The organism is Thermoanaerobacter sp. X514, from assembly GCF_000019065.1.
Classification (GTDB): domain Bacteria; phylum Bacillota; class Thermoanaerobacteria; order Thermoanaerobacterales; family Thermoanaerobacteraceae; genus Thermoanaerobacter; species Thermoanaerobacter pseudethanolicus.
The window spans coordinates 2,110,857-2,226,199 of record NC_010320.1; the positions used below are offsets into that span (position 1 = coordinate 2,110,857).

A 115,343-nucleotide genomic window follows, 5' to 3' on the forward strand; every position below is an offset into this window, starting at 1 on the left:
TTTTCCCTTTCTCTTACTACACTTACTATTTTTTTGATATAATCATAATCGAAATCTTCCCCAATAAAGTTTTTAGCTTTCAAAAATGGAATGACAACTTCAGTTAATTTATCTAAATCATAATTCCTTATGTAATGGCCGTTTATCCACGTCAGCTTTTGTACATCGTAAATAGCTGGATTTTTTGATACCCTTTCTAAAGTAAATTCTTTTATGCTTTTTGACACATCAAAAATTTCTTCCCCATCTTTTGGAATCCATCCCAGCAATGTTATATAATTTACAATTGCTTCAGGAAGATATCCTTGGTCTCTAAACTCCTGCACAGAAGTCGCTCCATGTCTTTTACTAAGTTTACTTCTATCAGGGGCTAAAACCATAGACACATGGGCAAATTGAGGAATTTCTAAGCCTAAAGCTTCAAAAATTAGTATTTGCTTTGGGGTATTTGACAAATGTTCCTCTGCCCGTATAACATGTGTTATCCCCATTTGGTAATCATCTACCACAGTAGCAAAATTATAAGTAGGCATATTGTCTGATTTCATAATTATAAAGTCATCAAAGGTGGAATTATCAAACTCTACATCCCCTCTTATTATGTCGTGAACCACTGTCTTCCCTTGTTGAGGCACTTTTAATCTTATTACAGGTTTTTTCCCTTGCCTTAAATACTCCTCTATTTGCTCTTTGGTCAAATTTCTACATTTTCCCGTATACATTGGAGGCCTACCTTCTTTTTCTGCCTGTTTTCTCATTTCCTCTAACTCTTCTTTTGTGCAAAAACAGTAGTAAGCCTTTCCTTCCTTTAATAATTTATTTGCGAATTTTCTATATTCTTCTAACCTTTGCGATTGGTAAATAGGTCCTTCATCCCAATCAATACCTAACCACTTCAGTCCTTCAAGTATCCCTTTCATAGATTCTTCTGTCGACCTTTGTAGGTCAGTGTCATCCACCCTTAAAATAAATTTTCCTCCATTGTGCCTTGCAAAAAGCCAATTAAAAAGAGCAGTCCTGGCACCACCTATATGTAAACTCCCTGTAGGACTTGGGGCAAATCTTACTCTCACTTCACTCATCTTATCACCTCTTCATAAGTTTAAACTATTTTGATTATACTTTAATTGAAGTGTTTTTTCAACAAAGAAGTATTTCATCAAAAATTTGTGGTATAATCATACTATAAACTTAAAAAAGGAGCTGTTAAAATGAAAGATATTGTTATAAACCTTTTAAAAGAAAGAGGAGTTATTTTAGGAGATATGGCAATATTAGTATTAGACTTGCAAAAAAAGTATTATGATGATTTAACAATAGAGGAATGCATAGAAAATTTACATCATGTACTTGAGAAAAGAGAAGTTCAAAATGCAATCTTGACAGGAATCGCTTTAGACAAATTAGCAGAAAAAGACCTGCTAGAAGAACCTCTTTTGTCGATTTTAAAAAGAGATGAACCTTTATACGGCATTGACGAAATTTTGGCCCTTAGTATAACAAATGTTTATGGTTCTATAGGTCTTACTAATTTTGGATATCTTGATAAAGTAAAACCCGGCATAATAGGAAAACTTAATGAAGATAAAGAAAAAAAGTGTAATACTTTTATTGATGATTTAGTAGCTGCAATAATCGCCGCGGCCTGTGCTAGAATTGCTCATTCCAAAAAGAAAGATTCATGATACGTGTTTAACTGTAACATTTTTTGTTCTATGTGGAACTATTTAACAAATACTTAATCAACTGTAATTTTATCCTTTATCTGTTCAAACATCTTAGGCCCTATTCTAGAAACATTCACTATATCCTCTATTTTTTTAAAAGGTCCTTTGCTTTCTCTAAATTCTATTATTCTTTCAGCCGTTACAGGACCTATCCCTGGCAATGTCTGTAATTCCTCTCTTGTAGCTGTGTTTATATTTATTTTTTTATCTTTTGCTGTAGTATCAGAAAATGAAACCATCGCTTCCTCACCTTTTTTAGGCACTTTTATCATCTGCTCATCTTTAACTTTTTGCGCAAGATTGATATTGGTAAGGTCTGCCTCTTCCAATGGACCCCCAGCTTTATTTATAGCATCTATTACTCTTTCTCCTTCTTCCATAAGATAAACTCCTGGATTTTTAACTAGGCCCGTCACATAAACTTTTATTTCCGAAGGTTCTTTTTTATTCTCTTCAATACTATTATTTACCTCTTCTGATATATCATCAGCATTTGTACTAATAACAAAATCATTTTTTAATTTGTAATTTTTATAAATTACATACCCTGAAAACAATAAGATAAAGGATAATAAAACAACTATGGCATACTGTTGTCTCTTTGAAAAATAAGTCATGCTATCACCTCTTTTTACAAGCTCCTTTATTTCTACATAAATCAAAAAATTCCTTTTTATTTTTCGCGTTTTTTTGTTATACTTTAAGTATCAGCATAAATTGGAGGCATAAAAATGAAAAAGATAATAGCTTCTTTGCTCACACTATTTATTTTGGTAGTGCAAATAACTCCTGTATACGCTAATGTGCCACCACCACCTGAAATTGTAGGCCCAACTGCAGTTTTAATGGATTTTACAACAGGTCAAGTATTGTATGACAAAAATATGCACAAAAGAATGTACCCCGCAAGCACAACTAAAATTCTTACTGCAATTATTGCTATAGAAAAGGGAAACTTAAACGATATTGTAACTGCTAGCAATAATGTTACAAAAATAGATGGAAATTCCATATTTCTTTCTCCTGGTGAGCAACTTACGTTAGAACAATTACTTTATGCGATTATGTTACAATCTGCCAATGATGCAGCAATAGCAATTGCTGAACACATTGGTGGAAGCGTAGAAAACTTTGCTAAAATGATGAATGAAAAAGCTAAAGAAATTGGAGCTTATGATAGCCATTTTGTAAATCCAAATGGTCTTCCTGATGACAATCATTATTCCACCCCTTATGATATGGCATTAATAGCAAGGTATGCAATGCAAAATCCAGAATTTAGAAAAATAGTAACTACAATACATTATCAAATTCCTCCTACTAATAAGTTTGATAAAGTAAGAGACCTATGGTTAAGCAATCGCTTAATTAAACCTTCAAGTTTTCGCTATGAAGGAGCTGATGGAGTAAAAACAGGAGACACGGTTGCAGCTGGTCAAGTTTTAGCAGCTTCTGCAACAAGAGATGGTCGCAGACTTATATCCGTCATAATGGGAGACCAAGGAACAAATATCTGGACAGATACTATAAAACTTTTGGACTACGGGTTTCAAAACTTTAGTTTAGTGAAAAAAACAGAAAAGGGTGAAACAATAACATATATCGACTTAGGAAAGTCCCACTTTAAACTTCCTCTTATTGCAAAAGAAGACTTTTACTACGAAGTTCCTAAAGGTCAAGAAAATTCTATAGAGACCCAAATAATTCTAAATAAGGATATCAAAACGCCAATAAATAAAGGAGATGTGTTAGGGTACATCAAATATACTTTAGATGGCAACGAAATTGGTACAAATCCTCTCATTGCAGCCGAATCTGTTTATAAAAACTTTTGGGGAAACTATTATACGGAGGTACAATCTTCTGGTGTAAAAAATACAATGTATACTAACCCCGTAAAATTTATTGCTGGAACAACAATTTTAGGAATAGCTTTTATCCTTTGGAGAAGACGGAAAATTAGAAATAGAAAAAAATATATCTTCTCAAAATATTGATTTAAAAAGAGGGCAGAATGCCCTCTTTTTATGCATATATTTGGTTGTCATTGAGGCTTCTACTTCTTCCCATGTCCTTTATAAAAGAATCAACATTAAAAAATCTTTTTAAAATTTTAAAATAATACAACTCTTCTTTAGACTTTATTTCAAAACCATTAGGTAGGAATCTATTTTTTATATACTCTGCATCGCTAATTTCTGATTCGGCTATCTTATTCAATATTTCAGATGTACCAGTTCCTATTGCAAATTTTTCTTTTCTTCTCCATACAATTGATTCTGGTAAATAATTTTCTGCAAGTTTTCTAAGTATCCACTTTTCGATTTTTTCTCGGCCGTTAATTTTAAATGACGGTGTTATTTTAAATGCATACCGTAACACTTCTACATCTAAAAACGGTACACGTCCCTCAATGGAATGTGCCATTGTCATTCTGTCAACTCTTTGAAGATTTGTATTATGCAAATTTCGAGTTATATATTTTAATTCGGATTGTAATTTCCAAGAATTGGTATAATTTTTAAGGTAATGGTATCCGCTAAACAATTCATCAGCACCTTCTCCTGAAAGAATAACCTTTACGTAATTGCTTGCAAGTTTTGATACAAAATATGTTGCAACAGCACTTCTGACTAAGGCTGGATCACAGGATTCAAGATGATATATAACTTCGGGTAAAATTTTTTTTATGTCCTCCTCTGTATAAATAAATTCATGGTGAATCGTACCTACATAATCAGCAACAACTCTTGCATTCTTTAAGTCATTACTTCCTTCGACACCTACTGCAAATGAGTGAAGGGGATTTTTGTATTTTGCTGCTATTGCTGCTATAAGGCTGCTATCCAATCCGCCACTTAAAAATACTCCAACAGGCACATCAGCAATCAACCTTTTTCTTACTGAATCCTCTAATCTAAGCCTTAATCCATTAATAATGTCATCAACCTCTCCAAAATGCATCGGGTCCTGGGGAATTGAATAATATTTTTCAAACCCCTTTTCACTGGTATAAATATATCCATTAGGAAATTCATTTATATCATCAGTTACTTCCTGAAGTGCTTTAATCTCCGAAGCAAAGACAAAATAACCTTCTTTTGTTTTACCATAATACAATGGCTTTATTCCTAACGGATCGCGAGCAATAAATATGGTCTTTTTTTTAGAGTCATAAATAGCTAAAGCAAACATTCCATCAATATAGTTAATACAATTTTTACCTAGTTCTTCATACAAATGAATTATAACTTCGCTATCAGTATCTGTGGAAAAAGTATGGTTTTTTAACTCTTTACGCAATAGTTGGTAATTATAAATTTCTCCATTATAAATAAGCCAATACCTGCCATCTTCGTTTTTTATAGGTTGGCGTCCATGATAAAGGTCAATTATCGTCAACCTATTATGGCCTAATGTAATATTTTCATCTGCAAAAATACCTGACTCATCCGGGCCACGATGTTGTATTTTTTCAAGCATCCTTTGTATTTTGCTCTTATCAGCAGTTCCTATAATTCCTGCCAATCCGCACATTTGACTATCATTCCTCCCCTTCAGATATATTTAAAGAAATTGAATAAGGAACGTAAGAAAAGATCTTACGTTCCTAAGTTTTTATACTTCTATAGCTGATTTTTCATATTCACGTAAAATCTTTTCTACCCTTTCTTCTTCAGGTATTATTCTTTGTTTTTCATAGTCATAAGCGTAACATGCTCCATCTATCACTTTTGTTTGTAGTACTCCTTTAGCATATTTGTTACCTTTAAGATGAGGTGCATCCAATAGACCTATTTTTATTGCTAATGCCAGCACATCTGGATCTGCCAGTGGATCAGGGCTGTGAGGTGCCAAGTTCTTTATCGCTTCCAATAAAATCCTTGTCTCTTTCTTTAACTGTTCTTTTCTTTGAATTACTTCTTTATCTTGAGTCAAATCAGGCATTCCAAACATAGAATTTTTTATCACGGCTTTTACTATTTTAACGCTTTCAATTATATCTTCTGGCGTTGCAGCATGATGAGCTTCACAATATCCCACTACGTGATATATATGAGGTCTTATAGCCATAGAGAGATAAGCACTGGAAGCTAACTGACCCTTGGCTTCTAAAAGGTCAGTTGGAAAACTTGCAAGTCCCGCTCTTGCTTGCCTTATAACTCTGAAATTTTCATCTTGCAATTCTTCTATCAGCTCTATCTTAGCTAACATCTTTGCCAAATCCATTTTTGGTGAAATAGAAGCAGGCACGTTAAACATAAATTGTGCTACATAGTCTCTAACACCCATTTTTTTTGCATTATATGCCGCAAGATATGCCGTAGCTACCCCAATTATATCGTGAGCATCCCTCAAGCTCCAATGGTGTGCCTCATTTACCTCCACTGGTACACCCCTTTTAGCGTGCCATTTCATCAATTGTTGATTTTCTCTGATAGAAGTGTTAACATTTCTTGGACCTCTTCCATCGAGAACATTGTACCAGCTAAGTGGTATTGCTGCCCACGCATTGTGGATCGTTCTTAAAAGCATTTCTGCCATCTTAAATACGTCATTTGTGCCACTATAACACCTTAAAAGAGGATAATTGCCTCTTCTTGAAGCTTCATATATCCTTATCAAGTCTTCTTCCTTTCTTATAGGAACACCGCCTGCTCCATCTAAAGATTTGTCATATTTTTTATCAAAGAAGTGCTCTTGAGCATTTTGGTCTGGGGCGAGAGAAATTACATCTAAAATTTCTGCCTCTGCTATCTTCTTAACTCCCTCTATAGTATCCTCTAATGAAGGAAGTCCAAAGTGGTGTCTTATGATAGGATAAGGGAATTTATCTTCTATTCTTCCTATTAGTGTATCAGCAAAAACCCGCTGTCTATGATTTGTGCTTCCTCCTCTTAAGAAATTAATAGTAGGTTCATCGCCATTTTTACCATCAAAAACTGCTGCAAATATTCCTGATCTTCTCGCTACTTCTGCAGTAGGCTCTGTACCTCCAAATACCCACTTTATATGTTGCAAATTATTTACTTCTATTTCCTTCTTTAGTTCTTCGAAAAGTTTTTCAAGAGCAGAAGGAGTCAGTCTATAGCTTACTCCTACAATCCCCGGCTTATGTTCTTTAACGGCTTCTATCAATTTTTTTATAGGAACAGCAGGACCCAAAAATACAGTTTCATAGCCTTGCTGTTCTGCAAATCTCAAAAAGTTATACACACCTGCCACATGGACACAATTCCCTATAGCTGCCGCCAAAACTAACTTTTTCATGCTATCGTTACCTCCTTTCTTTTCCCTTCCACCAATTCTATAATTTCCTCAGCTGTCATACCTTGTATGCCAAGCTTTTCAGCTGTTCTTCCAATTTTCCAATAATCTTTTCCGTGCATAACTGAAGCAAGATGTATAACAGCATCAATAGTGGGGGTCTTAATGCCTATCTCTTTCCCTATAGAAGACATAGGCACTAAACTCATAGGAACATCTTCAAATATATAACGGCAATCTAATGTTTGAGGAGCTAACAAACCCACATAAGCTTTTGTATTTTGAATTGCCTCATATAGATTTTCTCCTTCTGCATTATAACTTTCTTTTAGCCATCTTTTAGCGGAAATAGTATTTACACCTAGAGCTTTCGCCACCATCATTCTCTCATTATCTATTTTTTCCAGTATTTTTGCAACAGAAGGAGAAATGCCTTCCCGATAATATTCAAAATTCCCTTTAGTAGTTTCTATTCTCGCTGCATTCAAAAGAGTAGGTGTAGGATGAAAAACAGCTCCAAAATTGTTAAGACTCGTTTCAAGAACGTTTTGCGCCGGAATAAATTGAGGAAAGGCAGTATTAAGTGCTTCCACCACCATTTGTGTTTTATCTTTAGGTATTGCAGCAACAGACACAACTTCCTTTATCTTATATATTTTCGATTTTCCCATGGAAGACCTGCAGGCATATATAAAAGTATCTGTTTCTGCAATAACTACATCTAAATCTTCTCTTTTTCTTATAACATTATGAAACTCTAAAGCACCACCAGTTCTTCCAGGATTTAATACAATTATTTGACCATCCTTAAGATATAGCAGCATGTCTTCGGCAATTTTATAATGGGCAGAAGCAGGAACTACAACTAAAATTATATCAACATCTTTAATAGCTTTCTCCATGTCATCAGTTATCACATTTAACTTGCCAAACCCTTCTACTTCTCCTTCTAATTCAATTCCACCTTTTTCTATAATAGGAAGTAATTTTTGATAGGTTCTATTGTACAAATTAACTTTATAGCCTTTTAAAGCGAGATGCCCCGCTATCGCTTGACCCCCATTCCCAGCTCCAATTACTGCAAAAGAGAGTTGTTTCATTTTTACTACCCCCTTTTAAAGAAATGAAAAAGCTATAGAGGAAAATCTATAGCTTTAGCCTTCGGTGTCTGAAAAGACATAAAAAGACACCATTGCTATCATCCTCCTCTTTCAACGCTTACGAGGTTAGCTGACGGGTTCGGGTCGAAAGATAACCCTACCATCTTATCAAAAGATGGATTCACCCCCAAAGTGGTTCCCCCGCTTCTTTACGAATTCAGCGTTTAGCATTTTATTCAATTTTCAATTTATTTTTATTATATCATAAAATCAAAAAGTTGTAAAGGAAAACATACTAATATTTCCCAAACTCCTCTCCTACCCTTATTTCATCCAAATAGTTATATATAGTATATCTGGAAACACAGAGTATTTTTGCTACGTAATCCACAGCGCCCCTTATCAAAAAAGTCCCTTTTTCATCCAACATCTTTACCACTTGTACCTTCTCTTCTTTTGACATGAAATTAACAGGTTTTCCGTAATTTTCCAATGTTGTGTTTACTATACTTTCTAGTACATCGCTAACACTACCTGTATAAGCCTCTCGAGCCTCTTCGTTGGTATCCGCCACATCGCAAAACTCTGATAAAGTATTTTTTACCATTATAAATTCTGAGATATCAATATTGATGGTAAGGCATCCAACAGGCTTACCATTTTCGTCTTTTATAAAAAGAGCAGATGACTTCAAAATTTTCCCATCTTTCCCTTTGTTTTTATAGTTTATTAAATTTTCAACGTTATCAGATTTCAATACTTTCGATATAGTTTCAGGCAAAGGGCTCCCTACATCTCTTCCTGTCACATGCCCGTTTACAATTGCGATAATCGAATTTTGTGGAGAAGAAAAGTCATGCAACGCCACTTCGCAATTTTTGCCAAATGTATTAGCTATACCTTCTAGTACTGGGATTATGCTTTTCAAGATAGGATGCGTCTTCATCGGCTTGAATCCCCCTAATCATACAATTTAAATATATGCAATGAGGTGATGAAAAATTACTGATAGGCTATAAAAATCCATCTGCACAAAGAGATAAGACGTTAATAAAAAAATTTATTAACGTTATTATACATGCCTCAAACAAGGTTGTCAAGCAGTATTTCTTTTGCATCTGCCCACAATCTTTCTAAATTATAAAAATTTCTCTCTTCTTGTTGGAAAATATGAACTATTACATCACCATAATCCATTAAAACCCATTTGCCTGCTGCATAACCCTCAATGTGATGAACAAAAATTCCTTCTTCCCAAAGTTTTTTCTCAACTTCGTCAGTCAAGGCTTTTACATGGGTATCTGAATTCCCCGTAGCTATAATAAAATAATCAGCAATAGTTGTTAAATCCCCAATATACAAAATCTTTATATCAAAGGCTTTTTTGTCTTCTAACACATTATATATCTTTGATACTTTCTCTTTTAACTCTATCACTAAATCACCCCTCTATCATAATTTTTCTTCCGCTTATATTATTCTTTAACTTACTTCAATTTACTTCAATAAAGTTTTAAGAGAATATCATTTCTCGCTCTTATTGTTTTTTCATAAAGAAGCAATTTTCTTTCTATTACATAGCAAATAGTGCTGTCAAAAGCTTTTAATACAGCCATATCCACATCCTGCTCAGCCAATTGTTTTAATTTTTCAACCCCTTCAAAATTCCTATTAGGTTCAATATAGTCAGCCAAAAATATTATCTTATCTAAAATTGTCATATTAACATCCCCAGTAGTATGAAGAGCAATTGCTCTTTTTATTTCTTCGTCTTTTATTCCAAAAATTTCTTCTACCAAATGTGCACCTACAGGACCGTGTAAAAGAAAAGGCGCATGTTTTAAAACTTCATCTACTTCAATTCCATATCTTTGAGCAAATTTTAAAAGTTCCTCATCAGAATAGCCCTTTGCACAATCGTGCAACAAACCTGCAACTTGCGCTTTTTCTACATTAGCATCGTATTTTTTAGCAAGGTATATTGCGGTTTCCATAACACCTATAGAGTGTAAATACCTTTCTTCATCTAACAAACTTCTTAATTTGCTTTTTAAAAATTCTATGTCATACCCCATTTTCCTCATCCTTTTTGTACAAGTCGTATTTTTGAATATATCTTTCTACAGACTCCGGCAACAAATACTTTATAGGTCGTCCCCCTGCTACTCTTTCCCTTATATCAGTTGAGGAGATAGCCAAAGAAGGAACAGTCACTTTGTAAATGACATTTCCATAAAGTTTTCTAATTTTATTTAATTCTTCATCTATTCTATTGCCTTCTACTCCTGGCCTAGTTGCGGCAACAAAATTACACATCTTTAAAAGCTCATCTGCACTTTTCCACGTCAAAATCTCTAAAACAGCATCCGCTCCTGTTATAAAATAAAGTTGAGTTTTCTCCCCATAAATTTTTTTAAACTCTTTGATAGTATCAATAGTATAAGTATACCCTTCCCTGTCAATTTCAATCGTCGATACCTCAAAAAAAGGATTAGTTATTGTGGCAAGTATAGTCATTAAATAACGATGTTTTTTATCTGTCACCTTTCGCTTCACTTTATGAGGCGGATTACCTGCTGGAACAAAAATCACCTTGTCCAATTTGAATTCAGACCTTACCGCTTCAGCAGTAACTAAATGACCATAATGAATAGGGTCAAAAGTGCCTCCCATTATCCCAAGTCTAAGCTCCCTTTCCAAGTTACTATCCCCCAATTTATATTTCTTTTATATTATTATTATACATTATACATTAAAAAAGGTAAATTGCACAAGCTTACCCTGAGACCTCATTAAAGTAAATAAAAAAGTGGAATCAAATTCCACTTTTATTCATAGTATTCAAATTCAAAATCTCTCACATTTATTGTATCACCACTTTTAAATCCCTTTTCCTTAAGAGCATCTATTACCCCGCTCTTTCTAAGAAGCATTTCAAAGTACCTTAAAGAATGTTCATCTTGTAAATTTACTCTTTTTAAAAGTTTGTCAATTTTTGTACCGCTAAGATAATAGGTATTATCTTTTACTTCTATATTGAGAGTTTCTTCCTCTTCAGGAGGTGTATAAACAATAACTTCTGGCACTTCCTTTATCTCCTCAACCGGAATAGAAGAAAGAATTTCTATAGTCTTGTCCAAAAGTTTGTCAATTCCCACTTTTGTCAAAGCAGATATAGGATATACCTCATAACCTCTTTTTTTGATTTCTTTTTCAAAAGCAGGAAAATTTTCTTTACCGCTTTGTATATCAATTTTATTTGCTGCAACAATTTGAGACAAAGTAAGTAATCTTTCACTGTAAAGTTTCAGCTCCTCATTTATCTTCTCAAAATCTTCTATAGGGTCTCGCCCCTCACTGGCGGAAACATCCACCACGTGTATCAACATTTTTGTCCTTTCAATGTGCCGTAAAAAATCATGTCCTAATCCTTCGCCTCTGTGGGCCCCTTCAATTAAACCTGGAATATCTGCCATTACAAAGGATTTCCCTTTATGTTCTACAACTCCCAAATTAGGTGTCAGTGTTGTAAAAGGATAATTGGCAATTTTAGGTTTTGCTCTTGTGCAACTGGCTAGAAGAGTAGATTTCCCTGCATTAGGAAATCCTATTAATCCTACATCAGCGAGAAGTTTTAGCTCTAACCGTACCCACATTTCTTTGCCTTTTTCACCGCTTTCAGCGAAACGAGGAGTCTTCAAAGTAGGAGTAGCAAATTTAGCATTTCCTCTTCCTCCCTTACCTCCCCGTAAAACAATAGCTTTTTGATTAGGTTTTACAAGGTCAGCTATAATTTCTCCTGTTTCATCGTTAATTATCAAGGTTCCTACAGGAACTTTTATGTACAAATCTTCTCCGTTTTTGCCATATTGATTTTTACCTCTACCATTTTCTCCATTTTGCGCAATGTACTTTTTCCTGTATTTAAAATCTAACAAAGTAGACAAATTAGGATCTGCTATAAATATAACATCTCCACCTTTTCCTCCGTCGCCACCGTCCGGCCCACCATAAGCAACGTATTTTTCCCTTCTAAAAGATATAATTCCATTTCCACCGTCTCCAGCTTTTATGTATATCCTTGCTGTGTCTATAAACAATTCTATCACCTGCCTTATTTTATAGTATATACTACTTCTCGTATTTTTTTACTCTTTTAATAGCTTCTTTATAATTTCCTGTGCATTTTCAGAATTAAAGATATCTCTTTCTCTATTAAGGTGGTCAATAGTAATGTGGAGAGATTCAATCACTTTCTCTAATTTCCCTAGTTGAGCATAGCCTAATACCAATTGTAAATCATTTAAAAGCTCATGTCTGCTTCTTTTGATGTAGTCTACCAATAACTCCACATCTGACACCATTTTTTCACCACTTTCTTTTTTTATTATTATTTATGAAAAAATCCTGGTATAAACCAGGATTTAATTCTGTGCAACTTTTCTTTCCGGATAAACACTTACTTGTTTTTTGTCACGTCCTTTTCTTTCAAAAGTAACATACCCATCAATTAATGCAAAAAGTGTATCATCTTTCCCTTTGCCTACATTTACACCTGGATGAATTTTAGTTCCTCTTTGCCTTACAAGGATATTACCAGCTAATACAAATTGGCCATCTGCCCTTTTTACTCCCAAACGCTTAGATTCACTATCACGGCCATTTCTGGAACTTCCCACACCTTTTTTATGAGCAAAAAGTTGGAGTTTCATTCTTCACACCTCCTATCCATAACCCTTACATATTCAGGATAATCCGCTTCAATATCTTTAAGGCCTAAAACCATAGTCTCCAGAATAGCTTTTAGTTGTATATCATCTTCTGGCAAACCTTTATCAATAATGTCAATCTGCAAATCGCCACTTTCTATTTTTTTCTTTATCTTAACAGTTTTTAACGCCTCTATTCCCAGCACCGCTGTCTGAGATATAGCAGAAACAGCTGCACATATGATGTCCTTTCCATACTCATCGAAACCTGCATGTCCTTTTATATTAAATTTATAAATATTCCCTTTTGAATCTCTCAATATTTCTACTCTAATCATGGCTTACTGAACTATTTTTTCAATCTGTACTTTTGTATAAGGTTGACGATGTCCTTGTCTTCTTCTATAATTTTTTTTGGGCTTATACTTAAAAACTCTTATTTTTGGCCCTTTGCCATGCTCTATAATCTTGGCATTCACCTTAACATTTTCTAAATATGGTTTGCCAAACTCTACATTACCATCCTCTTTTGACACAGCCAAAATTTTGTCAAAAGAAATAACTTCCCCTTCTGGATAATTTAACTTTTCTACTACAAGAACATCTCCTTCACGAACCATATACTGTTTTCCACCAGTTTCGATTATTGCGTACATTTTTGCACCTCCTCCATCCAGTCTCGCCAGGAAACAAGGTAAAAATTTAAAAACCCGTCCTGAGCGGCCACAAGTGATATTTTAACATAATAAAATATCACTTGTCAATTAAAAAAGCAAGTACCTTTTATTTCCGCCTCAAAAACGAATTGGGTAGTAAATATGTCTTCACCAAGTGCCAAATCGACTAAAGAGTTTGTGTTCCTTTTTCTTCCTCCTCTTCCTTGGCATCGCTTTGTTCTTTTGTTTTTTCTTCCGCTAATTTATAGTTTTGTAATTCTATAACCTTTTGATTCAATTCTTCCTTTTCTTTTTCCAACTCTTTTATCCTATTGTTAAGTCCTCTTATCGTTACGCTATAGCGAATTTGTCCAAACAAACCTATTGTCCCCACAATTATAGCTCCAATAGCTGCTGACAATAAAATTACTAAAGCTTGAGAAATTGAATAATGCCAATACAAAAAACTTATATCCACAGGTCCAGCATTAGAAATAGCAAAAATCGCTACTATAATTGCGAATATCAAAGCTAATATTGTATAATATTGCCCCTTCACAAAGTTCACCTCCCCCATCTTCAGTAACACTCATTAACACCTTTCTACCTTTATGATAAATTATACAAATTATTATTGTCAATAAAAATTATAAATTTTTCGATAATAATAAAACATCATTCTTAACTTTTATCATTTGATTGAGAGAAAAACTGTCCGTGTAAAATTTCAGTAGGTAAGGCTAAGTAGCTGACATTTTGCACCTCGCTCCGGTGACATCGCAGGCTAAACTAGCGCTTAACCTCGGACTCCGGCGAGGTTCCTGGCCCATTCGGCATCCTTGCCTCCGGCCCCGCCTACGTCTTTCGGTCTCGCTGAGTTTAGCAAATGCTCTGTCAAGTCGCTTCTCTTGTGCAAAATGTCAGCTGAATGCGTCACCTACTAATTCTTGACACGAACGAGAAAAAGTTTTTATGTTGAAACTACTCCAGTAGTTGTGTTAAAATTGATTATAGTGAGCAAAATGCTCACCTGGGTCGCAGTAACCCCAGTTAACAAAACAAAGGAGGTAATTTTGTGTCCAAAAAAAGAATAAAAGATCTAGCAGAAATTGCTCTGGTCGCGGCAATTTATTTTGTACTCACAGTTATATTTTCTTCCATTTCTTTTTTACCCCTTCAGTTTCGCGTAGGGGAAATTACAAAATCCATTGTAGTATTCAACAAAAAATATGCTATTTCCATGATGATAGGAAATTTTTTCGCAAATTTGTTTAGCCCATTTGCTGGCACAATGGAGCTAATTTTTATGCCTCTCTCAAACTTAATCGGTTGTACAATTGGATACTACATTGGAAGAGTTACTCACAAATTGGTAGGGGCTGTATTTGTAGCTCTTTGGATTGCTGCATCGGTGGGAATCACCTTAAATGTCTCTGCCAATATACCATTTATTCCAACTTTCTTAAGCGTAGGATTGGCTGAGACTGTACTTCTTGTAACTGGATATTTTCTGCTTTTTATAATTGAAAAGAAAGGAGCTGTGAAATTTGACAGATAAATATAAAGAAAGAAGATTTGACACTTACGGTTATGAAAAGATCGACAAAGAAGTTTTAGAATCCATTGAATATGAATACCCTGAAAAAAATACAATTGTAGAATATATAACTAATGAGTTTTCTTCCGTCTGCCCTTGGACAGGATTACCTGACAATGCAAAACTCACAATAAGATATATACCTTCTAAAAAATTAGTAGAACTTAAATCTTTAAAGTATTATCTCACCTCCTATAGAAATGTAGGCATACTGCAAGAACATGCTATAAATAGGATTTTAGATGACTTAGTTGAACTTCTACAGCCAAAATTTATGGAAATAATAGGCGAATTTCAAGAAAGAGGTGGAATAGCCACGAGAATTGTGGCAAAATATGAAAAAGAAAAGTAGATATAAATCTGCCCAAAAATTTCCATTGGGCAGCTTTTTTAAATTTGATTCTTCATTCAAATTCTATCTCAAAATGGCCATATTTTTTATTATTGTCAACAACAAGTTCGAGATCTACATTAAATTTCTCTTTGTAAAATTTTATAATTCCTTTTTCTGACGCGATTTTAACAACTTTATCATTCCCTTTTATGTAGATTTTTCGCGCATTTACATGCCGCAACACTCTCTCTATATTATTCCTTAATCTTCTGTAGATGTACTCAGTTGAATAAACCATCCCTTCTCCTTCACATATAGGACATTTTTCTTTAAGGTATGAGCCTACTTGCGACCTCACCCTTTTCCTTGTCATCTCAACAAGTCCTAATTGAGTATACCCTAATACAGTGCATTTTGTCCTGTCTTTTTGGAGTTCTCTTTTGAAAAACTCCAGCAAATCCCTTTTAAAATTTTCATTTTTCATGTCTATAAAATCAATAATAATTATTCCACCAATATCCCTTAACTTAAGCTGCAGGGCAATTTCTTCAGCTGCTTCAAGATTGGTCTTGTATATTGTCTCCTCTAAAGAAGATTTTCCTACGTACTTTCCTGTGTTTACATCAATTACAGTAAGAGCTTCTGTTTGGTCTATTATTACAAAGCCCCCACTTTTTAGCCACACCTTTTTTTCTAACAATTTATCAACTTGAAAATCTGCTCCATAAATCCCCAGTAAGTCTCCTTCTTCATAAGTAACTGAAATATTTTCCTTTCCTACATTTTTTAAATATCTTTTTATGTTCTCATACTCTTCTTTGTCGTTTACCACAATTTCATCTACCTCATCAGAAAGCAAATCCCTCAAATACTTAATTGCAAAATCCTCTTCTTTGTATATCAAAGAAGGAAGGGGAGCATTTTGAAAATCTTTTTGTATTTTCTCATATAAGCGAATTAATTCTTCTAAATCCTCCCGTATTTGCTGTTCTGTCGCCTCCAACGCAGCTGTTCTGACAATTATCCCTATACCCTCAGGTTTTAATTTTTTTACAATTTCCTGAAGCCTCTTTCTCTCCACTTCTTCTTCAATCCTATGAGAAATTCCAATGTAGTCGACATTAGGCATTAAAACTACATATTTCCCCGGCAAAGAAATATTAGCAGTGACTCTGGGATTTTTCATGCCTACTGCCTCTTTTGATACTTGAACCATTATTGGTTGGCCTGGTTTTAAAACTTGTGTAATGCTTTTGGGTAAATTTTCTTGTTGAAAAAGCACATCGTCAAAAAATAAAAAAGCGTTCTTGCCAATTCCAATATCTACAAAGGCTGCCTGCATACCTTTTAAAACATTTTGAATCTTACCTTTATAAATATTTCCCAAAATATTTTTTCCATCTCTTTTCTCTGGATGGTACTCCTTTAGCTTCCCATTTTCTAATAAAGCAATTTGGCTCAAATTTTCATCAATATCCAATATAAGTCTTTTCAAAATTTTCACCCCGTACTTATTCTAAAATCATATTTTTTCTGTGAAGTTTATAAGAGTCTATATCAAATAAATTTCCTAAATAGTCGTTTAAAGCCTTTAATAAATGTAAAGGATTAGGAGCTCCCTCTCCTAATTTTAATTTTATATAAAATTTCAAATAATCTTCTGCCTCTTCAATTACCTTTAATTCCAAAACACAAGGTCTTATATTTACCATTTTTCTGCCACTTTTACTCTCTTTTTCTATTTCAATTATATCTTTTCTCATAAATTCTTCTATTTTATTTTGAATATATTTAATACTTTTTTTAACATTGACTTGCAAAATATACTCTGCTCCTTTTATTTTTGTAGAAAGCGCATCATTTAATTCTACCTCATAGCTTTCCACAATTTCAATACCAGGTGGTAACACTTTGTTCATCTTTTTTCTGAATTCTTCAGGAGAAATATCTTCTTCCAAATCTATATCCATATAATCCCCCTCTGTCGTCGCACCTACTATAAGAGCAGGCCCAAAAGAAATTTTAGGATGGGGATTAAATCCTTGTGAAAAAGCGACTTTTATATCGGCTCTTCTCAAAGCCCTTTGAAATACTCGCAAAAGGTCTAAATGGGAAATAAATTTGACTCTTTCATCTTTTATATACTTATTTCTGAGGCGCTTCAAAACACACTACCCCCTCATCAAAATCCTTTACTCCACAACCTGTACAATAGAGCCTGCAGTCAGGTGTAATTCTTCCTTCTTGAGATTTTTTATATTCTCTAATCAAATATCTTTTATCTACCCCAACGTCTATTACATCCCATGGAAATACTTCTTCTAAACTTCTTTCTCTGTTAGCATAAAAATGAGGATTTACACCTGCTTCCTTAAAAGCCTTTTCCCATTTGTCATAATTAAAATATTCTTCCCATCCGTCAAATTTGCATCCTTTTTCCCACGCTTTTATTATAGCTTTTCCTACTTTTCTATCTCCTCTCGAAATAACAGCTTCTAAAAAACTCATATAAGGATTGTGCCAGTTGTACTTTAACACTTTACTCTTAAGTTTCTTTTTTAGCAAATCTTGCTTTTCCATTATTTCTTTAATGCTGTTTTGAGCCGTCCACTGAAAAGGTGTAAAAGGTTTAGGTACAAAAGTAGAAGTGCTTATGGTGACTTTTAAATTCTTCACATTCCCTTTTACTTCTTTGTAATTATCTACTATTTTATAAGCCAAATCCACTATCCCCTCTACATCTTCCATCGTCTCTGTAGGAAGACCAATCATAAAATAAAGTTTGACATTTGTCCATCCTGCAGAAAAAGCCTCTTTTGTCGCCTCTAGAATATTTTCCTCTGTAATCCCTTTATTAATTACATCTCTAAGTCTTTGTGTGCCAGCTTCTGGTGCTAAAGTAAGACCTGTTTTTCTAACCTTTTGTATTTCTTTCAGCAAATTTATAGATACAGCGTCTACCCGTGTAGAGGGTATAGAAACTCCAACTCCTTTATCCTTATATTTCTCAATCAGTTTTTTGACTAAGTCTTCAATTTGAGAATAATCACAAGTACTTAAAGAAGTTAAAGATATTTCCTCATACCCTGTAGATTTTATAAGCTTGTCCGCTAAATCTAAAATTTTTTCCTTTGATTTTTCCCTCACTGGCCTATATATCATGCCAGCTTGACAAAATCTGCATCCTCGTGTACAACCTCTAAAGATTTCTAACATTATTCTATCGTGAACTATGTCCATAAAAGGAACAATTTGCTCCTCAGGATGATACACATTTTCAAAATCTTTAACTATTCTTTTCTTTACCTTTTCGGGCACTCCTTTTTTAATAGTCCTTATCTCTTTTATTGTTCCATCTTGATTGTATACTTCTATATAGTACTTAGGAACATATACTCCTTTGATTTGAGAAACAATTTGTAAAAATTCTTCTCTTTCTCCTCTTTTTTTCTTCCAATCTATATAAGCGTCAATAATTTCATTTATAACCTCTTCTCCTTCTCCCATTACAAAAAAGTCAATAACGTCAGATAAAGGAGCAGGGTTATACGCACAGGGTCCACCAGCAATGACAAAAGGTAACCCTTTCCTCTCTCTTGATAGGATAGGAATACCCGCTAAATTAAGCATATTTATTACATTTGTATAACTTAACTCATACTGAAGAGTAAAACCTATAAAGTCAAATTTATCTAATGGGGTTTTTGTCTCTAAACTAAAAAGAGGAATGTTATTTTCCCTCATGAGTTTTTCCATATCCAACCATGGCGCAAAAACCCTTTCACAATATACGTCTTCTCTTTTGTTTAAAAGATGGTATAAAATTCGTAGTCCCAAATGAGACATTCCCACTTCATATACATCCGGAAAAGCAAAGGCAAACCTTACTTTGACTTCCTCCGGATTTTTTATAGAAGAATTTAATTCTCCTCCTGTGTATCTTGTAGGTTTGCTTACTTTCATAAGCAAAGCATCTATTTTATCCTTTAAGTTATTCATTTTCCTTCCTCCATAGTCATTTTATAATCTCACCAATTGGTAAATACAATCCATGTTCTACCGCATATTCAAAAAGCTGAGTCTCGGTTATTCTATATTTTTCCCTAAATTTGTCGTCTAATATTATTATAACATGGTATTTAGCAGGTATAAAACTTTTTATAACATTTACAATTGTCTCCTTTTCTAATACTGCTATATGATGTACCCCCATCAATCCTTTTTTATAGAACTCTGCTTTTTTCCTAAAAAGATCTCTCATTTGCAAAAAAGCTGATGCCTTTTTCTCTTTATTTGCCGCGACTACTAATAGCACCGATAAAAAAGCATAAACAACATTTAGCTTCCAATTGAATATGTCTTTTAGAACGAGATATAACATAACGAGAGAAATAACATAGGAAGAAAAAACAGCAGTCGCAATAGCACTTCTTAGGCTAATAAAATACGACAAAACACTTTTTAAAATTCGTCCTCCATCCAAAGGAAGCCCTGGAAGTAGGTTAAAAAAAGCCATTACAATATTAGTTTTTATAAAATAATCCATTTCTATTTGTAAAACTTGTGAAATAAATTCTCCAAAAAAAGCAAAAAAAATATTGGACATAGGTCCTGCCAGTGCAACTAGCACTTCTAAGTCTGGCCTTATAAACACTACGCTGTCCAAAAGAGCAATTCCTCCAAAAGGATAGATATTGACTTGTAATACCTCTACTTTCAGTTTCTTGGCAATATAAATGTGTCCCCATTCGTGAACAAAAACTGTAGCAAAAATAGCAATTAATTCTTTTATAAATCCCGTCGCAATTAAAAGTAATGCAAATACAAAAGTAGAAAAATGTATTTTTACTTCGATCCGTCTAAATTTCATTTTGCGCCTTCACTGGCAACATCCCCTATAACAACCTTTGTCAAGGGGTCTACTGGCTTGCCATTTTCCCAAACTTCAAAATGCAAGTGAGGAGCAGTGGCTTTTCCAGTATCGCCTGTCTTTCCAATTATATCCCCTTGTTTTACTTGGTCTCCTTCTTTCACTAAAATTTCTGATAAATGAGCATATACGGTCCTTACATCATTAGCATGCCTTAAAACTATGACTTTTCCAAAATCCTGGTTTTGCTCATCCACTAACATTACTACCCCATCTAATGCTGCTTTCACTTCTATTCCAATAGGAGCATCTATATCAATACCAGTATGATTTGTCAATTGATTTGTAATGGGATCAATCCTCATTCCAAAGCCAGAGGTTACCTTTCCACTAATAGGTGCAATCATTTTGATAAAAGCCTGAGAAACCTCAGAAGAAGTTTTATTTTCTGAAGTTTTTTCTTCAGTAGGAGAAAAAACTTTTATCACACTCTCTTTGAGCCAAGGAATCTTACTTTGAACTAATTTTAAACCTTTCTTTGTGTTTTCGTAATTCATATCATAACTTAGCACACTTTTAGTAGCATTTATAAAAGAGTTGGCTATAGGCACGTCAACTGCTTTAAAAAGTAAAATCATTCCTAGTAAAATTAATGATATAATTAATTGATTTTCAAACAGCTCTGTATACTTTTTGTAAGTACTAAATTTTTTGGGAAAATAATAAGGAATTCGTTGGTATTTCATGATATATGCCTCCTTCTATGTTACATTTTATTTTGAAGGAGGCATTATTATGATAAATTATTTTATTTATCTTCTATTTCTCTCCACTCTAAAAGTCCTTGCTCCATCCCCTTCAATAAAACTTCTGCAGTAGCTATATTAGTTGCCAATGGAATAGAATGTACATCACAAACTCTAAGCAGAGCCAAAATATCTGGTTCATGGGGTTGAGCCGTAAGTGGGTCTCTTAAAAAAATCACCATATCAATCTTATTTTCAGCAATCATTGCACCAATCTGTTGGTCTCCACCAAGAGGGCCAGGTAAAAGGCAATTTACATTTAGGCCTGTCGCCTCCTTGATAAGTTGTCCTGTATGGCCTGTTGCGTATATATTGCATTTTTCAAAGATATGCTTGTAAGCAATTGCGAAATTCACCATAAGTTCTTTTTTTTGGTCATGGGCTATCAAAGCTATATTCATGGAAATTCCCCCTAAAAGTTTATCTTTTGCCTTCTCATGCTTATATTTTCTAAAAGTCCTATTGCCATCATATTCGCTACCATTGCACTTCCACCATAGCTCATAAAGGGAAGAGGAATACCTGTGATTGGCATTATCCCAATAGTCATCCCTATATTTTCAAAGATATGAAATGTAAACATAGCAATAATTCCTACAGCCACCAGCATACCATATTTATCCTTAGCATTATAAGCAATCTTCCAAGCTCTATACAACATAATAGCATAGAGAACTATTAGTATAGATGCCCCTATAAACCCTAATTCTTCCCCTACAACAGAAAAAATAAAGTCTGTCCATGCTTCGGGAAGATAATAGAGCTGAGTTTGGCTTCCGTCAAAAAGCCCCTTCCCCCAAAACATTCCTGAACCGATAGCAATTTTAGACTGAATCACATGGTAACCTGTTCCCATCGGGTCCAGTTCCGGATTTAAAAAGGATAAAAGTCTATTTCTCTGGTAAGGTTTTAATAGTTTGTATCCAATAGGCAACAGGGCAATTCCTAAAGCAAAAAGCTGTGCCAATACCTTTGTCCTTATCCCCGAAATATATACTATGGCTAAAAAAATTGCGATAAATACAAGCCCTGTCCCTAAATCCGGCTGCAACATCACTGCAACAAAAGTAATCCCTAAATAAGCCATTGGCCACAAAAGCTCTTTAAAAGTCTTTATTTCTTCCATCTTACTAAACATATTCGCCAAAGTTAGCACTAATGCCAACTTAGAAAATTCGGAAGGTTGAATATTCACAGGCCCTAAACTTATCCAGCTTTGTGCACCCTTACTTTCCTTTCCTATGGCTAAAACCAACACAAGACCAAAAAGGTTGAGAATATATATAAAAGTAGAAAACTTAGCAAGGGTATTATAATCAAAAAGACATATTAGAGCGATAGAAATAAGCCCTACTAAAATTGCCGCAATTTGGATAATAACTTTTCTGTAAGAGCCTGTTTGAAGTGTGTGAGAGGCACTTGTCACAACAATAACACTATATACACATATTAAAAGTACAACTATTAACAATCCCCAGTCAAAATTTTTTAAAAGTTTTTTATCAAACATTTTAATCCCCTCTTTTCAGCAATTCAACTTGTATTATACCATACAAATGAAATTTTCACTATACAAAAAAACTGGCTCAAGGCCAGTTATCTTATCACCTGTTTCATTTTCTTTATAGGAATATTCGCATGAAGAGCAGGTATATAGGTATTATCACTTCTTTTTTCTTTTGTAATTTCTACATTTAATCCTGCTTCATCAATATCCACGTAATTAGAAATGACATTTAATATGTCTTCTTTTATCATCTCCAAAAATTTAGGAGAAACATCCGCCCTATCATGCACCAATAAAAGTTGCAACCTCTCTTTTGCTATATTTTTACTGTTGTTTTTCCCTCCAAAAGATTTAAATAAATCCACAAATCACACCTCCTAAAAGCGCTAAGCCAGCTTAAAAAGCTTTTTGAGTCTATCCATAAATCCATTTCCTACATCAAGGTTAATTAAAGGCACATTATTCCCTAAAAGTCTTTCCACCAAATTTCTATAGGCTTGTCCAGCCAATGACCTTTCATCCATAACAATTGGTTCACCTTTATTGGAAGAAATAATTATATTTTCATCATCAGGAATTACACCTAAAAGGTCAATAGCTAAAATATCTATAATATCTTCAATATCCATCATATCTCCTCTTTTTACCATATCCATCTTAATCCTGTTTATAACTAACATAGGATCATGAAGTTCCGCCGCCTCCAAAAGTCCTATAATTCTATCAGCATCCCTAACCGCTGAAACTTCTGGTGTAGTTATGACAATTGCTCTATCAGCACCTGCAATTGCATTTTTAAATCCTTGTTCAATACCTGCAGGACAATCTACTAATATATAGTCAAATTCCTCTTTTAAATCTCCTATTAATTTTTGCATTTGCTCTGGAGTAACAGCAGATTTATCTCTTGTTTGGGCAGCAGGTAAAAGATATAGCCCATCAAACCTTTTATCCTTTATCAAAGCTTGCTTTAATCTGCACTGCCCCTCTACTACATCAACGATATCATACACAATTCTATTTTCTAATCCCATCACTACATCAAGATTTCTTAAACCTATATCAGTATCAACTAAAGCAACTTTATAACCTTTCATAGCAATGTATGTACCAATATTCGCAGTAGAAGTAGTTTTCCCAACTCCACCTTTTCCAGAAGTTATAACTATTGCTTCGCTCATCATACCACTCCATTCCATTAATATTATTTTTTAGAATATTTTACCACAAATCATTGAGATGGTAAAGAGGCTTTACAATAATTTTACCTTTTTTAACAACTGCAATTTCGGGATAATCACTAGCATCATCTTTATCTGGAGCCCTGGAAATAACATTAGCTATTCTAAGCTGCATTGCTCTTAGGGAAGAAGCTACGATTACAGCCTCTTTATTGCCAGTAAATCCCGCATGAGCTATTCCCCTCAACGTCCCCATAACAACTATATTACCGGCAGCTTGTACTAATCCTCCAGGATTCACATCTCCAATTATTACAAGATTACCATGGTATTTCACAACCTGTCCTGATCTGACAGTACCTTTATGAAATTTTGTTATCCCCTCTTCTAACCCATTAAATATTTCGTCATCTGTCACATTTTTTATATGCTTTTCTTGAAAATTTTTTATCCGCACCTCAATACCGTATTTTTCAAAAATAACGTCTTTTAATTCTTGTAATTTCTCTTCTTTGACGCTTAAACTTTTTACTCTCACAGTAAGAGTTGCACCCTCAAAAAATTTAAGAGATTTCTCAATTCTATTCACTATTTTCTCTTTTAGTGTTTCAATATCTACATCCTCTTCTAATACAATTACCAGCCCTTCTTTTGTCCCTTGAATTTTTATTGCTTCTTTTATCATAATCTACCTCCGTAAAACCCTCGTTATTATCTATATTCTCCATAAATCGTAATTTTCCTTCTTGTTAAAGAAAAAAAGAGGATAAAACATCCTCACCCCAAAATCATCTTATAGGCAAATTTATCACATTGAAGGTTTCACCTGTATTATTTTTACTCAGTCCAAAATAAGCATCAAAAATATCTCTCGCTACATAACCTGCGTAAGAACCATGTCCTCCTTGGTATATAACCACAACTACAACTATTTGAGGATCATCATAAGGGGCAAAACCAACAAACCAAGCATAATTAGCCCTTCTAACTGCTTCTGCAGTACCTGTCTTGCCTCCTACAGGAATAGGGAAATTGTGAAAAGCACCGCTTGCAGTACCTCCTCTTTCGGTTACTCCTTTCATACCTAACTTTATAGCATCGAGGTATTCCTTGGAAATATGAATTCTATCTAAAACTTCTGGTTTTGTTTCTTCAACAATTTTTCCTTCGGGGGATATAATTTTATCAACTAAATGAAGTCTATATCTAATCCCCCCATTTATTAATGTAGACACATAACTGGCAATTTGTAAAGGAGTAAACTGATTATCACCTTGACCTATTGCCGCACTACAAGTATTTGTCAAGCTCCAATGTTTTGCATAATACATCATTTCCCATATCTTCTTTTGAAGCTTTGTATCTTTTATACCCATCTTTTCTAATTGTAAAAAGGTATTATAGTCACTCAAATTCCCTTTATCAATGATTTCTACAATTTTTTGATACTGTTCTTCCGTTATAACTCCATCTGGATTTGTATCTGTTTTCACCATTGATTTTATCAACCCAAGATAATATTCTCTTTTATATTGTGGACTTGCAATAACACCTTTTGCTTCATACAGTTCTATTCCTGTTTTTTGGTCTAAACCAAATTTCTTGGCATATTCGACTATTTTATCTATTCCCATTCTTCTTCCCATTTCAAAAAAATAGGTATTAGTAGAATATTTAATTGCATCAGAAACATTTACCCAACCTTGTGTCCGTGGCCACGCCCAGTTACGTTGTCCTGTATAAGGATATATTCCTGGGTCTAAATATTTTTCATCAACCGTTGTGACACCCGTGTCTAAAGCTGCGAATGCAACAGCCATCTTGAAGGTAGATCCTGGAGGTACTGCTCCTTGAGTTGCATAATTGAAAATAGGACTTGGATCAACAGTAGCATCTCTTGATTTAAAAAGTTCATTTACTACATCTTTAGGAGGATTGCCAGTGGCAAAAATGTTTGGATCATAACCCGGGATATTGGCTAATGCTAAAACTTTACCTGTGTGTACATCTACAACCACTGCTGCTCCAATATTAGCAGGAAATGACTCGCCATATTTCCCCTCTCTTATATTTTGCATAGTTGTGATAAGAGATTGTTCTGCCGCCTCTTGAATATTTTTGTCAATGGTTAAAAATATAGTGTCACCTGGTACAGGAGGTTCTGTCCCTAAATTCTTTATTAATCTTCCATAATTATCTACTACTACTTGTTGTCCACCATCTTTCCCCCTTAAATACTTTTCATACAATGCTTCAAGGCCAGAACGCCCAACCAAATCTGTAAGTTTGTATTTACTCATATCCAAGTTTTTTAAATCTTCTTGAGTAATTCGACCAATATATCCTAAAGTTTGGGATAATAGTGTTTCATAAGGATAATATCTAACAGGCTTTACATTTATCATAATTCCTGGCAATTCTAAATGATTTTCCTCAATCTCAGCAATCGTTTTTTGGTCCACGTCCACAGCTATTTCTACTGGCTGATATTGATTATATCCTTGTTCTTCCATTAATTGACGTACAACCATTATTTTTCTTGCTTCTATTGGATCCATATCCTTAGGTATTTTAAATTTTTTTATTAAAATATCCCATGCCTCTTTAGCAGTAGCATTTTCATGTATGTTATTAGCTTTTTTCCAGGCTTTTTCTCGAGCTTTTAAAGTTTCTTCTTTTACTGATACTTCATCTGAATTTTTAAAATTGAAATAAGGATTTCCATTTTCATCTAAATAGATAGGCAAATCGTCTTTATATTTTACATTATTTTTCGTCAAAATATTCATTAATTTTAATATAGTCTCGTTAAGATGACTATCAACCACTTCTCCTTTTATAATATCTACAGAAAAGCTTGGTCTATTTGTGGCTAATTTTACTCCATACCTATCAACAATTTCTCCACGAGGAGCCTCAATAGGTATACGTCTAATTGCTTGGCGCATTGATATTTCTCTATAATAGTCGCCCTTTATCAGCTGTAAATAGATTAAGCGGGAAACTAAAACGACAAGAAGAACAAGGATAATGGCTCCAAAAGTATAAAACTTTTTTTTAAGGCTCTCATTCAATGATATCACCTTCAAAATTTGCTTTTTCTAAAAAGATTTACTTTATTTTCATTAACATATCTGTTAAAGGAAACTAAATATCTATAGGCAAAAGCAGTAATTACAGAATTATAAACCGCCTGTATCATCGCGATATTCATAAAATCTAATAAGAAATTAAACTCATACTTCATCAAAACCATTGAAAACATCGTTACAAGGTTATAAAGAAGGGTTCCTAAAAAGACAAACACAAAAGCCACAAAAGAACTTTCTTTAAAAACACTTTTGCTTAAAAGTCCTGTAATGTAGCTGACAATAAGCAAGGAAAAAGTAGTAACCCCTAAAGCATTATTAAAAAGAATATCTTGAATAAGCCCACCAAAAAGACTTAAATAAATTGCTTCCCAAGAACCGTTTAAAAGTGAAAAACTTAGCACTACAATAAAAACTGCATCTGGTTTGACACCGAAAATATCTATAAATCTGAATAAAGTTGCTTGTAAAACAATTAACAAAACAATCAATAAATATTTATACACTTTTCTCATAATAATCTACTTCCCTGTATTTGTTGTATTAGTAACTACAAACACATACTCCAATCTTTCAAAATCAGCAGCTGGTTCTATGACGGCTTGTTTTAGCAAAGAACCTGGATCTCGAGTAACTTTTGATACTTTTCCTATTATCAAACCTTTTGGGAATCTACTCATACCAGAAGTAGTTACTACGTCACCTTCTATCAATTCGGCATCTAAGGGAAGATATATCATGATAAGTCCACCGTTTGAATCTCCTCTTACCACACCATTATCACGAGTTCGCACAGCTACAGCACTTACAGAACTATCTCTATCTATAATGGCTAATACCTTTGCCCAATTGTCTCCTACTTCTGTAATCTGTCCTACCATATTTCCTTTTTCATCTAAAACTGCCATGCCAGGTTTTATACCCTCATTTTTGCCTTTATCAATAGTAAAAATATTAAACCAATTACCTGAATTCTTTCCTGTTATAGTAGCAAGTTTTAAATCTAGTTCAACATTTTCTGTTTTAAAATTTAAAGCCTCTTTAAGCCTTTTATTTTCGTTCATTAATTCCTGTAACTGAATATTTTCTTTTCTCAATTTTTCTACTTCTTTTTGAAGTTTTTCATTTGTTGCCCTTAAAGTACCTATCTCACTAATTGAAGAAAAGAAATTAGAAATTTCCTCTCCCATTTGATAGAAAACTTTTTGAATGGGAGTAAAAACAGTTCCAACTATAGATTCTACTTTAGTAACATACCTTTCTGTACCATAAGTATAAGCCATGGCGGCAATAAGCGCCACGGCTATCAAAAAAAACAAAATAAATTGCTTATTATTTCTAAAAAAGCGTGGCACGCCAATAACACCTCTCAAACTCTAGTTGCCGGACTTAAAACTCTCCTAAAGAGGGAACTTTCCTCTAAAATTTTCCCTGCTCCAAGTGCCACACAATCTGTTGGCTGATCAGCTATTTGTACAGGCATTCCTGTTTCCTCTCTTATGAGCTTGTCTATGCCGCTCAAAAGAGCACCACCGCCTGTTAACATAATTCCTCTGTCCATGATATCTGCTGCAAGCTCTGGTGGAGTCTTTTCAAGAGTCATCTTTATAGCTTCAATTATGCTGGATATTGGATCTTTTAAAGCTTCCAAAATTTCAGTTGAAGTAATCTTTAAAGTTTTAGGAAGACCAGACACTAAATCTCTTCCTCTTATGTCCATAGTTTCCTCTTTTGGCTTTGGAAAAGCTGAACCAATTTGTATCTTTATCTCTTCTGCAGTCCTTTCTCCTATCATGAGGTTATATTCTCTCTTTATATAATTGATTATAGCTTCATCCATTTCATCTCCGCCAACTCTCAAAGACTTGCTGGTAACAATTCCTCCAAGAGAAATTACAGCCACATCTGTGGTACCACCCCCTATGTCTACAACCATGCTTCCAGTTGGTTCTTCAACAGGAAGACCTGCACCAATTGCTGCAGCCATAGGCTCTTCTACTGTATGAGCTTCTTTCGCCCCTGCTTGTAAAGCTGCTTCAATAACTGCTCTTTTCTCTACTTCCGTAACCCCTGAAGGTATACCAACTATAACTCTAGGCCTAAATAATCCCTTTCTTGGATTAACTTTACTTATAAAGTGATCCAACATAGCCTTAGTTATATCAAAATCGGCTATTACACCATCTCTCATAGGCCTTATAGCGATTATATTTCCAGGAGTTCTACCTACCATTTTTTTTGCTTCTTCTCCAACTGCAAGAATTGCCTTGGAATCTGTCCTCATCGCCACAACGGATGGCTCTCTTAAAACAATTCCTTTACCTTGTACATATACCAAAGTTGTAGCAGTACCTAAATCAATCCCAATATCTCTGGAAAATCCTCTCATTTGCGTATACTCCTTCCTATTTTATTCAAACTCATAATACCCTTTTTCTTTAAGACTTATACCTCTCCCATCTCCAATTATAACATGATCTAAAACTTTTATACCCAGTATATTTCCTCCTTCTACCAACCTTTTTGTCACTTCTATGTCTTCTCTGCTAGGAGTAGGGTCTCCACTGGGGTGATTGTGAACCAAAATTATAGAGGAAGATGACCTTTCAATTGCAGCCTTAAATACTTCTCTTGGATGCACAATGGAAGTATTTAGACTTCCTATAGAAATAGTCTCTATCGCAATAACTTTATTCTTTACATTGAGCATTATCACTTTAAAATGCTCTTTCGTCAAATACCTCATTTCATCCATCATCAAATTTATGACATCTTCTGGCGATGTTATTGTAAAACTATCACTTCCCGTAGATAACATCATTCGACGTCCTAATTCTACTGCAGCTTTTAGCTTTACTGCCTTAGCTATACCAATTCCTTTTATGCTGGCAAGCTTTTCTACACTTGAATCTACAATGAATTTAAGCCCTCTATCTTCCATTATAAGCCTTTGTGCTAAACTAATGGCACTTTCTCTTTTACTTCCTGTCCCTATTATTATAGCTATCAACTCGACATTTGACAATACTTGAGCCCCATGTTTTATAAGTCTTTCTCTGGGTCTTTCTTCGTAAGGCAAGTCTTTTATCATGATTTTTGCATCCTTGCCCAATACTTTCACCCTTTCAAAGTAACCTCACATCAAACTCTCTTTTTAAAATATCAAAAAGCTTTGAAATCGGAAGACCTACCACATTAAAATAATCTCCTTCAATCTTTTCAACAATAAGAGCACCAACTCCTTGTATGGCATATGCTCCAGCTTTATCATAACCTTCGCCAGTATCAATATAATTAAAAATTTCCTCATCTTCTAATTTTTTAATCCAAACTTTTGTCTCTTCAAAATCGCTTACATATTTAAAATCTTTAGTCCTAACGATAGTAATTCCTGTATATACTGTATGAACTCTTCCTTGTAAGTTTTTAAGCATGATAAAGGCTTCATCTCTATCCTTTGGTTTCCCTAAAACTTTATCTTCAATTACCACAATAGTATCAGCACCTATCACTATAGCTTCTTCCTTTAATTTTTTAGCAACTGACATGGCTTTATTAAAAGATAAATCCATAACATATCTTGAAGGATGCTTTTCACTTGAAAACTCCTCCACATTACTTTCGATCACTTCAAAGTCAAGTCCTAAATTTGAAAGTAACTCTCTTCTTCTTGGCGATTTAGAAGCGAGGACAATTTTCATTTTATCACCTACATTTTGTAATAAGCGTATATTGCAAGAATTAATCCTACTACAGTCCCTATGTTTATCTTAACAGATAACAGAAAGGAAAATTTAATAAAATTCAGATCCAAAGTAAGAGGATTGTTCATACCTATTATTTGCTGATAAGCTAATTCTTTGAAAAAATGCGCAAACAAATCTCCTAAAAATCCTCCTAAAATTAGGCCAACAACGAGTAAAAATACCAACGTCCACGGACTTCTACCTCTTCTCAATTTCTTTCACTCCTTAAGTTGTAGTGACCTTATAAACTACCATTCTTTTTTATTATATCACAAATTATATACATTTCTATAACTAACTTTAAAATAAAAAAATGGTAAAGCTCCCAATAAGGTATTGGAAGCTTTACTATTAATTAAATTTATTTTACCAGAGGATACAACTCCTTCTTGGAATAATGAGTGTGGAGCAAGTGATGAGACTTTTCGCTTAAAGGACTGCCCAAAAATTCTTCATAGAGTTTTTGTATTGCAGGATTTTTGTGAGATTTTCTGATAGGCAAATTTTTATCTGCTTCGTAAATAGCCTTCGCTCTTAATTCTTTTACTTTTTCCATTTCATTTGGATTGTGAATCGGCTGACCGCCTCCCATTATACATCCTCCTGGGCAGCCCATTACCTCTATGAAGTGATACTCTACCTCGCCAGCTTTTACTTTGTCAAGAAGTTTCTTCGCATTTCCTGTTCCATTTGCTATGGCAACTTTTATGTCCTTACCATCTATTCTTATAGTAGCCTCTCTAACACCTTCTAACCCTCTCACTTCTTCATAATCAAATTTGTCTAAATCTTTCCCTTCTACAATATCCGCAACTGTCCTTAAAGCTGCCTCCATAACTCCACCTGTAGCTCCAAATATTACTGCCGCACCCGTGGACATTCCAAGAGGTTCGTCATATTCTTCATCAGGAAGATTTACAAAGTCAATGCCCATTTCTTTTATCATTCTCGCCAATTCTCTTGTGGTAAGGACAGCATCTACATCTTTTATTCCATTATGCTGCATTTCTGGCCTTTCAATCTCTAGTTTTTTAGCAGTACATGGCATAATAGATACTATATATATATCCTCAGGATTAAGCCCTTTCTTTTCTGCATAATAACTCTTTACTAATGCCCCCATCATCATGTGAGGAGACTTACAAGTTGAAAGATTATCTATAAATTCTGGATAATATTTTTCACAGAAAGCTATCCAACCAGGGCTACAGGAAGTTATCATAGGAAGTTTTCCGCCATTTTTAAGCCTTTCAAGAAGTTCCGAACCTTCCTCCATTATAGTCAAGTCTGCTGCAAAATTCGTATCAAATATCGCATCAAAACCCATTCTTCTCAAAGCTGCTACCATTTTTCCTGTAACAATACTTCCTATTGGCATGCCAAACTCTTCACCTAATGCTACTCTTACAGCTGGAGCTGTTTGAGCTACTACATATTTTTTCTCATCAGCTAAAGCCTCATAAACTCTCTTTGTGTGGTCTTTTTCATATATAGCTCCAACAGGACATACCTCAATACACTGTCCACAGCTTATACAAGGAGAATCTTTTAAACTTCTGCCAAAAGAAGGTGCTACCATTGTATTAAATCCTCTATTTACCATTCCAATAGCAAATACGTTTTGCACTTCTGAACATACTGATACACATCTTCTACAAAGCACACACTTATTTGGGTCCCTTACAATAGAAGGAGAAGCATTATCTATAGAATACTTTATATTTTCACCTTCAAACCTTATTTCATCTACTCCTAATTTTTTAGACAATGATTGAAGCTCACAGTTAGTATTTCTAATACAAGTCAAACAGCTTCTATCATGATTTGAAAGTATAAGCTCAAGATTTAATTTCCGCGCTTCTCTAACTTTAGGTGTATTTGTATACACTTTCATACCATCAAATACCGGATAAGTGCAGGAGGTTTGTAAATTTCTAACTCCTTCTATTTCAACTACACATATACGACAAGCGCCAATTTGATTAATTTCCTTGAGGTAACACAGTGTAGGAATATCTATGCCTGCTTCTTTTGCTGCTTCCAATACCGTGTAATGGGAGGGAACTTCTACAGTGATGCTGTCTATCATAACACGAACTTTGTCCATCTTTTACACTCCTTCCTCAATTATTTTTTGTATATTGCGCCAAATGGACATTTTTCAATACATGTGCCGCACTTGATACATTTGTCTTGGTCAATTACATAAGGCTCTTTTGTCTTTCCAGAAATTGCATTGACAGGGCAATTTTTAGCGCAAATTCCACAGCCTTTACACTTATCTGGGGCAATATAAAATCTTAAGAGGGCTTGGCATACACCAGCTGGGCATCTTTTTTCTTTTATATGCGCCTCATATTCATCTCTAAAATATCTAATTGTAGATAAAACCGGATTTGGCGCTGTCTGTCCAAGTCCACATAAAGCTGTAGCCTTAATGGTTTTAGCAAGTTCTTCTAATCTTTCAATGTCTCCTTCCTCACCTTTACCAGAAGTTATCTTATCTAAAACTTCCAACATCCTTCTTGTGCCAATCCTACAAGGTGCACATTTACCACAGGACTCATCAACTGTAAACTCAAGGAAAAATTTTGCAACATTGACCATACAGGTGTCTTCGTCCATTACAACAAGTCCACCTGACCCCATCATAGAACCTACATTTATTAAAGAATCGTAATCGATTGGTGTATCTAAATGCTCTGCAGGAATACATCCACCTGAAGGTCCTCCAGTTTGAGCAGCTTTAAATTTCTTTCCGTTAGGTATTCCTCCACCTATTTCGTAGATAATTTCTCTTAAAGTAGTTCCCATTGGAACTTCAATAAGACCTGTGTTGTTTACTTTACCAGTTAAGGCAAAAACTTTTGTCCCTTTTGATTTTTCTGTACCTATGCTTGAAAACCACTCAGCACCATTTAAAATAATTGGTGGAATATTAGCAAATGTCTCTACATTATTTATAATTGTTGGTTTATCCCATACACCTTTTACAGCAGGAAATGGAGGTCTTGGTCTTGGTTCTCCTCTTCTTCCCATTACTGAATTTAAAAGTGCAGTCTCTTCTCCACAGACAAAAGCACCTGCTCCTAATCTTATCTCAATGTCAAAATCAAAACCTGTCCCAAATATGTCTTTCCCTAAAAGACCATATTCTCTTGCCTGTTCAATAGCAATTTTAAGCCTTTTTACTGCCAAAGGATATTCTGCCCTTACATAAATATATCCATGGTTTGCTCCAATTGCGTATCCTGCTATTGCCATTGCCTCTAAAACACTGTGAGGGTCTCCTTCCAATATGCTTCTATCCATAAAAGCACCAGGGTCACCTTCATCGGCGTTGCAGACTACATATTTAGGAGTTTCTTTCTGGTTGTAAGCAAATTCCCATTTTACACCTGTTGGGAATCCTCCACCACCTCTACCCCTTAGCCCGGATTTCTTTACCTCGTCAATAACCTCTTTAGGAGTCATTTGAGTAAGAACCTTTGCTAACGCCTTATATCCGTCAAAAGCAATTGCTTCTCTTATATCTTCAGGATTGATAATACCGCAGTTTCTAAGGGCAATCCTCTTTTGTTTCCTAAAGAAAGGAGTTTCTTCCAATGGCTTTATTTCTCTTTCTGTCACGCTTTCCCCATAGAGATATTTCTTAACAGGTCTTCCTTTTAGCAAGTGCTCTTCTACAATTTCAGGAACATAGTCAGGTTTAACTCTGCTATAAAAAACTCCTTCAGGATACACTACAACAACTGGTCCTAATTCGCAAAGGCCAAAACACCCTGTCCTAACAACTAATACTTCCTTATCTAAACCAGCTTTTTTTATTTCCTCCGTAAAACGCTCTGCTACTTTATCAGAATCTGAAGATGTACATCCGGTACCACCGCATACCATTACGTGTGACCTATAAAGCATGCTATTTCCCCTCCTCTATTCGTAATTTTCAATAGTCCATTCTCTGATTGGATGGCCATTTATAACATGTTCAACAACTATTTGCCTTGCCTTTTTCTCATCAACCTTTACGTAGGTGACTTTTTCTTGTCCTGGAACATAAACATCTACAATAGGTTCTAATTTACACATACCTATACAACCAGTCTCTGTGACAATTACATCAGTCACATTCCTCTTACTGAGTTCATCTAATATCGCCATCATGACAGGCCTTGCTCCTGCTGCAATACCACAAGTAGCCATTCCAACAGCAATTCTTATACCTGACCTGTCTTTTCTCAAATTTATTTTCTCTAAAGTTTCTTTCCTGATTCTTTCCAATTCCTCTATAGATTTCATTGTTACACCTCCATATCACCTTTCATATTCTCTTCCACATATTCCCTTATCCAATTTAATACCTTAATATCATTTAAACTGACTTCTTTTAGCACTTTTCTGAGTTCTTTAGTATCAAGCAAAAACTCATAGCCATCTTTGCTATATTTGTATACAATATCCAAGTCCGGCGCAGATAATATCAGCGACACAATTGTTGAAGCCATATCTCCTATTGGAACAAGGTCTATACTTGAAAGCTTAAAAATACCTATTATTTTTGTTCCTTTTCCTTCTACAGAAAAAATCTCAAAGTTTCCTTCACACAGCTGGGCAAGCTCCTTAAAGAGCGGAATTCCAAGCCCTACTTTTCTCTCCTTTCTTGTGGTTATAAAAGGGTCTGTGACTTTTTTTAATAATTCCTCACTCATTCCACATCCATCATCTTCTATAGAGACTTTAAGCATATCTTTTGAAGTATCTATATTTATTTCAATATAAATATTTTTTGCTCCCGCTCTTATGCTATTTTGTGACAAATCTAATATATAAAGAGCTAATTCTTTCATAACAATCAAACTCTTACTCAAATTTACTCAATATTTCATCAACATCATCAGGAGTTAATCTTCCAAAAACTTCACCATTTATCATCATAACAGGAGCCAATCCGCAAGCTCCAAGGCATCTAGTAGGTTCTAAAGAAAATTTCCCATCTGGAGTTGTTTCACCTACTTGAATTCCCAATTTCTCTTTTATTTTTTCCAGCACCATTGCAGCTCCTCTTACATAACAAGCTGTTCCCATACACAAATTGATCTTGTATTTACCCGAAGGCTTTAAAGTAAACCTTGAATAAAAAGTAGCTATTCCAAATATTTCTGTCAAAGGCACATTCATTTCTTTTGAAATATAAAGTTGAACTTCAATAGGAAGATATCCAAAAATTTCTTGAGCCTCATTCATAATTGCAATCAAAGAGCCAGGGATATTTTTTAATTCCTCCAAAGCCTTTTTAAACCTCTCTACTTTCTCTTCACCGAATTTTCGGCATAAGGTCTCCATTTATTTCCCTCCTTGTGAATTAAAAATTTCATGTTCCAAGCTCTAAGTAAACTTTGTATTCAATGTTCGTCAATATTATATCATATATTTATTAAATTTTTAACAAGCTTTTATAAAAAAATTTTTATTTTCTGATAATCCCAACTAATTTAGTAGAATTACAAAAACTCAATAACCGCAAAGCCAGTCTACAACACTTTTTAATTCTGACTTACACAGTAAGAATTCCTCTCTTTCAGAAATATCTCCTAAATAATGGGCATCTGACGACCTTATAATTTTATATTTTCTATATTCAGGATATGAGTGTAAAAAATTTTCTGTCACAATACCTTTTGATATCTCAATTGTTGTTAAATTTTTAATATTAGGGATAAATCCAAGATTTGATACAATACTATAGGCAGGCCGATCCACATGGGCAGGGACCGCTACCCCCTTGCCCTCCATGTATTCAAAAATTTCATTAATGCTCAAATTTGATGAAATTAACAATGAGTAATCTATCTCTTCTATAACATTATCTTCTTCATCCATCACAAATTGATTCCCAAAGATTGTTTTTTGATTTTTAATTTTTATCAAATTCTTGTTAATAATTTCACTAAATTTTACACATTCATCTACTGAATAAAAATAACAAAGTATGTGAACCTCTTCTCTTGTCTGTACCTCTATACCAGGCACTACTATTAAGCCTTTTTTTAATCCAAGATTATACACAGCTTTCACATTTCTAGCACTGTTATGGTCTGTTATACCTATCACATCAAGTCCTTTTATGAGAGCCATATTGATAATATTGTTAGGAGTCATTTCATCTGAAGCACAAGGAGATAAAGCTGTATGAATATGCAAATCATAGTAAAGCATCATTTCATCATCTCGTACAAAGTTATTGCTGCTTCATAGGAAGTCCCTGTAAAACTTAATATAGGGATGCCTTCCTCATCAGCCTTTTTCTTAGCTTCTTCATCTAATTTCGCATCTTCAGGAATTATTATGCAACTTATTTCGGCCAGCAAAGCTACTGCTACGATATTTACATGAGTTTGAATTGTTATCCAGGCGCTCTTAGCTTTTGCATGGGCCATAACCCAACTTAAAAGGTCGCATATATACACCCCTTCAATTTCTTTGTCAATTCCGTTGTCACCCGCAACTAATCTAAATCCTTTCTCAACAAGCTCCACTACTTTTATCCTCATAACATTTCACTCCTTTCCCTCACTTAAAACTGGAGGAATTTTACCTGCCAGATCATTTAATTCTTGAGCCAAATTTTTTATTTTGTCTTTTAATATAAAAATGCAATCATACTCAGTAGCATAGCCTTTCATTATATCTTCTGCCAATGCCCTACAAGTAGGTGAACCACAAGAACCACAGTCAAGTCCTGGTAAGGCTTTGTATTGGGTGTCTATTTGTTTCATCATTTCAAGTGCTTTTGAAATGTCTTTGTCCAACTTCATAACTTCACTTTTTTCTATTTTCTTTTTCCATTTCACCTCTCCAAAATCAATCTCTTTCTCATCAAACAAAGGCTCTTCTCTTTTAGGAAGTTTTTCTGTCAGTTTTCTTATTCTATTTTTGGCCACAAAATTATTTTCAACAGCTAAAGGTCCACCAATACACCCACCGATACATGCAAGACCTTCAAAAAAGTCTAAATCGTTCAATTTTCCTAATTCAATCTCTTCTAAGACATCTCCAACATTGTGTATCCCGTCTACATAAATACTATTTTCTGTAAAAGTGCCAAAAGCTTCTCCACCAGAGTTTGCCCATCCAACACCTATCATAGAAGCTTTGCTTAAATCTCTGACAACAGTAGTCTTAGCTTTTTCAATGATTAGGCCATATATTTCTTTCATAGAAAAAACCCCATCAATTTTGGATTTTTCTATACCAATAGGATTTTTCACACTTGTCACTTTTGCAGCACAGGGGGAAATGAAAAAAACTCCTATTTCCTCTTGCTTCAGTCCCGTCTTTTTAATTGCTTCCTTTTTTGCTAATATTGCCGCAGTATCCATAGGAGAACATATATCCAATAAATTATCAATCAAAGAGGGAAATTTGATTTGTACGAATCGCACAACAGCGGGGCAAGCAGAAGATATAACTGGCTTTTTTAAATTTCCTTTTGCCAATGCTTCCCGCGTAAATTTAGAAACAATTTCAGCAGCATATGCCACTTCAAAAACTTCATCAAAGCCTATATCCAGCAATGCACTCAATATTTGATTAATAGTTAAATCCCTAAATTGTCCATATAAAGAAGGAGCAGGAAGTGCAATCTTGTACTTAAAATTTTTCATCGTATCCAAACTATCAGTTACCGCCAATTTAGCATGATATGGGCACACACGTATACATTCACCACAATCTATGCACCTTTCATTTATAATCATTGCTTTCCCATCTCTTACCCTTATTGCCTCCGTAGGACATCTTTTTATGCAATTAGTACACCCTCTACATCTATCCTTATCTAATGTAACAGAGTGAAAATATGACATTTTATCACCTACTTAAATAAAATTTCCATTACCACAGTTGTCCCATTTTTACTGCTTTTTATATCCATAAAATCAGAATTTTCCTTCATATTAGGAAGTCCCATGCCGGCTCCAAATCCCATTTCCCTTATCTCTTCAGGAGCAGTAGAATATCCTTCTTTCATGGCAAGTTCAATGTCTTCTATTCCAGGACCTGTGTCTTCTGCAGTTATGCGTATTTTATCGCCAAAAATTTCTATTTTCATGTGACCTCCATAAGAATGAATTATTATATTCATCTCTGCTTCATAACAAGCTATGCAACTTCTCCTTACAACATCTGGATTTAAGGAAAGCTGTTTTAATACTGATCTCAAATTGCTGGAAACCTCTCCTGCAGAATCAAAATCTCTCGCTTTAACATCAAAATCTAAACTATAAAGTACCATTTCATTCACCACTTCTACAAGTAAGCCCATTAGAATACAAAAGGCCACAGGCAATATAAAGAGGATATTTTGTCTTCATTATCACAAGTCCTGCTTTTTTAGCAAGTTCCAATATTTCCTCTCCCGGAGTCTTACCTCTTACAAACACTATACATTTAATATCTCCCACTACTTCTGCAGTCCTTATAACTTGGGCATTAGTAAGCCCTGTCAAAAGCACAGCCTTTTCGTCACGAGATGCCAAAACATCACTCATCAAGTCTGCACCACAAGCAGTAAATACTTCTTCTTCTAATTTTTCTTCTCCCACCATAACTTCTGCATTTAAAATTTCTTTTACCTCTTTTAATTTCATACCTTAACACCCCATTATTGGTTTTGCATAACAATTGTTTTTAAAAAAGTATTATATTCTTCACAAGATTGCCATAAACTTTCTTGCAATAAACTAAAGGTATTTCCATCTTCTAAAGCAGCCGATATTTCAATTTTTTTAATATCATTTGTTATTTTATCGACAATCTCTATCGTCTTTTGTATTAGTATTGTCACTTCTTTTTTTCCAAAATCCTCCCTACTATTTTTAAAACTATCCACTTTTCTCTTTAATTCTTCTAATTCTTGTTTTTCTAATTTGTCATTAGAAGCTTTATAAGAAAGAGCCGACATATAATCAAAAATTTGTTGAAAATCTTGTAATTTGCTTGTAAAAACATCCATTTCTGATGTTAATTTCTTGTCATATGCAATTTTTATAGAAGGCCCTTTTTTTACATATACTTCACTGGAAATACCTTGAGACTTTAAGGAAGAAGAAAATAAAGCAGCTTGTTCTCTATCTAAAAATATTCCACCTATTAACAAATATTTGTCAGAATCTTTACTAACAAAAGAATAAACTCCCTTCATCTTCATTAAATCATCCTGATACTTTGCAGTCTCAAAATCTGAATAGCTACCTAAAACAACTTCAAACAAGTCAATTCCTTTAACAACCATCTCTTCAAAATTATCACTGTCATTTGTTTTTGAAATGTTAGGTTCTACAATATCTTTTGAAATAAAATAACCTGCTAAAAGAGAAACTAGAGGAATTATTAATACAACAATTAAAACTTCCAGCATTCTTTCGTTTTTCATTTCTTTATCAACCCTTACCATAAATCTTTATACCATAAATCTTTACACTTATATTATACTATACTTCCTTAAAAAATCCTTTAAAAATTTTAATAGGACTTTTTTACTAATTTGCACTTTTAAAAGAGGTTTTAGAAGAATTTTGTCGAATTATATATTATGGGAGGGATTGAATTGACAAATATTGTAAATCAAATAATTGAAAATAAATTTAGAGAAATTCAAAGCAGACTCCCTGCTAATATAAAAATATTTAACACTGATAAACCTTTTGCTGAAGTTTTAAACAATGCTATAGAAAATCAACAATACAATGCAGGAAATGTAAGTAATAATACGCCATCAAAAAATACAAATTTACAACAAATTGAAGATTTAATACAACAGGCCAGTCAAAAATATAATGTAGATGCAAATCTCATCAGAGCCGTCATCAAAGCAGAGTCTAATTTTAATCCATTCGCAGTTTCTTCTGCAGGAGCGATGGGACTTATGCAGCTTATGCCTTCAACTGCAAAGGAGTTAAATGTATCCAATCCTTTTGACCCTTCTCAAAATATAGATGGAGGAGTAAGATACCTAAAAAATTTGTTAGACACTTACCATGACATAAGATTAGCATTAGCTGCATATAATGCTGGTCCTCAATCAGTAGAAAAATATCAAGGTATTCCCCCTTACCAAGAAACTATAAATTATATAAACAAAATTTTAAATGACTTATATAATAAATAATAAAGGAGCCAAAAAGGCTCCCTTATTTGTATTTTGCACTTTTATATCTTTGTTGAGAATCCAAAATCTTTTTTCGTATTCTAATGCTTTGAGGAGTAACTTCCACTAATTCATCATTATCTATAAACTCTAATGCTTCTTCTAAGGACATCTTTTTTACAGGAGATAGCCTCAAAGCCTCATCCGCCGTTGCAGACCTTAAATTTGTCACATGTTTTTTCTTACATACATTGACATCAATATCTCCACTTCTTGAATTAACTCCCACAACCATCCCTTCATACACTTTTGTACCTGGCTCTATAAAAAGTGTCCCTCTCTCTTGAGCATTGTAAAGGCCATAAGTTGTCGCAACCCCCGTCTCAAAAGCTACAAGAGCGCCTCTCGTACGAGAAGGAATGTCTCCTTTGTAAGGTGCATAATCATAAAAGACAGAGGTCATTATGCCATTTCCTTTTGTATCTGTTAAAAATTCAGACCGATACCCTATTAAGCCTCGTGTAGGTATTTTAAACTTAAGCCTTATAGTTCCTGGCTTTAATGTGTGCATATCCATCAATTCAGCTTTTCTCGGTCCTAATTTTTCCATTACAACTCCCATATATTCTTCAGGAATATCTATTATCAAAAGTTCAATAGGTTCCATTTTTACTCCATTTACTTCTTTAAAAATCACGGTAGGCTTAGAAACCTGTAATTCATACCCTTCCCGTCTCATAGTCTCAATTAAAATAGAAAGATGCAATTCCCCTCTTCCAGATACCTTAAAAGAATCAGTAGAATCTGTTTCTTCAACTCGCAATGCTACGTTTGTCTCTAGCTCTTTAAAAAGCCTTTCTCTTAAATGTCTTGAAGTAACGTATTTACCTTCAGTTCCAGCAAAAGGACTGGTATTTACACTAAAAGTCATAGAAACTGTAGGCTCTTCTATTCGAACAAAGTCTACCGCTTCAGGATTATCCCTATCTGCAATGGTCTCTCCAATCTCAATATCGCTTATGCCTGAAACTGCCACAATATCTCCTAAACTTGCTTCTTCTACTTGCACTCTTTTTAGTCCTTCAAACTGATATAGATTATTTATGTGAACTTTTTGTATTGACCCATCTCTTTTACATATAGCCGCTTCTTCCCCTGAAATTATTTTTCCTCTAACTACTTTTCCAATGGCAATTCTCCCAATGTAATCATCATAATCTAGAGTAGTCACTATAAGTTGCAATGGTGCTTCAACATCTCCTATTGGTGCAGGAATATAGTCTAAAATCGTATCAAAAAGAGGTCTCAAATCATGAGATTCTCCTTCTAAACTTAATTTCGCTATACCTTCTTTCGCAGAGGTGTAGACAATAGGGAAATCGATTTGGTCATCATTTGCTCCTAATTCAATAAATAAATCTAAGACTTCGTCAATAACCTCCTGAGGCCTTGCATCAGGCCTATCAATTTTATTTATGACAACTATAGGTTTTAGATCCAGTTCCAAGGCTTTACTTAATACAAAACGGGTCTGTGGCATAGGTCCTTCAAAAGAATCCACCAACAAAAGTACCCCATCTACCATTTTTAATACTCGCTCTACTTCACCGCTAAAATCCGCATGTCCAGGTGTATCAACTATATTTATTTTTACATCTTTATATCTAACAGCAGTATTTTTGGCAAGAATTGTTATGCCTCTTTCTCTTTCTAAATCGTTAAAATCCAAAATCCTTTCCTCAACTTTTTCATTTGCCCTAAAAATACCGCTTTGTTTAAGCATAGCATCAACCAAAGTAGTTTTTCCATGATCAACATGAGCAATAATGGCTATATTTCTTACATCTTCTCTTACATATTTCATAAGGTATCTCCTTCCATAAAATAGGCTATATCGCGTATACAGTATTATATGATATATCAAGGAATAAAAATAGTCAATATAAAAAAGAGCACTCCTTGGAGTACTCTTTTTTTATGCTTATCTTATAACGCGTCGTGCTGTAGTATAATGGTCTTTATAATATCCCGAAGTTATATTACTTATTATCACTTTTCCAGCCCCTGAAGAGCTGTGTATAAACTCACCATTGCCTATATATATTCCTGAGTGATTTATCACACTACTTCCCAAAGTTTTAAAAAATACCAAATCTCCTGGTTGAAGGTTGCTATAACTTACATATTCTCCTACAGTAGATTGGTCCTTCGCCGTTCTTGGTAAATTAATATCAAAATTCTTAAAAACATATTGAACAAAACCGGAACAATCAAACCCTGCAGGAGATGAACCTCCATACACATACTTGGTTCCCAAAAGAGATTTAGCAAATTCTATAAGCTTGTTTACCACACTTCTATCTACGTCTCCTCTTGATACAATCGTTTGTGTTCCTACTGATAAATATTGGCCATATATCCAACCTTCTCTTCCATCTGAAAGCCTTATATTGTACCATCCATTTTGATTTCCTAATACATCCACTTTTGTATTTTTTGTAACTTGTGCTATCACATTGGCAGATATATTACCTGCACTTCTCACATTTACTACACTACCTGTTACTATGCCAACAGCTATTGGTGTTCTATTAACACTTCCTCTTGATACAGTAGTATCTACACTTTTTACTGCTAAATATTGACTGTAAATCCATCCTTCTTTGTTGTTAGAAAGTCTTACTTTGTACCAATCATTTTGCTTTCCTAAAACATCTACTACAGTATTTTTTGCAAGTTGTGTTATTATGCTTGCAGATAAACTGGCTGCACTTCTTACGTTCACTCTACTACCGGTCACAGTACCAACTCCTGTTACCGGTGCATTTTGGCCATTAACTAATGCTAAATACTCTCCAAAAACCCAACCTTCTTTTCCATCTGAAAGCTTAATCTTGTACCATCCATTTTGCTGATCTAACACAGTCACAGTATCATTTAAATTTAGCCGTGTAATAATGCTTCCTGATAAACTGCCCTGCGTTCGTACATTTACATAATTTCCCGTAATCTTTCCAACTCCCAATCCTTCTGCAAACGCTGGGTTCAAAAAAGAACTACCAATCAGCGTCGCGCCAAACACAGAAATTCCAAAAATCATCTTTCCTATTCGCTGATCCACTGCAAATCTCCTTCCTTTATTGCCTCCGGAGTTAGCTGTCGGGTGCGGGACAGAAGGTATCCCTACTGCAGCTTCACTGCAGATTAACCCCAAAAAGCGGTTCCTCCGTACCTTTCGGATTCGGCAAGATTGCATATTTTGTCCTTTTGTCTTATCTTATCATATCCTACAGTCAAAGTCAATGTTTACATTACATTTTCTTAAACTTTTTAATCTTTTTTTAATATATTTTATAAAAAATTAATAATTTGTGTGACAAAAAAATAAAAGGCTTAACGCCTCTTTTCTCTTTTATTTATGGTGCGGATTTATTTATGGTGCGGAGGGTGGGACTTGAACCCACACGGGAAACCCCATACGCCCCTCAAACGTACGCGTCTGCCAGTTCCGCCACCACCGCACGCTTTTTTAATTTCGTCACACTATGAATTATATAATCTTTTTAGGTCAGTGTCAATACCTATTTTTTAATACTACTTTTTTATATACCATTTTTCTATATTGTCGAAAACATTAAATCCAGTAGGGTCCACACCTTTTACATTGTCATATGCCATAACTGCTCCTTCAATATAGAAAAGGCCAATTATAGGTTGTTCCTCTAAAAAAACTTGTTCCAAAACTTGATAATCTGCTTTTAAAGAATTTTCTTCTAAATCATAAAAAATTCTACTATATATTTCATCAACTTTAGAATTACTATAACCCATAAAATTATCTTTGCCTTTTGTCATAAACATCGCAGACATATCTTGATTATAACTTAAATTCCACTCCATTAGCACCAAATCAAACTTACCCGAATACACAGAACTTAGTAAATTATCCCAATCTTTTGGTACAATTTTTATTTCAATTCCTATGCTTTTTAAATTATTCTTTATAATTTGAGCAGTCTTAATTAAATAAGGATTATTTACATTTACTATCAAATCAAATTTAAGTTGATAAGTTCCATTGTTCCTTATCCCTTTAACTAAATTCCAACCATTTTCCTCTAATATTTTATTTGCCTCTTTTATATCGTAATTATGAGCTACTATTTTACTACTATAAAGCCATGAATCAGGGCGGACTGGGATGCATGACTTTAACCCATGACCAAAATATACATCTCTCAAAATTTTGTCAGTATCTATTCCATAACACATCGCTTTCCTGACATTTGAATCTTTCAACGCTGGATTTTGATAATTAGGAGCCATAAATACATAATCTTGCATAACGTATTTATAAATATTTACATTTGAAAGCTCTTTGTATTTATCCCAGTCTATGTCACTTAAAAAAGTAAAATCTGCTTCTTTGCTTTGAAAAGATGTTATCATGGCATTTTCATTAGGCACAATTTTAAATACTATATTATCTATATAGGGTTTGTCGCCTCTATAATAAGGATTTTTTTCAAAAATAACCTCTCTGCTAACACTGTAAGAAGATATCTTATATGGTCCTGTACCAATAGGTACGATGTCTTTATTTAAAATATCTTCCTTGCTCTTGTATTGGTGCTCGGCTAAAATAGGAAAAGTAAATAAAGCTATTGGATTTGCAGCAGGTTTATTTAAAACAACTTCAAATTCATAATCACCGTTTGTCTTATAAGAGGAGAGATAGTTAATGAGAATGTCCTTATAAGGGCTTTTTACCTCCTTACTTTTAAAAGAATCAAAAGTAAATTTTACATCATTAGCTGTAAAACTTACTCCATCCTGCCATTTAACATTCTTTTTTAAATAAAATTTTATATTAAGTCCATTTATCTCCCACTTTTCTGCTAATTGAGGAACAGGTTTTAAAGTTTTATCTAAAGTAACTAATCCTTCCAATGACAAATTCAACATTTGCCTTACTCGTTCATTGCTGTTTAAAAAAGGATTTAACGTATCAAAAGAAGTAATATTTACTCTTAAAGTGCCACCCTCTAGTGGCTTTTCTTCTTCAATCTTAGTTTTATCCTCAGAAGCTTGCGGCAAATTTACCATATTTTGTGGAGTGGTTTTGCATCCTGTAAAAATAAACATCAAAATGAAAGATAATATAATAAATTTTCTCATTAACTATCATCTCCGAAAACTATTTTATCTTTTTCAATTTTTTATTTTCTATAATACCAGGAATTCTCCCTCTTTTAGCAACAGGTACCCCTTCTACTTCTTTTATATCCATTGTCATGTCAATAGGTTGAGCATCAGATATGTAACTTCCAACACCAAAAGCATCTGCCCCACTTTCAGAAAGTTTTGCAACTCTTTCAGGATCTAAACCTCCAGAAACTATAATTTTTACATTTGTAAATCCTTTTTGATTAAGCCTTTGTCTTAGTTCATAAACCAAATTGGGAGTAACACCTCCTCTTTCTGATGGAGTATCAAGTCTTACTCCGTATAATCTATCCCCTAAAAATTCAGCAACCCTCAAAGCCTCTTCCACTTCGTCTTTAAAAGTATCAACTAAAATGGTTATCTTCTCATCAGGGGGAGTTATATCTCTGTAAGCTTTCACCACTTCTAATGTATCTCCTGCAATCAAAAAAGCAGCATGAGGTACTGTCCCTTTAGGGTCTTTTCCCATTAATTTTGCACCTAAAACACAGCTGGCATCATCTGCCCCTCCAACGAGTGCCGCCCTTTCCATCACAGGTGCCACAGCTGGATGTACATGTCTCGCGCCAAAACATAATATTGGTTTGTCTTTGGCAACTTCTTTAAGCTCCCTTGCTGCTGTTGCCCAACCAGAAGAACTTGCAAGAATTCCTAATATTGCCGTCTCATAAATTCCAAACTCACTATAAGGCCCTTTTATCCTCATTACTGTATCTTTAGCTTCAAAAGTATCTCCTTCTTCCAAAGACCATATTTCCACATTTTTATCTTTAAGTAAACTCATTACTTCTGGTAACCCTGCAAAAACTCCTCTTTTTCTTGGAAATATCTCCGCTGTGACTATTTTATCTTGTACCCTAAGATATGACAAAATATCCTGGGTTCTTAAAAAATACACATCCGTAGTCCATGCATTTTTTATTTCTTCATGAGTAGCTGAGAAAAACTCCCTATCCTTTTCGATTTTTACCTCATTTAGGTCTTTTAAATGTTTTAATTGTTTCATTTGTGTCCTCCCTTTTTATTTTCTTTTTTAACGATACTATTATACCAATTTTTCAGCTTTTTTTGTATATACTAATTTTCATATCAATTTTTAGTTTCATATATGAACTTATACATCTGATAAACTGCTAACACCTTTTTTATATATCTATTTGTCTCAGGAAAAGGAACAGCATGTAGCTGCTTCCCATCCTTCGAAAATTTTTTGTCTTTAAGCCATGCATCTACATTTCCACTACCTCCGTTATAAGCTGCTATAGCCAACTGCATATTCCCATTGAAATTTTTAAGAAGATAACTCAAATACCATGTCCCCATTTGAATATTGTATTTAGGTTCAAAAAGCATATTATTACTGTAGTTTTTTATCCCTATTTTTTTAGCAATCCACTCTCCAGTCTCTGGTAAAATTTGCATTAATCCTATAGCATTTTTACTGGAAATTGCATTACTTTTAAAATTACTTTCTACTTTTATTACGGCAAAAACAAGATAGGGATCTACTCCATACTCTTTTGCGTAATAAACTACATAATTCTGGTATTTAAGAGGATAAATTTTTTTTAAAAAATAATAAGTATTTAACTCGTAAGTAAACAAAAGACCTAGTAGTATCAAAAATATTACCGCAACTTTTTTTCTCAAAGTAACTCCTCCGATATCATGATTTATGTTGCAAATCTTCCCCAAAATAGTGTAACTTGTTTTTCAATAGCTTTAAAATCCTTACTATTGTTTATTATAAAATCTGCGTATCTTATTTTTTCATCCAGAGGCATTTGACTTTTTATACGATTTAACGCGTCTTTGTAAGAAAGTTTATCCCTTTCCATAACCCTCTTTATTTGAGTTTTTGAATCTACTACTACTAGCCAAACTTCATCTACCATTTTATAAAGTTTCATTTCAATTAAAAGAGCTGCGTCTAATACAATAGCCTTTTGCTGATTCTTTTTTCTTTCTTCTTCTATTTTTTCTTTTATTCGTTCTATTATTATAGGATGAGTAATTTCATTTAATTTTTTAAGCTTCCTTCTGTCAGCAAACACAATATTACCTAATTTCTTTCTGTCAATTTCTCCGTCCTCCTTTAAAATTTCTCTGCCAAAATATTCTACAATTTTATTATATGCTTCTGTTCCCTTTACCATTATTTCTCTCGACACGATATCTGCATCAATAACCACAGCCCCCATCTTCTTTAAAAGCTTAGAAACAGTGCTTTTCCCAGACGCAATGCCACCAGTCAGTCCAATTACTTGCATTTTGTACACCTCACTTGGCTAAAAACCAATTGGGTCCTACTCCAATTTCCACTACAAGGGGAACTTTTAATTGTACTACATTTTCCATATTATCTTTGAGTATCTTTTTTACGATTTCTACTTCATCTTTATAAGTATCCACTACAAGTTCGTCATGAACTTGTAATATAAGCTTAGACTTAAGCTTTAATTTTTCTAAATCGTTGTACACTCTAACCATTGCCATTTTTATTATATCGGCAGCACTTCCCTGTATTGGAGCATTCATCGCTAACCTTTCAGCCTGTGACCTTTGAGTAAAATTTCTGGAGTTTATCTCAGGAATATATCTTCTCCTGTTCATTATTGTAATCACATAGCCATTTTCTTTTGCAAATCGAACTATTTTTTCAATATATTCTTTTACTCCTTTGTATCTTTCAAAATAATTATTTATATACTCTTTTGCCTCTTTTCTTGATATTTTAAGGTCTCGAGAAAGCCCGTAATCGCTGATGCCATATATTATGCCAAAGTTTACGGCTTTTGCTACTCTTCTCATCTCTGGTGTAACTTTTTCCATTGGGACTTTAAAAACTTCCGAAGCAGTCCTTAAATGTATATCTTCATTATTCATAAAAGATTCTATTAGCTTTTCATCTCCCGAAACATGTGCTAAAACTCGTAGTTCAATCTGAGAATAATCAGCTGAGACAATATACCCATCTTTAGTCCGCGGAATAAAAGCTCTTCTAATTTGCCTTCCAAATTCTTCTCTTATAGGTATATTTTGTAGATTTGGCTCGGTACTGCTTATTCTGCCTGTAGAAGTGACCATTTGCTTAAAATTAGAATGTACTCTATTGTTTTCATCCATGAGAGGCAAAAATCCATCTATATAAGTAGATTTAAGTTTTGTAAGTTGCCTATACTCTATTATATCATTGACAATATTATTGTAAGGAACTAATTGCTCTAAAACTTCAGAATCTGTAGAATACCCTGTTTTTGTTTTCTTTATTACTGGTAAATTTAATTTTTCAAACAAAAATTCACTTAATTGCTTAGGAGAATTTACATTAAATTGATACCCTGCCTCTTTATAAATTTTATCTAGTATTTCTGCTATTCTATCATTTATTTTTTGTGAAAGCTCTTTTAGGACTTCTTTATCCAATGTAAAACCACTTACTTCCATTGATTTTAAGACTTCTACAAGAGGCATTTCTATTTCCAACAAAAGTCTTTTCATATCCATTTCTTCAATAAAATTCATCAACTTTTCTCTTAAATCAAATAGATGTACACATCTACTGCAAATGTAATCAGCAAGTATATCTTCTCCTATTTCTTCAAGTTTCTTTTTATCCCTACCTTTGCCAAATACCTCTTCATAAGATGGAACATCAACCTTTAAATATTTTTTTAGCACACGATCTAAATCATAGTTAGACTCAGAAGGATTTAAAAGATAAGCCATTATAGCAGTATCCATGTACTTGCTTTTACACTCTATTCCTTTATAAGAAAGCTTAACTAAAAAATCTTTTATTTCATGGGTTGTAAATTCAAATTTTTCTTTTTCAAAAATCTCTTTTAAATCTTTTATTTGAAAACCATCAATATAAACAGTATCGTTTCCAAAAGAAAAAGCTATTTTCTTTATTTCCCCTTCATAAATTAGTGGATAAAAAGCAATACTTTTGCTATCTTGCAATAAAGCTATTAATTTTTTTATATCTACTTTTGACCATTTTTGAACTTTATGATTATTTACAATCTCTACGTCATTTTTTTTCTTTATGCTATCAATCAAACTAAAGAATTCTAATTTATTAAAAATCTCTAAAAGCTTCTCCTCATTAAACTCTTTTACTCTATATTCCTCAAAATCTATCTCAATGGGAATGTCTCTTTTTATAGTGACAAGTTTTTTACTCATTATAGCTAATTCTTTATTATTTTCTATATTTTCTTTTATCTTACCTTTGAGCTGAGAAAGATTTTGTAGTAAATTCTCAATTGTTCCAAAGTCTTTTAATAGTTTAATTGCTGTTTTTTCCCCTATATTAGGTATTCCAGGGATGTTGTCAGATTTATCCCCCATTAGTCCTTTTAAATCTATAAATTGGTGAGGAGTTATTTCATATCTTTCTAAAACAGCCTTTTCGTCAAACTCTTCCATCTGAGTTATACCCTTTTTAGAAATCTTCACTTTCACTTTATCCGAAACTAATTGAAGCGCGTCCCTATCTCCTGTAACTACAAGCACTTCCATTTCTTTTTCCTCTGCCAACTTTGAAATAGTACCTATGATGTCATCAGCTTCGTAACCTTCTAATTCTAAAATCTTTATATTAAAGCCCTCAATAATTTCTTTTAAAAGGTCTACCTGTTCAGCCAATTCTTCTGGCATTGCTTGTCTTGTAGCTTTGTAGTCTTGATACTCTTTGTGTCTAAAAGTAGGAGCTTTTTTGTCAAAAGCAATAGCTATGTAATCAGGTTTTTCCTCTTCAATAAGTTTTATAAGCATCATAGTAAAACCGTACAAAGCATTTGTATGTAATCCTTCACTTGTAGTAAGCATAGGCAATGCATAATAGGCTCTGTACATGAGGCTACTCCCGTCAATTACTAAAAATTTAGACATTAAATCACTCCCATTTTTATTTCTTTGTATTTTAATATACCGCAAAAAAAAGAAGATGTAAATTGTCATCTTCTTTTTTTGATCTGAGAAATTACACTTTCAAATTCAACCTCCTAAAATTAAATAGTAAATTAGGTCATCGCAAAACTCTAAAAACCTCACAAACACTTTTGTCAAATTCTTATATAGATTAAACTCAAAAACAAAATGTAGGAAATTGTCACAAGTTTTTTATTCACTGTCACAAAGACATAACTAAAGGAAATTAGGGAGCACATGCTCCCTATGTTTTTTTTAATAAAATCCCTAAACCAATTATAATCAGCAAAACAGGCCAAATAATTTTAAAACTCAACCAAGGTAATAATCTATCTAGCAAAAGCAATGCTCCAAAAATCACTAAAGCCCAACCTAAAACTTCGTTTACTTTGTTAGATTTATCTTCTGCTTCTACCGTACTATCTTGTTGGTGTTCTTCGGCTTTAGGCTCTTCTTCTACAATTTTTCCTTTTAATTGATAAGGATTTTCCGGTATTAATATCCAAGCAATGATATACGGAATCAGTCCAATACCACTAAATATCGCTAAAAGGCAAATAATTCTTACTAAAGTCACGTCAATGTCCAAATACTCCGCTATTCCTCCACAGACTCCTCCTACCATTTTTTCCACCCTAGACCTGTACAATTTTCCACTCATATTGTGACCTCCAATCTAATACTCTACTTATCATAAATCAATAAAATTCAAAGGAAATAAATAGAAAAACTTACTCGTAAAAATTAAGATTAAAATCGCCAATAATATAACTCCTATGTTAATATCGCTCTTTTCATTTCCATATAATTTACTGCTAAATATCAGTTCTAAGCCCAGCAAAATAAAAAATATGGGCCATATCATTTTGTAAACTAAAGAAGGTATAAATACGTTAAAATTCGGTAAAAGTAACAAAATCCCCATAAATATAAGAGAAAGTGCACTGGCTAAAATTCCTGCCCTTCTTTTCATTTTTACCATGCCTCCTTTACTTCACTCTATAAAACATTATACATATTATGAAAGTATAAAGTCAAAATAAAAAATTTTTATAAAAAATATCTTTGGAGGTGTAATAATGGATAACAAATGGTATTTTGATATAGCTCCCGGCGCTGTTGATGACTTAAAAGCCCATGCAAAAGACATAACAACTCTTATTCCTTTTTGGTATGGAGTAAAAGAAGATGGAACTTTAGCCGACATGTCTTCAAATGAAGTCAAAAAAATCGCTTCTGATAACAATTTGCCTCTTTATCCTATAATCCACAATTATTCGGACCCAAAAAAGTCACAACTAATACACGACTTATTATCCTCTACCACTTTGAGAGATACTTTAATTGCAAGTATTAGAGATATGGCAGTTGCAAACAATTACCCCGGTATAAATATAGATTTTGAGTTTGTTCCCCCTGAAGACAGGTCAAATTTAAACACTTTTTTAGAAAACCTTTATACTTCCTTAAAAGCGGTAGGAAAAATTGTTACAATATCAGTGCCAGCAGAATTAAGTGATAACCCTCAGCATCCTTTTTCAGGTGCTTTTCAATATTCCTTTATCGCTCAAAATGCAGACCAGATATACATTCTCGCATACGATGAACACTTCTCACAGCCAGGGCCTATTGCTTCTATAGGCTTTGTCACAAATGTTTTAAATTATGCCGTAACAGTTATTCCACCTGAAAAAATATGGCTGGGAATGGCAGTATATGGCTACGACTGGACAGAAGGAATAAACTATCCTCGCACCCTCACATATGAACAGGCTGTAACTTTAGCTCGAAATCTTGGAGTAACTGTAATATATGATGAAACAGCACAAGAGTCCACTTATACCTACGTTTTAGACAGAAAAACCCATACAGTTTGGTTTGAAGATTCAAGAAGTTTTTCTGCAAAATTATCTCTTGTAGATAGATACAAACTATCAGGAATAGCAATTTGGCGATTAGGTCAAGAAGACCCTGCTATATGGAATATTTTAAAAGAAAGGTAATTTTCTTTATTTTTTTCAGGAACTTTTTTGATTTATTTACGTCTAACTAGATAAAGATACTAAAAAAGGAGGTTTTTTATGAAAAAATTTACATCTCTCGTTATTGTCCTTGTTTTCCTGTTTGCACTTATGATGCCATCAAACATGGCATTGGCACAAGCTACAGAAGAACAAAAAGCAATCGAAGCCTCAGAAATATACATATCAAAGGATAAAGCTATTGAAATAGTGAAAAAAGCCTTCCTTTTTCAATAAGCGATTACAAGTTAACTAACGCAAACTTATATACTGGTTATGATTATCCTCCTGCTAAATCTAATCCTGTGTGGTCTTTTAACTGGACCTTAAACAAAGAAGACAAATACTACTATGTATATGCTACAGTTGACGCTGTCACAGGTGAACTTAAATCTTTTAACAAGGGCAGTCCTGATATAGATAATGTGCAGGGAAAACAATCTTTATACACTAAAGAGCAAATGAAAAAAATCGCCGAAGAATACCTTAAAAAAACAGTTCCTGATAAGTTCAGTAAAACAGAATATCAAGAGGCAAATCTTCCCGAAGATTCTAAAATGATTGAAATGCCGACATATCCTTTCAGATATGTAGAAGTAGCAAATGGAATTTTGTGCCCTTTTAACACAATAAATGTTAACGTAAGCCCATATACGGGTGAAATAGTTGGATACTCAATCAATTGGACTTCGGTAAAGTTACCTTCCCTAGAAAACTATCGCCCATGCCGGGCGCACATAATTTAAAGGCACGGTTTCCCGTGCCTTACTTTTTATACCTTGCCCTTTCTCCCCCTATTAACTTAGGCCTTGTCCTTGCAGCAACAATTGTAGCTTCCCCTATTTTATTTCGGCTTAATCTCACAGGAACGACTACGGGCCTTAAGTGCATTCCAATTAGTACAAGCCCTATGTCAAGCCCGGCGTGCCCCAATCCTTTTAAATTCTCCACCATCACAGGGTTTTTGTATTGTTCATAAGCGTAAGTCTGTAAAGAGCCGCCAGCATGCTCATGAGGAATGACATTTACCACTTCAAGCCCGTACTTCTCTTGTGCCTCTTCTTCCACCAAAAGTGCCCTGTTTATGTGCTCACAACCCTGTACCGCAAGGTAAAGCCCTCTTTTATATATTGCCTCCAGAATCGGGTCCATTACTGCTTTTGCCACATCAAGACTTCCTGCAGTTCCCACTTTCTTGCCCAATATTTCACTTGTACTTCCACCCAAGACAAAAAGACTCCCCGGCTTTAAATTTGCTATGTCAAGTAACTCCTCTATGACCTCCTCTGCCTGCTTTGAAATCTCTTTTAAATCCATTTCTATCCCTCCTGAACTACCCTTTACCACCATTACCATATTCAAAATGAATCCTTTCACTGTCCTTAATAAAAAACACTAAATCTTGTGTTAAAATGCCCCATTGGCATATGTTTTTTATTCACTTTCTAACTTTTCGAATCCTTTGGTAAATAAATCATTCCCGTATTTTCTTCTTCTCTTCTCTGCTACTGAGTAACAATAATCATCATCTCTTGGAGAAACCGCTACTATATTCATGAGTTTTTTATCTCTAACGAGTGTATACACTACTCTTATTCCTATATCCTTGTACTTGTCCCACATATTATTCAATCTCCACCATATCGATGTACTTTTTTAATTCTTCTTTTGTCAATCCATCTTCTTTAAGAATCTCCTCAAAAGGTATAGTTTCTCCTTCTTTTAAATTTTTTGTCCTTTCGATTGCAAGCTGTAAAAGTTCAAGGTCTTCCTGTGCTTCTATAAGTTCATCATATTCTTCGATAGGTATAATTACTGCTTGAGGTTTGTTATTTTTAACAACTATATAATGTTCCTTTTTTTTAGCAACCTTCTCTATAATTTTTGATGCTTTTCCTCTCCCTAAATCACTCACGGAAATCATATACGAAGCCAAATCTTTAAGATTTAAAAACTTTCTTTTGCTCATAACTGCATCACCCACTTTTATCAATGTACATCCCTCCTTCCTATTTTATTCTTTGCTCAATTAAATTATACCAGTAGTATAACAAATTTTCAATTAAAAATTAATGAAAATTTTAATGAATTATTAACTTCATTTATCATCTGAAAAATTATGGCCCTGTATAGGGTAATTACTCTCTACAGGACCTTTATATCAAAACTTTGTAAGACATGGGGAGGGTTTGAAAAATTTACTCATCAATCCCTTCCATGAATTCAGTTACAACTTCAATATACTCGTTAACCAGCTCTATAAGATTTTTATAATTGTCAAAAATTATTTTGTGGTTTACATCTTCATACTGGTGAACAATTCTATTTCTCATGCCTGTAAAAGAGGCAAGCTGTCTTGCAACTTTATCAGGTAAAATCTTTTTATCTCCAAGTATTATAAAAGATTCATAATAACTTTTAGGAGGTTTTAGTCCTTCGTATTCTATAATTAAAGAATTTATATCCATGCAAGTCTCTATTATAAGCTGTATTAGTCTTTCACCAGTATAGTAAATGAAGTAATTACTCACGTATTCTTCATAGGTATATTCAGTTATTGGCAGAAGTTGTTTTACATAATTAGAAAGACTTATCAATTTGCGGCGGATGACATCTTTGTAATTCATTTTTTATCCCCTTTTTTAAATAATTTTCTTCCAATTTTCTTAACTTTTTTACATCATCATAACTTTTGACAGAATACAAATAAAAATCTATATATGCTCCAGAATAAGCTTGATACAGCACTTTACAACTACTTATAATTTCAAAACGCAAAAGTGGATCTGTATAGTTTAAAACTACAACGTCAATGTCTTCCCTGTTGAAAATTTCTACAAGTTCTCTTAATATTGAGCTATACAGATTCATATCTATATTTTTATCAAATTTTATTCCAATGTCTAAATCGCTTGATTCACGGACTCTTCCCTTTGCATAGGAGCCAAATATCAATATTAGTGAAATATTATACTTATTAACAAACTCTTTTAGCTTTTTTTTATCATAGAAAATACCATCTACTTTATAAAACATTTACTTCCCCTCACATAACAAATAATACAAAATATCTAGTCGTACTATACACTCCTATAACTCACTGCAATATCTTTTTCTCTTCAGGAGTTAAATCTCTTGTGGGTGAACCTATGTCTTTATAAGGGCCACTTTTTATCGTTATTTCTTTTAAGCCCAATTTGTCATACAACCCTTCGTAGTTAGTGTATTGCATTATAACGCCAATGCTTCCAGACTATCATTTTTATGGTAGTAGTTTTTCCAGCACCGTTAGGGCCTAAAAATCCAAATATTTCACCAGCATTTACAATAAGATCAATATTGTCAACAGCTTTTACTTTGCCTTTGTTGTAAGACTTTGAAACACCATTTAATTCTATCAAGTTTTACACCTCCATTTTCTCACTCTTCTATTATAACATAAAATTGTTCAAAATTTGCCAATAAATATAGTGTTAAAAAACTTTTAGCCTTCATATTATTATTTTGAATTACATTAGCGAGGAGGAGAGCAATTGGATATCAAAAAATATCATAAACCAATTGGTCTTTTGCTGGCATTAATTTTTTTAACTTATTTTTCTATATCTTTTTTTAATAAAACCGTGCAAACAACTTCAGATAACAAAGAAGAGATAAAACCAGTGTTAGATGAATTTTTTAAAAGAAGAGGAAGTGTACTGTTAAGTGGTGACTTAACAGAAATAGAAGGCTTTTACGACAAATCATCTACATATGGCAGATGGGCATTGGACCATGAAAGGAGGCGAATTGAATACGTTAAAGGATGGTCAGAAAAGAGAAATCTTAAGTTTACAGAAGCAGAGTCCTTTTACAGGATAAAAAGCATAAAAGCTGGTGAAAACTCTATTTGGGTATATCTTGTGGAAACTATGAAAATGGGATATGCATACAATGTAAAAAGCAATATAATAAATTACATGGGGCTAGGTATAAGGCATTCTATACAACTTGTAAAAGTTGATGGAAAATGGCTTATAAGAAGAGATTGGTACTATGACCCTCTTGATGAAGATTCAGCCTATATAGACGCTGCTCCTGCCGATGGGATACTGCCTGAAATTACTTCTACTGTTTCAAAACCACAAACCGAAGAAGAAGCAAAGCCTAAAAAGAAAGGTAAATATGACAGAGAAGGAGCAGTAGCCTATGCTGATAAATACGCAGGAGCCGCTTGGGGAAGTGGTAATAACTATGAGTATAATCCCAAATACAGGGATTATAACGGGATAGGAGGAGACTGTACTAATTTCGTTTCCCAAGTATTACACGAAGGGGGAGGACTTCCTATGGATTATGTATGGTTCTTTGATGGCAAAGACTCCTCCACTGCCTGGGCGCAAGCACCCGCTCTTTTTAACTATCTCATTTATACAGGGAAGGGTAAATTAATTGCAAAAGGATATTATATAGATATGGTAAAACCTACTGAACAGCATCCAAAAGGAGCTATAGCAAAAATTGAAAAAGGAGACCTAATCTGCTATGAAGAAAAAGGAGAAATAGTTCACTTTGGAGTAGTTACAGGCTTTGATTCTATGGGAATACCTGTTGTAAACACTCACACTTCTGATAGATACCATGTTCCCTTTGACTTGGGATGGGATAAAAGGGTAATTTATAGGTTTATACATATAAACGATTAAAGATAGAGAAAAACTCTATCTTTAATTTTTTTCATCTGCTTCTTGAAGTTTTATAATGTCTTCGTCTTTAGGATTATTGTCATGGTGATGCCTTACAATGCCTACTATTCTCTCATTTAACCCAATTTCCTTACAAATTTCTGCACCATATTCTGCATGGTTATAATACACTTTTAAAAAATATACGGGCCTTTCGAGAAGATTAGCTAAAAAAGGAATTTTCTTTAAAATCACCGCTATGGCTTTTTTTGTAGGAGTAATTTTCGCTTTTATCTTTCCAATATCATGAAAAATAGCCGCCTTTAAAAGGTCATACTCCTCTACCCCATATTTATCAATGAGATAATAGCACACATCTAAAGAATGTCTCTTTTCATAAACAGGCAATTTATTGAAGTATTCCAACTCTTTTTCGTTTAAAAAATTCATTAAAAATTTATAATCTTCCTCATAAATTTTGGCCTTTTTCGCTTTAAAATATTGTTTTATCCTATTCACAAAATCACCTTTATTCTAATATTATACCTTCTTTTTCAAGGGCCTCCAATACTTTACCTGATTTTATAATATCAAAACAGGCATTTATGTCAATATAAAGTTCCCTATCTTCTTCCAACGGCTTAACGTATTTTCTTACTAAATCATATATTACTTGTGATCCTTTCCCTTTTTTAAAACCTTTCTTAAACTCCATTGCCTGCAAAGCTGCCATAAGTTCTATTGCTATAACCCTTGTAGCGTTTTCTATTATTTCCCTTGCCTTTCTCGCAGCAATAGTGCCCATACTCACATGGTCTTCTTGATTTGCAGAAGATGGTATAGAATCAACAGAAGCTGGATGCGCCAAAACCTTATTTTCTGACACTAAAGAAGCTGCTGTGTATTGAGCTATCATCATACCAGAATTTAGTCCCCCTTTTTCAGTCAAAAAAGGAGGAAAGTCGTTTAATTGATAATTTACAAGCCTTTCAATCCTTCTTTCGGAAATATTAGCAATTTCAGAAACTGCAATACCTAAAAAATCCATAGCTAATGCAATAGGTTCACCGTGAAAGTTACCCCCAGATATTACATCGCCATCGCCAGGAAAAATTAAAGGATTATCTGTTGCAGAATTTATCTCCCTTATGAGAACATCTTCTACATATTCAATGGCATCCCTTATAGCTCCATGGACTTGGGGAATACATCTTAACGTATAAGCGTCTTGAACCCGTATTTCTCCCTGTCTCGTTATGAGCGTACTTTCCTCACACATTTTCTTTATATTTTTAGCCACAACCATTTGACCCCTATGAGGCCTCACCATTTGGACTCTATCGTCAAAAGCATCAATTATTCCTCTCAAAGCTTCTAAAGTAATAGAAGATATAGCATCAGCAGATTTTATAAGTCTTTTAGAATCATATACATTTAAACACCCTATTGCCGTCATTACTTGAGTACCATTTATCAATGCTAAACCTTCTTTTGAACTCAAAACAACTGGAGCAATTCCTGCCTCTTTCATTGCTTTTTCTCCAGACATTCTTTTACCTTTGTATAAAGCTTCTCCCTTTCCTATCATCACAAGAACCATGTGAGCTAAAGGTGCAAGGTCTCCGCTTGCTCCTAAAGATCCTTTTTCAGGTATAACAGGAGTTACTCCTTTGTTTAACATTTCAATCAATGTCTTTAAAGTTTCAAGCCTTACTCCTGAAAAACCCTTTGCAAGAGCATTTGCCCTCAAAAGCATTATTGCTCTTACTACTTCTTCTGGAAGTGGCTTCCCTACCCCGCAAGAGTGACTCATAATCAAATTCTTTTGCAAAATTTCTGTATCCTCTTTAGATATTACTACATCGCTAAAATTCCCAAAACCAGTTGTAATTCCATAAACCACTTTTTCATCATTTACATATCTTTCTACTATTTTTCTAGAATGAAGTACTCTTTCTTCAGCAATGCTACTAAGCTCTACCCTATAGCCATCTCTTGCTACGTGCACTACATCCTCTATTGTAAGATTATTCCCATCTATTATGACCTTCCCCATAATCTACCTCCTTTTTACGTTAATTCTTTATCGCAATAAAACAAAAAACGCGAGAGTTTATCCTCTCGCGTTTTTTATTAAATTGCAAAATTTTTCTATCATTTCCAGTCCCACACTCAACCATTAATATTATTATAAGTATATTATATATATTCTACAAAGTTTAAAAAAATCCTTTTAAAATTTCAAAATTCTATGTTTGATCAAGGCTTGATAAAACTTCGTCAAAAACTCCTATTCTGCAAATTTTCTTATTTCCATCCCAATGTCGGCATATTTCGCAGCTTCTTTCTTGTAAAGATACAGACATAGTCAAATTATTTCCATAGCGAGATGGATCTAACTCAAAATCCTCACAACTTCTTTCTACAGCTTTCAATTGCTCAGTACTCACTACAGAATCACCACCTATAATTTATAATCTTTTTATACTTTCTTCTACATCAAAGGGAGTCATTCCTGTCGCATCTATCACCGGAACATTTGTCAAAACATCATCTATGCCTAACATATTTCTACTTTGCCCCGTTATAACTATGGCGTCATAGGCATTTAAATCGCTTTTTTCTGAAAGAGTCTCTTTTAATTCTACAACCTCATATCCCTTTTGCTTTAAATAATCTTTAATATTGGAAAGCTGGCTTTCTACTGCTATTCTTTTTCCCATCTCAACACCTCCTGTGATTCATTCAAATAGTAGTATTCTCCACATCGATTATTTTATACCTATAACTGTTTCTCCGACTAAGACAACTAACAAAGATAAAAGCCACACTACTAACATTGCAATAATAAGATAGCTTCTCTATATTTTTATAAATTTTCTCTCTTCTCTCCTCTCTGGTAATTCTTCTTTATAATAAATTTTTTTGATAAATCTTATATCATCGATCTAATAGGAAATATACAATACATCACCTAATAATCCTACACCAGCTTCTATCAAAAAAAGATATACAAAAGCAAACTAAAAGAATTTATCATAACATTATAAAAATTTAAAATTTGATTTTTAGCAGGATTTTGATACCTTTGTATAGAATAAATATAGTTGTCCATTTTTTAGGGTGGGGGGTACAAATGAAAAAGAGAAAAGAGAAATACCTCAATATTATGATTATACCTGATTCAACTCAGCAAATCAAAAGCTTTAAAATCTCTATTCCCTTTATAAAAACAACGGTAACAGTAGCTTTTTTAATAATTATGGTTGCTACAGCTTTTTTAGTTTATTTTAGCAAAACAACTTTTTACTTATACAGTGTGATAGCAGAAAAAGATAAAGAAATCGAGCAATTAACTTCCCTTATAGAAGAACAAGACAAAAAAATAGCTACTTTAGACAAAAATGCTCAACTGGTCAATGAAAAAATTAAAGGCTTAAACGAATTAGAAGAAAAAGTAAGACGCATGGTTGGATTATCAACTCCTACTACAAGCCGTGGCAGTATATCAAGAAGCACTAGATCCGATGCTAACATTTCCTTTGATAATGAAGCAACAGCCGAACTTATTTCACAAATAGATCAAAAAACACAAGATTTTCAAGACCTTATTACAAAAGTGTCAACTAGACTTGATTATCTGGATTCAATACCCAGTGATTACCCAGTATATGGTACAATAACCTCCCTTTTTGGAAGGAGAAAGTCTCCTTTTGGCTCTGGAACTGAATTTCATCCTGGAATGGACATATCTGTACCTACAGGAACTCCAGTAAAAGCCGCTGGAAAAGGTAGAGTTACATATGCAGGATGGTTATCAGGATATGGTAAGGTAGTAATTATAGACCACGGTTATGGAATTCAGTCCGTATATGGCCATAATTCTGAAATTCTTGTTAAAGTAGGCCAAAGTGTAAAAAGAGGCGATATAATAGCAAAGTCGGGGAATACTGGAAGAAGTACTGGCCCTCATGTTCACTTTGAGGTTAGAGTAAATGGCAATCCCGTAGATCCAATGAAATATCTTGCAAAGGGGAATTGATATGTTTCAAAAAAGAGAACAGATTGTAGAAGTTAATCCTGACAAAATTGACACCGTCATAGGAAAAAATTCAACTTTTGAAGGTACAATTAAATCCGAAGGCACTCTAAGGATAGACGGTAATTTTACGGGTCAAATAGAAACAAAAGGCAACATTGTAATAGGTGAGTCAGCAAAAATAGAAGCTAATATAACAACTGATAATATAATCGTTTCAGGCGAAGTGAAAGGAAATATATTTGCCAAAGGCCAGCTACAACTTACTTCTACTGGAAAACTTTATGGAGATATAGAAGTTCAAAACTTGATAATTGAAGAGGGGGCTATTTTTGAAGGAAAGTCTAAAATGACAAAGTCTTCTCCTTCAGATTTTAACAAAAAAGATGAACAAACAAAATAAAAAGGCCACCTTACAGCCTTTTCAGTTTGTTGACAAAGTTGAAAAATATCAAAGGAGATATTTTGCATCGTCACTCCGGTGTTCCAAAGCGACAAAACTAAAGCTCGACCTTCGGGCTCCGGCAGGGTACCGGGCACAATCGGCATCCATGCCTTAAGGTGCCCGCCTCCGCCATCCATGGCTTCGGCCCTGCCTCCACCCTCGGTCTTGCTAAGTTTTGTTGCCGCTTTGTAACAAGTCGCTCCTTATGCAAAATATCTCCTTTACGAAAGTTTGTCTACAGTCTAAAAAGGCCATCTTACGGCCTTTTTATATTATAGGAAGATATATGCCGTTTTCATTAGATTCTCCTTCTAAAACCTCTTTCAGTATATCTATCCCCTTATCTATCTCCTCCAACTCACAAGAGGCAAAACTTAATCTTATAAAATTGGTCTCTTTTTTTATTGCAAAAAACATGTCTCCTGGGACTATAAGTAAATTTTTCTCTAAACATTTAGAATATAAATTTTTAGCAGAAATATTGTCTTTAAGTCTTAACCAGTAGTAAAAACCCCCTTTAGGATATTCAAATTCTACATAATTTTTTAACATCTGAAGTCCATTACCCATCTTTTCAAATCTTTTTTTCATTACTTGTTTTATTTCTTCAATATGATTTTTCCAAATATTTTCTCTAAGATATAAATCAAAGGCTCTTTGCATCAAACCTGAAGTAGATAAATCTGTCACATATTTGGCTTTTAGGAAACTACTTACTAGCCTTTCTGGAGCAATTATAAAACCTAACCTCAAACCCGGCATGTATATTTTTGAGAAGCTTTTTATATAAATGACTCTGTCATATTTATCATAAGCTTTAAGTGGCAATATCTTTTCTTCAGTAAAACTTAAATCACTGGCAAAATCATCTTCTAAAATATAAGTTTCATATTTTTCCGCCAACTCTATTAGTTTCTTCTTTTTTTCCTCACTGTAAACAATGCCGGTGGGATTGTGAAAATTGGGTATTGTATATATGAACTTTGGCTTAAATTTCTTTAACTTATCCTCCAATTCCTCTAAATTTATTCCATCTTTTTTTAAATCCACTTCTAAAATCTCTGCTCCTCTCGATTCAAAAGAGGCTAAAGCCCACGAATAGGTGGGTCTTTCAACAATTATGCTATCTTCAAAATTTATTAGCGCTTTCGATACTACATCTATACCTTGCTGTCCCCCAGAAATTACCTGTATATTTTCAACATAAGTAAATATTTCATCTTTCTTTACAAATTCTTTTATAGATTCTCTTAATGGTTTATATCCTCTTGTGTCTTGATACTCAAAAGCATATCCTCCATCTCTTCTCAATACTCTATTGATTAAATCTCCAAAATCCTCCACTGGAAAAAGCTCTGGATTAAGAGATGAAGAAGCAAAATTTATAATTCCTTTCTTTAAGGGAATTTCTCCTTGGTCTGTTAATTTAAAGCTTTCATCAAGGTCCTCTTCTTTTTTTATATCTTCACAAACGTAAGTACCACTTCCTACTTTAGTATATATATATCCATTTTGCTCTAAAAGCTTATAAGCATTAATCACTGTAATATTGTTTACCCCCAACTCCTTTGCAAGGCTTCTTATAGTGGGGAGTTTATATCCACCTGGCAGGCTGCCATTCTCTATAAATCTTTTTATTTGACTGTACAATTGAATATATAAAGGCACATTTTTATTTTTATCAATTGTTATTTTATTCATATCCATCCCTCGCAAAATTGTATCGCTACAATTATTATACCATTATCATGACAAAAATTCTTTTTAATTTTAAAATATATTATAATGGATATGGAAGAAAAAATATTATAAAGAAACCAAATGAGGTGAGATCATGTTTTTACTTTTAAAAGGGGGAGAAGTTTACTCTCCTCAGCCTTTAGGTAGAAAAGATATTTTAATCTGCAATGGAAAAATAATAAGAATTGCTGATGAAATAAAACCTATGAAGGAATTTGGAAATGTAGAAATTGTAGATTTACAAGGTTTTATCATAGTTCCAGGTTTCATTGACCAACACGTCCACATCGCAGGAGGCGGTGGAGAAGGAGGACCAGCCACAAGGACACCTGAAATAACTCTATCTGATATCACAAAAGGCGGAATAACTACAGTTGTAGGCCTCTTGGGAGCAGATGGAATAACGAGAGGCATGGCTTCTCTTCTTGCAAAAGCAAGAGCTTTAGAGCAAGAAGGCATAACTACCTACATTTATACAGGAGCTTATGAACTTCCTACACGCACTTTAACAGGAAGTGTAAGATCAGACTTAGTTTTAATCGACAAAGTAATAGGTACTGGAGAAATCGCCATTTCAGATCACAGGTCTGCACAACCAACTATTGAAGACTTGACAAAACTTGCTGCAGAAGCAAGAGTTGGAGGTCTTTTAGGGGGTAAACCCGGAATAGTTCACCTTCATGTTGGAGATGGAATAAGAGGATTGTCCCCGTTATTTGAAATAGTGGAAAACACTGAAATACCTATTACGCAATTTGTTCCTACTCATATAAACAGAATAGGACATTTATTTGAACAAGGATTAAAATTTATAGAAATGGGTGGCGTAATTGACCTTACTTCTGATATAAAGCCGGACGCCCACACAAAAACTGCTTTAACACCAAAAGAAGCAATTAAAAAAATCGTAGAAAACAAATTACCTATAGAAAAAGTCACTATGAGCTCTGATAGCAATGGTAGCATTCCTGTATTTGATGAAAATAAGCGATTGGTAAAGGTTATGGTGGGAAGTGCACAAACTCTATACCGCGATTTAAGAGAAGTTATAGTGGAAGGGATACTGCCAATAGAACAAGCAATTAAAATAATAACAGAAAATGTAGCAAAAGTATTGAATTTATATCCAAACAAGGGGTGTATCAAGGAAAAATCAGACGGAGATATAGTAGTATTAGATAGCAATTTAAATATTCATTCTGTTATTGCAAAAGGAGTATTCATGATAAAAGATAAAAAAATAGTAAAAAAAAGCATGTTTGAAGAATAAAAGAGGCGGTCTCACGCCTCTTATTCTTTATATTCTTGTAATATCATTTCAGCTATTATTTCCATTGGAATTGACAAATCCATGCTCATCTTTCTCATAATTTTATAAGCTTCCTCTTCACTCAATCCTTTAGTTTTCATAATATACCCTTTTGCCTTTTCAATCTTTTTCCTCGCTTCAAGTTCATGCTTTAATTTTTGAATTTCCTCTTTCATGCTCCTAAACTTTTTGTAATTTTCTATGACAAATTCAACTGTCGACAAAAGTACCCCTCTGTCTACTGGCTTTAATAAATAAGAAAATACAGAATATTTTCTTATTTCCTCAAGAAAATCTCTTTGAAGAGTAGAAGTCATCAAAATTACAGGTGCTATATCATCTTCATTTATAATGCGTCCAACTTCATAACCATTTATATTGGCAAGATTCAAATCCGCTATAACTAAATCAGGAGCGAGAGCGCGACAAAGCCTTATAGCACTTCCGCCATCTCTCGCTTCATAAACCAAGTGTCCATTCGCTAATAACACATTCTTTATGAACTGCCGAGACAAATCACTGCTGTCTGCCAAAACAATTCGCCATTGGCTCATCGAGACACCTCTAATTAACTTAGAATTTAGAAAGATATTGATCTAATTCCCACTGAGTAACGTATATTTTGTACTCATCCCATTCTGCTCTTTTAGCCTCCAAAAATTTTGTATACACATGATCGCCTAATGCTTCTTTTATAACTTCATCCTTTTCTAACTCGTTTAAAGCTTCTTCTAAAGAGCCTGGCAGTCTTTCAATTCCTAAGTTTTCTAATTCTTCTTTATTCATATGGTATATATTTGCATTTACAGGTGGTGGCGGTGTTATATTATTCTTTATGCCATCTAATCCTGCTGCCAATGCAACAGCCAAAGCAAGATAAGGATTGCTACTTGGATCAGGACTTCTAAGCTCTATCCTTGTAGATTCCCCTCTTTTGGCAGGAATTCGTATTAAAGGACTTCTGTTCCGTAAAGACCAAGCAATATTTACAGGAGCTTCATAGCCTGAAACTAGCCGTTTATAAGAATTAACAATAGGGTTAGTAATAGCTGTCATAGCTTTTGCATGTTTTATAATTCCTCCTATATAGTTATAACATACATTACTTAACCCTAGAGGGTCAGAAGGGTCATAAAAAGCATTTTTACCATCTTTTGTAAGTGACATGTTCATATGCATTCCAGACCCCGCAATTCCAAAAACTGGTTTCGGCATAAAGGTAGCGTGCAATCCATGTTTTTGAGCAATTATCCTTACCACCATTTTAAAAGTCATCACATTGTCAGCAGTAGTTAATGCATCGTCATATTTGAAATCTATCTCATGTTGTCCTGGTCCCACTTCGTGATGAGATGCTTCAATTTGAAACCCTAGTTGCTTAAGAGTCGACACCATTTCTTTTCTTGCGCTTTCCCCTAAGTCCACAGGTGCCATGTCAAAATAACTTGCATCGTCTTGAGTTATTGTCGTAAGATTACCTTTTTCATCCGTCAAAAAGAGATAAAACTCGCATTCAGGCCCTACATTAAATTGATAACCTAATTTCTTTGCCTCTTCTAAATTTCTTTTTAAAACATAGCGAGGGTCTCCTTCAAAGGGAGTTCCATCGTAATTGTAAATATCACATATGAGTCTTGCCTCTACCCCAGAGTTTGTCCTCCACGGGAAGATCACAAACGTATCAGGGTCCGGCCTTAAATACATGTCTGATTCTTCAATTCTCACAAATCCGTCAATTGAAGATCCGTCAAACATGATTTCATTGTTAAGAGCCTTACTTAATTCTTCCACAGGAATAGAGACATTTTTCATAACCCCAAAGATGTCGCTAAATTGAAGATGTACATATTCTACCCCATTCTCTTTTGCCAGTCTTAAAACATCTTCTTTGCTATATTTTTTACCCATAATATTCCTCCTTTAATAAATTAAGGGCGCACTCAAATAGGATACCACCACCCCATTTGAAGACGCCCTTGCCTTCCCTATAAATTATTATTAAATTTTAATCAACAACTATTATATCACATTTTTTTCACAGTGCAATATAGTTTTAATAATTTTTTTTGCTATTTTTTCTCTACTAGTATGTCAATGCCATCAATCCAGCCAGAAACTACGTTGAAAAGCCATGCTCCAAAAGCACTAACTATAGAAAAAATTATGCCATAAACTATTCCGCCAATGAGGCCGCCAATTATTCCTGCACCAAAAGCTCCAAAACTGTTTGCAAAAAGTCCACCAAATAAACCACCAATAAGTCCCAGAATTAGGCCTATCACAATCCCGTAAATCAAAGTAAATTTAAAAACTGACAAAACAGATATTTTTTTGAGTTTATAATTCCACATCTTAACACCTCCTTCCTTTTTTGAAATTCTAAAGATTTACGTTATAATTATATTACACCTAAAAATAATTATGCCTGTCTGTAGTTTCAGGGGGGATTTTATGAAAAGTTTTGCAACAGTTATTCCATTTATAAAAAAGCACAAGTGGGATTACATAATAGGTATAATTTTTTTATTAGCAGTAGACTTGCTTCAAATGATAGTTCCCCATTTATTAGGTTCAGTAACTGATTTATTTAAAAGTAAAGACTTAACTCCAAAGGTATTGTTAACGTATTCCTTTTGGATAATAGGTATAGCTATTTTGGTATTTGCTTTTAGATTCATTTGGCGTATGAAAATAATGGGGATGTCAAGGCTTTTGGAAAAAGAACTAAGGGAACAACTTTTTGCTAAGTTTCTTGAACTTTCACCACAATATTACAATGAACACAAAACAGGTGATTTAATGGCTCATGCCACAAATGACATAAATGCCGTCAGAATGGCAGTAGGACCTGGAATTATATTGTCTGTAGATGCATCATTTTTAGGTATTTCTATAATACTTATAATGGTATTTACAATTGATCCGAAACTTACTATTTTAGCTTTACTTCCTTTGCCCGTTATTGCACTGGTAGTCAGCCGCTTTGGCAAAGTCATTCACTCAAGATTTTTAAAAGTTCAAGAAGCTTTTGCCTCTTTAACAGATAAAGTTCAAGAAAGCATATCTGGCATAAGAGTGATTAAAGCCTTTGTTCAAGAAAAAGAGGAAATAGAAAACTTTAGAGGAGAAAATCTAAGAAATTTTAAAGCAAATATGGATATGATTAAAATCTGGGGATTATTTGACCCTACTGTTCAATTTTTAGCAGCATTAAGTTTTACAATAGCCTTACTTTACGGCGGAATACAAGTTATAAAAGGAATAATCACTTTAGGAGATTTTGTAGCATTCACCAGCTACTTGGGAATGCTTATCTGGCCTATGATGGCATTTGGCTGGGTGATAAATATTTTTCAGAGAGGTTCTGCCTCTATGGAAAGACTTAATATAATTTTCAGTGAAGTACCCGAAATAACAGATAACTATGCCGATCCAAATATTACAGTAATTGACGGAAATATAGAAATAAAAAATCTCACATTTTCTTATAAAAAAGGCCTACCTCCTGTTTTAAAAAATATAAACATAAGTCTTCCAAAGGGAAAAACTCTGGCTATAATAGGTAAAACTGGTAGTGGCAAAAGCACTCTTGTAAATTTACTTGCAAGACTTTACAAAGTACCGCAAGATACCATATTTATTGATGGGCATGACATCAACGAAATACCTTTAAAAGTTTTAAGAGAAAACATTGGTTTTGTACCTCAGGACAACTTTATATTTTCAGATACTATAGCCAATAATATAGCCTTTGTCAATGAAGAACCCCTAGAAAAAATACAACAATTTGCCACAATAGCAGATGTCCACAAAGATATAATGGACTTTCCACAGCAATATCAAACAATTGTAGGCGAAAGAGGAGTAACTCTCTCAGGCGGTCAAAAGCAAAGGATAGCTATCGCAAGAGCTTTAATAAAAGAACCAAAAATCCTTATTTTAGACGATAGTCTCTCTGCTGTAGATACAAACACAGAAGAAACCATATTAAGCAATTTACGTAAATATATGAAAAATAGAACAACTATAATCGTCTCTCATAGAATCTCTACTATAAAAAACGCTGATGAAATCATAGTATTAGATAATGGGGAAATAGTTGAAAGGGGAACCCATGAGGAACTTATTAAGCTAAAAGGTCTTTATAACAGTATTTATGAAAAACAACAATTGGAAGATGCAATATTAAAAGAAGTTTAAGGCGGTGATAAAATGGAATACCAACAAGAAGAAGTAATGGCAAAACCTTTTGACATTAAAATAATGAAAAGACTTTTGACATATGCTAAACCTTACTGGTTGTACATTTTTATAGCAGCTGTAAGTATACTTTTAGTAACAGCATCAAACCTTCTACGACCATACCTCGTCCAAAAAGCTATTGATAACTATATAAATAACCCTAACATTCCTAAAGCAGAAGCAATAAATGGCGTTACCCATATAGGAATTTTGTATCTAATAATCATAACTGTAGCCTTTATCATAAATTATGGACAGATTTATTTGATTCAGTACACAGGACAAAAAATAATCTTTAACTTAAGGCAACAAATATTTGAACATCTACAGAGTTTATCATTATCATTTTTTGATAAAAACCCTGTAGGAAGATTGGTGACCCGTGTTACAAACGACACCGACACTTTAAATGAAATGTACACAAGTGTCATAGCAAATCTTTTTAATGACATTTTTATAATATTTGGAATAATCATTGCCATGGTAAGTTATAATGTAAAACTTGCATTAATCAGCCTCTCTACTACTCCGTTAATTATTGGAGGAATGTACATATACAGAAAATTAGCTTCACAAGCCTATAGACTTGTAAGAGTTCGCCTTGCCAGAATAAATGCTTTTCTTTCAGAACATATAAGTGGGATGAAAATTGTACAACTTTTTGTAACAGAGCATAAAAAAAGCAAAGAATTTGAAAAAATAAATAAAGATTATTATGACGCTAACATGAGGCAGCTTACAATTTTTGCAATATTCCGTCCTTCTATGGATGTAATATATTCTTTAACTTTGGCTCTTTTAATCTGGTATGGTGGGAAAGACATAATATCTCACAAAATTGAATTTGGCGTACTTTACGCTTTTGTAAATTATCTGCAACAACTGTTTCAGCCAATTTTTGATATATCAGAAAAATATGACATACTTCAATCGGCAATGGCTTCAGCAGAAAGAATTTTTATACTTTTAGATACAAAAGAACAAATAAAGGACCCTGAAAAACCTATTCCTTTAGAAGACATCCAAGGAAAAATAGAATTTAAAAATGTTTGGTTTTCTTACAACGGAAAAGAGTGGGTATTAAAAGATGTAAGTTTTGTGGTCAATCCTGGCGAGACAGTAGCTTTTGTAGGGGCAACTGGTGCAGGAAAAAGCTCTATAATAAGCCTTTTAAGTCGATTTTATGACATACAAAAAGGAGAAATTTTAATTGACGGAATTGACATAAGAAAAGTAAGGCAACAAGATTTAAGAAAACATATAGGTGTTGTATTACAAGATGTCTTTCTTTTTACGGGAGATATTAAATCAAACATAAGACTAAACAACAAAAACATAACAGACAACGATATTTACATGGTAGCAAAATATGTAAATGCTCATCACTTTATAAAAAAACTTCCAGAAGGCTATGAGTCAAAAGTAACCGAAAGAGGCTCTACTTTGTCAGCCGGTCAGAGACAGCTTTTAGCCTTTGCAAGAGCTTTAGCTTTTAATCCAAAAATATTAGTATTAGATGAAGCAACAGCGAATATTGATACAGAAACAGAAAGGCTTATACAAGATGCATTAAAAAAACTAACAAAAGGCCGTACTACCCTTGTAATAGCCCATAGACTATCTACAATACAGCATGCAGATAAAATAATTGTACTTCACAAGGGACGCATAAGAGAAATGGGTACTCACAACGAGCTTTTGCAAAAGAAAGGTCTGTATTATAACTTATATATGTTGCAGTACAAAGACCAATTAATAGAAAAAGAAGCATAAGTAGCATACTAAGATTTATGATGGACATACTATTTTTGAGGTGATAGTATGAGAAAATACTCTAAAATAGTATGTGCCATCTTTATTTTCTTACTTTTATTCAACTTATCAGGCTGTAAAAATAAACAACAAAATAAACCTCAAAAAAAGCCTCAAACAAGTCAAAAAACAGAAGTACCAAAAGAACTATCTAAAATAGAAAAAGATATAGAAAAAATAATAAAAGAAGCACAGAAAATAAAGGAAAAACCGCAAAGTGATCAGGAAAAACAAAGTGATAAAGAAGAAAAAGACAAAAAAGATAAAAAGGAGGAGGATAAAAAAACACCAAAGAAAACTCCTGAAGATAAATCTTGGGAAGAAATTAACAAAGCAATAAAAGATATTCATACAGATTGGAACTCATTAGCTCCTTTAGTTACTAAAGAAGGAGCAAAATTAAATCTAATAAACAGTATGAGTGCCGCTATAAATGACCTTACTATTATGGCAAATAAAAAATCAAAAATTGATGTTTTAATATATGCAAATAATGTGTATAAATATATTCCTGATCTAGAAGACCTTTTTCAAACAGAGGCGCCTACTGACATAAAAAGATTAAAATTTTACGCTCAAGATATCGCTTTTAAAAGTGAAGTGCAAAAATGGGAAGAAATTTCAAAAGATTTGATAGATATAAATTCTGTGTGGCAAACTTTAAAGCCAAAACTTCCTAAAGAAGCAAAAAATTCAGCTGACAAATTTGAGGCAGGAGTTACTGAGTTACAAAAAGCGATAAAATCTCAAAATAAAGTTTTAACTAAAATAAAGGCAGAAGTACTTCTACAAGATATAAAATCTCTTGAAAAAACTGCAAAGCCTAAAAAGTAAAAAATTACTTTTTAGGCTTTTTGTTCATCTGTAATCCTTATTTTATTGACTTCATATAATAATAATGATATATTTTAAATTAAATAAACCTGCTTTAATGCAATGTATAATTGAAATATTGTCATAATTTTAGAACTTTAGAGGAGGATAATAATGGGAGTTAATGTGGCAATTGTAGGAGCTACCGGAATGGTAGGTAGGACTTTTCTTAAAGTAATGGAAGATAGAAATTTCCCAGTTGACAAACTTTATTTATTTGCTTCTTCAAAATCTGCGGGTCAAAAAATCACATTTAGAGGTAATGAATACATTGTAGAAGAACTTACTGAAGAAAGTTTTAAAAGAGACATTCAAATCGCTCTTTTTTCCGCTGGTGCAACTATAAGCAAACAATTCGCTCCAATAGCTGCTTCCCATGGCATAGTCGTAATTGACAATTCCAGCGCTTGGAGAATGGATGAAAATGTACCTTTGGTTGTCCCTGAAGTAAATCCTCAAGACATTTCATGGCATAAAGGAATAATAGCAAATCCCAATTGCTCTACCATTCAAATGGTAGTTCCTTTAAAGCCTCTTCACGACAAATATAAAATAAAAAGAATAGTGGTATCCACCTATCAAGCAGTGTCTGGAGCAGGTAAAAAAGGTGTAGATGACCTTGAAAGAAGTTTAAGAGGAGAACCATGCCAAGTATTCCCTCATCCTATTGCAAACAACTGTATCCCTCACATTGATTCTTTCACACCAAACGGATATACAAAGGAAGAATTAAAGATGATAAACGAAACCAAGAAGATCATGGGAGATAGTTCAATAAAGGTATCTCCAACAACAGTAAGAGTACCTGTTGCAAACTCTCACAGCGAATCTGTCAATGTAGAATTTGCAAGGCCTTATGAAATGGAAGAACTAATAGAAGTCTTAAAACATGCCCCAGGAGTTGTTGTACAAGACGATCCTCAAAATAATATTTATCCTCTTGCAACTTATGCTACAGGAAAAGATGAAGTTTTTGTCGGTAGAATAAGAAGAGATGAGACAGTTTACAGCGGTCTTAACATGTGGATTGTAGCCGACAACATAAGAAAAGGGGCGGCAACAAATGCCGTTCAAATAGCAGAACTTTTAATTAAAAATATGTGAAAGGAGAATAATTATGCCTGTTTTTAAAGGATCGGGTGTTGCTATTGTTACCCCATTTAATGAAGAGGGCGTAAATTTTGAAAAACTTGGCGAGCTTATTGAATGGCATATCAAAGAAGGAACTGATGCTATCATCATATGTGGTACCACTGGTGAAGCCTCTACAATGACACAAGAAGAACAACAGCAAGCAATTAAATTTACAGTCGAAAAAGTGGCTGGAAGAATACCAGTAATTGCAGGGACCGGTTCTAACAACACAGCCCATGCTGTTGAAATGAGTGAATATGCTCAATCTGCAGGTGCTGATGCTCTTTTAGTTATAACACCCTATTACAACAAAACAACACAAAAGGGATTAGTGGCTCATTTTACTGAAATAGCAAGACACGTAGACATACCTATTATTATTTATAATGTCCCCAGCAGGACATCTCTCAATATGTTGCCAGAAACTTATCTCGAATTGAGCAAACACGTAGATAATGTAGTAGGTGTAAAAGAAGCCAGTGGTGACATCGTACAGGTAGCCGAAATTGCCCGCATCATGGGTAAATCCTTTGAAATATACTCAGGAAATGACGACCAAGTAATACCAATAATGTCTTTAGGTGGCCTTGGGGTAATATCCGTCACGGCAAATATAATCCCGGCAAAAATACATGAAATGACAACCGCTTATTTAAATGGAGATATTGAAAAGGCAAGAGACATGCAGTTAGAACTTAATCCTCTAAATAAAGCCCTCTTTATAGAAACAAACCCTATTCCTGTAAAAACTGCTATGAACTTAATGGGATTCAACGTAGGACCCCTACGCCTCCCACTTGTTGAAATGAGCGATAAAAACTTAGAATATCTGAAATCTGTTCTTTCAAAATACGGTTTATTGAAGGAGGCAAATTAATGATTAGAATAATAATTCACGGCTGTAACGGAAAAATGGGAAAAGTCGTAGCAAAGTTAGCAGCAGAAAGTCCCGATTTTAAAATAGTGGCAGGAGTAGATAAAAACATCTCTCCTCTTGACTTTCCTGTTTACAGCGATTTAAAAGATGTAAAAGAAGAAGCGGATGTAGTAATTGACTTTTCATACCATGAAGCTGTACCTAATTTAGTAAAAGCCGCTCTACAAAAGAAACTTCCTGTAGTCATTGCCACAACAGGACTCAGTGAAGAAGAATTAAATGTCATAAAAGATGCATCAAAAGAAATACCAATTTTCAAATCTGCAAATATGTCCCTTGGAGTAAATATACTTATAAACCTTGTAAAAGAAGCTGCAAAAATATTGCAACAAGATTTTGATATTGAAATAATAGAAAAACATCATAACATGAAAAAAGACGCTCCAAGTGGTACTGCGTTAATGATTGCAGATAGCATAAACCAAGTACTAAATGACAAAAAGGAATACGTGTATGGACGCCATACTAAAACTGAACAGAGAAAACCGAATGAATTAGGGATACATGCAGTAAGGGGCGGCACAATTGTGGGTGAACACCAAGTAATTTTTGCTGGTCACGATGAAGTAATCACCATAAGTCACTCTGCCCAATCCCGTGAAATTTTTGGCTATGGCGCCCTACAAGCTGCAAAATTCATAATAAATCAAAAACCTGGCTTATATACAATGGAAGACCTTGTGAAGAAAGGATGATAATTTTGAGCACAAATGATAACTTGACAAACCCTTATGAAATTGCAAGATACATTAAAGAGGCAAAAAAGTCAACGCCCGTTAGAGCTTACATACAAGGGAATATAGAGATTGAAGAAACCGAAGAATTAGAAGTATATGGCTGTGATAACTTTAAAATCGTCTTTGGAGAACTAGATGTCGTTGAAAAATTGATTGAAGCAAACGAAGATAAAATAAAACATTATCGCTTAGAGTATGATCGCAGAAACTCTGCAATTCCTTTACTGGATATTAAGCATCTTGACGCGAGAATAGAACCCGGTGCAATAATTAGAGATAAAGTCAAAATAGGCAAAAACGCTGTGATAATGATGGGGGCAGTGATAAATATAGGTGCAGAAATTGGTGAAAATTCTATGATAGACATGAACGCAGTAATAGGCGCCAGAGGAATTATAGGCAAAAACGTCCATGTAGGAGCTGGAGCTGTTATAGCCGGGGTATTAGAACCCCCCAGCAGTGTACCAGTTGTGCTTGAAGATAACGTACTTGTCGGGGCAAACGCAGTTATATTAGAAGGAGTAAGAGTAGGTCATGGAGCTGTTGTAGCAGCAGGATCAGTTGTGACAGAAGATGTACCACCTAACACAGTAGTTGCAGGAGTTCCAGCAAAGATTGTAAAAATAGTAGATGACAAAACCCGTGAAAAAACAAAACTCATGGAAGACTTAAGAGGTTAAATAAAACACCCGATTTTTCGGGTGTTTTAGTATTCTATTCCGTATCTCGCTGGTATTCCTTTTTCAAAAGGATGCTTAATTGCTTTCATCTCTGTAACCAAATCTGCTCTTTCAATTATCTCCTGAGGAGCGCTCCTTCCTGTCAAAACCAATTCCATCTCCGGCGGTTTCATATCTATTAACTTTAACACATCTTCCACTGTGTACATTTTACTATGTATTGCCGCCATTATCTCATCTAAAATTAAAATATCGCACTTTTTGTTTTGAAGGACATCTACAACAAATTCATAGGCTTTTTTCATATCCTCAGCAAGAATCTTCTTTTCCTCTTCATTTAAACTCCAAAAAAACTTTTCTGTTGATTGAAATCTAAAAACCTTGAAATTTTCAATATTCTTAAGTGTATGCAACTCCCCTGTATCCGTGCCTTTCAGAAATTGTACCATATAAACTTTAAAGCCTCTTCCCACCGCTCTTATGCCAAGTCCAATAGAAGCCGTCGTCTTTCCTTTGCCATCTCCAGTATAAACTTGTATAAGTCCTCTCTCCAAAACTCATTCCCCCTTGTGTCCTCTGTTATTTCCATTCTAACTCTTTTGTAATTCTTTTTCAACCACTTCCATCCTCGTAATAGAAACCTCATAAGCGACCTTTGTAACCACTTCATCGCCCAGTTTTTTTTGGTATTCCCTACTCTGCACTCTTCCCCATAAACGTATACGATCTCCTATTTCTAACTTTTCAGAAAACCTTGCATTTCTTCCCCACGCTATGACAGGTATGTAATCAGATTTGTTATAAGGCCTATTTACCGCAATTAATAAATCAGTTATCTCTCTCCCAAAGGGAGTAGTTCTATAAACTGGTTTTTTACAAATAAAGCCATCCAAAAAAATTTCATTCGGATTTTTTACTACTTCATCTTCCGACAATACCCTTATGTCTCGAGCAAATATGGTCAAAATCAACTTATTTTTCCCTTCTTCTGGAGATTTTCTATTGTATGACCTCAATTGCCCTTCAATCTTTACCCTGGTACCTACCTGTAAATTCATACCTTCAAATAAACGGTTAGAAATAGTAACAGGAAGATAATCTTTCGTTTCACTCAATCTTGGAACTTCCAAAATAAAATTAAAAAATTCTTCTCCATATAGTTCATGACTGTACTCTAAATCAGTAAAAATTTTCCCTACCACTACAACTACATTGTTCTCCAAAAAGTTGCCTGCCATGTGTTCACTCTCCCCTTCCCCTTATGTGTCCTTCTAAAAATATATATTAAAATTAGAAAGCATTTATGACAGGTGGCAAAAGTAATCGTTAAAATTATCTTTAAAAAATTTATCACCGCCCACTATTCTCAAAGGTTTTAACCACATTTTGTATATCTTTAATTTCATACCCTAAAATTAATAATACAGTTATTACAAATAATGAGTTATATATATTATACTGTCCAGGAACTTTTATTTCAACAGGTATTTCCAATGGCTCTATCAATCTGCCTTTTAAATTAAAAAAAGACCTTTGTACGCAATAATTGAATCCATAGCCTCCATCTTCGTATAATATAGAAGAAGCAGTTATAGAAGATTTAGGATTCAACCCGCAAGTTATAAGAGTAGAATTTATTCCCCGTGCAAAAAGTTTATTTGATTTTTCATCATCAGCGTTTATTATTATTACACTACTGGGGAAAGTATAGATATAATTTTTTAATTTTTGAAAATATTCATCGTTGGAAATGTTAGAAACAATTAATATGTCCACTCTTTTATTTTGGTCTTCCAATTCTTCTACTACCACTTCATTTGTATTTACACAATGAGAAATGAATTTTAAAATCGCAGTTTTCCCTGTGCTCCCGCCAATTAATATATGTATCATATAACCAGCTCCCATTTTTGAGTACTATTTTTATTCTTTTCCTAAACTTAAATTTTATAATGCCAATTATATGAAATATAGGAAGGCATGATGCCTTCCTATATTCCGAACCAGTGGTGTCCTATCACATTTGTAATTGTCCTTGTCCATATCCACCAAGAAGTTGAAGTAGCTGGATTGAAAAAGTATAGTGCTCCTCCTGTTGGGTCCCATCCAGCTAAAGCTGCATCTGCTGCTTTAAAAGCTGTAAGGTCAGGTTCATGATTGAAAAATTCACCATTCGTTACAGGTTCAAAAGCATCTGGCTGATATATAACTCCTGCTACAGTATTTGGGAAAATACCGCTTTTTACTCTATTCAAAATTACCGCCCCTACAGCGACCTGACCCTCAAAGCTTTCTCCACGAGCTTCAGCATAAATCATTTTTGCGATTAAATATCTGTCAACAAGATAATTGTAATAATCACTATTTTCATTTACTGGCACAACCAATTTTTCACCAGGATATATCAAATCGCTCCATTTCCCATTTGCCTGTTTTATGCTATTTACATCACTACCATACCATTTCGCTATTAAATACAAAGATTCACCTTTAGAAACAACGTGGATTTTGTCGTAAGCGTATGCCGAAGTAATTCCTCCAAATATCATTATAAAAATTATTAAATATACTACAGCAATTTTCAAAATTTTATTCTTCATCATAAGTTTCCTCCTTTCTATTCCGTTAACCGCAATAGCAGGAGTTAATTCGATTACAATTATAAACTCTTCTATCAATATTGTCATCCTTCGTATTTCCCGATAATCCTCCATTTATTAAAAATATCTCTAGAATGATATATTATAGTGATATATTCTTAGATATACTAATCTATAGAAGATTCCCATTTTTTCTAAAATTATCCCTCCAAAATGCTTTCTAAAAAGTTATTAATACAATCGATTATTCCCTTTTCAAATAATATTCCCTCAATTTCCTTTTCTTTTAATTCATGATATTTCATAGCGATAAATTCATAAAAATCATATCTATCTATTTTCTTTTCTTTTTCAGGAGAAATGATTAAAAATTTATCAAAAGTTGCTCTATCATTCCGCCCTACTTTCAAATAAGCCTGGGGTAACAAAGTAAGATCAACTTTTAAAAAATTCCTCTTTGTTCCGTAATTAATTAAAAAAGCTTTAGAGCAAATTAATTGAAGGAGGGATTTCAATTCCCCAATATTTCCTTCATATTGCAAAGACAAAAGCAAAGAAATTACTTCTGGATGTACAACAATATTTAAGTTGAGCCGTTTGGCTTCTTCTCTAAAAAGGTAAACAATTATCTCAATTTTCTCGTTTAGAGGCCTTTCCTCAAAAGATGGCAATTGAATGATAACTGGTATTCGTCTCATAAAAGTCTTTAAAAGAAATGAATCAGGTCTCTCTGTAGTAGCTGCTACAATCATTAAGTTAGCATTTCTTTCCACAGTATCCCCCAATTTTCGATATACTCCCTTGTCCATAAGGTAAAATAACATCTCTTGACCTTCAGGAGGTAATCTGTGAACCTCGTCAAGGAATAATATCCCTTTATCAGCTTTCTCTACTAAACCTATCTTATCTACATCAGCTCCAGTATAGGCTCCTTTAACATGTCCAAACAAATAAGACATAAGAAGTTGAGGATTGTTATAGTAATCCGCACAGTTTAACACTTCAAGAGGTCCTACCCTACCATTTTGAAGACTAAATTTGTGCATCATCTCTGCGAAAAAAGATTTACCAGAACCCGGCGGTCCTATGATAAGAGTATGAAGTCCATAAGGAGGATACAATACAGCCGCTTTGGCCTGTTCTATTTGCCCTTTGAGGCTGCCATCATGTCCTATTATATTTTCAAAAGCACATTCTTTTTCTTTTCCCAAATCTAAAAAATCAATTAAATCTTTTAGAAGTATCTCTTCCTTAACCTTATTCCCTAAAAAATGAGCTAATCTATTTTTTTCAATATAATACACAGGTTTTGAAATAATTTTAACTATTTTCCCTTCTCTTACAAGATGATTTAAAATAAAAGACACATTGGGTCGAGCTATTTTTAGCAATTGCGCTATTTCTTCTGTAGTGACCCCACCTTTTCTATTTATCAAAAAATCCTGAAGATTAAATTCCTTACTCTTTTCTATAATGAAATTGTAAATTTTTTCTTTATTAGTCATATAAAACATCACTTCCTCAATTAATAAACCTCCTGTCAAAAGGCAGGAGATTATATATAAATGTTGGCAGCCCGGCTATCATAGCAAAACTATCGCTTTAGACCCGTGGCTTTGCGTCCCCGCCTTTCGACGAGTTTGCCTTTTTCAACAAAAATTTATTTAATTTTCCTATATTACTATTTCGACATAAATATGAATTTTCCTTCTATTTTTAAAAAAGATTTTTTCTACATAATTCGTTAAATTTATACTAATTTCTAAATGTATGTGTTTTATGCATTATTTTGTGTATCAAAAATGTGTATAAAAAATTATACACATTAAAAACTTTTATTAATTTTGTCTATATACAGTAAATTGGCATAAAAATTGCTTGAGTTTTATTATAGAAAATAAATCTTACAGAAAGGAGATGATGAATAGAAGAAAGAAACAGTTTCACTTAGCGACTAGAAGGGCTGACTTAAATTTTAAAAAATATTAAATTTTTAAGGAGGTAAGAAAAAATGAAGAGCCGACAAACATTAAAAGCTTTACTGGCCTTTGTGTTAATTGTAGCTTTAATGTCGCTAAGTGGAGTATTAGTCCAAGCCCAGCCCAACCTAACAAACTTTCCTATTAACTCATCAACAAAAAATTACTTGCCTCAAATTCAAAAAGTTTTGATGCAAGACTCTAATAAAAATAAACTTTTTGACAACTTAGAAGCAAAAATTGCTGGTAAGCCAGACAGTGAAAAATTTCCAGTTATAATAATTTTCAACAAAAACATAGATGATAACGAACTATTAAATATTTCTAAATCCATTGGAAAGTTTAATATAAAGCATAAATACAAAATTATTCCAGGAATTGCTGCTACCTTAACTAAAGGACAAATAAACGCTTGGTCAAAATTGGATATAGTAAAGCAAATTGAGTATGACGAGCCTGTATATGCCACATTAGACACTGCAACAAAATGGTTTGGGGTTACAAAAGCGAGAAGTGATTTTGGTGTAACTGGTGATAGAGACGGTAATGCTTCTTCTTATTCCAAGAATGATATAGTAATAGCAGTTATTGATACCGGTATTGATGGCTCCCATGTTGACCTCGCTGGTGGCAAAGTAATAGGATGGCAAGATTTTGTAAACGGCAAATCTACCCCCTACGATGATAATGGACACGGAACTCATGTAGCAAGTATTGCGGCAGGTACTGGGACAGGGAACAACCTTTATAAAGGTGTTGCTCCTGGTGCTGCTTTAGTAGGGATAAAAGTATTAGATTCAAATGGAAGCGGAACTATGAGCACTGTAACCGCAGGAATTGACTGGGCTGTTCAAAACAAAGACGTATACGGAATCAAAGTTATAAATTTAAGCCTCGGAACTTCCACAAGTTCTGATGGAACTGACTCTACCTCACTGGCAGTAAACGGAGCCGTAGATAGCGGAATTGTAGTAGTAGTTGCAGCTGGAAATTCAGGTCCTGCGAGATACACCATAGGATCACCTGGTGCAGCAGAAAAAGCCATAACCGTTGCAGCAATGGCGGATGTAGGGGAACTTGGCTTTAACCTTGCAAGCTTCTCCAGCCGTGGTCCCACAGCTGACGGAAGGATAAAACCTGACATTGCAGCACCCGGATATAATATAACTGCCGCAAAAGCAAATTCTATAAATGGTTATGTGACATACAGTGGTACAAGCATGGCTACACCTTTTGTAGCAGGTACAGTAGCCCTTATGCTCAGTGCAAATATAAACCTTGCACCACTTGATGTAAAAAATATAATAATGACTACTGCAAAAAGTTGGGGTCCTCCAAGCAAAAACATTGACTATGGTGTAGGAAGATTGGATGCATATGAAGCAATTAAAACAGCTGGAAATTTCACAGGAACTAATATATCTGTGCCAAACCACTATTATGCTAAAGAGTCACTTCCTGGGTCTCGTTACAGTGACATTTGGACATTTAATGTGACAGACACATCATATCCTATTGCAATAACTTTCATAATACCTGATTGGGCAAACTATAACCCTGATTTCGATATATACCTCTATGACCCAACTGGTACTCTTGTCAAAAGTTCAACTGGAACACAAAGGCAGGAGACAATAACATACATTCCAACACAAACGGGAACCTATTATATCAAAGTATATTCCTTCCGAGGCAGTGGAAATTATTACTTTGATTTAAGTGTAGGAGGCGGGTCACTCACCCTTTCAAGTAACGACATATAAAAAAATTAAAGAAGTATGGTGCCAATGGCTCCATACTTCTTTAATTTTTGAGACTTTCTACTTTATTTTCTCCTTTTTCAAGTAAAATTTTTTTGTCAAAGTAGTAGATTTCTATAGGCTCTCCTTCTAATAATGCAAACACAACATTTTCTTTGGTTAATTTGACATTTATTTTTCTCCCTTTGTATCTCACATTAAAAGAGAGCAAATTCCATTCTTTTGGCAATCTCGGCTCAAAATGCAGTTCATTTGTATAAACCCTCATTCCACCAAAACCATTCACAACTGCGCTCCATGTCCCTGCCATAGAAGCAGCGTGAATTCCGTCCTTAACATTGTCATTGTAGTCATCCAAATCCATTCTTGCAGTCATCATAAAGTATTTATAAGCCTTGTCAGTATATCCTATTTCATTGGCTAGTATGCTAAATATAGCTGGCGACAAGGAGGAGTCGTGAGTGGTAATAGGTTCATAATAATCGTAATTCTTTTTAAGTTCATCTTTAGTAAATTTTTCTCTCTGTAAAAACATCAAAAGCAACACATCAGGCTGTTTGCATATTTGATATCTGTAAATATTTAGGTAATGCCAGTGCAATAAAAGTGGAAATTGGTCCTCAGGTATTTCATCCACTGTTATCCTTTCTTTATACAAAAAACTGTCATCCTGTGGTATAATATCAAGTTCTTTTGAATAAGGAAGGTACATATTGTCAGCAGCTTTTTTCCACGCAACAATTTCTTCATCCTTTAGATTTAGTTTAGAAGCGACTTTTTGATATTTTTGAGGCACTTCTTTTTTCATTTTGTTTGCAATGTCATAGGCATATTCCAAATTCATTTTCGCCATATAATTGGTATAAGCGTTATTGTCAACTAATGCCGTATACTCATCCGGACCAGTGACACAGTTTATGCAGAATTTATTGCCCTTAAGAGGAATATACGCTCCTAAATCTTCCCAAAATCTTGCAGTTTCAAATAATATTTCACAACCGTAGTCATAAAGAAAATCCACGTCATTCGTCGCTTCTACATATCTTTTCAAAGCATAAACTATATCAGCATTTATGTGATACTGTGCCGTACCAGCTGGAAAGTAAGCAGAACATTCAGGACCATCTATCGTTCTCCAAGGATACAAAGCTCCTTTGTGACCTAATTCCTTTGCCCTGGATCTTGCTGCATCCAAAAGATTATACCTGTACATTACCAAAGCTTTTGCAATTTCAGGCTTTGTATAAAGAAAGAAAGGCATTATATAGATATCAGAATCCCAAAAATAATGGCCTTCATAACCTTCTCCAGTCAGCCCTTTTGCTGCAATATTTGTCTTTCCATCTCTTCCGACAGATTGAAGTAGATGAAATTCATTAAAGCGTATGCCTTGCTGCAGAGCTTTATCTCCTTCTATGATTACATCAGCATCTTTCCAAAAAGAATTCAAAAATTCTTCCTGCTCTTTTTCTATCGTTTCAAAGCCGTCATTTTTGGCTTTTTCTATTTCTTCTAAAGCAAGAGCAACCAATTTATTTTCATCAAAATCCTTTGAAGTGTAATAGGAAATAAATTTATTCAAAGTGTATGAGGTGCCTTTTTCAGCCTCTAGATCTACAATTACTTTTACTCCATCTTCTTCTAAACTATTTGAGACTTCATATTTGCTATCTGCCACTAATACATTGTCTATCGCGCAAGCATAGGAGAAATTGCTCTTTTGTGTCTTTTGAACAATCCACCCTTTTAAACCCTCTACACTTTTATCTATAGTCTTTAAAACCTTTCCTTTTAAATTTGACCCTACTCTTACATCTTCACTATCATTTATATTTGAAACATTTCCGTCAATAGCGGAAACAAATCTAATTTTTCCGGTAAAATTTACAGGTTGCATAGTAAAAGAAATCGCCGCTAAATGTTGTCTATTTAATGATACAATTCTCTTTATTTTTACCTCTAAAATTTTTCCTGTAGGGGATTCCCATTTTACTTTTCTTTCTACAAAACCTTTCTTCATGTCAAGTACTCTCTCATAAAAGAGGATTTTCCCTTGTAACAAATCAAACTCTTCCCCATCTACATATAATTTTATTATTTTGCTATCAGCAACATTTAGCATCGTCTGCCCTATTTTTGCAAAACCATATCCCCCTTCAGGGTAAACTATATCGTGTATTTCATAAAACCCATTGATATACGTCCCATTAAAAGAAGTATTTTTAGGCCCTGAATATCTTTCCTCAAAAGTTCCTCTCATTCCAATATATCCATTTGCTAAAGTAAAAATAGTTTCATTTCTATAGTTAGTATCTATACTAAACTGCGTCTCTCTTATAACCCAATCTTCAAAAGGGTAAATTGGTTTCTTCGTTTTGTTGGCCATATCCATCCTCCACTCTTACTTTATTCAAAATTTTAGTCGGAAACAAAGTCGTTTCCGACTAAAACAATTTAAAACATTTACTTGCTTTCTGCAGCTTTCTTAGCTTCTTCTATCATGTTGTGATATTTGTCAAGAGTTGTCTTGATATCTTTGCCTTCAAATATTATTTCTCTCAATGCTCCATTTATAGCTTTGTCCACATCAGCCCAGTATACAAGGTTTGGCCTTGGTTCTGCATGTTTTAACGCTTCATTTATAGCTTCAAAATATGGTTTTTGCCACTCTGCAACCTTCCCATAAGCGTCACTTCTCATGGATGGCCATCCTAATTTAGTGACAAGTTTCTCTTGAACTTCTTTACTCATAAGGTATTCCATAAACTTTATAGCCATCTCTTTATTAGGTGCACCAGTTGGTATTCCTATAACTTCTCCTCCCAAAACGTGGGACTCTTTAACCGGACCTGTCCATCCGTGATATGCCAAAATGTTCTTTTTTCCATACTGCTCTACAAGAACGTTTGCAGTGTACGGCCAATTTTGAACCAAATATACGCTCTCTTTTGCAAGATATTCTACAGGTGTATTCCAGTCAGCTTTCTTTGAGTCAGGAGAGAGATATGGCTGTATTTCTTTCAAGAAAGTAAATGCTTTTATTGAACCCTCATCATTCAATACTGTTGGGTCACCACCAGCAGACCTTATAAGGTCAAACATGTGGACTGTGCTGTCAGGCCCTAAATTTTCTTTAATTATGACTCTACCTATGCCCTCTTTTTCTTTAAAAGTCTTTGCAACCTGTAAAAGCTCATCCCAATTTGTAGGTAGTTTTAAACCGTATTCGTTGAATTTATCTTCGTTGTAGAAAGCTATTTCTACATTTGGTCTATACGGCATAAAGTACAACTTTCCATCAAACTCTCCTACTGGCACAAGACTTGGTATTACTTCCTTTGGTATCATGTCTCTATACTGAGACAAATCTTCCACAAGCCCTTTTGCAACAAGTGGAGCAAGTTGCATGTTATCTTGTGTGATAATGTCTATATCCATCGCATTTGCTTTGTGCATAGCATCTAATTTTTTAATAAGGTCTCCTGCTTCGATTTGAAGAGGTTCAATTTTTACACCATACTTTTGCTCAAATGGTGGGAAAATATCTTCTTTCATCACTTTCCATTCTGCTTCTCCAAGTCCCATTGAAACTTTCAAAACTTTTTTCCTCGCTTCTGATTGGGTCTTGCTGCCACAGCCTGCAATAACAGTACCTAGAAGCGAGATAATGATTAAAACTGCTATTAACTTAGTGTAAAACTTCTTCATAGCTTAATAAAACCTCCTTAAAATTTAATTTTTATATATACAGTATCCGAAAAACTCGGATACGTATATACTAACCTTTTACAGCCCCTGCAAGATATCCACTTTTCATGTATTTTTGCAAGAAGAATGTCACAAGCATTACTGGAATAGTGAGTACTGCCGCATATGTGGCAGAATCAAAAATTCCTCCTCTTTGGACGTAATAGTAGGTTTGAAGAGGTAAAGTCCTATCTGAAATAGTCAAGTAAAGAGCATAAGTAAATTCATTCCATGAATTTAGCCACACAAATATAGCAGTAACAGCTATACCAGGAAGTGCAATCGGCATTATAATCCTCATCAATGCCGTCAATTTACTTGTTCCATCTACCAGTGCAGCTTCCTCTAAGTCCTTTGGTATTGTCTCAAAAGTTCCAACCAATATCCATGCTGCAAAAGGTAAATTTACAATGAGGTGTGCCATAACTAATCCTAAATAAGTATCCATCAAATTTAATTTTATGAATTGTACCGCTATCGGAAGAGCAATACCTACATCAGGAAACATTCTTGTAAAAAACAGTGATAATACTACTGCATATTTTATTTTCGATGGCATCCTCGCTATAACATAAGCCGCTGGAGCAGCTATTATAATTGCAATGATAGTAGTCATTGTTGCCACTACAAAACTCTTTTTAAAAGGAGGCCATATATTCCCTGAAGTAAATACGTTTTTCCAATGGTCCAAAGTAAAACGAGTGATGAAAAAATCTGGATGAGGCTTCAATATATCACTTGGCACTGCAAAGGAAGTCATAAAAAGTATATATACTGGTATAACCATCAATATTGCCGCTATTATAGCTATTGGAATATAAGCTGTATTTGAAATCTTTTCGCTAATATCTATTTTTCTCATCATCTTTCCTCCTTAGTACCAGCTATTTTTAAGTAGCTCACTATAAATACTGCTATTATTAGGAGCAATATTGTAGATGCTGCCGCAGATGTATAGGCATTTGCATAATTATTATACTCATCATACGCAAAGGTAGAAATAACAGGAGTAGCACGGCCTGCAAGAACAAGTACAAGTTCAAATATTCTAAAAGCGTCTATCGCCCTTAAAATCAAGGCCATCGTTATAGAGGGCTTTAGAAGTGGCAATGTCACATACCTAAAAGTCTGCCATGTAGTTGCCCCATCAATGTTAGAAGCTTCATAAACTTCATCTGGTATACTTTCAAGACCAGCCAAAAGCAAAAGTATGACCATCGGAGTAACTTTCCACATATCCGCTACAGAAACCATAAGTAATGTCTTAAAACCACCACTTGCCCAATCTATAGGCATTTCAATAATGTGTAGTTTTTGCAAAAGCGCATTAAAATAACCATACAACCCAAAAATATAGGTCATCGCAACACCTGACACAAGAGTAGGTACTCCCATTGGCACCAACATCAAAGACCTCAAAAGGCCTTTTCCTCTAAAATTCCTTTTTAAAATAAGCGCAATGACGAGGCCTGCAGTCATTTCCAAAGTGAGGCTTATAAATGTAAGAGCTATGGTATTGAAAAAAGCATTTTTAAATTCTGTTTTTCCTATAATCTCTTTATAATTTGCCAATGTAAATGCTTTAGTATACTGGTCTTGAAAACTTAAAGTAATAGTTTGAATGATAGGGTATACAGTAAAACCCAAAATATATAATAGTAATGGTAAAACCATGGCAATTTCAAGTTTGTATTTCTTTACGAAGTTTACATAAGACATGCCATATTCTCCTTTCGTAAGCTTAAAATCTTCACTGCGCTTTTCATGCTTTAAAACTGTAAGCGCTTACAATTTAAAAAATAAAACAAAATTTAATCTTTTAGAGATATACAAGAATTTCTTACCACAATTTTGTGCTCTAAAATTGTCTGATACTCATCAATATTTTCCCCATTTAACATTTTTATAAGCATTCTAGCTGCAACAGCCCCTATTTCATACATAGGCTGTGATACAGTCGTAAGAGAAGGTCTTGTTGCTTCTGACAAGTCAATATTATCAAAGCCCATCACAGAAATATCTTCAGGACATGAAAGTCCACTATCAAACACTGCATTTATTACCCCCATTGCCATAATATCGCTTATTGCAAATATAGCAGTAGGCTTTATTTTTTCTTTTAACATCTCTTTTGCAGCATTATAAGCACTTTTATATTTAAAGTTTGCCTCCTTTATAAAACCCTCATAAATTGGCAAGCCATTATCAATAAGAGCTTGCTTATATCCCCTTAACCTATCCACACTATCTATGGTTTCCTTCATATCGCCTAAAGGACCATGAATAATTCCAATCCTCTTGTGGCCTAATGATATCAAATAATTCACTGCATCATAAGCCGCTTTAAAATTGTCAATTCCTACATAAGGCACATCAAACTTTGTTGTTCTTCCTGCAAGTACCACCTTTATATTGTCATTTTTAAAGACTTTATAATGCTCTTCAGAAAAATAGTCACAGTGAAATATTATTCCATCAACCCACCGATTTTTTAGCATTTCTATATATTGAAATTCTTTTTCTCTTTTATTGTCTGCATTGCACAAAGTAATATTGTATTTATAAATATTGCAGACATCTTCAATACCTCTTACTACTTCTGCATAGTAAGGGTTTGATATATCAGGCACAATTAGCCCTATAGTGTTTGTCTTCTTCATCGCCAGGCTTCTGGCTGGCATACTGGGTTTGTATCCCAGCTCTTCTGCCGCTTTTAAAACTTTTTGTCTGGCTTTTTCACTTACTAAAGGACTATTATTAAAAACTCTCGAAACAGTTGCAATAGAAACTCCTGCTAATTTTGCTACATCGTCTATTGTCGCCATTTTGACACCCTTTTCTCAATTTACTGTAACCGCTTACAGTTATATTATATTATGATTCTTTCAAAAATGCAAGAGTTTTTTATAAAAAATATTCCCCAAAACACAGGGGAATATTTCCACACTACAGCAATTCTAATATTTTATCCGCTTCACTTAAATCCTTTAAAATTAAGTCTGCTTCTTTCACCGTTTCAGGATTGCCCACTCCTACTGCAAACATTCCTGCTCTTTTTATTGCAGTGATGCCCGCAGCAGAATCTTCTATTCCAATACACTTTTCAGGAGAAATGCCAAGATGCTCTGCTGCGTTTAAAAATATCTCAGGGTCAGGTTTTCCATGCTTAATTTCATTTGCATCCACTATATAGTCAAACTTATCTCTTATTTTTAAATTTTCAACAACAGTAAAAGCGTTTTTACTGACAGAAGCAATTGCCGTTTTAATACCTCTTTTTTTAAGTTCCTCAATAAATCTCTCCACTCCAGGCAATAAATCCTCAGGCGTGATCTTTTTTATCATCTCTTTATAGTACTCATTCTTCTTATTTGCATAATATTCTTTTTCTTCTTGAGAATATTTTTTATCACTTTTTTCTAAAATTATCTCTAAAGATTCTAAACGACTTACACCTTTTAGCCTCTCATTGATAACTTCATCAAAATATATTCCTAACTCATCAGCAAGCTTTTTCCATGCCAAATAGTGGTATCTTGCAGTATCTGTAATAACACCATCTAAATCAAAAATCACTCCACAATATCTTGCCATTTTATTCCTCCTTCGTTACGTTTATTTTAATCCCGTTGTAGATATTCCTTTTACAAAATATCTCTGGAATATTAAGAATATTAATATAGTCGGTAATGTCAAAAGTATAGCTCCTGCCATTACCTGGTTCCAAAATTGATAATACTGCCCGTAAAAGGAATTAAGTCCTACCGGCAGTGTATACATATCATCACTAGACGTCAAGAGGCTAGGCCACAAGAAACTATTCCAATTGCCAGTAAACATAAAAATGAATTGAGTTGCAAGAGCAGGTTTAGACAAAGGCAAAACTATTTTAAAGAAAATCCCAAATCGTGACAAACCGTCAATTGTAGCTGCTTCTTCTAACTCTTTGGGAAGAGATAAGAAAAATTGCCTCATTAAAAATATTCCAAAATTGCTGGTCAAAAACGGAATTGTAAGACCCATGTAAGTGTTTACCCAGCCTAATTTGCTGAGAAGGATATAAGTCGGCACCATCACTACCTGTCCTGGCACCATCATGAGAGCAAGCACAACCATAAACAATAAATTTCTTCCAGGAAAATTTATTCTTGCAAGTGCATACCCTGCCATAGAATTAAACAGCATATTTCCAAACGTCACTATAGCTGCAACTATAGCACTATTTATAAACCATCTCAAAAAGGGAAATTTTGTGATTATCATTTTATAGTTATCTAAAGTTAAATGCTTTATATTTACAACAAAAGTATTTAATTCACTGGTGGGTTTTAGAGATGTTATTATAGACCAAATAAAAGGGCCAAGTGTAATTACTGCATATCCTACAACAACGGTATAAAATAAAAACCGCAACACCTTTTTCATCTATTGCCACCTCCTAATAGGTTTCTTCTTTGAAAAGCTTTCGCTGTATAAGAGTCAATATCAAGATTATTACAAATAATACAAAAGCCATAGCTGAAGCGTAACCCATGTTAAAATCTCTAAATCCTGTCCTATATATATTCAGCACGACTGTCATTGTAGCATCAAGAGGCCCACCAGTCCCTTGCGATACTACATAGGCTTGGTCAAAAACCTGGAAAGTACCAATTAATGACATTACTAGATTAAAAAACACTATTGGCCGCAACATTGGAAGAGTAATCTTGAAAAATCTTTGAAATTTATTAGCCCCATCTACTTCTGCAGCCTCGTACAATTCTGATGGTATATCTTGTAATCCTGCAAGAAAAATCACCATGTAATTACCTACAGAAGACCATATTGCCATCATCATGATAGAAGGAAGCGCAAACCTGACGTCATTGAACCAAGTAGGCCCTTGTATGCCAAATTTAGCTAACAAAGCATTAACTAAACCATCTGCTTTAAATAGATATAAAAATATTACAGAAACTGCAACTGTGGATGTAACAGTTGGTATATAATAGGCAACTCTAAAAAATGTTTTACCTTTAATATCCGAATTTACAATTAATGCTAGTATTAAGGCAATAATTAGCTGTGTTGGTACTACTCCTAAAGAATAAAGTGTTGTATTTAAAAGAGCTCTTTTAAACGTTGGGTCACTGAATAATTTTGTATAATTTGCAAATCCAACCCATCGGCTTGCTTCAGGATTTAAAAAAGAAAATTCTTTAAAACTTATAATAAAAGCATAAATTAATGGTCCTATCAAAAAAATAGATATTGAAGCAATAAAAGGCAACGCAAAAGCATACCCTGACAAAGCTTCGTATAAATACCTCTTTTTCATAGTCATTTTAGCTTCCATAAATACATCCTTCCCTTCAACCTTAAAAAATCATAATTGCAGCACCTTATTTTAGTAAGGTGCTGCTTACTTAAATTATTGTCCAACTTCCTTTTGTGCGTTGTCAAGAGCTTGCTGAGCACTACTTATTTGCTTCATTATTAATGCTTCACAGGCTTTATTAGCCGCATCTACTACCTTTGTGCCATACAAACCGAATTGCCATGGTACCGCATAAGAAGCACCATCTACAAAGGCAGCTCTTTCAGGATATTTCTCCTTAAATCCTTCTTGCATAGACTTTCTCGATGGAAGTGCAAGGCCTGAATCTACTACAAATTGCTGTCCTTCTTTACCGGTTAAAAATTCAATAAGTTTAAAGGCTTCATCTTTATGTTTGCTGTTTTTATTCATCACATATGCAACAGTGAAAGCCATTGTAGATTTTTGCTTTCCTGCTGGAAGCTCTGCTATACCATAGTTTAAATCAGGAGCTTTTTCTTTGAGGAATGGTATCATCCAGCCACCTTCTATTGCCATTGCAGCTTTTTTAGCAGCAAAAGCATCTCCATTCCAGCCTTCTCCCATGTTTTGTGGTGTGTCAGCAACTTTGTCTTTTGTGATGAGGCTCACATAAAAATCAAGAGCTTGTGCATTCTCTGGCAGATTTAAAGTAACTTTTCCATCTTGATATACTGAACCACCATTTTGATTTATAAAAGCATCAAATCTTGCAAGGTCTGCTGATAAAACCAAACCTTTGACACCGTCTTTTGTCAATTTTTTAGCTACATCTCTTAATTCCTCCCATGTTTTTGGAGGCTCATTTATTCCAGCCGCTTTAAACATGTCTTTGTTGTAAAACAAAGCTAGAGTATTGAAATCCTTTGGTAAACCATAAGTTTTTCCATCCCACTGAAAAGCGGAAAGCAATGCTGGCTCGAAATCATTTACATCCACATTGTATTTCTTAATATAATCATCTAATGGCTCTAAAACTCCTGAAGACATAAGCTGTGGTGCCGGCATGCTGTCAAGATAGAATATGTCTGGTGCTGTATTTGACGCCAGTTCTGTTTGTAATTTTTGCATGTAATCTCCCACAATTGTCTCAATTTGCACATCTATATTTGGATATTTTTCTTTAAACTTAGCTATTTGGTCATCCACTATCTTCTTTTCTGCTGGAGATGAAGACCACATGCCTAATTTTATAGTAACTGGTTTTGCTGTCTCTTGTTTTTGTGTATTTGTCTCATTGGCACTGGAAGTATTATTTTTACTGGATGAACAACCAGCTAAAACAGTAGCTAATACAAAGATCGTCAATACAAAGATGCTTATAAGTTTTTTACTCATTACCACTTTCCCCTTTCATAATTTTATAGTAAAATATCTGATTGAGAACTTAAAATTTTACTCTAACTCCACTTATCCCCCCTTAAAACTTAATCAATTTATTTTAAGGTATAGCAGGTTACCACCTGCCTGTACCTTTTTGACTATTGTAACGTAATCTCTTTCCCTTTTACCTTTACTTTTATATTTCCTTTTCCTTCTAATTTTTTTACTGACACATCCTCTTTTGTAACAATTACCTCAATTAAATTACCTTTCCAGAATACTTTATAGGAAAGTTTATCCCATTTTTCTGGCAGCCACGAATTTATATTTAATGCCCCTTCTTTGTCAATTTCCATTCCGCCAAATCCAAAAACAGCTACTTGCCATGTACCACCAGCAGATGCAGCATGCAAACCTTCTTTAGTGTTCCCCTGATTGTCCACAAGGTCCACGTTGGCACTTCTTATAAAAGACTGGTATGCGTTTTTGTGGTCCCCTACTTTTAACCCCATAATGGCATACATGCTGGGACCTAATGAAGATTTGTGCATAGTTCGCTTTTCATAATATTCGTAATTGATTCTTTTCGTTTCTTCGTCAAATTCCTCACCTAACAAAAGCATTAACATAACAACATCAGCCTGTTTAATAAGCTGGGTATCACCCAATTTTGTTATATCAACACCTTCAGGCCATATAGGCATATTGTTTTCATCAAATTTATCAATAACATAATCTTTTTTATCAAAATAGCCTTCAAATTGTTCTATCAGCTTTTTGTCTTTGTCATAAGGTATATATATTTTTTCTTCAACTTCTTTCCACTTTTCCATTTCCTCATTTGTCAAACATATCTTGTTTGATATAGCATGATAATGTTCAGGGTATTTTTCTTTTAACATATTGATTAGTTCAAGTCCCTTTTTAATATTCCATTTTGCAAGGTAATTAGTATAAGCATTATTATCAACATGTTCATGAAATTCATCAGGACCTATGACATTGTTTATTTCATACCTGTCTAATTCTTTTACATATTCACATCTAGATACCCAAAATCTTGCAGTCTCAAAAATGATTTCTGCACCGTAATTCAACATAAACTCAATATCCTCTGTCGCTCTAAAATACTCCCACACTGCAAAAGCTATATCAGCAGTTATATGATGCTCTAAATCACCCGTCCATATCCTTACAGGGTTTCCCATGTAATCAAATCCCCATTTAGGTGTCTCTTCCTCTCCTGTATCTGCAGATTCCCAAGGGTATTGTGCTCCCTTATACCCGTTTAAAGCCGCATTTTTTCTCGCTGCATCTAGCATATTGTACCTGTACATCAAAAGTGTCTTTGCCGCTTTTGGATGCACATATATGAAAAACGGAAGCATAAATATTTCTGTATCCCAAAAGACATGGCCTTTGTATCCCTCACCATGAAGGGCCTTTGCAGCGATACTTACCATGGGGTCATTTTCATTGACAGAACTCATGAGATGAAAAATATTAAACCTCAAAGCTTTATCTGCTTCTTCATCCCCTTCAATATTTATATCTGCAACAGACCATAGTTCTTCATATACCTCAATATGTCTCTGCAACTCTTTGTCAATACCTTCTCCAGCAAAAGCAAAGAGTTCTTTTTCCACCGTACTCTTTAATAGGCCTTTTTTTACGTCTCTTGAGGTATAGGTTATAATAAATTTGTCAATTACTACTGTTTTGTTCTCTGTGCCATCAAACTCAAAGTATTCAATACTCATTTCACCTAAAGGCAAAAATCTCTTAAATTTAGCTATGTTATTTTTCTCTTTATCCTCATAATGATATAACCTCACTGCACTACCTGTTGCAATGCGAATATCATCGTCAATAGTTGCTGTTTCAAGATAAACTCCGCTTTTATTTAAACTGCTATTGTCAGCCACTTTCAAATGCTTTACCCTATGCTTTGGGCTATCTGCTGAATTTAAAACAGTCCCATCAATAATGCTCTCTATACCTACAACACCACTGTAATTTACAGGTGTTACAAATAGCTTAATTGCAGAACGATGAAGGTCGCTACGGCTTATAAACCTGTATCCCTCAATTCGAGTAATTCTATCTTTGCTGTCTTTTATCAACATACTCCTAAATAGAATACCTTTTTTCATATCAAGAATTCTTTTAAATTCTATCAACTGGCATTTATCCAAACTTAATTCTTCACCTTCAACATACAACTTTATTCTCAACCAATTTTGAGCATTTACTATTTCTCTAACCTGCGCATCTGACTTGCCAAAAATTCCTGCAATAAAATTTCCCGACCTTTCTCCCTCGCTTCCTTCCTCAAAAGTACCTCTTACGCCCATGTAACCATTTGTAAGTGTAAAAAGGGTCTCATATCGAGGATTTACCTCTGTATTATACTCATTTTGGAAAATAAGCCATTTGTCATCACTTATTAAATTGTTTACATCCTCTAAAAACATGTGCTTTACCACTTATATACCTCCTGATTCCTGCTAAAAATTTTATCCGAAACGTTTTGGGTACTTTTTAAAAAAAATTATATCTTTCTAGCTGAATCTCTAATTACAAGCTTATGAGGTATTAATATATGCTGAGGCTTTTCCCCTTTTATAATAGATAAAAGATGTTTTGCTGCATTATATCCCATCTTAAAAGTATCTTGTCTTATAGTAGTAAGTCCAGGAGTAATAAGGGATGCAAGTTCAATATCGTCAAAACCTACAATAGAGATGTCATCAGGCACTTTCATTCCTAAGTCTTTTGCTGCTTTGAAAGACCCTATTGCCATCAAATCAGAAGCATGGAAAACAGCAGTTATTTCCGGATGTTCAAAAACTAACGTCTTAAAAGAATTATATCCACCTTCTTGAGTAAAATCATCAAAAACTACATATTCCTCTTTGTAAGGTATATTATTTTTTTCAAGAGCTTTTTTATAACCTTCTAACCTTTCAAAGCTTACAGCCGCATCATTATGCCCATTTATAAATCCAATATTTCTATGTCCTAACTTTATAAGATAACTTGTAGCTTCAAAAGCCGCCTGAACGTTATCCGAACTTACATATCCCACTTTATCAGTCAGTATCGGTATATCAATCAGAACAGTGGGAATTTGTGTTCTCTTTATTTCTTCAATATAAGGATCACTCAATCTTAAACCTTCTACAATAGCCCCTTCCACTTTTCTGTCATTGCAAAGCTTCTCATAGGAAGTGGCATCTTGGCTTTCCGGGTCTACAGTAAAAAGTATAAGGTCATATTTATCTTTTTTTAATCCTGCTTTTATACCTGCAAGCACTTCGAGGAAGAAAGGATGATACGCCCCAGGTTTTATTAATTCAGAAACAATCAAGCCAACTGTGTGGGTCTTATTTGTGACAAGTCCTCTTGCAATGGAGTTTGGAGTATAATTAAGTTGTTCCGCTATTTTTTTAATTCTTTCACGTGTTTCCTCGCTTACATCCGGATATCCGTTTAAAGCTCTCGAAACCGTTGTAACAGATACACCCGCATATTTCGCTATATCTTTTATTGTAACAGCCATTTAATATCCACCTTTTCCAAAACGTTTTGGTTGTTTGATTTCATTTTATCAAAAACCTTTTAACCTGTCAACAGATTTTTTCCTTCCGTAAGGACACACTTCCATACAAATACCGCAGACATAGCCTCTTCCAATGTGTTTAAATTTTTTATTCATGTATTCACTGCAAGCTCTTGCGTCAACTATTTCTTCTCTCGGCATTCCCTCTTTCCATAGAGTACCATAAAGTGCCATAGCAGGACAGGCATCTACACATAATTTACAGCTGCCACATTTACTTTCAGTAATGGGGGTTCCGGTTTCAAAAGGCATATTTGTTAGAACTGTTCCTAATCTCACTCTTGGTCCATATTTTTCAGTCACAAGAAGCCCATTTTTCCCTATCCAACCAAGCCCTGCTCTTGTAGCAGCAGTTTTATGTGGAAAAAGTCCTCTATATTCTCCCAAATCAGCAATCGATTGAGACGCAGGAACAGCTAATGCTTTATAGCCCCATTCTTCAAGAAGAAGACCCGTCCTTAAGGTTATCTGGTCAATTAGCGTATTTACAGAACGGTAATGGTGATAATAAGTGTGAGTAGGCTTATTCTCAATTTCATCCACTATTCTATCCGCTAATTTTATTACAACTGTAATGGCATACGGAATATCTGAAAGAGTATCGGGAAGGATACCTGTAAGATTTGAAAAACCTACTAAAGACGCTCCCCATTCCCTTATTTTTTGCTCTAAAATTTTTTGTTTCTCCATCTCTATCAACCCTTTTAGTAAAATTTTTGCATATAAATATTTTAGCACAACAAAATATATTTTTTTAAAATTTTTCAAAGTATATTTTTTATCCACCTACACAAATTAAGTATGAGAAAGAATAAGGAGGGATTTAAATGGCAAGAGGTAGTTGGAACGATCGTCCAAAAATGGTACCAGAGGCTCACAAAGCCCTTGATAATATGAAATACGAAATCGCATCAGAGCTTGGCCTTCCAGTTAAGCAAGGTTCTGAAGATTATTGGGGATATATAAGTAGTAGAGATTGCGGCAAAGTAGGAGGACAAATGTTAAGACGAATGGTTCATTTTGCTGAATCTGCCATGGCAAGAGGCATTAGTATATATGGTTCTACTCCTGCACAAGGCGGCCCACAAGGTGCTGCAGGGAGCGAATCAGAATATATGCAAAGATAGAAAGAGAAAAAGAGAGTATTTCGTATACTCTCTCAGACTGTAGACAAACTTTCGTAAAGGAGATATTTTGCATAAGGAGCGACTTGTTACAAAGCGGTAACAAAACTTAGCAAGACCGAGGGTGGAGGCAGGGCCGAAGCCATGGATGGCGAAGGCGGGCACCTGAGGCAAGGAGGCCGATTGTGCCCGGTACCCTGCCGGAGCCCGAAGGTCGAGCTTTAGTTTTGTCGCTTTGGAACATCGGAGCGACGATGCAAAATATCTCCTTTGAATATTTTTTAACTTTGTCAACAAACTGAGAGAGTATTTCGTATACTCTCTTTTATTATTGTATATTTTGTGATAGAATTAACTTAAACATACCACATATAGTAATAATGCGAGGTGGTAACTTGGCTTACGAAATACAAGAATTAGCAGAAAACAAGTTAATTATACTATACATCTTAAACAGAATAAATATGCCTATTACAGACGAGCAAATAAGCAAAATTATCTTAGATAACAAACTTATGAACTATTTCTATTTAAGACAATACCTTGACGAGTTAATAGAAACTGGCTTTATAAAATTAGAAGAAGAAAAATATTTTATTACGGAAGAAGGTATAAACATTTTAAAACTATTTTTCACAAGAATCCCCTTTGAAACACGGCAAAAAATAGACGAATACATCCTTTTAAACAAAGAAAAAATAAAACAGGAATCTCAATATATAGCCACTTATTACAAAAAAGACGAAAATCAATATATAGCTAATTGTAAAGTCGTAGAAAATGATATAGTTTTGATTGAGCTAAATATAAATGTAGTAAACAGCGAGCAGGCAAAACTTATCTGCGATAATTGGAAACAAAAATCTCAAGACGTATATGCATACATAATAAAAGTCCTCACGGGTCAATAACAAGGCCTTGGGGCTCTTTTCTTGTTTCAATAAACTTTACTACCCTCATTTCATCAATGTCAATTATATTTACTTTATTTTCTTCTGCAGAAGAAACATAAGCATATTTATCTAAAATACATAAATATCCAGGTGCATATCCACAATAAACTTCTTTTTTCTGTTTTGTAAATAAATCTATTTTGCATAGCGTATTAGAGCAAGAATTAAGCACATACAAAAAGTTTTCCTTTTTCCGTACCATTGTAGGAACTTTTCCAACTTCTATCTCACCAGTCACTTTAAAACTTTGCAGGTTTATCACAGAAATTTTCCCATTTATCCCTGTTTCAAAATAACTGTTTACCACATACAAATAGTCCCAATCTTCAGAGAAAGTCATTCCTATAGGTCTTGCCCCTGTTCCAATAAAATCTACAATCCTATAACTAAAAGGGTCGATTAATAAAATTTCATCGGAGTTCATATTGCTCACAAAAATCAAATCATACTTTTCATTGTAAATTATGCCCTGGGGGAAACTTCCTACTTTAACTTGCCCTATCACTTTTTTCTCTTCAATATCAAAAATACTTATAGAGTCTGAGTCTCCATTAACCACTAATATATAATCTCCATGCATAATGCCATTATTAGGATAATTACCTACATACAGAGAAATTTCTGAAGTAAAATCTTCTAGGTTTATTATACTAATTGAATTATCATAAGCATTTAAAGAATACAGTTTCTGTCTTTGTTTATCTAAAATTAATCGATGAGGACCACATAAATATTTAGAATAGACATTTAAGGGCAGATGTTTATTGTTATATGATTTAATCTTTGCAAAATTTCTGTGATTTGTCTTCAAATTAACTCGCTCAATAATATCTTCTCCCATATTGGCAATGTAAATGTACAAAACACATCCCCCCACATATTAGCATAATTCCATAATATGCAGGAGGATATATTTGAGAAACCAATAACTCCATAAAAAATCGCTCACTTAAATTGTGAGCGTCTTTCAATATTTTTACAAATTTACCACCGAGGTGGCCCTATATCATACCTGCAACCACTTGTTCTTTTAGCCTGTTGATAAGTCTTAAAACCCACATGGCTGTAATAATGGTCGGGGCAACAGGATTTGAACCTGCGACCTCACGGTCCCGAACCGCGCGCGCTACCGCTGCGCCATGCCCCGACACATTATTCATTTTATCATACTCCTTTCCTTTTTTCAATAAACAAAATAAAGTTATAGCCCTACCCAAACTCAAAACTATTTAATTATTTTTTTCAAAAAACCTTTATTAGTAGCAAACTTTCTGAGAAATTTGGCTCTAAAATGAATTTCTAAATTTTATAATTGCAATTGACAGATAAATGAATTAAGTGTATAATAAAACTATCAAATTGGAAAGGGCGATTGATATGACTTATTTGGAGTTAGAATTTATGCGCTCTTCAAAACCAGTAAATGCACCAATTAGAACGATGAAGAAATGTAATGCAATTACATGTATCCATAATTGCAACGGTTTTTGTGTGACCTATAAAGATTTTAAGTGCGATTTTCAAGAAGAAATTAAAATACCTGAACAATAAATCAGGCGGTCGAAAGACCGCTTTTATCATACGTCTATTATTTTTTCCATCAATTCATTCATGTTATATTTGATTTTTTGTTCTTTAGCAATCCTTAAGAGTCTCAAATATTCTTGTCTTGCAAAATCGTACTTTAGCCTTGCTAACTTTATCTTGAGGTAGTTGTCATTTTCCAGCATTTCTAAATTTCTTTCCGCTTCTTTCATCGCCTTTAGTGCTTTATCTATCTCCCGTAACAACGCAGTCCCTGTCATTTCCATAACAACCACCTTCTCATTACGGCCTTTACACCTTACATTATATTAAAAATATGTCTTAATTATTACCTTTTTAAGCATAGACCTCACATAACCAATCATGTACAATGAACCACAAAAAAGTACCATATCCTCTTCCTTAGCTATATCCAGGGCGTATTTTACCGCTTCTTCAATATTTTCAATCGCAATCACTTTTTCTTTTTCTATCCGCTCTGCAAGTTCACTTGCTTTATAAGCTCTTTCACTTATTGGGGTGGTTGTTATTATCATATTTGCCTCTGGCACAATTATATCCAACATCTTCTGTGTATCTTTGTCTTTAAGCATTCCAATTACTAAAATCAATTTATCATATTTAAATAATTTTAGAGACTCTTTCAAAACAGTCATTCCTTGAGGATTGTGAGCACCGTCTATTACTACGTAGGGTTTTTTTCTCATTACTTCCAATCTTCCAGGCCATTTCGCCCTGTAAAGCCCTTCCCTTATATCTTTTTCTGTGATTTCGTATCCATACATTTTTAATTTTTCTACGCTCTCAATCGCCAAAGCAGCATTGTAAATCTGATGCTCTCCCAATAAAGTAATTTTTAAGTCCTTGTATTTTTTGTAGTCAAAAATCTGAAAATCAGGGTTTTGTTCTTTTATAATTACGTTACTTTTTTCAAGTACAGTCAAATAAGCATTTCTTACCTCACAGGCTTCTATGATGACCTTCATCGCTTCTGGTTGTTGATAAAAACTCACTACAACCCCCTTTTGCTTGATGATTCCGGCTTTTTCATATGCAATCTCTCCTAAAGTATGTCCCAATCTGTCTGTATGGTCATAATCAATAGTCGTTATGACAGAAACCAAAGAAGAATCTATGGCATTTGTCGCGTCAAATCTGCCTCCAAGCCCCACTTCCAATACTACAAAATCCACCTTTTCATCGTAAAAATATTTAAAAGCAATTGCAGTTACCACTTCAAATTCCGTCGGATGATTGTATCCTTCCTCCACCATACGAGATATTATAGGCTTTATATATTCAACATAATAAATCAACTTTTCCTTGGAAATATTTTCTCCATTTATTCTCATTCTCTCTTCAAATTCTTCGAGGTAGGGAGAAGTATATAAAGCTACTTTATATCCAGCCTGCTGCAAAATGTTGCTTATAAAAGCTGATGTAGAGCCTTTTCCATTTGTACCAGCAACATGAATAATTTTAAGACTTTTCTGAGGATTCCCCATGTAGTCCAATAATTTTCTTATATTTTCCAACCCCAATTTTATACCAAATTTATATATGCCGTGTATGTAACCAATCGCCTCTTCATAATTCATTTAAATCCCTCCCCTATAAAGACTAATTTTATAAAAACAACCCCATTAAAACTTCGTCTACATACTCATCTCCAATCTTAAACTGTCGTCTTCTTCTTCCCTCTTCTTCAAAGCCAAATTTTTTGTAAAGATGTATTGCTACTTCATTGGTACTAAAAACACTAAGGCAAAGTTTTTCATAACCTTTGCTTTTTGCCCAATTAATAGCTTCTGTAAACAATTTTGTTCCGATTCCTATATTCCTAAATCGAGCGTCTATACTTATACCTATTTCTCCTACATGTTGTACTTTAGGAGACCTTCCTCCATAATAACGAAAGAGAGTAAGGCAGCCTACGATTTCTCCACCGTAGTCTGCCACTAGGATCAAATCTTTGTTGCGGTCTAAATTTTTTATAAGCTGTTTTTCTTCCTCTTCAGACCAGTTAAATGTCTCTGACACCATATACAATTTTTCTCTTCCAACACTGCTTAAAAGCTTTATTATCCCCCTCGCATCTTTTATCTTAGCCTCTCTTATCACCAGTTGAGGCTCTTTTTTTTGCCTTTTAAACAAAGATAACATACAAATCCCCCTAGAGGTTAACTCTTTAATAACTTAAGTCTTTCCTCTATGTTTTTAAGCATTGTAGTATATTTTTCCAATTTTTCTCTTTCTGCATTAACTACTTTTTCTGGCGCTTTTTTGACGAAATTTTCATTATTTAAAAGCCCTTGTGCTCTTTCAATTTCGCTTATCACTTTTTGTCTTTCTTCATTAAGCCTCTTTATCTCTTCTTCTAAGTCAATTAAATCCTCAAGTGGAAGTACCACCAATCCTCCTTCTATTGCTCCACTCAAAGCTTTATGAGGAATTTTACTTTTATCTGTTTCAATTACAACTTCGCTAGCACCTGCAAGTTTCATTATATAATTTGTGCCCACTTCAAACACCTTTACATAATTTTCATTTTCAACAGCCACAATAACTTTTGCTTTTTTAGAAGGGGAAACATTTGCTTCTGCTCTTAAATTTCTAATGGTCCTAATAGCTTCCATTATAATCTCAGCATTTTTCGCTTCTTCAGTGAAATCCAGTTCTTCTTTGTATTTCGGCCATTCAGCAATCATTATGCTCTCGCCTTCATGAGGTAAATTCTGCCATATTTCTTCAGTTATAAAAGGCATAAAAGGATGCAAAAGCCTCAAAGTATTATCAAGCACATATCTTAGAACAGACTTTGTAACCTTTTTAGCTTCAAGGTTGTCACTGTATAACACAGGTTTACTAAGTTCTATATACCAATCGCAAAATTCACTCCACACAAAGTCATAAAGTTTTGTCGCAGCTATTCCTAACTCAAATTTTTCTAAATTCTCTGTCACTTCTTTTACTATGTTGTTATACCTTGTCAAAATCCACTTATCAGCAATAGTCAACCCATCTGTATAAAGGTTAGTATCATTATCAGTTAAATTCAGCAACACATACCTTGAAGCGTTCCACAATTTATTTGCAAAGTTTCTGCTGAGTTCAACTTTATCTTGACTAAACCTCATATCGTTTCCTGGGGCATTTCCTATGACTAATGTAAACCTTAAAGTGTCTGCCCCATATTCTTCAATAACCTCTAATGGGTCTATCCCATTGCCAAGAGATTTGCTCATTTTTCTACCTTGAGCATCTCTGACTAAACCATGTATCAAAACATGCTTAAATGGCACTTCTTTCATGAATTCCAAACTCATAAAAATCATTCTTGCAACCCAGAAGAAAATTATGTCATATCCTGTAACAAGAACATCAGTAGGATAGAAGTATTGGAGGTCTTCTGTTCCTTCCGGCCAACCCATAGTAGAGAAAGGCCAAAGTGCAGAACTAAACCAAGTGTCTAATACATCTTCGTCTTGATGTATGTGGGGGCTTCCACAAGCTTCACATTTTTGCGGGTCTTTACGCGATACAGTTATATGACCACAGTCATCGCAGTACCAGGCAGGAATTCTGTGTCCCCACCATAATTGCCTGGAAATACACCAATCCTTTATGTTTTCTAACCAATTAGTGTATATTTTCTCAAACCGTTCTGGCACAAATTTTATTTTTCCTTCTTTTACAACCTCTAAAGCAGGTTTAGCTAAAGGTTCCATCTTTACAAACCACTGTTTGGAAAGTAGAGGCTCAACTACTGTATCGCATCTGTAACAATGCCCCACATTGTGAACGTGGTCTTCAACTTTTAGAAGTAGTCCGAGATTTTTGAGGTCTTCGACTATTCTTTCTCTCGCCTCATATCTATCAAGACCTTTATATTTTCCTCCATTTTCATTGATTATCGCATTCTCATTCATTATATTGATAAATGGAAGATTATGTCTTAATCCCATCTCAAAATCATTTGGGTCATGGGCAGGTGTAACTTTTACAGCACCTGTTCCAAATGAAGGGTCAACGTAACTGTCAGCAATTACAGGTATCTCTCTTCCTACAAGTGGCAGTATCAAAGTCTTACCTACCACATCCTTATACCTTTCATCATCAGGATTTACAGCAACTGCTACATCCCCCAGCATCGTCTCAGGCCTCGTCGTAGCTATAACTACATATCCATCTTCACCTTTTATGGGGTATTTGATGTACCACAAATGCCCTTTTTGCTCTTTATGTTCCACTTCCGCATCAGATAAAGCAGTGTTGCAGTCTGGACACCAATTTATTATCCTGTCTCCTCTATATATGAGCCCTTTTTCATAGAGGGAGACAAAAACTTCTCTTACCGCCCTTGAACATACTTCATCCATAGTAAAGCGTGTCCTTGTCCAATCACAAGAAGAACCCAACTTTTTTAATTGGCTTAAAATACGGTTTTCGTATTTGTCCTTCCATGCCCATGCCCTTTTCAAAAACTCTTCTCTTCCTATTTCTTTCTTTGTGAGCCCCGTTTCTTCTCTTATCGTGTCTAAAACTTTTATCTCCGTCGCAATGCTGGCATGGTCTGAGCCAGGTATCCACAAAGCTGCATAACCCTGCATTCTTTTCCATCTTATCAATATGTCCTGCAAAGTATTGTCAAGTGCATGTCCCATATGTAATTGCCCTGTTATGTTTGGAGGCGGTATAACAATGGTAAATGGCTGTTTTTCAGGGTCTATTTTAGGAGTAAAATATCCTTTTTCCATCCAAAAAGCATAAATTCTATCTTCAAATTCCTTTGGATTGTACGTCTTAGCTATCTCTTTCATGCCTTACACTCCCTCCGTAAAATTTTAAAACCCTTTCACCCACAAAGGGCGAAAGGGCATTTCGCGGTACCACCTTTATTTATCACTCAAGCTATAACGGGCAGACCCGTTTAAACCTACTGAACTTCGGTTTACAGGCTCCAGAGCTACCTTCAGTGTACCTTTGGCGGGAATCCTTTCAGCCCATGGGATATCCCTCTCTTTAGCCAGTATACACTTACTCCTCTCTTTCATAGCCTTATATTCCATTTGATATATAATATATATAAAATCTCATGAATTGTCAACAGTTAAGTTGTTTTAAAGCAAACAATCAGATTAAATTTGCATAAGTATGATATAATGATAATAAGAAGATGTTTTAAATCGAGGTGTAAAAAATGTTAAAATTTCATGTTAAGGCAATTACAATGGACGTAGAAGGAAATTTCTCCGTCCTATTGACAGATGAAGAGGAAAAGAAAGTTTTGCCCATCGTCATAGGTCCATTGGAAGCCCAAAACATAGCTATCCCTCTTCAAGGAATTACACCGCCTCGCCCTTTAACCCCCGACCTTTTAAAATCTGTTATTGAAGAACTTGGAGGAAAACCTGAAAAAGTTGTAATTACTGATTTAAAAGATGACACTTATTATGCAGAGCTTTATATAAAACAAGGGGATAAAGTTATAAAATTAGACTCAAGGCCCAGTGATGCTATAGCTTTAGCAATACGAACTGATATACCAATTTTCTTAAATGTTCGTTTAGCGGAATTCACTTATGATATGGCAGATTTAAAATTTGATGATGGAGATAGTTAAAATTCTACTGGCCCTCTTAAAAATTTAAGAGGGCTACTTTTCTAAAGAATTGTTAACCATTATGTAAAAATAGTTGACAATTCTTTTTAAAAAAAATATAATAATTGGTGTAATAACACAATGAGGAGGAAAAATATGATAAAAACTAAAGACAGGGTTTTAGCTTCTCTTTTTGCTGCTATTACTTTTATAATGGGTTTTGTAAAAATACCTTTGCCTTTTTCTCCAGTACCTATCACAGGGCAGACTTTTGCAGTTATGTTAGCCGGAGGACTTTTAAATCCTACATCAGCATTTTTGAGCCTTTTTATTTTTGACCTTTTAGGCGCTATTGGAATACCTGTGTTTGCAGGACTTACCGGAGGACTAAATATTTTAATAGGTCCTACAGGAGGATATATTTTAAGTTGGCCCTTTGCAGCCTTTTTAATCTCTTTGACTTTAAAAAATAAAAAAGCAAATTTTATCAATGTTTTTTTAACATATGTCCTGTTTGCAATAATTCTTGTTTATATTTTGGGAGTAACTCAGCTCTCTTTTGTTACAGGAATGCCATTTAAAAAAGCCTTTTTAGTGGGAGCACTTCCTTTTATACCTGGCGACTTAATCAAGGCAAGTATCGCTTCGTATCTCACTTTAAAGTTAAAGCCTATTGTAGAGTCCTATGAAAAAAGGCAAGGTTGATTCCTTGCCTTTTTCTTTACTGCTGAACAGTTGGTCCAAAGTTTCCTCCCCTATAACCTACTCCTTTATGTGCTCCTTTAGCACCAAAACCTGCTCCCAAGCCTACACCTGTATTGCCATTGCTATTTTTTCCAAGTCCAAGACCTAAGCCAGCACCTGAACCTTTACCATATTGACATGTTCCATCCCAGGAATTTATTCTGTCTTCAATGGCTTTTTTGATTGTATCAGCCCTATCCTGAGTTATTTTACCATCTTTAACTAATTGGTCTATAAACTCTTCTTTTTGTTCAATTAAAGCTTTTTTCAGATTGTCAAGTGTTATGCCATTTTCTTCTGCAATCTGAACTATTGTTTTCCCTGATTGAAGTTCACTTAAAATTTCATCTGCTGTCTTACCAGTCAGTTTTGCAAGAAAATCTGCATTTTTAGACATGCCATACCTTGGTGCTGTCGTAGAATATTGACCTGGTGCAGAGGAATTAGTTGTGTCTCCATTTGTTGCTGCATAAGCAGCTATTCCACTTAAAAGCATACCTCCTGTAAGTACTACTGCTACTACCTTTTTGAAATTCATTTAAAACCACACTCCTTTTTGAATTTTGTTTTTTATTTGCTACACTTATATAATAACCTTTTAGTTTGAGGTAACTATATTGGATTTGTGAAGTATGTATGAACATTTTTTTAGAGTAATATGAGGGTTCCTACTATGCAAAGTTTTGAAAATAGTAAAGAGATGGCATTTAACCATCTCTTTTTATTCAAAAAATTCAATTAGAGAGAGTTACTATACCCTTGAGGAGCAGTATTGGTTTGTCCATTTCCATTTTGCCATTTACCTTTAAAATCTCCTCTTTTTCCTTCAAAATGTTTGAAAAATCCTTGAGGCAATCCGTTTTGTTCTATATTTTTTACCATTGTATCAATTCTATTTTTAATCGTATTTCCTTGGTCCTGAGTAATAACTCCAAAGCTTACAAATTTATCAACTAATTGTTTTTGCAATTGTGCCATTTGTTTGTAATAATTGATTAACTCATTCTTTTGCTGGTCTGTCAATTTAGATGGATCAACACCTCTCAAAATAAACCCTAATCCATCGTTGCCACCAAACATAGCATAACCTTTTTTATCAGCATTAGCTATTGCATTATCTATCGCACTTGTGATTTTGTTTGCTTGGTCTTGAGTCAATAATCCTTCAGATACCAATTTGTTTACTATATCCTTCTGAAGTGACGCCATTTGTTTGTATATTTCTGTCAAAGCTGCTTTTTGTTGTTCTGTAAGCTTTGAAGTATCAATTGGGCCTATTCCAAAATATCCTTTGTCAAATCCTCTTCCGCCACCAATGAAGAAGGGAACATTGTCTTGATTTGCTTTAGAAACTTTGCTATCAATGTTTTTAATTATATTATCTGCTTGTTGTTGAGTTATAAGCCCTTCTGATAAGAGTTTGTTTATAAACTCTTTTTCAAGGTCGGCTATTTTTTTGTTGTAATCTGTAATTATTTGCTCTTGCTCTGGTGTAAGCTTTGATGTGTCAATTCCAAAAAAGCCTTTTATGCTGTTTGTCAGTGGTGAATCAGTATTTGCTGCAAAAACTGTCAAAGGAATTGCTAAAGCCAATACAACTGCTAAAACTATTAACCATTTGTTTCTCTTCATATATGGATACCTCCTTTTAAATTTTTCCTTTTTCATTCTTTATGATACCCAAATAGTTTGAAGTAATTTTATATAATTTGTGAGGAAAGTGTGAAGTTTAATTTTAAATATTGTAAACTGATTAAAAAATAATTAAACTAAAGATGGGAGGTGTTTTTTATGCAAAAAGTTTTAGTAATTGAAGACGAAGAAGGAATGAGAGATATTTTAAAAACTTATTTAGAAAATAATGGATATGAAGTATTGGTAGCTGAAAATGGCAAAATAGGGCTTGAATATTTTAATAATAATAAAGATATAAGCATAATCCTTTTAGATATAATGCTTCCAGATATAAGTGGTTGGAGCCTTTTAAAAACAATTAGAGAAAAGTCAAAAGTGCCTGTAATGATGATAACAGCAAGAGGAGAAGAGTATGATAAACTTTTAGGGTTTGAATTAGGAGCAGATGATTACGTTGTAAAACCTTTTAGCCCTAAAGAAGTAATCGCTCGCGTTAAAGCAATTTTGTCAAGAACTTATGGAGCTTCAGAAGAAGAGGGGAAAACAGAATATGAAGGAATTTCTATAAATGTAAGTTCTAGAGAAGTCACGGTTGATGGAGAAAAAATTGACCTTACGCCAAAAGAATTTGACCTTTTAAAACTCTTAATAGATAATAAAGGAAAAGTTGTATCCCGCGAAAAGTGCCTTAATGAAGTATGGGGATATGATTTTTATGGAGATTTAAGAACAGTTGATACCCATATAAAACAGTTAAGAGAAAAATTAGGAGAAAAGCGCAAACTCATAAAAACAGTGTGGGGAATAGGTTACAAATTGGATGGTGAATAAATTTGAAAGGAATAAGAAAAAAGCTTTTTATCTCTTACCTTATCATAGGCCTTATAATTTTATCTATGTTTTGGCTTACTCAAGTAGTTTTTATTAATAAGATATACTCTTATTACAAAATAAATCAACTTAAAAATTACAGTGAAAAAATTGTAGAAGCAATAAATAACAACGATGAAATGCTTATAAGTGAACTTATTGACAAATCTAATGCCCAAGTCGTCGCAATGACACAAAACAACATAATAATTGCAGGAAATAACAGAGGATACGGTCGAGGTTTGGGAATCCCTGAAGTACTTCTTCACCCTATAAACACTGTAAAAGTTGTAAAATATGAGCATCCTTTTTTGCATATAGAATATCTTTCTATTGTAAGGCCTTTTTTATATAACGGAAAACCCGCTACTTTAATAATGAGCATCCCTATCGCCGCTATAAACGACTCTGTCAATCTTTTTAAACAAGTTTTTTGGCGGATTTTTGTCGTCACAATAGCAGCAATTTTATTTGTGTCAATTTACATGTCAAAAAAGTTTACTCGACCTATACAAATTTTGAAAAATGCTGCTCACCAAATCGCTTCTGGAAATTTAGATGTCAAAATAAATTACAAAGAAGACGATGAATTAGGAGACCTTGCAAAATCTATGAACACAATGGTAAAACAGTTATCTATCACAGACAAGTTCAGAAAAGATTTGATTGCAAATATAAGCCATGATTTAAAAACACCTCTTGGCCTTATACGTGGATATTCTGAAATGCTTTTAGACTACTATGGAGACGATAAAGAAAAAAGAGAAAAATATTTAAATACAGTGATTAAAGAAACAGAGAGAATGTCTAAATTAGTAGACGACGTGTTACAGCTTTCTAAGCTCCAATCAGGAATGGTAGAAATAAAAGAGGAACCTATAGATTTAGAAAAACTTATATTTGAAACTTTAGACATATTTGAAATTCAAATTTTAGAAAAAAATATAGAAGTAAAGCTTAATAATCTTAAACTTAAGGTAATAGCGGATAGGGAAATGATAAAACGGGCAATTATAAATATAATAAGCAATGCTATAGCAAGTATAGAAAATGGTGGCATTCTTGCAATAGAGGCAATTCCACAAGATAAAGAAGTTTTAATAAAAATATCAGATACAGGATGCGGCATACCTCAAAAAGATTTAGAGCACATCTTTGACAGGTATTACAAAGGAAACAAATCGGGAACAGGCCTTGGCCTTGCAATAGTAAAAGAAATATTGACATTGCACGGCAGCAAATATGGAATAGAAAGCAAAGAAGGAGTAGGTACCACTTTTTATTTCACATTAAAAGCGGGTTAATCCCGCTTTTAATCTTAAAAAAATAGCAAATCAATGTGTCTCATCACATTCCTGTAAATATCGCTAATTGAATTCCCAGTCTTTTCAGCAATGGCTTTAACATCTTCATACTCAGGATACGCTTTAATAAGTTTTCCATTTAAATAGCCCTTTTTTACTCTTATTCTTCCGTAAGGAGTATCCACAACTGAAAAATCTCTATCAAGTTTGTACCTTAACGCTTCGTAATACCTTATGCCAAAAGTAGAAGTCTCTCTAAATATTATCTCCTTTAATTTATCAGCATTTTCTTTTTCACAAATTACCGTAAGAAGCGTTCCCGGCCTTTGCTTTTTCATAATAATAGGAGTCAAAAACACATCCAATGCTCCATTTTTAAAGAGCAGTTCAAACAAATATTGATAAAATTCCGGATTCATATCATCTATATTTGTCTCCAAAACCATCAATGTCTCAGGTTTTTTTTTACCTCTTCCTCTCCCACATATGTCCTCAAAACATTTGGTATCTCTAAATCCTTAGTACCAGCACCATATCCAACAGAATTTATCGTCATGTCAGGTATACCACCAAACTCATTCGCTAAAGTTTTTACAATAGCGGCACCGGTAGGTGTCACAATTTCACCTTTTACATCGCTTTGGTACACAGGTATTCCTTTTAAAAGTTCTGCTGTTGCTGGTGCAGGCACAGGTATAAGACCGTGTTGAGTATCTACAAAGCCTGAACTTACTGGCAATGGAGAAGAAACAATCTTATCTGGCTTTATCATGTCTATAAGTATCGCCGTACCTATTATATCTACTATAGAATCTACTGCCCCCACTTCATGAAAATGCACTTCTTCGGGAGATTTTCCATGCACTTTTGCCTCTGCTTCTGCTAATTTCTCAAACATCTCAACACTCATTTTCCTGACTTCTTCCTCTAAATCACTCTTATCGATGATTTCTCTCACATCTTTCATATGCCTATGATGGTGATGATGCTCTTCCTCATACAATACCTTAAAAGTCTTAGCACTTATACTATTCTTTTGTGTTTTCCCTATCTCTATATCAAAATTGTCCAAAGCTATTTTCTTTACCTTCTTTTTAAACTCTTCCACATCTACATGAGATAATAATGAAGCAATAGTCATATCTCCAGAAATTCCAGCAAAACAGTCAAAATATAAGACTTTCATTTTGATTCCTCCCCTATCCTATTTATTAAACTTGCAGAATAAGCCGCACCAAAACCGTTATCAATATTTACAACACTTACGCCACTGGCACAGGAATTAAGCATAGTCAAAAGAGCGGACAAACCGTGAAAGTTAGCACCATATCCTACACTTGTAGGCACTGCAATTATAGGAGAGCTAACCAATCCTCCTAACACAGTAGGAAGTGCTCCTTCCATACCAGCAACTGCAATCAATACACGGCATTGTCTGATTTCATCTAATTTATCTAAAAGCCTGTGTAGTCCTGCAACTCCAACATCATAAAATCTTTTTACAGTGTTTCCCATAAGTTCTGCAGTAATAGCCGCTTCTTCAGCAACAGGCAAATCAGAAGTTCCAGCAGCCACTACTCCAATTATGCCTTTTGTCTTATTTATTGGCGTATTTCTTATAGAAATTATACGAGCTTCCTCATAATAGACTGCTTTTTCTACTACCTCTTTCACTGCTTCAAAATGTTGTTGTGAGGCTCTTGTCCCTAAAATATCACTCCCATTTTTATACATATTAAAAGCAATTTCTCTAACCTGCTGGGGAGTCTTTCCTTGACAAAAAATTACTTCAGGAAATCCCTTTCTTATCTCTCTGTGATAATCAATTTTAGCAAATCCTAAATCTTCATAAGGAAGTTTCTTTAAAGCTTCTAATGCTTCATCTGTTGATATCTTGCCTTGTTTAAACTCCATTAAAATCTGCAATATTTTCTCATTGTACATTTTTTACCACCTTCACATGAGGCTCATTTAAGCTACCAGTTCTGTATCCTTCTAAATCCATCGTTACATACTTAAAGCCAGCATTTTTAATTCTTTTTACAACTTCTTCCCTTATACCTTCTTCAAAAATTGTCTCCATCTGCTCCTTTGGAAGTTCAATCCTTGCAACATCTCCATGGTATCTCACTCTAAATCCTGAAAAGCCTAAGTCTCTCAAATCCTCTTCTGCCTTTTCTACCATAGAAAGCTTATCATAAGTTATCTCTTCTCCGTAAGGGATCCTTGAAGCAAGACATGCATAAGAAGGCTTACCCCATGTAGGAAGCCCCAACTCTTTGGATAAAATCCTTATCTCTTCTTTTTTTATACCACATTCTAGCAAAGGGCTTAAAATTCCTAATTCTTTTAACGCCCTTCTTCCTGGCCTGAAATCAGACACATCATCTGCATTTGTGCCTTCTAGAATATATTTGAAGCCCTTTTCTTCTGCAATAGCTTTAAACCTTGAAAATAAATTGGATTTACATATATAGCATCTATTTAAAGGATTTTTTCTAAATTCTTCTATTTCAAGAATATCATTAAATTCCACAACCAAGTGGGGAATTCCTATTTTTTTAGCAAGCTCTACAGCTTCTTTTAATTCACTTTTAGGATGCATTGGAGAAGTAGCAGTCACAGCTAATACTCTATTCCCTAAAACGTCGTAACTTACTTTTGCCAAAAAAGTGCTATCTACACCTCCAGAAAAAGCAATTAATGCGTTATCTAATTTTAACAAATATTCTTGCAATTTCCTTAGCTTCTCTTTAATAATTTCTATATTAACACCCCCTATGGTATACCTCATCAATTTTACGTATAACTATTTTATCACAGATAGTAAAATAAACAAAATGTTTGGGTTTTCCCACATCTGAAAGCTGCTCTTCTGTAGAAGCACTTACTTCCTCTTAATTATCTGTGCTCCTTTTATAAAACTCCAACGTATAGATAACAAAGGCTAAAATAGCCAATAACAGTGCTATAATCATCAAAGTAAATCCATAAGGCCACTTAAAAATTGAAAAAATTATCGCAATATAAAAGAAAAGTGTCGCAGCTTTGCCATAGTTATTAGCAGGTATAGCAATTTCTTGCTTTTTATAAAGTATCGCAGCACCTATTATCATTGATAGTTCTTTTACCATTAAAATAGCAATAACAAAAAAAGGAATTAAATCTTTTATCCATAAACTGGTCAAAACAGTAAGTATCATCAACTTGTCCGCAAGAGGGTCAAGCAAAGTACCTATTTTTGTCACTTGGTTATAGTGCCTCGCTATATAACCATCCAAAATATCCGTAATACCTGATAATATAAAAATCACTGCAGCATAAGTATTTCCCTCGGGAACATAAAAAAAAGTGTATACAAAAAGAGGTATAAGTAAAAATCTAACAAGTGTAAGAAAATTTGGTATATTCATCTAAACACCTCTACTTGTCAAGTTTGATAAAATTATAATACAAAAAAATCAAAAGTAAAAGGCCCTTATCGGGCCACATTTACAGGAACTTCTATCTCATCTAAAGCTATGCGGAAACTATATCCTTCTTCTTCTTTTTTAAAGTCTTCTATATTGGTAAAACATTTGGCAAAAACATCATTTTTTGTGTGAACTTCAATATCTTTTAAATTGTACTTTAAAGCTGTCCTCCTCACTAAAGAATTAATTATTTCTTGTGCAGTTTCTATTCCTACATTTTCCTTCTTCTCAATATAAATATACATACTGCTCTTTTTTTGTTGCCAATCAATATCGTATAGTACACAGAATCCCAACTTTACGCCATCTTTCGTTTCCAACACAAACATTTTACGGTTTTTGCCAAAAGGTATATTTAAAACATTGTCTTTCCCTCTTGATATTTTAAACAAATCAATTAAAAATTTGACCACATTAATGTCTTGCAACCATAAGGAAAATATTTTTTTATCTTTTTTCTCTAAATCTTTAATTAAAACCTTCCCATTTTCTCCCATCATCAACACCACCTATCTATAAATATATATTCTTTACAAATTTCAAAAATCCTGCTTAAAAACAGAAAATAATTTTCGACAAATAAAAAATACAGTATAAATAAAAAAGAGCAGAAAACCCACTTTTTATTTTTTTCTTTAAATTTGTGTTAAATTTTTTCACTATGAAGGAAAATAAATTTTTTTGGTGAATTATATATAGTGAGGTGATAAAATGCAAGCAGAAATATTAAAAGCTATTCAAACAATTTCAAACCCTTTTTTAGACTATTTTTTTATAGCTGTAACTATGTTGGGAAGTTCAGGATTTTATTTTATTTTTATCCCCCTTTTTTACTGGTGTGTAGATAAAAGATTTGGTCTAAAATTGGGACTCATATTGATAAGCTCTATCTATGTAAACACTGTTTTAAAAGAGATAACAAAAATAGCAAGACCTATAGGATATCCAGGAATAAGGTCTATTTTTACACAATCGGCAGGAGGATATTCTTTCCCAAGTGGCCATGCACAAGGTTCTACAACTGTTTGGGGAACTTTAATGGTACACTATCAAAAAAAAATGGCTGTGGTATGTAGGAATCGCCATCGTATTACTCGTATCATTTTCGCGAATGTATTTAGGTGTCCACTGGCCGATAGATATTATTGGCGGAATATTGATAGCTGTTTTAATAATAATTTTAAGTGAACTTATTGATAGCATCGTGAAAGAAAGCAATTTTAACATAAGTTTATCTTTTAAAGTTATTTTGTCAATTTTAATCCCTGCGCTTTTTATATTAATTTTCCCTCACAAGGATATTTATGAATACATGGGTTTAATTTCTGGTACTTTAATAGGTTATTTTATAGACAAAGAAAAATTTGATTTTACTGTCCATGCTCCTCTTCAAAAGCAAATTTTGAAGTTACTAATTGGCATAATTGTATTTTTTGTACTTAAAGAGGGATTAAAATTTGTGTTGCCTTCTGGAAATATTTTTAACGCTATAAGGTATGCAATTTGCGGACTGTGGCTTTCTCTTGGTGCACCTTATGTATTCAATCTTTTTAAATTAAACGATAAAACAATAAAGGCATCGAGTAGGAGCTGAATAATTATTTTATTCAGCGTCCTCTCACACCACCGTACGTACCGTTCGGTATACGGCGGTTCATTAGGAATTGTGTACAATTAGATATCTTTGGGATAAACTCTTATAACCTATGCTTTCAAAGTATTTATTTGTAAGAGTCTTATTTAGGATTGGGCTATTGGATATTCTCCAGTAGCCTTTCCTTGTATTGGCGTATTCCCAGGCTTTTTGTTCTTCTACTCCTAGTTTTACTAAGTTATCATGCTTCGTTTTTATCTTCTTCCATTGTTTCCATATACATGCCCTTAGTCTTCGCCTTATCCATTCGTCAAGGGTTTTCATTATGCTTTTCGCGTCTGCTAATCCAAAATAGTTGACCCATCCTGTCGTTATTTGATTTAGTCTTTTTATTCTGTTTTCCATGCTTATTCCCTTGTTCCGATTGGTTATTTCTCTTACTTTTTCCTTAAACCTTTTGATGGATTTTTCATGGATTCTTATTCTTACTTCGTTTTCTTTTGTATAGAATGAAAATCCAAGAAATTTTCTTCTCCATGGTCTATCTACAGCACTTTTTGCTTCGTTGACTTTTAGTTTTAATTTGCTTTCTATGA

At 34.1% G+C, this 115,343-nt stretch carries 121 protein-coding genes, 2 tRNA genes, 4 pseudogenes, 3 riboswitches and 1 other annotated feature (2 of these 131 cut by a window edge); of the genes and pseudogenes, 27 read left to right on the forward strand and 100 right to left on the reverse strand.

Annotated features, from left to right (window positions below):
• Positions 1 to 1,082, reverse strand: the 5' portion of a protein-coding gene (gene gltX, locus TETH514_RS10580) for a glutamate--tRNA ligase (protein WP_009052608.1). Its footprint begins 358 nt before the window's first position; the window shows 1,082 of its 1,440 coding nt (coding positions 1-1,082); the start codon lies at positions 1,080 to 1,082; its stop codon lies beyond the left edge, outside the window.
• A 129-nt stretch (positions 1,083 to 1,211) separates the two neighbouring features.
• On the opposite strand from gltX, the gene TETH514_RS10585 reads away from it, so the two are divergent.
• Complete coding sequence (locus TETH514_RS10585; protein WP_009052609.1) at positions 1,212 to 1,685, forward strand: phosphatidylglycerophosphatase A; 474 nt, start codon at positions 1,212 to 1,214, stop codon at positions 1,683 to 1,685.
• 53 nt (positions 1,686 to 1,738) lie between these two features.
• Here TETH514_RS10585 and TETH514_RS10590 read toward each other — a convergent pair whose 3' ends face one another.
• Positions 1,739 to 2,344 (reverse strand): helix-hairpin-helix domain-containing protein, encoded by a 606-nt coding sequence (locus tag TETH514_RS10590; RefSeq protein ID WP_012268770.1) that lies wholly within the window; start codon positions 2,342 to 2,344, stop codon positions 1,739 to 1,741.
• A gap of 114 nt (positions 2,345 to 2,458) precedes the next feature.
• On the opposite strand from TETH514_RS10590, the gene TETH514_RS10595 reads away from it, so the two are divergent.
• The gene (locus TETH514_RS10595; RefSeq protein WP_012268771.1) at positions 2,459 to 3,724 is read left to right on the forward strand and encodes a D-alanyl-D-alanine carboxypeptidase family protein; all 1,266 of its coding nucleotides are present in this window, start codon (positions 2,459 to 2,461) and stop codon (positions 3,722 to 3,724) included.
• Between the two features lie 28 nt (positions 3,725 to 3,752).
• Here TETH514_RS10595 and asnB read toward each other — a convergent pair whose 3' ends face one another.
• From asnB to TETH514_RS10660, 13 genes are all read right to left on the reverse strand, one after another.
• Positions 3,753 to 5,264, reverse strand: coding sequence for an asparagine synthase B (gene asnB / locus TETH514_RS10600; RefSeq protein WP_009052612.1), 1,512 nt, complete (start codon positions 5,262 to 5,264; stop codon positions 3,753 to 3,755).
• Between the two features lie 81 nt (positions 5,265 to 5,345).
• On the reverse strand, positions 5,346 to 6,998 hold the full coding sequence (locus tag TETH514_RS10605) for a cobalamin-dependent protein (RefSeq protein ID WP_009052613.1): 1,653 nt from the start codon (positions 6,996 to 6,998) through the stop codon (positions 5,346 to 5,348).
• Positions 6,995 to 8,095, reverse strand: a complete 1,101-nt coding sequence (locus tag TETH514_RS10610; RefSeq protein WP_009052614.1) for an NAD/NADP-dependent octopine/nopaline dehydrogenase family protein — start codon at positions 8,093 to 8,095, stop codon at positions 6,995 to 6,997. Before TETH514_RS10610 ends, TETH514_RS10605 begins: the two co-directional genes overlap by 4 nt.
• Positions 8,096 to 8,196: 101 nt before the next feature.
• Positions 8,197 to 8,328, reverse strand: a riboswitch (cyclic di-AMP (ydaO/yuaA leader).
• A 62-nt stretch (positions 8,329 to 8,390) separates the two neighbouring features.
• Positions 8,391 to 9,041, reverse strand: a complete 651-nt coding sequence (locus TETH514_RS10615) for a transcriptional regulator (RefSeq protein WP_003868110.1) — start codon at positions 9,039 to 9,041, stop codon at positions 8,391 to 8,393.
• Positions 9,042 to 9,178: 137 nt separating this feature from the next.
• Positions 9,179 to 9,532 carry a ribosome silencing factor gene (gene rsfS, locus TETH514_RS10620; RefSeq protein WP_003868111.1) on the reverse strand — a complete coding sequence of 118 codons (354 nt, stop codon included), beginning with the start codon at positions 9,530 to 9,532 and terminating at the stop codon, positions 9,179 to 9,181.
• 65 nt (positions 9,533 to 9,597) lie between these two features.
• Positions 9,598 to 10,170, reverse strand: a complete 573-nt coding sequence (gene yqeK, locus TETH514_RS10625; RefSeq protein WP_003868112.1) for a bis(5'-nucleosyl)-tetraphosphatase (symmetrical) YqeK — start codon at positions 10,168 to 10,170, stop codon at positions 9,598 to 9,600.
• Positions 10,160 to 10,795 carry a nicotinate-nucleotide adenylyltransferase gene (nadD, locus tag TETH514_RS10630; protein WP_003868113.1) on the reverse strand — a complete coding sequence of 212 codons (636 nt, stop codon included), beginning with the start codon at positions 10,793 to 10,795 and terminating at the stop codon, positions 10,160 to 10,162. The genes yqeK and nadD overlap by 11 nt, the downstream gene beginning before the upstream one ends.
• 128 nt (positions 10,796 to 10,923) lie before the next feature.
• A complete protein-coding gene (gene obgE / locus TETH514_RS10635) occupies positions 10,924 to 12,195 on the reverse strand; it encodes a GTPase ObgE (RefSeq protein ID WP_009052615.1) in 1,272 nt (423 codons plus the stop codon).
• Positions 12,196 to 12,243: 48 nt separating this feature from the next.
• A complete protein-coding gene (locus tag TETH514_RS10640) occupies positions 12,244 to 12,459 on the reverse strand; it encodes a Spo0B domain-containing protein (RefSeq protein WP_003868115.1) in 216 nt (71 codons plus the stop codon).
• A 60-nt stretch (positions 12,460 to 12,519) separates the two neighbouring features.
• Positions 12,520 to 12,807 carry a 50S ribosomal protein L27 gene (gene rpmA, locus TETH514_RS10645; protein ID WP_003868116.1) on the reverse strand — a complete coding sequence of 96 codons (288 nt, stop codon included), beginning with the start codon at positions 12,805 to 12,807 and terminating at the stop codon, positions 12,520 to 12,522.
• Positions 12,804 to 13,142, reverse strand: coding sequence for a ribosomal-processing cysteine protease Prp (locus tag TETH514_RS10650; protein WP_009052616.1), 339 nt, complete (start codon positions 13,140 to 13,142; stop codon positions 12,804 to 12,806). Before TETH514_RS10650 ends, rpmA begins: the two co-directional genes overlap by 4 nt.
• Positions 13,143 to 13,145: 3 nt before the next feature.
• Positions 13,146 to 13,460 (reverse strand): 50S ribosomal protein L21, encoded by a 315-nt coding sequence (rplU, locus tag TETH514_RS10655; protein WP_003866909.1) that lies wholly within the window; start codon positions 13,458 to 13,460, stop codon positions 13,146 to 13,148.
• Positions 13,461 to 13,647: 187 nt separating this feature from the next.
• On the reverse strand, positions 13,648 to 14,019 hold the full coding sequence (locus TETH514_RS10660) for a lipopolysaccharide assembly LapA domain-containing protein (RefSeq protein ID WP_003866910.1): 372 nt from the start codon (positions 14,017 to 14,019) through the stop codon (positions 13,648 to 13,650).
• 516 nt (positions 14,020 to 14,535) lie between these two features.
• Here TETH514_RS10660 and TETH514_RS10665 point away from each other — a divergent pair.
• Positions 14,536 to 15,018: a QueT transporter family protein gene (locus TETH514_RS10665; RefSeq protein WP_003866911.1), complete on the forward strand. Its 483-nt coding sequence runs from the start codon at positions 14,536 to 14,538 to the stop codon at positions 15,016 to 15,018.
• Complete coding sequence (queF, locus tag TETH514_RS10670) at positions 15,008 to 15,409, forward strand: preQ(1) synthase (RefSeq protein ID WP_003866912.1); 402 nt, start codon at positions 15,008 to 15,010, stop codon at positions 15,407 to 15,409. The genes TETH514_RS10665 and queF overlap by 11 nt, the downstream gene beginning before the upstream one ends.
• A gap of 52 nt (positions 15,410 to 15,461) precedes the next feature.
• Here queF and TETH514_RS10675 read toward each other — a convergent pair whose 3' ends face one another.
• From TETH514_RS10675 to TETH514_RS10810, 28 genes are all read right to left on the reverse strand, one after another.
• Complete coding sequence (locus TETH514_RS10675) at positions 15,462 to 16,895, reverse strand: Rne/Rng family ribonuclease (RefSeq protein ID WP_009052617.1); 1,434 nt, start codon at positions 16,893 to 16,895, stop codon at positions 15,462 to 15,464.
• Between the two features lie 7 nt (positions 16,896 to 16,902).
• The gene (locus TETH514_RS10680) at positions 16,903 to 17,556 is read right to left on the reverse strand and encodes a TIGR03936 family radical SAM-associated protein (protein WP_003866915.1); all 654 of its coding nucleotides are present in this window, start codon (positions 17,554 to 17,556) and stop codon (positions 16,903 to 16,905) included.
• Positions 17,537 to 19,390 (reverse strand): TIGR03960 family B12-binding radical SAM protein, encoded by a 1,854-nt coding sequence (locus tag TETH514_RS10685; protein WP_009052618.1) that lies wholly within the window; start codon positions 19,388 to 19,390, stop codon positions 17,537 to 17,539. The genes TETH514_RS10680 and TETH514_RS10685 overlap by 20 nt, the downstream gene beginning before the upstream one ends.
• Positions 19,391 to 19,406: 16 nt before the next feature.
• Positions 19,407 to 20,261 carry a M50 family metallopeptidase gene (locus TETH514_RS10690; RefSeq protein WP_009052619.1) on the reverse strand — a complete coding sequence of 285 codons (855 nt, stop codon included), beginning with the start codon at positions 20,259 to 20,261 and terminating at the stop codon, positions 19,407 to 19,409.
• Positions 20,258 to 21,007 carry a M23 family metallopeptidase gene (locus tag TETH514_RS10695; protein ID WP_009052620.1) on the reverse strand — a complete coding sequence of 250 codons (750 nt, stop codon included), beginning with the start codon at positions 21,005 to 21,007 and terminating at the stop codon, positions 20,258 to 20,260. The genes TETH514_RS10690 and TETH514_RS10695 overlap by 4 nt, the downstream gene beginning before the upstream one ends.
• Before the next feature lie 62 nt (positions 21,008 to 21,069).
• Positions 21,070 to 21,468 (reverse strand): methylglyoxal synthase, encoded by a 399-nt coding sequence (gene mgsA / locus TETH514_RS10700; protein ID WP_009052621.1) that lies wholly within the window; start codon positions 21,466 to 21,468, stop codon positions 21,070 to 21,072.
• An 11-nt stretch (positions 21,469 to 21,479) separates the two neighbouring features.
• Entirely contained in the window at positions 21,480 to 22,577 is a 1,098-nt protein-coding gene (gene rodA / locus TETH514_RS10705; protein WP_009052622.1) for a rod shape-determining protein RodA, read from the reverse strand.
• An 86-nt stretch (positions 22,578 to 22,663) separates the two neighbouring features.
• Positions 22,664 to 22,939 (reverse strand): cell division topological specificity factor MinE, encoded by a 276-nt coding sequence (gene minE, locus TETH514_RS10710; RefSeq protein WP_003866921.1) that lies wholly within the window; start codon positions 22,937 to 22,939, stop codon positions 22,664 to 22,666.
• Positions 22,940 to 22,960: 21 nt separating this feature from the next.
• Entirely contained in the window at positions 22,961 to 23,755 is a 795-nt protein-coding gene (gene minD, locus TETH514_RS10715) for a septum site-determining protein MinD (protein WP_003866922.1), read from the reverse strand.
• A gap of 40 nt (positions 23,756 to 23,795) precedes the next feature.
• Positions 23,796 to 24,440, reverse strand: coding sequence for a septum site-determining protein MinC (minC, locus tag TETH514_RS10720; RefSeq protein ID WP_003866923.1), 645 nt, complete (start codon positions 24,438 to 24,440; stop codon positions 23,796 to 23,798).
• A 103-nt stretch (positions 24,441 to 24,543) separates the two neighbouring features.
• A complete protein-coding gene (locus TETH514_RS10725) occupies positions 24,544 to 26,844 on the reverse strand; it encodes a penicillin-binding protein 2 (RefSeq protein WP_003866924.1) in 2,301 nt (766 codons plus the stop codon).
• The gene (mreD, locus tag TETH514_RS10730) at positions 26,841 to 27,359 is read right to left on the reverse strand and encodes a rod shape-determining protein MreD (RefSeq protein WP_003866925.1); all 519 of its coding nucleotides are present in this window, start codon (positions 27,357 to 27,359) and stop codon (positions 26,841 to 26,843) included. Before mreD ends, TETH514_RS10725 begins: the two co-directional genes overlap by 4 nt.
• 6 nt (positions 27,360 to 27,365) lie before the next feature.
• Positions 27,366 to 28,199 carry a rod shape-determining protein MreC gene (gene mreC / locus TETH514_RS10735; RefSeq protein ID WP_003866926.1) on the reverse strand — a complete coding sequence of 278 codons (834 nt, stop codon included), beginning with the start codon at positions 28,197 to 28,199 and terminating at the stop codon, positions 27,366 to 27,368.
• Positions 28,200 to 28,213: 14 nt separating this feature from the next.
• Entirely contained in the window at positions 28,214 to 29,233 is a 1,020-nt protein-coding gene (locus TETH514_RS10740; protein ID WP_009052624.1) for a rod shape-determining protein, read from the reverse strand.
• Between the two features lie 21 nt (positions 29,234 to 29,254).
• Complete coding sequence (gene radC, locus TETH514_RS10745) at positions 29,255 to 29,935, reverse strand: DNA repair protein RadC (protein WP_003866928.1); 681 nt, start codon at positions 29,933 to 29,935, stop codon at positions 29,255 to 29,257.
• A 34-nt stretch (positions 29,936 to 29,969) separates the two neighbouring features.
• Positions 29,970 to 30,545, reverse strand: a complete 576-nt coding sequence (locus TETH514_RS10750) for a nucleoside triphosphate pyrophosphatase (protein ID WP_003866929.1) — start codon at positions 30,543 to 30,545, stop codon at positions 29,970 to 29,972.
• An 8-nt stretch (positions 30,546 to 30,553) separates the two neighbouring features.
• Positions 30,554 to 30,802: a DUF4321 domain-containing protein gene (locus TETH514_RS10755; protein WP_009052625.1), complete on the reverse strand. Its 249-nt coding sequence runs from the start codon at positions 30,800 to 30,802 to the stop codon at positions 30,554 to 30,556.
• 149 nt (positions 30,803 to 30,951) lie between these two features.
• A complete protein-coding gene (locus TETH514_RS10760) occupies positions 30,952 to 32,697 on the reverse strand; it encodes an NADH-dependent [FeFe] hydrogenase, group A6 (RefSeq protein WP_009052626.1) in 1,746 nt (581 codons plus the stop codon).
• A 20-nt stretch (positions 32,698 to 32,717) separates the two neighbouring features.
• Positions 32,718 to 34,508, reverse strand: coding sequence for an NADH-quinone oxidoreductase subunit NuoF (nuoF, locus tag TETH514_RS10765; RefSeq protein WP_003866931.1), 1,791 nt, complete (start codon positions 34,506 to 34,508; stop codon positions 32,718 to 32,720).
• Between the two features lie 15 nt (positions 34,509 to 34,523).
• A complete protein-coding gene (locus TETH514_RS10770; protein ID WP_003866932.1) occupies positions 34,524 to 34,889 on the reverse strand; it encodes a ferredoxin in 366 nt (121 codons plus the stop codon).
• Positions 34,890 to 34,891: 2 nt separating this feature from the next.
• Complete coding sequence (locus tag TETH514_RS10775; RefSeq protein ID WP_003866933.1) at positions 34,892 to 35,437, reverse strand: ATP-binding protein; 546 nt, start codon at positions 35,435 to 35,437, stop codon at positions 34,892 to 34,894.
• A gap of 13 nt (positions 35,438 to 35,450) precedes the next feature.
• Positions 35,451 to 35,933, reverse strand: coding sequence for an NAD(P)H-dependent oxidoreductase subunit E (locus tag TETH514_RS10780; RefSeq protein ID WP_003866934.1), 483 nt, complete (start codon positions 35,931 to 35,933; stop codon positions 35,451 to 35,453).
• A 168-nt stretch (positions 35,934 to 36,101) separates the two neighbouring features.
• Complete coding sequence (locus TETH514_RS10785) at positions 36,102 to 36,809, reverse strand: PHP domain-containing protein (RefSeq protein WP_009052627.1); 708 nt, start codon at positions 36,807 to 36,809, stop codon at positions 36,102 to 36,104.
• Complete coding sequence (locus TETH514_RS10790) at positions 36,806 to 37,141, reverse strand: DRTGG domain-containing protein (protein ID WP_003866936.1); 336 nt, start codon at positions 37,139 to 37,141, stop codon at positions 36,806 to 36,808. The genes TETH514_RS10785 and TETH514_RS10790 overlap by 4 nt, the downstream gene beginning before the upstream one ends.
• A 6-nt stretch (positions 37,142 to 37,147) precedes the next feature.
• Entirely contained in the window at positions 37,148 to 38,455 is a 1,308-nt protein-coding gene (locus tag TETH514_RS10795; RefSeq protein ID WP_003866937.1) for a [Fe-Fe] hydrogenase large subunit C-terminal domain-containing protein, read from the reverse strand.
• An 8-nt stretch (positions 38,456 to 38,463) separates the two neighbouring features.
• The gene (locus tag TETH514_RS10800; protein ID WP_003866938.1) at positions 38,464 to 38,913 is read right to left on the reverse strand and encodes an ATP-binding protein; all 450 of its coding nucleotides are present in this window, start codon (positions 38,911 to 38,913) and stop codon (positions 38,464 to 38,466) included.
• The gene (locus tag TETH514_RS10805; protein WP_003866939.1) at positions 38,885 to 39,238 is read right to left on the reverse strand and encodes a DRTGG domain-containing protein; all 354 of its coding nucleotides are present in this window, start codon (positions 39,236 to 39,238) and stop codon (positions 38,885 to 38,887) included. The genes TETH514_RS10800 and TETH514_RS10805 overlap by 29 nt, the downstream gene beginning before the upstream one ends.
• 14 nt (positions 39,239 to 39,252) lie before the next feature.
• Positions 39,253 to 40,044 carry an SPOR domain-containing protein gene (locus TETH514_RS10810; protein ID WP_009052628.1) on the reverse strand — a complete coding sequence of 264 codons (792 nt, stop codon included), beginning with the start codon at positions 40,042 to 40,044 and terminating at the stop codon, positions 39,253 to 39,255.
• Positions 40,045 to 40,197: 153 nt separating this feature from the next.
• Here TETH514_RS10810 and TETH514_RS10815 point away from each other — a divergent pair, with 153 nt between their 5' ends.
• The gene (locus TETH514_RS10815; RefSeq protein WP_003866942.1) at positions 40,198 to 40,758 is read left to right on the forward strand and encodes a lytic transglycosylase domain-containing protein; all 561 of its coding nucleotides are present in this window, start codon (positions 40,198 to 40,200) and stop codon (positions 40,756 to 40,758) included.
• A 22-nt stretch (positions 40,759 to 40,780) separates the two neighbouring features.
• Here the strand turns inward: TETH514_RS10815 and typA are convergent, their stop codons facing one another.
• The 10 genes from typA to TETH514_RS10865 all read right to left on the reverse strand — a co-directional run bounded on the left by typA (position 40,781) and on the right by TETH514_RS10865 (position 51,874).
• On the reverse strand, positions 40,781 to 42,601 hold the full coding sequence (gene typA / locus TETH514_RS10820) for a translational GTPase TypA (protein ID WP_009052629.1): 1,821 nt from the start codon (positions 42,599 to 42,601) through the stop codon (positions 40,781 to 40,783).
• Positions 42,602 to 42,718: 117 nt separating this feature from the next.
• Positions 42,719 to 43,858 (reverse strand): C40 family peptidase, encoded by a 1,140-nt coding sequence (locus tag TETH514_RS10825; RefSeq protein ID WP_009052630.1) that lies wholly within the window; start codon positions 43,856 to 43,858, stop codon positions 42,719 to 42,721.
• Between the two features lie 5 nt (positions 43,859 to 43,863).
• Positions 43,864 to 43,994: riboswitch (cyclic di-AMP (ydaO/yuaA leader) on the reverse strand.
• Positions 43,995 to 44,173: 179 nt separating this feature from the next.
• Positions 44,174 to 44,258: transfer RNA gene (locus TETH514_RS10830), tRNA-Leu, on the reverse strand.
• Between the two features lie 73 nt (positions 44,259 to 44,331).
• Positions 44,332 to 45,915, reverse strand: a complete 1,584-nt coding sequence (locus TETH514_RS10835) for a peptide ABC transporter substrate-binding protein (protein ID WP_009052631.1) — start codon at positions 45,913 to 45,915, stop codon at positions 44,332 to 44,334.
• 19 nt (positions 45,916 to 45,934) lie between these two features.
• A complete protein-coding gene (locus tag TETH514_RS10840; RefSeq protein WP_003866946.1) occupies positions 45,935 to 46,969 on the reverse strand; it encodes a nicotinate phosphoribosyltransferase in 1,035 nt (344 codons plus the stop codon).
• Between the two features lie 83 nt (positions 46,970 to 47,052).
• Positions 47,053 to 47,613 carry a lytic transglycosylase domain-containing protein gene (locus TETH514_RS10845; protein ID WP_003866947.1) on the reverse strand — a complete coding sequence of 187 codons (561 nt, stop codon included), beginning with the start codon at positions 47,611 to 47,613 and terminating at the stop codon, positions 47,053 to 47,055.
• A gap of 23 nt (positions 47,614 to 47,636) precedes the next feature.
• Positions 47,637 to 48,233, reverse strand: a complete 597-nt coding sequence (coaE, locus tag TETH514_RS10850) for a dephospho-CoA kinase (protein ID WP_003866948.1) — start codon at positions 48,231 to 48,233, stop codon at positions 47,637 to 47,639.
• 10 nt (positions 48,234 to 48,243) lie between these two features.
• Entirely contained in the window at positions 48,244 to 50,862 is a 2,619-nt protein-coding gene (gene polA / locus TETH514_RS10855; RefSeq protein WP_009052632.1) for a DNA polymerase I, read from the reverse strand.
• Between the two features lie 283 nt (positions 50,863 to 51,145).
• Positions 51,146 to 51,562, reverse strand: a complete 417-nt coding sequence (locus TETH514_RS10860; protein ID WP_003866950.1) for a PspC domain-containing protein — start codon at positions 51,560 to 51,562, stop codon at positions 51,146 to 51,148.
• Positions 51,563 to 51,592: 30 nt separating this feature from the next.
• On the reverse strand, positions 51,593 to 51,874 hold the full coding sequence (locus tag TETH514_RS10865; RefSeq protein WP_003866951.1) for a LiaI-LiaF-like domain-containing protein: 282 nt from the start codon (positions 51,872 to 51,874) through the stop codon (positions 51,593 to 51,595).
• 106 nt (positions 51,875 to 51,980) lie between these two features.
• On the opposite strand from TETH514_RS10865, the gene TETH514_RS10870 reads away from it, so the two are divergent.
• The 3 genes from TETH514_RS10870 (at position 51,981) to TETH514_RS10875 (ending at position 53,668) form a co-directional block, all read left to right on the forward strand.
• A complete protein-coding gene (locus tag TETH514_RS10870; RefSeq protein ID WP_009052633.1) occupies positions 51,981 to 52,904 on the forward strand; it encodes a glycosyl hydrolase family 18 protein in 924 nt (307 codons plus the stop codon).
• Between the two features lie 78 nt (positions 52,905 to 52,982).
• Positions 52,983 to 53,159: a hypothetical protein gene (locus TETH514_RS12960; RefSeq protein WP_003866953.1), complete on the forward strand. Its 177-nt coding sequence runs from the start codon at positions 52,983 to 52,985 to the stop codon at positions 53,157 to 53,159.
• A 68-nt stretch (positions 53,160 to 53,227) separates the two neighbouring features.
• Complete coding sequence (locus TETH514_RS10875; protein WP_003866954.1) at positions 53,228 to 53,668, forward strand: YcdB/YcdC domain-containing protein; 441 nt, start codon at positions 53,228 to 53,230, stop codon at positions 53,666 to 53,668.
• A 19-nt stretch (positions 53,669 to 53,687) separates the two neighbouring features.
• Here the strand turns inward: TETH514_RS10875 and TETH514_RS10880 are convergent, their stop codons facing one another.
• From TETH514_RS10880 to TETH514_RS10905, 7 genes and pseudogenes are all read right to left on the reverse strand, one after another.
• Positions 53,688 to 54,239: a TIGR01440 family protein gene (locus TETH514_RS10880; protein ID WP_013337639.1), complete on the reverse strand. Its 552-nt coding sequence runs from the start codon at positions 54,237 to 54,239 to the stop codon at positions 53,688 to 53,690.
• 117 nt (positions 54,240 to 54,356) lie between these two features.
• Positions 54,357 to 54,536, reverse strand: a pseudogene (locus TETH514_RS10885) (hypothetical protein); the annotation flags it as partial.
• A gap of 10 nt (positions 54,537 to 54,546) precedes the next feature.
• Complete coding sequence (locus TETH514_RS10890; protein ID WP_003866956.1) at positions 54,547 to 54,915, reverse strand: type II toxin-antitoxin system Phd/YefM family antitoxin; 369 nt, start codon at positions 54,913 to 54,915, stop codon at positions 54,547 to 54,549.
• A 205-nt stretch (positions 54,916 to 55,120) separates the two neighbouring features.
• Positions 55,121 to 55,549 (reverse strand): DUF86 domain-containing protein, encoded by a 429-nt coding sequence (locus tag TETH514_RS10895; RefSeq protein ID WP_009052635.1) that lies wholly within the window; start codon positions 55,547 to 55,549, stop codon positions 55,121 to 55,123.
• Entirely contained in the window at positions 55,503 to 55,958 is a 456-nt protein-coding gene (locus TETH514_RS10900) for a nucleotidyltransferase domain-containing protein (protein ID WP_009052636.1), read from the reverse strand. The genes TETH514_RS10895 and TETH514_RS10900 overlap by 47 nt, the downstream gene beginning before the upstream one ends.
• Positions 55,959 to 56,022: 64 nt before the next feature.
• Positions 56,023 to 56,175: pseudogene (locus TETH514_RS12430) on the reverse strand (S49 family peptidase); the annotation flags it as partial.
• Positions 56,174 to 56,323, reverse strand: a pseudogene (locus TETH514_RS10905) (ATP-binding cassette domain-containing protein); the annotation flags it as partial. The pseudogenes TETH514_RS10905 and TETH514_RS12430, both read right to left, overlap by 2 nt.
• Before the next feature lie 132 nt (positions 56,324 to 56,455).
• On the opposite strand from TETH514_RS10905, the gene TETH514_RS10910 reads away from it, so the two are divergent.
• The gene (locus tag TETH514_RS10910) at positions 56,456 to 57,607 is read left to right on the forward strand and encodes an amidase domain-containing protein (protein WP_009052637.1); all 1,152 of its coding nucleotides are present in this window, start codon (positions 56,456 to 56,458) and stop codon (positions 57,605 to 57,607) included.
• Positions 57,608 to 57,628: 21 nt separating this feature from the next.
• On the opposite strand, the gene TETH514_RS10915 is transcribed toward TETH514_RS10910, so the two are convergent.
• From TETH514_RS10915 to TETH514_RS10930, 4 genes are all read right to left on the reverse strand, one after another.
• Positions 57,629 to 58,105, reverse strand: a complete 477-nt coding sequence (locus TETH514_RS10915) for an HDIG domain-containing metalloprotein (protein WP_003866962.1) — start codon at positions 58,103 to 58,105, stop codon at positions 57,629 to 57,631.
• A 10-nt stretch (positions 58,106 to 58,115) separates the two neighbouring features.
• Positions 58,116 to 59,642, reverse strand: coding sequence for a histidine ammonia-lyase (hutH, locus tag TETH514_RS10920; protein WP_009052638.1), 1,527 nt, complete (start codon positions 59,640 to 59,642; stop codon positions 58,116 to 58,118).
• 193 nt (positions 59,643 to 59,835) lie between these two features.
• Entirely contained in the window at positions 59,836 to 60,036 is a 201-nt protein-coding gene (locus tag TETH514_RS10925) for a hypothetical protein (protein ID WP_009052639.1), read from the reverse strand.
• Between the two features lie 21 nt (positions 60,037 to 60,057).
• Positions 60,058 to 60,309 carry a YkuS family protein gene (locus tag TETH514_RS10930; protein WP_003866965.1) on the reverse strand — a complete coding sequence of 84 codons (252 nt, stop codon included), beginning with the start codon at positions 60,307 to 60,309 and terminating at the stop codon, positions 60,058 to 60,060.
• Between the two features lie 413 nt (positions 60,310 to 60,722).
• Here TETH514_RS10930 and TETH514_RS10935 point away from each other — a divergent pair, with 413 nt between their 5' ends.
• Together TETH514_RS10935 and TETH514_RS10940 are read left to right on the forward strand one after the other, a co-directional pair.
• On the forward strand, positions 60,723 to 61,628 hold the full coding sequence (locus TETH514_RS10935; protein WP_009052640.1) for a M23 family metallopeptidase: 906 nt from the start codon (positions 60,723 to 60,725) through the stop codon (positions 61,626 to 61,628).
• A gap of 1 nt (position 61,629) precedes the next feature.
• Positions 61,630 to 62,028 (forward strand): polymer-forming cytoskeletal protein, encoded by a 399-nt coding sequence (locus tag TETH514_RS10940; protein ID WP_003866967.1) that lies wholly within the window; start codon positions 61,630 to 61,632, stop codon positions 62,026 to 62,028.
• 309 nt (positions 62,029 to 62,337) lie between these two features.
• On the opposite strand, the gene TETH514_RS10945 is transcribed toward TETH514_RS10940, so the two are convergent.
• The gene (locus TETH514_RS10945) at positions 62,338 to 63,771 is read right to left on the reverse strand and encodes a PLP-dependent aminotransferase family protein (protein WP_003866969.1); all 1,434 of its coding nucleotides are present in this window, start codon (positions 63,769 to 63,771) and stop codon (positions 62,338 to 62,340) included.
• A 133-nt stretch (positions 63,772 to 63,904) separates the two neighbouring features.
• Between TETH514_RS10945 and iadA the strand changes: the two genes are divergently transcribed.
• A complete protein-coding gene (gene iadA, locus TETH514_RS10950; RefSeq protein ID WP_009052641.1) occupies positions 63,905 to 65,080 on the forward strand; it encodes a beta-aspartyl-peptidase in 1,176 nt (391 codons plus the stop codon).
• A 20-nt stretch (positions 65,081 to 65,100) separates the two neighbouring features.
• Here iadA and TETH514_RS10955 read toward each other — a convergent pair whose 3' ends face one another.
• The 3 genes from TETH514_RS10955 to TETH514_RS10965 form a co-directional block, all read right to left on the reverse strand.
• On the reverse strand, positions 65,101 to 65,673 hold the full coding sequence (locus TETH514_RS10955) for an ANTAR domain-containing response regulator (protein WP_009052642.1): 573 nt from the start codon (positions 65,671 to 65,673) through the stop codon (positions 65,101 to 65,103).
• Positions 65,674 to 65,692: 19 nt separating this feature from the next.
• Positions 65,693 to 67,027 (reverse strand): type I glutamate--ammonia ligase, encoded by a 1,335-nt coding sequence (gene glnA / locus TETH514_RS10960; RefSeq protein ID WP_003866972.1) that lies wholly within the window; start codon positions 67,025 to 67,027, stop codon positions 65,693 to 65,695.
• A 161-nt stretch (positions 67,028 to 67,188) separates the two neighbouring features.
• Positions 67,189 to 67,470 (reverse strand): hypothetical protein, encoded by a 282-nt coding sequence (locus TETH514_RS10965; RefSeq protein ID WP_003870304.1) that lies wholly within the window; start codon positions 67,468 to 67,470, stop codon positions 67,189 to 67,191.
• A gap of 100 nt (positions 67,471 to 67,570) precedes the next feature.
• On the opposite strand from TETH514_RS10965, the gene TETH514_RS10970 reads away from it, so the two are divergent.
• The 7 genes from TETH514_RS10970 to dapD all read left to right on the forward strand — a co-directional run bounded on the left by TETH514_RS10970 (position 67,571) and on the right by dapD (position 75,534).
• Complete coding sequence (locus TETH514_RS10970) at positions 67,571 to 69,319, forward strand: ABC transporter ATP-binding protein (protein ID WP_003866974.1); 1,749 nt, start codon at positions 67,571 to 67,573, stop codon at positions 69,317 to 69,319.
• A gap of 12 nt (positions 69,320 to 69,331) precedes the next feature.
• On the forward strand, positions 69,332 to 71,134 hold the full coding sequence (locus TETH514_RS10975; RefSeq protein WP_009052643.1) for an ABC transporter ATP-binding protein: 1,803 nt from the start codon (positions 69,332 to 69,334) through the stop codon (positions 71,132 to 71,134).
• A 48-nt stretch (positions 71,135 to 71,182) separates the two neighbouring features.
• A complete protein-coding gene (locus TETH514_RS10980) occupies positions 71,183 to 72,007 on the forward strand; it encodes a hypothetical protein (protein WP_003866976.1) in 825 nt (274 codons plus the stop codon).
• A 153-nt stretch (positions 72,008 to 72,160) separates the two neighbouring features.
• Positions 72,161 to 73,150 carry an aspartate-semialdehyde dehydrogenase gene (locus TETH514_RS10985; RefSeq protein ID WP_003866977.1) on the forward strand — a complete coding sequence of 330 codons (990 nt, stop codon included), beginning with the start codon at positions 72,161 to 72,163 and terminating at the stop codon, positions 73,148 to 73,150.
• A gap of 13 nt (positions 73,151 to 73,163) precedes the next feature.
• Positions 73,164 to 74,057, forward strand: a complete 894-nt coding sequence (gene dapA, locus TETH514_RS10990) for a 4-hydroxy-tetrahydrodipicolinate synthase (protein WP_003866978.1) — start codon at positions 73,164 to 73,166, stop codon at positions 74,055 to 74,057.
• Positions 74,057 to 74,812: a 4-hydroxy-tetrahydrodipicolinate reductase gene (dapB, locus tag TETH514_RS10995; RefSeq protein ID WP_003866979.1), complete on the forward strand. Its 756-nt coding sequence runs from the start codon at positions 74,057 to 74,059 to the stop codon at positions 74,810 to 74,812. Before dapA ends, dapB begins: the two co-directional genes overlap by 1 nt.
• Positions 74,809 to 75,534 (forward strand): 2,3,4,5-tetrahydropyridine-2,6-dicarboxylate N-acetyltransferase, encoded by a 726-nt coding sequence (gene dapD, locus TETH514_RS11000; protein ID WP_003866980.1) that lies wholly within the window; start codon positions 74,809 to 74,811, stop codon positions 75,532 to 75,534. The genes dapB and dapD overlap by 4 nt, the downstream gene beginning before the upstream one ends.
• Positions 75,535 to 75,560: 26 nt before the next feature.
• Here dapD and TETH514_RS11005 read toward each other — a convergent pair whose 3' ends face one another.
• From TETH514_RS11005 to TETH514_RS11025, 5 genes are all read right to left on the reverse strand, one after another.
• Positions 75,561 to 76,088: a cob(I)yrinic acid a,c-diamide adenosyltransferase gene (locus TETH514_RS11005; protein ID WP_003866981.1), complete on the reverse strand. Its 528-nt coding sequence runs from the start codon at positions 76,086 to 76,088 to the stop codon at positions 75,561 to 75,563.
• 36 nt (positions 76,089 to 76,124) lie between these two features.
• Positions 76,125 to 76,772 (reverse strand): single-stranded DNA-binding protein, encoded by a 648-nt coding sequence (locus TETH514_RS11010; protein WP_003866982.1) that lies wholly within the window; start codon positions 76,770 to 76,772, stop codon positions 76,125 to 76,127.
• Positions 76,773 to 76,884: 112 nt separating this feature from the next.
• Positions 76,885 to 77,427 carry a Mur ligase family protein gene (locus TETH514_RS11015; RefSeq protein WP_003866983.1) on the reverse strand — a complete coding sequence of 181 codons (543 nt, stop codon included), beginning with the start codon at positions 77,425 to 77,427 and terminating at the stop codon, positions 76,885 to 76,887.
• A gap of 98 nt (positions 77,428 to 77,525) precedes the next feature.
• A complete protein-coding gene (locus tag TETH514_RS11020) occupies positions 77,526 to 78,134 on the reverse strand; it encodes a cell wall hydrolase (protein ID WP_038016663.1) in 609 nt (202 codons plus the stop codon).
• 200 nt (positions 78,135 to 78,334) lie between these two features.
• Positions 78,335 to 79,648, reverse strand: a complete 1,314-nt coding sequence (locus tag TETH514_RS11025; protein WP_009052644.1) for a sigma-54-dependent transcriptional regulator — start codon at positions 79,646 to 79,648, stop codon at positions 78,335 to 78,337.
• Positions 79,649 to 79,701: 53 nt separating this feature from the next.
• Positions 79,702 to 79,789, reverse strand: a riboswitch (cyclic di-GMP riboswitch).
• Positions 79,790 to 80,145: 356 nt separating this feature from the next.
• On the opposite strand from TETH514_RS11025, the gene TETH514_RS11030 reads away from it, so the two are divergent.
• Positions 80,146 to 81,876: a S8 family serine peptidase gene (locus TETH514_RS11030; protein WP_009052645.1), complete on the forward strand. Its 1,731-nt coding sequence runs from the start codon at positions 80,146 to 80,148 to the stop codon at positions 81,874 to 81,876.
• A 40-nt stretch (positions 81,877 to 81,916) separates the two neighbouring features.
• Here the strand turns inward: TETH514_RS11030 and TETH514_RS11035 are convergent, their stop codons facing one another.
• From TETH514_RS11035 to TETH514_RS11090, 12 genes are all read right to left on the reverse strand, one after another.
• Positions 81,917 to 84,259, reverse strand: a complete 2,343-nt coding sequence (locus tag TETH514_RS11035) for a glycoside hydrolase family 65 protein (RefSeq protein ID WP_009052646.1) — start codon at positions 84,257 to 84,259, stop codon at positions 81,917 to 81,919.
• A gap of 77 nt (positions 84,260 to 84,336) precedes the next feature.
• On the reverse strand, positions 84,337 to 85,581 hold the full coding sequence (locus TETH514_RS11040) for an extracellular solute-binding protein (RefSeq protein ID WP_003866988.1): 1,245 nt from the start codon (positions 85,579 to 85,581) through the stop codon (positions 84,337 to 84,339).
• 70 nt (positions 85,582 to 85,651) lie between these two features.
• Complete coding sequence (locus tag TETH514_RS11045) at positions 85,652 to 86,482, reverse strand: carbohydrate ABC transporter permease (RefSeq protein ID WP_003866989.1); 831 nt, start codon at positions 86,480 to 86,482, stop codon at positions 85,652 to 85,654.
• Positions 86,482 to 87,339 (reverse strand): carbohydrate ABC transporter permease, encoded by an 858-nt coding sequence (locus TETH514_RS11050; protein ID WP_003866990.1) that lies wholly within the window; start codon positions 87,337 to 87,339, stop codon positions 86,482 to 86,484. Before TETH514_RS11050 ends, TETH514_RS11045 begins: the two co-directional genes overlap by 1 nt.
• 92 nt (positions 87,340 to 87,431) lie before the next feature.
• Positions 87,432 to 88,445, reverse strand: coding sequence for a LacI family DNA-binding transcriptional regulator (locus TETH514_RS11055; protein WP_009052647.1), 1,014 nt, complete (start codon positions 88,443 to 88,445; stop codon positions 87,432 to 87,434).
• Between the two features lie 121 nt (positions 88,446 to 88,566).
• A complete protein-coding gene (gene pgmB / locus TETH514_RS11060; RefSeq protein ID WP_003866992.1) occupies positions 88,567 to 89,214 on the reverse strand; it encodes a beta-phosphoglucomutase in 648 nt (215 codons plus the stop codon).
• Between the two features lie 21 nt (positions 89,215 to 89,235).
• Positions 89,236 to 90,045 (reverse strand): carbohydrate ABC transporter permease, encoded by an 810-nt coding sequence (locus TETH514_RS11065; RefSeq protein WP_003866993.1) that lies wholly within the window; start codon positions 90,043 to 90,045, stop codon positions 89,236 to 89,238.
• A 13-nt stretch (positions 90,046 to 90,058) separates the two neighbouring features.
• Complete coding sequence (locus TETH514_RS11070; protein ID WP_003866994.1) at positions 90,059 to 90,958, reverse strand: carbohydrate ABC transporter permease; 900 nt, start codon at positions 90,956 to 90,958, stop codon at positions 90,059 to 90,061.
• Between the two features lie 75 nt (positions 90,959 to 91,033).
• Positions 91,034 to 92,296 carry an ABC transporter substrate-binding protein gene (locus TETH514_RS11075; protein WP_003866995.1) on the reverse strand — a complete coding sequence of 421 codons (1,263 nt, stop codon included), beginning with the start codon at positions 92,294 to 92,296 and terminating at the stop codon, positions 91,034 to 91,036.
• Between the two features lie 143 nt (positions 92,297 to 92,439).
• Complete coding sequence (locus TETH514_RS11080; protein ID WP_009052648.1) at positions 92,440 to 94,767, reverse strand: glycoside hydrolase family 65 protein; 2,328 nt, start codon at positions 94,765 to 94,767, stop codon at positions 92,440 to 92,442.
• Between the two features lie 65 nt (positions 94,768 to 94,832).
• Positions 94,833 to 95,843 carry a LacI family DNA-binding transcriptional regulator gene (locus TETH514_RS11085; RefSeq protein WP_009052649.1) on the reverse strand — a complete coding sequence of 337 codons (1,011 nt, stop codon included), beginning with the start codon at positions 95,841 to 95,843 and terminating at the stop codon, positions 94,833 to 94,835.
• A 48-nt stretch (positions 95,844 to 95,891) separates the two neighbouring features.
• Entirely contained in the window at positions 95,892 to 96,593 is a 702-nt protein-coding gene (locus TETH514_RS11090; RefSeq protein ID WP_009052650.1) for a 4Fe-4S double cluster binding domain-containing protein, read from the reverse strand.
• Positions 96,594 to 96,730: 137 nt separating this feature from the next.
• Between TETH514_RS11090 and TETH514_RS11095 the strand changes: the two genes are divergently transcribed.
• On the forward strand, positions 96,731 to 97,030 hold the full coding sequence (locus TETH514_RS11095) for an alpha/beta-type small acid-soluble spore protein (RefSeq protein WP_003866999.1): 300 nt from the start codon (positions 96,731 to 96,733) through the stop codon (positions 97,028 to 97,030).
• Positions 97,031 to 97,422: 392 nt separating this feature from the next.
• The gene (locus tag TETH514_RS11100; protein ID WP_003867000.1) at positions 97,423 to 97,938 is read left to right on the forward strand and encodes a DUF4364 family protein; all 516 of its coding nucleotides are present in this window, start codon (positions 97,423 to 97,425) and stop codon (positions 97,936 to 97,938) included.
• On the opposite strand, the gene TETH514_RS11105 is transcribed toward TETH514_RS11100, so the two are convergent.
• The 6 genes from TETH514_RS11105 to TETH514_RS11130 form a co-directional block, all read right to left on the reverse strand.
• Complete coding sequence (locus tag TETH514_RS11105; RefSeq protein WP_009052651.1) at positions 97,925 to 98,842, reverse strand: YncE family protein; 918 nt, start codon at positions 98,840 to 98,842, stop codon at positions 97,925 to 97,927. The two genes, TETH514_RS11100 and TETH514_RS11105, sit on opposite strands and share 14 nt — an antisense overlap.
• 210 nt (positions 98,843 to 99,052) lie before the next feature.
• Positions 99,053 to 99,127, reverse strand: a tRNA-Pro gene (locus TETH514_RS11110).
• A gap of 430 nt (positions 99,128 to 99,557) precedes the next feature.
• Complete coding sequence (locus tag TETH514_RS11115; RefSeq protein WP_003870333.1) at positions 99,558 to 99,791, reverse strand: hypothetical protein; 234 nt, start codon at positions 99,789 to 99,791, stop codon at positions 99,558 to 99,560.
• A gap of 42 nt (positions 99,792 to 99,833) precedes the next feature.
• A complete protein-coding gene (locus TETH514_RS11120) occupies positions 99,834 to 101,123 on the reverse strand; it encodes a folylpolyglutamate synthase/dihydrofolate synthase family protein (RefSeq protein WP_009052652.1) in 1,290 nt (429 codons plus the stop codon).
• Positions 101,124 to 101,151: 28 nt separating this feature from the next.
• Positions 101,152 to 101,688 (reverse strand): GNAT family N-acetyltransferase, encoded by a 537-nt coding sequence (locus TETH514_RS11125; protein WP_009052653.1) that lies wholly within the window; start codon positions 101,686 to 101,688, stop codon positions 101,152 to 101,154.
• Between the two features lie 17 nt (positions 101,689 to 101,705).
• Positions 101,706 to 104,345, reverse strand: a complete 2,640-nt coding sequence (locus tag TETH514_RS11130) for a valine--tRNA ligase (protein ID WP_009052654.1) — start codon at positions 104,343 to 104,345, stop codon at positions 101,706 to 101,708.
• Between the two features lie 41 nt (positions 104,346 to 104,386).
• Positions 104,387 to 104,588: a binding site (T-box leader), on the reverse strand.
• 137 nt (positions 104,589 to 104,725) lie between these two features.
• On the opposite strand from TETH514_RS11130, the gene TETH514_RS11135 reads away from it, so the two are divergent.
• Positions 104,726 to 105,148, forward strand: coding sequence for a bifunctional nuclease family protein (locus TETH514_RS11135; protein WP_003867718.1), 423 nt, complete (start codon positions 104,726 to 104,728; stop codon positions 105,146 to 105,148).
• Between the two features lie 135 nt (positions 105,149 to 105,283).
• On the forward strand, positions 105,284 to 105,832 hold the full coding sequence (locus TETH514_RS11140) for a biotin transporter BioY (protein ID WP_009052655.1): 549 nt from the start codon (positions 105,284 to 105,286) through the stop codon (positions 105,830 to 105,832).
• A 16-nt stretch (positions 105,833 to 105,848) separates the two neighbouring features.
• On the opposite strand, the gene TETH514_RS11145 is transcribed toward TETH514_RS11140, so the two are convergent.
• Entirely contained in the window at positions 105,849 to 106,409 is a 561-nt protein-coding gene (locus tag TETH514_RS11145) for a DUF2680 domain-containing protein (protein WP_009052656.1), read from the reverse strand.
• Positions 106,410 to 106,609: 200 nt separating this feature from the next.
• Positions 106,610 to 107,503, reverse strand: a complete 894-nt coding sequence (locus TETH514_RS11150) for a YckD family protein (RefSeq protein WP_009052657.1) — start codon at positions 107,501 to 107,503, stop codon at positions 106,610 to 106,612.
• Between the two features lie 159 nt (positions 107,504 to 107,662).
• Between TETH514_RS11150 and TETH514_RS11155 the strand changes: the two genes are divergently transcribed.
• Both TETH514_RS11155 and TETH514_RS11160 read left to right on the forward strand, forming a co-directional pair.
• A complete protein-coding gene (locus TETH514_RS11155; RefSeq protein WP_009052658.1) occupies positions 107,663 to 108,337 on the forward strand; it encodes a response regulator transcription factor in 675 nt (224 codons plus the stop codon).
• 2 nt (positions 108,338 to 108,339) lie between these two features.
• Positions 108,340 to 109,680 carry a cell wall metabolism sensor histidine kinase WalK gene (locus TETH514_RS11160; protein ID WP_009052659.1) on the forward strand — a complete coding sequence of 447 codons (1,341 nt, stop codon included), beginning with the start codon at positions 108,340 to 108,342 and terminating at the stop codon, positions 109,678 to 109,680.
• 14 nt (positions 109,681 to 109,694) lie between these two features.
• Here the strand turns inward: TETH514_RS11160 and larC (TETH514_RS11165) are convergent, their stop codons facing one another.
• From larC (TETH514_RS11165) to TETH514_RS11190, 6 genes are all read right to left on the reverse strand, one after another.
• Positions 109,695 to 110,126: a LarC family nickel insertion protein gene (gene larC, locus TETH514_RS11165; RefSeq protein ID WP_009052660.1), complete on the reverse strand. Its 432-nt coding sequence runs from the start codon at positions 110,124 to 110,126 to the stop codon at positions 109,695 to 109,697.
• Positions 110,126 to 110,866: a nickel pincer cofactor biosynthesis protein LarC gene (gene larC / locus TETH514_RS11170; RefSeq protein ID WP_009052661.1), complete on the reverse strand. Its 741-nt coding sequence runs from the start codon at positions 110,864 to 110,866 to the stop codon at positions 110,126 to 110,128. The genes larC (TETH514_RS11165) and larC (TETH514_RS11170) overlap by 1 nt, the downstream gene beginning before the upstream one ends.
• A complete protein-coding gene (larB, locus tag TETH514_RS11175; protein ID WP_009052662.1) occupies positions 110,863 to 111,624 on the reverse strand; it encodes a nickel pincer cofactor biosynthesis protein LarB in 762 nt (253 codons plus the stop codon). The genes larC (TETH514_RS11170) and larB overlap by 4 nt, the downstream gene beginning before the upstream one ends.
• On the reverse strand, positions 111,614 to 112,474 hold the full coding sequence (larE, locus tag TETH514_RS11180; RefSeq protein ID WP_009052663.1) for an ATP-dependent sacrificial sulfur transferase LarE: 861 nt from the start codon (positions 112,472 to 112,474) through the stop codon (positions 111,614 to 111,616). The genes larB and larE overlap by 11 nt, the downstream gene beginning before the upstream one ends.
• A gap of 103 nt (positions 112,475 to 112,577) precedes the next feature.
• Positions 112,578 to 113,093 carry a CDP-diacylglycerol--glycerol-3-phosphate 3-phosphatidyltransferase gene (gene pgsA, locus TETH514_RS11185; protein WP_009052664.1) on the reverse strand — a complete coding sequence of 172 codons (516 nt, stop codon included), beginning with the start codon at positions 113,091 to 113,093 and terminating at the stop codon, positions 112,578 to 112,580.
• 65 nt (positions 113,094 to 113,158) lie between these two features.
• Positions 113,159 to 113,653 (reverse strand): hypothetical protein, encoded by a 495-nt coding sequence (locus TETH514_RS11190; protein ID WP_009052665.1) that lies wholly within the window; start codon positions 113,651 to 113,653, stop codon positions 113,159 to 113,161.
• Positions 113,654 to 113,864: 211 nt separating this feature from the next.
• On the opposite strand from TETH514_RS11190, the pseudogene TETH514_RS13205 reads away from it, so the two are divergent.
• Positions 113,865 to 114,747 (forward strand): annotated as a pseudogene (locus TETH514_RS13205) (phosphatase PAP2 family protein).
• A 63-nt stretch (positions 114,748 to 114,810) separates the two neighbouring features.
• Here the strand turns inward: TETH514_RS13205 and ltrA are convergent.
• Positions 114,811 to 115,343, reverse strand: the 3' portion of a protein-coding gene (gene ltrA / locus TETH514_RS11200) for a group II intron reverse transcriptase/maturase (protein WP_009052667.1). Its footprint extends 880 nt past the window's final position; only the last 533 of its 1,413 coding nucleotides appear in the window; its start codon lies off the right edge, out of view; its stop codon occupies positions 114,811 to 114,813.

Bases quoted from the DNA above. Each gene is read 5' to 3' on its own strand.
- larB (WP_009052662.1), bottom strand. From the start codon at position 111,624: ATGTACAATGAGAAAATATTGCAGATTTTAATGGAGTTTAAACAAGGC.
- TETH514_RS10860 (WP_003866950.1), bottom strand. From the start codon at position 51,562: ATGAGTGGAAAATTGTACAGGTCTAGGGTGGAAAAAATGGTAGGAGGA.
- TETH514_RS11140 (WP_009052655.1), top strand. From the start codon at position 105,284: ATGATAAAAACTAAAGACAGGGTTTTAGCTTCTCTTTTTGCTGCTATT.
- TETH514_RS10870 (WP_009052633.1), top strand. From the start codon at position 51,981: ATGGATAACAAATGGTATTTTGATATAGCTCCCGGCGCTGTTGATGAC.
- yqeK (WP_003868112.1), bottom strand. From the start codon at position 10,170: ATGGGGTATGACATAGAATTTTTAAAAAGCAAATTAAGAAGTTTGTTA.
- TETH514_RS10945 (WP_003866969.1), bottom strand. From the start codon at position 63,771: ATGAATAAAATAACAATTGATAAAAATAAAAATGTGCCTTTATATATT.
- TETH514_RS10640 (WP_003868115.1), bottom strand. From the start codon at position 12,459: ATGGTGTCAGATGTGGAGTTATTGGTAGACTACATCAAAAGAAGCAGA.
- rodA (WP_009052622.1), bottom strand. From the start codon at position 22,577: ATGTTTGATAAAAAACTTTTAAAAAATTTTGACTGGGGATTGTTAATA.
- typA (WP_009052629.1), bottom strand. From the start codon at position 42,601: ATGAAATATGTAAGAGAAGATGTAAGAAATATAGCCATTATTGCTCAT.
- pgmB (WP_003866992.1), bottom strand. From the start codon at position 89,214: ATGGCAAGATATTGTGGAGTGATTTTTGATTTAGATGGTGTTATTACA.
- TETH514_RS10865 (WP_003866951.1), bottom strand. From the start codon at position 51,874: ATGAAAAGAAGGGCAGGAATTTTAGCCAGTGCACTTTCTCTTATATTT.
- TETH514_RS10770 (WP_003866932.1), bottom strand. From the start codon at position 34,889: ATGAAATCTATAGAGGAATTGGAAAGAATCAGGAAAGAAACTTTAGAG.
- TETH514_RS12960 (WP_003866953.1), top strand. From the start codon at position 52,983: ATGAAAAAATTTACATCTCTCGTTATTGTCCTTGTTTTCCTGTTTGCA.
- TETH514_RS10610 (WP_009052614.1), bottom strand. From the start codon at position 8,095: ATGAAACAACTCTCTTTTGCAGTAATTGGAGCTGGGAATGGGGGTCAA.
- dapD (WP_003866980.1), top strand. From the start codon at position 74,809: ATGATAATTTTGAGCACAAATGATAACTTGACAAACCCTTATGAAATT.
- TETH514_RS11130 (WP_009052654.1), bottom strand. From the start codon at position 104,345: ATGAAAGAGATAGCTAAGACGTACAATCCAAAGGAATTTGAAGATAGA.
- TETH514_RS11040 (WP_003866988.1), bottom strand. From the start codon at position 85,581: ATGAAGAAGTTTTACACTAAGTTAATAGCAGTTTTAATCATTATCTCG.
- TETH514_RS11055 (WP_009052647.1), bottom strand. From the start codon at position 88,445: ATGGCGACAATAGACGATGTAGCAAAATTAGCAGGAGTTTCTATTGCA.
- TETH514_RS10585 (WP_009052609.1), top strand. From the start codon at position 1,212: ATGAAAGATATTGTTATAAACCTTTTAAAAGAAAGAGGAGTTATTTTA.
- rplU (WP_003866909.1), bottom strand. From the start codon at position 13,460: ATGTACGCAATAATCGAAACTGGTGGAAAACAGTATATGGTTCGTGAA.
- TETH514_RS11135 (WP_003867718.1), top strand. From the start codon at position 104,726: ATGTTAAAATTTCATGTTAAGGCAATTACAATGGACGTAGAAGGAAAT.
- dapB (WP_003866979.1), top strand. From the start codon at position 74,057: ATGATTAGAATAATAATTCACGGCTGTAACGGAAAAATGGGAAAAGTC.
- TETH514_RS11050 (WP_003866990.1), bottom strand. From the start codon at position 87,339: ATGTCTTATGTAAACTTCGTAAAGAAATACAAACTTGAAATTGCCATG.
- TETH514_RS10810 (WP_009052628.1), bottom strand. From the start codon at position 40,044: ATGGTAAGGGTTGATAAAGAAATGAAAAACGAAAGAATGCTGGAAGTT.
- TETH514_RS10805 (WP_003866939.1), bottom strand. From the start codon at position 39,238: ATGAAATTAAAAGAGGTAAAAGAAATTTTAAATGCAGAAGTTATGGTG.
- rpmA (WP_003868116.1), bottom strand. From the start codon at position 12,807: ATGAAACTCCAACTTTTTGCTCATAAAAAAGGTGTGGGAAGTTCCAGA.
- TETH514_RS10785 (WP_009052627.1), bottom strand. From the start codon at position 36,809: ATGATGCTTTACTATGATTTGCATATTCATACAGCTTTATCTCCTTGT.
- TETH514_RS10930 (WP_003866965.1), bottom strand. From the start codon at position 60,309: ATGGGAAAAAGAATAGCAGTAGAAAGCCAGCTTTCCAATATTAAAGAT.
- TETH514_RS10760 (WP_009052626.1), bottom strand. From the start codon at position 32,697: ATGGACAAAGTTCGTGTTATGATAGACAGCATCACTGTAGAAGTTCCC.
- TETH514_RS11095 (WP_003866999.1), top strand. From the start codon at position 96,731: ATGGCAAGAGGTAGTTGGAACGATCGTCCAAAAATGGTACCAGAGGCT.
- TETH514_RS11020 (WP_038016663.1), bottom strand. From the start codon at position 78,134: ATGAAGAATAAAATTTTGAAAATTGCTGTAGTATATTTAATAATTTTT.
- TETH514_RS11010 (WP_003866982.1), bottom strand. From the start codon at position 76,772: ATGGCAGGCAACTTTTTGGAGAACAATGTAGTTGTAGTGGTAGGGAAA.
- hutH (WP_009052638.1), bottom strand. From the start codon at position 59,642: ATGGGGAAGGTCATAATAGATGGGAATAATCTTACAATAGAGGATGTA.
- mgsA (WP_009052621.1), bottom strand. From the start codon at position 21,468: ATGAATATAGCTTTGATAGCCCATGACCAAAAAAAAGAACTTATGGTG.
- TETH514_RS11030 (WP_009052645.1), top strand. From the start codon at position 80,146: ATGAAGAGCCGACAAACATTAAAAGCTTTACTGGCCTTTGTGTTAATT.
- larC (WP_009052660.1), bottom strand. From the start codon at position 110,126: ATGGTTTTGGAGACAAATATAGATGATATGAATCCGGAATTTTATCAA.
- TETH514_RS11150 (WP_009052657.1), bottom strand. From the start codon at position 107,503: ATGAAGAGAAACAAATGGTTAATAGTTTTAGCAGTTGTATTGGCTTTA.
- TETH514_RS10790 (WP_003866936.1), bottom strand. From the start codon at position 37,141: ATGAGGATAAAAGTAGTGGAGCTTGTTGAGAAAGGATTTAGATTAGTT.
- minC (WP_003866923.1), bottom strand. From the start codon at position 24,440: ATGATAAAAGAAGCAATAAAAATTCAAGGGACAAAAGAAGGGCTGGTA.
- glnA (WP_003866972.1), bottom strand. From the start codon at position 67,027: ATGGGTAAAAAATATAGCAAAGAAGATGTTTTAAGACTGGCAAAAGAG.
- TETH514_RS10835 (WP_009052631.1), bottom strand. From the start codon at position 45,915: ATGAGAAAATTTATTATATTATCTTTCATTTTGATGTTTATTTTTACA.
- TETH514_RS10800 (WP_003866938.1), bottom strand. From the start codon at position 38,913: ATGGGCTTACTTGTAGAAGTGGTGAATGAAATGGTACTTTATAGTTTA.
- TETH514_RS10750 (WP_003866929.1), bottom strand. From the start codon at position 30,545: ATGAAAATTGTCCTCGCTTCTAAATCGCCAAGAAGAAGAGAGTTACTT.
- TETH514_RS10780 (WP_003866934.1), bottom strand. From the start codon at position 35,933: ATGGAGACCTTATGCCGAAAATTCGGTGAAGAGAAAGTAGAGAGGTTT.
- TETH514_RS10740 (WP_009052624.1), bottom strand. From the start codon at position 29,233: ATGAGAGGATTTTCCAGAGATATTGGGATTGATTTAGGTACTGCTACA.
- TETH514_RS11085 (WP_009052649.1), bottom strand. From the start codon at position 95,843: ATGGCTGTTACAATAAAAGATATAGCGAAATATGCGGGTGTATCTGTT.
- TETH514_RS10955 (WP_009052642.1), bottom strand. From the start codon at position 65,673: ATGAGCCAATGGCGAATTGTTTTGGCAGACAGCAGTGATTTGTCTCGG.
- radC (WP_003866928.1), bottom strand. From the start codon at position 29,935: ATGATAAAAGACTTGCCTTACGAAGAAAGACCCAGAGAAAGACTTATA.
- TETH514_RS10695 (WP_009052620.1), bottom strand. From the start codon at position 21,007: ATGAAATACCAACGAATTCCTTATTATTTTCCCAAAAAATTTAGTACT.
- TETH514_RS10970 (WP_003866974.1), top strand. From the start codon at position 67,571: ATGAAAAGTTTTGCAACAGTTATTCCATTTATAAAAAAGCACAAGTGG.
- TETH514_RS11025 (WP_009052644.1), bottom strand. From the start codon at position 79,648: ATGTTTTATATGACTAATAAAGAAAAAATTTACAATTTCATTATAGAA.
- TETH514_RS11155 (WP_009052658.1), top strand. From the start codon at position 107,663: ATGCAAAAAGTTTTAGTAATTGAAGACGAAGAAGGAATGAGAGATATT.
- TETH514_RS11070 (WP_003866994.1), bottom strand. From the start codon at position 90,958: ATGGAAGCTAAAATGACTATGAAAAAGAGGTATTTATACGAAGCTTTG.
- larC (WP_009052661.1), bottom strand. From the start codon at position 110,866: ATGAAAGTCTTATATTTTGACTGTTTTGCTGGAATTTCTGGAGATATG.
- TETH514_RS10615 (WP_003868110.1), bottom strand. From the start codon at position 9,041: ATGAAGACGCATCCTATCTTGAAAAGCATAATCCCAGTACTAGAAGGT.
- TETH514_RS10980 (WP_003866976.1), top strand. From the start codon at position 71,183: ATGAGAAAATACTCTAAAATAGTATGTGCCATCTTTATTTTCTTACTT.
- coaE (WP_003866948.1), bottom strand. From the start codon at position 48,233: ATGCAAGTAATTGGACTGACTGGTGGCATTGCGTCTGGGAAAAGCACT.
- TETH514_RS11145 (WP_009052656.1), bottom strand. From the start codon at position 106,409: ATGAATTTCAAAAAGGTAGTAGCAGTAGTACTTACAGGAGGTATGCTT.
- TETH514_RS11120 (WP_009052652.1), bottom strand. From the start codon at position 101,123: ATGAATTATGAAGAGGCGATTGGTTACATACACGGCATATATAAATTT.
- TETH514_RS10650 (WP_009052616.1), bottom strand. From the start codon at position 13,142: ATGATTAGAGTAGAAATATTGAGAGATTCAAAAGGGAATATTTATAAA.
- TETH514_RS10595 (WP_012268771.1), top strand. From the start codon at position 2,459: ATGAAAAAGATAATAGCTTCTTTGCTCACACTATTTATTTTGGTAGTG.
- nuoF (WP_003866931.1), bottom strand. From the start codon at position 34,508: ATGCTTTATAGGTCACACGTAATGGTATGCGGTGGTACCGGATGTACA.
- TETH514_RS11035 (WP_009052646.1), bottom strand. From the start codon at position 84,259: ATGGCCAACAAAACGAAGAAACCAATTTACCCTTTTGAAGATTGGGTT.
- TETH514_RS10685 (WP_009052618.1), bottom strand. From the start codon at position 19,390: ATGAATAACTTAAAGGATAAAATAGATGCTTTGCTTATGAAAGTAAGC.
- mreD (WP_003866925.1), bottom strand. From the start codon at position 27,359: ATGAGAAAAGTGTATAAATATTTATTGATTGTTTTGTTAATTGTTTTA.
- TETH514_RS10935 (WP_009052640.1), top strand. From the start codon at position 60,723: ATGAAAAAGAGAAAAGAGAAATACCTCAATATTATGATTATACCTGAT.
- TETH514_RS10965 (WP_003870304.1), bottom strand. From the start codon at position 67,470: ATGTGGAATTATAAACTCAAAAAAATATCTGTTTTGTCAGTTTTTAAA.
- TETH514_RS11075 (WP_003866995.1), bottom strand. From the start codon at position 92,296: ATGAGTAAAAAACTTATAAGCATCTTTGTATTGACGATCTTTGTATTA.
- dapA (WP_003866978.1), top strand. From the start codon at position 73,164: ATGCCTGTTTTTAAAGGATCGGGTGTTGCTATTGTTACCCCATTTAAT.
- asnB (WP_009052612.1), bottom strand. From the start codon at position 5,264: ATGTGCGGATTGGCAGGAATTATAGGAACTGCTGATAAGAGCAAAATA.
- TETH514_RS10795 (WP_003866937.1), bottom strand. From the start codon at position 38,455: ATGTCATATTTTCACTCTGTTACATTAGATAAGGATAGATGTAGAGGG.
- TETH514_RS11190 (WP_009052665.1), bottom strand. From the start codon at position 113,653: ATGATGGGAGAAAATGGGAAGGTTTTAATTAAAGATTTAGAGAAAAAA.
- pgsA (WP_009052664.1), bottom strand. From the start codon at position 113,093: ATGAATATACCAAATTTTCTTACACTTGTTAGATTTTTACTTATACCT.
- TETH514_RS11045 (WP_003866989.1), bottom strand. From the start codon at position 86,482: ATGAGAAAAATAGATATTAGCGAAAAGATTTCAAATACAGCTTATATT.
- TETH514_RS11065 (WP_003866993.1), bottom strand. From the start codon at position 90,045: ATGAAAAAGGTGTTGCGGTTTTTATTTTATACCGTTGTTGTAGGATAT.
- iadA (WP_009052641.1), top strand. From the start codon at position 63,905: ATGTTTTTACTTTTAAAAGGGGGAGAAGTTTACTCTCCTCAGCCTTTA.
- TETH514_RS10775 (WP_003866933.1), bottom strand. From the start codon at position 35,437: ATGAAAGAATTAGCTCTTTATATATTAGATTTGTCACAAAATAGCATA.
- TETH514_RS10590 (WP_012268770.1), bottom strand. From the start codon at position 2,344: ATGACTTATTTTTCAAAGAGACAACAGTATGCCATAGTTGTTTTATTA.
- TETH514_RS10605 (WP_009052613.1), bottom strand. From the start codon at position 6,998: ATGAAAAAGTTAGTTTTGGCGGCAGCTATAGGGAATTGTGTCCATGTG.
- polA (WP_009052632.1), bottom strand. From the start codon at position 50,862: ATGTCTAAATTTTTAGTAATTGACGGGAGTAGCCTCATGTACAGAGCC.
- TETH514_RS10900 (WP_009052636.1), bottom strand. From the start codon at position 55,958: ATGTTTTATAAAGTAGATGGTATTTTCTATGATAAAAAAAAGCTAAAA.
- larE (WP_009052663.1), bottom strand. From the start codon at position 112,474: ATGAGGTATACCATAGGGGGTGTTAATATAGAAATTATTAAAGAGAAG.
- TETH514_RS10880 (WP_013337639.1), bottom strand. From the start codon at position 54,239: ATGGATTTAAAAGAGATTTCAAAGCAGGCAGAGGAGGTCATAGAGGAG.
- TETH514_RS10895 (WP_009052635.1), bottom strand. From the start codon at position 55,549: ATGAATTACAAAGATGTCATCCGCCGCAAATTGATAAGTCTTTCTAAT.
- TETH514_RS10840 (WP_003866946.1), bottom strand. From the start codon at position 46,969: ATGAAACAATTAAAACATTTAAAAGACCTAAATGAGGTAAAAATCGAA.
- TETH514_RS10975 (WP_009052643.1), top strand. From the start codon at position 69,332: ATGGAATACCAACAAGAAGAAGTAATGGCAAAACCTTTTGACATTAAA.
- TETH514_RS11090 (WP_009052650.1), bottom strand. From the start codon at position 96,593: ATGGAGAAACAAAAAATTTTAGAGCAAAAAATAAGGGAATGGGGAGCG.
- TETH514_RS10940 (WP_003866967.1), top strand. From the start codon at position 61,630: ATGTTTCAAAAAAGAGAACAGATTGTAGAAGTTAATCCTGACAAAATT.
- TETH514_RS10690 (WP_009052619.1), bottom strand. From the start codon at position 20,261: ATGAAATTTAGACGGATCGAAGTAAAAATACATTTTTCTACTTTTGTA.
- TETH514_RS10985 (WP_003866977.1), top strand. From the start codon at position 72,161: ATGGGAGTTAATGTGGCAATTGTAGGAGCTACCGGAATGGTAGGTAGG.
- TETH514_RS11125 (WP_009052653.1), bottom strand. From the start codon at position 101,688: ATGTTATCTTTGTTTAAAAGGCAAAAAAAAGAGCCTCAACTGGTGATA.
- TETH514_RS11015 (WP_003866983.1), bottom strand. From the start codon at position 77,427: ATGATACATATATTAATTGGCGGGAGCACAGGGAAAACTGCGATTTTA.
- TETH514_RS11115 (WP_003870333.1), bottom strand. From the start codon at position 99,791: ATGGAAATGACAGGGACTGCGTTGTTACGGGAGATAGATAAAGCACTA.
- minD (WP_003866922.1), bottom strand. From the start codon at position 23,755: ATGAGCGAAGCAATAGTTATAACTTCTGGAAAAGGTGGAGTTGGGAAA.